The sequence below is a fragment of the Wolbachia endosymbiont (group A) of Colletes cunicularius genome, assembly GCF_964264715.1.
Classification (GTDB): domain Bacteria; phylum Pseudomonadota; class Alphaproteobacteria; order Rickettsiales; family Anaplasmataceae; genus Wolbachia.
The window spans coordinates 1,083,733-1,199,075 of the sequence record NZ_OZ183471.1; the positions used below are offsets into that span (position 1 = coordinate 1,083,733).

The following is a 115,343-nucleotide window of genomic DNA, read 5'->3' on the forward strand; positions in this document are numbered from 1 at the left end:
ATTACCTCAAGCAACCCGGATTTTTCACAACGAGTACTGAGACACTGTAAGCGATTTACCCATTCTTTATAATATTCTTCTACGTATTTGTTATAATTGCCATCAAAAATTTTTCGTGTACCTTCTATTTCAGCGCTTAATAGCTTAATATCGCTATACTCTGCGCCTTTTATACTTAATAATTTCTTGCGAAGCGATGCTACAGATGCTTTTGCGTCATTTAAGTATCTATTTCTTGCCACCATCAAAAATCCTTCTTCCTGGTAAGCTAAGAGACTTAACTCAAACAAAGCAGACATTCCATCTATGGACGATACTTTTACTACTCCAGATACATTCTTTTCATCATTACTTAATGTACTTAACGGTATGCGATTATACATCCTATACAATAAATAACACTCCTTATTAAGAATAAACGTCTCATCCTGCATGATGTATGAATGTATATTCTTCAGAGCTTTTTTAGTCTGGTTAATTATTTTTTGCATTTCTTCATCTTTAACTTTTCCCTTGTCTGAATGGTACGTTAATGATAACTTCGTCAATTGTTTAATAAGACTTTCAAAATATTTGTTATGTTCCTCTTCACTCTTTGTTTTATTTCTCACTCCACCCAAGCTTTTATCAAGATACAATAGCATCCACTTTGTTTGCAATAAATCAAGTGCCTGACCTAAACTCATTTCTTTATTATCAACTCTGTATATTGTCTTGACTAATTTATCAATTCTACTTGTCTCTTCCAATCTATTTTCTTCCCTATATGTTTCTTGTACAGTTTCAGGTACTTCTGTTAGTGCTAATTTTTTCTTAGATAGCAAAATTTTTTGTTTTTTCCACTCATTCCATATACCAGACCCTAATACCATTTTCCCTCCAAGTTTATAATAATTATAAAGGTAACTTAGCCTTGCAACATAAAATTGATGCAACACAACATTAGTGAACAAAGAATAGATTAAACGTGAAGCAATCGAGTAATCATTGTAGTTCACTGCTCTATTTATTTGTTCTTCAGTGATCGTAATATCCTTTATCTGTTTACCCCACGGCCACCACCAATACTGCGGTATTCTCTCTAGTGCTTTCAGCAATTCAACGCAATCCCCTTGGCTCACCACCCCGGCCTTTCTCCTTGTCATTTGATAATCAACAGCAAGTGTTGTTATAATCCCTAGCACTATTATGCTAGAAGTTATTGCCACAGCAAGGTTTACCCTGCGTGTTGATATAAATGAAACAAGCCCAGCCGAAAAAGCAACTATAGGAGTGAAAAAAACTCCAACTTTTATATAGTCATAGCCTGTATGATAATAGCTTATCCCATATAACTCATCAAGTAAGGTTGGACCAAACTCCCACCCAAATAATCGATACTTTCTACGACTAGATAAGAACTCAACAACATTTTTTTGCCACTCAGGTAAATTAGATGCATACTTCATCAATTTCTCCCCATTCCTGCATTTACACCTTGACTTATATTGACATCACTTAGTGAAGTACCCTGATTTGAGAAACTTCTTACACTTGCTTCGATTATCTCATCACTTACTCTTCCCTCTTTTATTATTTTCTCCCTATTAACTTTTATCTCTTCTATTATTGCATCAATTACCTCTTCTGGAGACCTTATCCTACAACCTATAGCTGCTTTTACAATTTTGTCCTCACTTTCTTCATCTATTGCACTTTGTAGTTCTTCATCAAATCTTGCTAACTTTTTCACACAACTCTTCATTACTTTGTTCTCTAAATCTTTTTGCTCCAATGCTTGCTTGAGCTGTTCTGCCCTTTGAGCTTCCTGTTTTACCATTTGCTCCGCCTGTTTTTTCCCCTCTTCTGCTGCACGTGCTTTACTCCTTTCTTCCAGATTTTTAAAAGCTCTTATCCTTTGATCAGTGATTTTTATAAAATTGTCTAACTTTTGCTCATTAGGTGTATCTTTCCAGATATATTTCTCTTTTTCGCTTTTTGTACGACTCAAGACACGGAATATATCTCTCCATCTCTTATCAGTAACAATTTTATATAGCTCATAAACATCACTATTTTTCTCATGTTTCATTCTTTCTCTAGCATCTTCAATATACTCTTTCATCATTCCTTCATTTCCAACTGCAATAGAGTGTGTAGCCTTACATAAAAACTCTCTAATCTTTTCATCTATAATCTTACCCTCCTCAGTTGAACTTGGAGTATGTCCTACAAAAAGACCCTTAGTAAAATCGTAGAAAGTATACCACAAAGATGGAATGCCCAAGAACCCTCTTACTCGGTTCAATCCTCCTACTTCCACCAATTTTTCCACCTCATCCATAAACTTGCTTACTTTACCTATCATTTCCTTATATCTTTCATTACCTTCTAAAATAATGTTATTCTTACAACTTTGAGTGTAACTACCATCCTTGTTGGGGAGAAATGATACCAAACTTACATCTACATCTATATCTGGAAAGTGCCTTTCGAAGTTGAATAGTAAATTATGTACATCAATCATTATTGTATGAAAAGACCTCTTCATTAATCTCTCCACGTTTCTGTTCACATTTGGATCTGTACATTTGTATGAAAATAGAGGAGCAGAATTAACGATTAGCACACTAATTACATCAAAATTAGGATTAGACTTTTTAAGTGCTCTATTTAAGAAATTTTCAAACTTTTCATAGTCTACCGCATTAACTTTCCCTAGAATTTTATCAGCTACTATTTTGATATTACCATTCTCCATTTCTATATCGTGATACAGTAAATTAGATCTCTTTCCACTCGCACCATCGAGATAGTTATATAGAAATGCTCCATACATATCCCTTACAAACTTCTTGTCGATAAATTTACCATCATTCATTCTTTCTACTACTTGACTCTCTATCTTATTTCGTGTTGCAACCAGCCTGTCGCTTAAGTCTTGTTTTTCTTTTGCTATACTTTCAATCTTATGAATAAATCTTTCTATTTCTTCCAGATTATTTTTTACACAAGCTGAGGAATTAACGTTATCATACACACTTTCTTGTAACTTCAGCAATGGAGCAGGAATATACCTAAGTACAGTTACAATACCACTTGCAATAGCTCCCAAGGGTAAAAGCGTACCTCTAACTCTTACATTATTTGGAACAGTACCTAAAGCTTGATCAAGCAACTGACCATTTTCACCACTAACAGCATTTTCCACTCCATGCACTACCTTACCTAAGTAATATGAAACCCTAGTACTAATATCACTTTCCCCCCAAATTTCACTTTCAATTTGATTACTAACCTCACTAATGACACCATCAATTTCCTTGGTTAAACTTAATCTTTCTGCTGACGATATTGTACTTATTTGTTGAATTGCACAATTCAGGTCATCTAATTGATCAATAGTATCTCCTTGTGTGTTACTATTCTTTAATAGATTATCAGGTACATAAAATGAACGATAGTCGACCTCTTTGTTCGATTCCTCTACTATACTATTCCTGCACTCTATTGCTGCATCTCGTATAGCAACCAGCAAATCTCTTACAAAATGTCTACTCTTTTTTATCTGTTGATTACCTCCTTGGTTTAAACCTTGCGTGTTTTGTTCATCTTTACTCTCTAGTAGTTTCTGCTGCTTCTCTAGTAAATCTTTCTGCCCCTCAAGAACCTTCACTTGCTTGCCAATAATACTCAAGAACAGCTTAGAATTGACAATTCTTTCCATGTTTAATACTTTAGATGTAACAATGCCATGTACTAACCAATACTGCCAAAGTTGACAATACTTTGGTCCCAAAAGAACCTGCACTAGTTCGGCATCATCAGCATCTATTGCTGCATTAACCTGTTCCTCAAACGATTTATACTTCTCAAAGAAACCTGGCATATCATCCCCTTAACTATCAATTAGGCATACCTTAGTTATCATTAAGTCACAAGTCAATATCTTTTTTTACATAAAATTCTAACACTTTGAGTAAAATTTGATACTCACTAAAAACTTCTAAACCACACCTGCATAACTTAAACTTCTCTATTGTTGCCTATCTTGAAATATTAAGGCGAAGGTTACTTTGGCAGAAATTCAATTCCACTAACGAAACTTATTCATTAGTAGTATAACGAGGCTTATTATAAAGCTTATCAAAATTGAAGTAGTGATCGGAAAATAAAACACCTTTTTCAATATAGATATCGCCTGCTATGCCAAGTTTTTGTATTAGAGGATAAACAAGACCTATCCCTGTAATCAGAAAACCAAGTATTACTAAAAAGCGTGACATCAATTTAGTTTTAGAAAATATTGTCCACGTTTATTTTAACTACATCACACAGTATTGAAACTAGTGAATAGAATGATTACATAATGCATGAGTAATGATAAGGAGGTATAACATGAGTAATCTAGTTCATTCAAATAAAAACAATAATCGCGATAATTTTAGCTTAAGAGGTCTGCAAAAAGCTGTTGACGACATGTTCAATAGCTTCTTTATGGGAACTAACCCTGGACTTCTCAGAAGAGATGGCAGTGTATTGCCAGCTTGTGACTTGTATGAAACAGAGCAAAACTATCGCCTATCTTTAGAATTGCCAGGTATCCCTAAAGAAAATGTAGATATTAGTACATCTGGCGATAATCTCATAGTGAAAGGTGAAAAGAAATGCGAAAAAGAGTCAGAAGATAAGCAATATTACCATCGTGAGAGGTATCATGGTTCTTTCTATAGGTCTTTTCAACTTCCAGCTAATGTAGACCAAGATAAAATATCTGCTAATTTCTCAGACGGAGTATTACATATAAGTGTACCTAAGTCGGAAAAACATGTTAAGAAAATTGATGTAAAGTAACCAATAGCAGGCTTCCAGCTTGGAGGCTTGCTGTTTTAATCACTATATACAGACATTGATGACATCATTATGTAATACTGAAATTCATTATTGGGAAGACAAGTAGAACGTTCGATAAATTAGCTTAAACCTTCGTTTATAGATAGAAAGCGCTCTTTTTTATTTGTCTCATTATCATTGAAAATTGGTATAACATTGTAAGTTTAGAAGTATCTGTATAAATTCAAATCAAGGTGTATATCGAGACACCTATAGTTATGTTTTACATTCTTGAGAAAAATTAAATAATTTACTTGATTAAATTACTATTTAGTGCTAAACTGGACTAAGCTTATCTATATTAAGGATAAACATGACAAGAGGTAAAATTATTGGTGTTGCAAATCAGCAAGTAGATATTCACTCTTTTCCTGAGAAAGATCAGAATGAAGTTCACTACAGTCCTAACACAATAACCAAATTAGAGTTTAAACTTACGCAACGTCTACTCAGTAAGGTAAAAGCAAACGAAAGTAATAAAGATGCAAATTCTGGTAAACAAGCTTATAAAGACCTACCTAGAATGAGTTTTATGATTAACGATAAACCTATAGATAGTCGTTTTGTTACACAATTATACGATGAACTCAATCAAAATGATAAACGTCAGGTTGCAAAACATGTTTTTATAAAAATGTTTGAACATGCCGGAGCAGAAGTGCCAAACGGTCATATACTGGAAGAATTAATTACTCATTGTAATCAAGCAGGATATGAGTTTGCAATGTATGAACAGATGCATTCGATATTTGCCAATTATAATTTGATACCAATAGTTTCTGAAAAAACAATACATATTTGTGATAGTAATGCAGATTCTGTAAACATTGAGTACCGTAAGATTACATGTGTAGCAGAGTTGAATAATCCAGAGAAAGAAATATGTAGGTCAAATAGCTCACTGAAATTCACACTTAAATTTCAAAGTGATCGAGTAGACTATGAAAATGGCAAAGTAATACTTACTATTCCTGAACAATTAAGCAACTACAAAGCAAACGACAACAGCCTACTTGACGATATTAATAAACATTTCAAAGATGCTGATAATGCAGTTGTTGAGTCCCTCATTGCAAATATTGGTGAAGGTCCTCAGTCGTTCATTGCAGATCAAGAAGATTTAAATAATGATGAAGAATCATCACTTGTTATTATTCCTGAAAATCCAACTCTCGACCTAAAGAGTGTAGTAGAATCGGTAAAAGGAGCAATAAATGCTAAAAATGTTGATGCTTTGAGTAATTGTGTAGATGTTATTCAGGATAATGTTATTTCTGTATCGCCTCAAAAAGGTTTGAAAGTAGTAGAAAAAATATTAGAAATGGTAGGTAACTTCACTAAGGAACAAGGTAGGGCATGGAACGCTTATCCTGGTATGCCTGTTATCAAAACTATGTATTCTGCTAGTCAGTGCTATTATAACGGTTATATTTCTCAAGAAGATTATAAAAAAGTTAAAAGCCTTGAGGACATTTTGTGTAAGATTCAGTCCGACCTAATAAAAGGAATGAACAATAACTCCAATAAAGGATCACCTATCATAAATGTTGAAGATGTTTCATTGACTATAACAAATCAATCAGTTTCAGATGAAAAAAGTGTGTTTACAGAAAAAGCAGAAAGTGACACTATAGTAGGAACAGGGCGTTCTCAACAGGAACCAATAAGCGATAGTTACAAGGAGGTAAAAATGCCTAATTCTGGTCAGTTTATTAAAGTCTTATGCAAAAATAATGAAAACGAGAGCCCAAATATAATTAAGCCAGTAGCTAAACAGCCCACTCAAGTAACTAGTAGAGCGGTGATCCCTAGGTTATATAAAGAAAATTCCAATCCTTCCTCACGGTCAGAAAAACCAAACAAAGTTTCAAGTTTGAGAAACCCAAATATAAATCACTCTCTTATAAAGAGAAGATTTTCTGTAAGTACTTATACAACCTCAAATGTAGAAAAAAATAGTCATAGGTTAAAGCCGAAGTCGAATAATCTCCAGCAAAGCTTGAATAAAAAAACTAATGAACCTATGAGCATAAAGGCTCAGCTTACGGAGAAGGAGCTGAATAATGTAAACCAAAGAGTTTCACAACTAGAACACGGGCATAATGTCACAAAACACAAGCTAGAAGAACTTCAAAATATTAAGACCAAACAATTAGTAGTAGTTGAAAGTAAAAATAATGATCTGAAAACACAAGTACAGAAGTCTGAGAGCACAAATGAACAGTTAGAGAATCAAATCAAGAATCTAGAAAAACAACTAAAAAGTAAAAATAAAGATATCGAAGGCAAAAAAGAAAAAGACCTAACCGTGAGTGCTAGAAAAATAAAAGATAAGATAAGTTACGTATCTGCGTTTTTTATACTTTCTGGGGTATGTGCTGTTGGTGCAAGTTTAACAATGCCTTACTTAGCAATATGTATTACGCTTGCTATAGTTGCATTTATTTTTCTTGCAACAGGATGTTACTGTTCATGTAAAGCAAATACAGCACTTAGTAATATTGAAGTTGATCAAGTCTTAAAAGATCCTGAATGTGTAGTTTCTCAAAATAGTGTTTAGAGTCTTAAATTTGTACCCGTTCAGCTTTTAGCAAGTTCAAAGGTGTGACCCATAAGCTTAAGTTAAGAGGAGGGGGTGTAGAAGAAAAGAAAATGTACATTCTCCATGTAATATGTAGAGTATCTTAGAGCCTGTCTTCAAACTAAGTAGAAAGGAGTTAAGAAGTGTGTTATAAGATATATTTTAAATGTACCCAAGCGATATAAGTGACAAAGAATGGAAGATAATAGAGCTATATTTTGAACCTAAAAAGACCGGTAGACCAAGAAAACATAGTATTAGAACAATTATTAACGCAATCCGCTATATGATGAGAACAGGATGTCAATGGAGACAACTGCCTAAAGATTTTCCACCATGGAAAACAGTGTATAGTTGTAATTAGCGATTGAAAAAAAGTGGAATATGGCAAGAGATTCATGATTTTCTAGTTAAAAAAGTAAGAGAGATAATTGGTAAGAATGAAACTCCATCAGTGGGAATAATAGATAGCCAATCAGTAAAAACTACTCAAAAAGGGGATCCAGAGGATATGATGCTGGCAAGAAAGTAAAGGGTAGAAAGCGCCACATCGTTGTAGATACTGTAGGTCTTGTAATTGCTGCTGAAGTACAAAGTGCAAGCATTCAGGATCTTGATGGTGCACTAAATCTTTTTGTTCAAGCCAAATGCAAAGCTCCAACATTACATAAGTTTTTTGCTGATCAAGGATACACAGGTAAATTGCAAAACCTCTGCTTATTGGAAACTGGATGTTTATTGACGATTACCAAGAAAATAGTTGATACAGGATTTCAGGTTATTCCCAAACGTTGGATTGTTGAGAGAACCTTTGCTTGGCTCTCCAATTTTAGACGTATGAGTAAGGATTATGAGCATTCTCCTCTCACTTCAAAAAACAACATCTTCTTTAATATGATCACTATTATGCTTCACAAATTAGCTCATTCTTGAGTTTGAAGACAGGCTCTAAAGCCTGATTTAAAGCTTGATTATTATTTATATCAAATGATCCTGTATTCTTGAAAGACATAGTCTTTGAAAAGAATTTTCTAAAACTATTTAGTGCATCGTAGAGACTTAGAGTCAGTTTAACACCTTTTATGTCATTGTTTTTGACAGATTTAATTAAAAAATTATCTATTATACCCATGATTATATCCCCTATATAAAAGCTCACTATCATGGTACAACTTTAAACTATGATGATTTATTTTCTGCTAATAGCAGCTCTCTATAACCACTTAACAAGTGGTGGCATTGACATCATAATTGCATCTGGATTGCCGTCAGTCATTAAACCAAACCTTGTGCCACGATCGTATAACAGATTGAATTCTACATATCTGCCACGTTTTATTAATTGATTTTCTCGTTGTTCTTTTGTCCAAGATTTTTGTATATGTTTACGTATGATGTGCAAATAAATTTCCAAAAAGGCTTCACCTACTGCTTTTGTGAACTCAAAATCATTTCTCCAATTGCCAGAACTCAGATTATCATAGAAAATACCACCAATGCCACGCGGCTCTTTTCTATGTGGTAAGAAAAAATAGTTGTCACATTGCTCTTTAAATTTCGGATAATATCCGGTGTCAAATCTATCACATGTCATTTTGATTGATTCATGAATATACTTGCAATCTTCTTCATTTTTATATATTGGCGTAAAATCCATCCCTCCACCAAACCATTGTTTTGAAGTATATATCAGCCTTGTGTTCATATGTGCTGCAGGGATAAGGGGCGATTGCATATGAGACACTAAAGATATACCGCTTGCCCAAAACTCTCCGTTACTTTCACTTGCACCAGGAATTTCATTAATGGCTGAATCTGCAAATTTTCCGTGTACTTTTGAAACGTTTACTCCAACTTTTTCAAAAACATTGCCAAAAATAATTGTAGATTCACCACCTCCACCACCTGGTCGATCCCACTTTCTTTTTTCGATCTTTGGCTCTGCGGATGATTGTTTTTCAATTAATAAGAAAGATTCTATGATCTTATCCCTTAGTGCACAGAACCACTTAAATGCTTGTGTTCTTTGTTTTTCCATAATATCCTCTCGCTAGCTTATTAACATTGTTATATCTGATATTTAAGGAACTTAATTAGATTTGGATGATAATTATCTATCAAAGACGTTAATAAATCTATAATAATTAAATCAATATAATAAAACATTTTCGTATGTACAACGATGCCAAGTAACAATAATGAGTAAAAGATACATAGATAACAAAAAAGAGAACAGGGTTGACTTCATACTAAGAAATTATGGAATGTCAATTGTTGTGATGGCAGTTATTATGCTCTTACCTCCAGTAGCAATATCGATACTCTACTTTTTTGATATATATAGTCAGCATATTAATATAGAGATTAATTTATTAGTTAGCATTCTAACAACTCTCTTTATGATATATAATGTAAAACGCTACAGACACCTACTTAATACTATAGAATTTCAAAATGCAATATTTGCAAATGCACTAAATCATAATACAGAATTTTGCCTTATTTTACATAGAGATGAGGGTATTATTTATGCTGATGCAAGGTTCTACGAAAGGTTTAAAGATCATATAGATGATGACATTACGTTAGGCAAGATTTTTGAAATAGGAAATGTTTCAGAAGAAGACAAAAAAGTACTCTATCATGCACTAAAAAATAACTCTTCTGTACAAGTATGCATTTCCTTAAACAAGAAGAATAGAGTATCTAACTTTCTTTTGCTCTTTGAGCCGATACCAGATAATCCCCAAATTGCTATAAATAGTAATAAGATTTTAAATTTATCATTAGTGCCAATAGCAAGGCCAGATGGGTATTTTGTGTTAAAAGCAACACAGATAAACAAGGAGCAGATATATGAAGAGTTAATAGAAAAACACAGTATAGGAACTTACATTGCAAATGCCAAAGGGGTGATTTTATCTGTAAATAAAAGATTTTTAGATATATTTGAACTGAAAAAACTGGAAAAAGGTAGCTCAATCAGTGATTTTATATCTCAATCTAAATATAACAATACAACAACCGATAATGAAATTTTGTTTTTTACTATAAGTGGTATTCCATTCAAGGCTTATATGAGCACTGCTATATTTTGTGATAAATACAACCATAGCTATATATATGGCTTTATAACACCAACCGAATCAAATATTGTTAATTATCAATTACACCCTTGTTTTGCAAATTCATCAATTGCTATTGCACAATGTGACATAAACGGCAACTTTGTAAAGAAAAATACGGCACTAATAAAGCTTGCAGGGTCAGATAATAATTCAATCTTTACATTGATATTAGATAGTTATCATGTGAAAATACGTGAATATTTTTCGAGTAATAGAATAAATAATGCGTCCTTTGATGTACAGCTCAACGGCGATAATAACATAAAAATATATTTCAATAAGTTTCTTCATAATAAAATGATCTTCATACTTTGTTATTTTATTGACAATACTGAACACAAAAACCTAGAGATAAAGCTTGAGCATTATCAAAAGATGCAAGCTATAGGGCAGTTAGCAGGTGGTATTGCGCATGATTTCAACAATATATTGACTGGGATAATAGGATTTTGCGATTTGCTTTTACTCCAACATTCAGCTGGTGATCCATCTTTTGGAGATATAATACAGATACAGCAAAATGCAAAGCGTGGATCAAATTTAGTAAGACAATTGCTTGCTTTTTCAAGAAGACAGACCTTGCAGCCAAAAATTATTGATGTAAATAGTACTATAGCTAATCTTTATGAAATGATAAAAAGATTAATAGGTGAAAATATAAAGTTTAATATTTATTATGGTAGAGACTTGGGTGCTGTTAGGGCTGATCAAGGGCAATTAGAGCAAGTTATACTTAACTTAGCAGTCAATGCTAGTGCTGCTATGGAAAAGGGCGGGGAATTAACTATACGAACCTTTAATCAAAAGATTGACTCATTAAATTCTACATCTCAGGACATGTTTTCTCCAGACAAGGAAACGATCGAACATGGAAATTATGTTGTGATTGAAGTAATTGATACTGGATGTGGAATGACAAGTGATACAATTGAAAAGGCATTTGACCCATTTTTTTCTACCAAAGATATTACCTCTGGTACAGGTCTTGGCCTCTCTACTGTATATGGCATTATTAAACAAACTGAAGGATACATCTATGTTGCTAGCAAAGTAAATCATGGAACTAAATTTAGCATATTTTTGCCCATGGTTTACATATCAGATGAAAATCTGAGAGAGGAAGATAGTGAAGAAATAGAAAGACCGGTAGTAAGTGAAATTAAAGGTAATGGTGTAATTTTATTGATTGAAGATGAAAATTCAGTAAGGGAATTCATCTCTAAAGCACTCAAAAGAAAAGGATTTGATGTAATAGAAGCGAGCATAGGCAGCGAGGTGCTAGAAATAATCAGTAAAAAAAATCAACACATAGATCTAATAATCACTGATGTAATCATGCCAGAGGTGAGTGGTCCAGAAATAGTTAAAGAAGCATTGATCCATAGGCCAAATATCAACGTTATTTTTATTTCTGGGTATGCAGAAGATGCTTTTTTAAAGAGTGATGACATCAATATAGAAGATTTTCACTTTTTGCCAAAACCATTCACTCTGAATGAATTAGGAAACAAGGTTCAAAGTGTGTTACACAAAGCAAAAAAGACAGTCCAATTTTAGTGTGATTAGCAACAAAAAAATTTTCTAATGCAAAAGTTTCTTGCATATATACAATAGAGTTATTTTATACATAAGATAAAAGGCGTGAGCAAGATTATTGCAATAGTAAATCAAAAGGGTGGAGTTGGCAAAACCACAACTAGTATAAATTTATCGACAGCCTTTGCTGCTGTGGGAAAAAGCACTTTATTGGTAGATCTTGATCCTCAAGGAAATGCTAGCACCGGACTCGGGATTTCTTATCGTAGTAGGGAAGAAAAAAATATATACAAAATACTACTGAGCAGAGAAAATAAATTGATAGAATCGGCAATTTTCAATATAAAGGAAATTCCAAATTTATCACTAATTTCGTCAGTAGTTGATCTGTCAGCTGCAGAAATTGAATTATCGCAACTTGAGCGAGGAAAATTTGTGCTAAAAAGCGCATTAGAGAAGATACGCGATAATTATGAGTATATAATCATCGATTGCCCTCCATCACTTGGGCTTCTAACCATAAATGCTTTGACTGCTGCTAATTCTATTATTGTTCCTCTTCAGTGTGAGTTTTTTGCTCTGGAAGGATTAAGCCATTTAGTTAAAACTGTAGAACTGATAAAAAGGAATAACCTAAACCCTTTTTTGGCAATAGAAGGGATCGTGTTAACAATGTATGACAGGCGCAACAAACTCAGTGAACAGATTAAAAACGATATTTGCCAGTATTTAAATGATAAAGTATACAAAACTATCATCCCATTGTATGAGACTGTTATTCCACGTAACGTACGGTTATCAGAAGCGCCTTCTCATGGAAAACCCGCTATTGTGTATGATCTTAAGTGTCCTGGTGCACAAGCATATATAAGTTTGGCAAGGGAAATTTTAAAAAAGCACGCGAGCAGTTGTAAGGAGAAGAAGCTAGTGAGTGAGGGCGTGGTATGAAGGATGATAGACGCCTCGGCAGAGGTCTTGCCGGCCTCATAGGCGATAATTATGATAATAAAGAAGATCGACAAGAGTATTTGCCTATTCCATTACTGCACCCAAGCAAATTTCAACCGAGGAAACATTTTGACGAGGAGTCATTAAGAGAACTTGCAAATTCGATAAAGAAAAGTGGCATTATACAGCCTATCGTGGTACGCAAAGATTCAAATGATGATGGTTACGAAATAATAGCTGGGGAACGTCGTTGGCGAGCAAGCAAGATTGCAAATCTTGATAGTGCACCCGTTATCATAAAAGATCTGAGCGACAAGGAATGCTTGGAAGTATCCATTATTGAAAACATACAAAGGCAAGATATTAATCCAATAGAAGAAGGTGAAGCGTATAAGAAACTGATAGATGAGTTTTCCTATACACATGAAGAATTAGCTTCAACTATAGGCAAAAGCCGCAGTCACATAACCAATATGATTCGGATGTTGTCACTTCCTGATGGAGTAAAAACAATGATCAACGAAAAAAAGCTATCTATGGGCCATGCAAGAGCGTTGATTAATGTTGAAAATGCGGAAAGTATTGCAGAAAAAATAATTTCCCAAGGCTTAAGCGTTAGACAAACTGAAAAATTGATAAAAGACTTACATCAAAGTAACAACCAAAAAGAGCAGAGATACACCAAAAATCAAGATATGGCAGCACTAGAAGGTGCTATATCTTCTCAACTTGGTTTAAAGATCAAAATTAATGACAGTAATTCTAAGGGTAAAGTTATGATACGGTATAATAATCCAAATGAATTGAATTTAATATTAAAAATTTTAAATAGGAAACTTGAGTGCTAGTAGAGCAAAAAGATAATATAAAATACAACTGTTGGTGTCACCCAAGTAGCATGGAGAGACAAAAATCACTTGACAAACTCCGCCAGCCCCCTTATCATGGCAGTGAAGCTATTTATTTATCTTCTCTGTACAGATTAAATGACAAAAAAACTTACGTATCTGGCGTCTCATGTTTAATTTTTTGCACTATGTGCACCTTATGTCTTTATAAAATTTCTGGTTTTTTACCCACATAAGCTGAAACGCGCTTATAAAGCGTTTAAAACATAAAAAAACGCCAACTTAAAAAATGGATAGTGAATAACTAGCTACCCTAGGGTTTCTTTTGCCTTTTTTTTATTTGGTAAATTCCTTAATATTTATAGCAACATGAACTGGGCAGGAAGGTGTCATTCCAGTGCTCCTTTTTTTGTCATCCCAGTGCCCAGACACTGGGATCTATAGCTAACCGAAATAAGGTTTCCTCAAAGGAGTGTAAAAAGGTATAATACTGCTTTAATTAAGGTAGAATGATGGCAAAGCCATATAGTGAGGACCTGAGGGAACGAGTTTTAAAAGTGGTTGACGAGAAAAAAATGACTATGGAAGAAGTAAGCAAGATGTTCAAAATTGATAGAAAAACTATATACTGGTGGAGGAAAAGAAGAGAAGAAACAGGAAGTATAAAACCGTCTTCAGGCTACCAAAAGGGACATAGTCATAAAATTAAATACTTAGATGGCTTTGTCAAATTTCTGGATGAAAACCGAGATATTACGGTTGAAAAAATAATTGAAAAATTTGGCAACATGTGCAAAGACACAGTCTACAATTATCTTAAAAAAGTAAACTATACATATAAAAAAAACTTTTCTTTATCAGGAAAGGAATGAAGAGAAACGCAAGGAGTTCATAAAAAAAATAGAAGGAATAGAAAAAGAAAACTTGATATTCATAGATGACTCTGGAGTAGAAGACAACAGATTTTATGAATATGGGTGGTCTCAAAAAGGCAAGAGGTTATTTGCCGATAAACCAGGGTTTAAAAGAAAGAGGGTAAGCATAATAGGAGCACTAAATGAGGGAAAAGTTAAAGCTTCCTGGGTAATTGAGGGCTACTGCAACAGCGAGATTTTTGATGCTTATGTAGAAAATATACTTGTTCCTATATTAAAACCTGGACAGACTATTGTTCTCGATAATGCAAGCTTTCATAAATCTGCAAGAACGAAAAATTTGATAGAAAATGTTGGGTGTAAAATTTTGTTCTCGCCGCCATACTCACCGGATTTAAATCCGATTGAGAAGTTCTGGTTTGCCATTAAGCATGCCATAAGAAAAGTGCTGCCAAGCTTTTGGCCCAATATTAATTCGGCTATTGATTTTGTCTTTCAGCTCTCAGGGAAATCTTACTTCGGTTAGCTATAACCTACGCTGCAAATGTTTAAGAAATTTACCAAGCAGAAAAAAAGACAAAGAATCCCCGAGTTAGCTAGTCTTTTACTATCTTTGTCGAGTATTGGCATTTTTTGATGTCTTGTAACGCTTTGTAAGCGCGTTCAGCTTATTTAGATAAAAACCTAGATGTAGATGAAGTTTTGTAAAGACATACAGTATCTATATACTGCAAAAAATTGAACATAAGACGCCGATACGTTAAGTAATCCTTACCTTTTAATCTGCAGATTGGCGAAAGCAAATACAATAGCTTCACTGTCATGATAAGGGGGCTGGCGGAGTTTGTCAAGGAATTTTTGCATTTAATTCGTTTCTGCGAGCTACCTGGATAAGAAGTTTTCCTACTGAAATTTTGAAAAATGTAATCTACTTCTATATTCAAATATATCAAGCAGTAATTCAAAATCAGCCATTGCACCTTTTGCGTTATTGTACGCGAGGTTGAGCAGCTCTTTGTCCTGATATAAATCAGCAAATTTAAATTCCATACATCCTGATTGTTTTGTGCCTAAAATATCTCCACTGCCTCTTAGCATCATATCCCTTTCAGCAATGTAAAATCCGTCCTGTGACTCACACATGATCTTTAACTTTGAAGATGAGCTTTTACTTAAATTATCGTATAATAATACACAAAAAGATGGCTTGTTTCCTCGCCCTACTCTGCCTCTTAACTGATGTAATTGCGATAACCCAAATTGCTCTGCATTTTCTATAATCATAATGGTTGCATCTGGCACATCTATACCAACTTCTATCACAGTGGTTGCAACAAGCAAAGAAAATTCATTTCTTTTGAAGGAAAACATAACTTGATCTTTCTGCTCCTGAGTCAATTTTCCATGTATTATACCAACTTTATCAAGAAATGTTTTTTGTAATTCCTGAAAGCGCATCTCTGCTGCAGCAATATTGGTCTCTTCGTTTTCTTCTATATATGGACAAATCCAATATGCTTTTTCGCCCCTGTTTATAGCACCTTTTAGCTTTTCAATAACATCTGGCACCCTACTAATGTTCATAGTTACAGTTTTTATTGGCAATCTGGATTTTGGTTTTTCTCTCAAAATTGAACATTCAACGTCACCATACATAGCTTGCTGCAAGGTTCTTGGAATGGGAGTTGCAGTAACGAAAAGTATATCGGCATTTTCTCCTTTTCCTACCAAGCGATTTCTCTGCATCACTCCAAATCGCTGTTGCTCGTCTATGACTGCAAGCCCTAAATTTTTAAATGTAACGTTAGCTTGAAATAACGCGTGGGTGCCAATCACTATATTTAAAACACCACTTGCAAGTTCGTTCATGATAATCTTTCTTTCCTTGCGCGAAGTTTTACCAGTAAGCAGCGCAACTTTTATATCGGTACAGGATAAAACTTCCTCAATCCAATTATAATGTTGCTCCGCCAAGATAGTAGTCGGTGCCATTAGAGCTGCCTGCATGTTGTTTTCTACCACATTTAGCATCGCAAAAAGTGCAACTACGGTTTTGCCACTACCAACATCACCTTGCAGCAAGCTCATCATGCGATACTTGGATTTTTGCCTCTCTGAAATTTCATCTATTGCACGAATTTGATCGTTTGTTAATTGAAACGATAATTCATTTAAAACTTGCTCTTTATATTTATTCAATACTATAAATTCTCTTTCCCTTTCTTTTACATGATTTTCTCTTGCAAGTTTCAGTGCTAGCTGATACGCAAACAATTCATCATAAGCAAGCCTTTTTCTACAAACCTCGGCTTCCGCCAATGAGCTTGGTCTGTGCAACTTTATGATGCTTTCCCTCCAACTTAGCCATTTTTTTTGCTTGATTAATGTATCATCTATCCACTCTGGCAAATCAGGCAATTCTTTCAGGTTAGAGCTTATCATGTTTTTAATGTTCTTATTAGTAATACCACGACATAATTGGTAAACTGGCTCTATGCAAGCTATTTCTTTAAATTGGTTGATGTCAAGCGACACGTAATCTGGATGAGTAATCTGCCAATGCTCAGCAAATTTTTCGAGTTTGCCACTGATGATTACAGAAGCTCCAATTGGAAATAGTTTATATAAATACTTAACTGAGTAATTAAAAAAGACTATGAACATATACTGACTCTCACTTTCAACGACTATTTTATATGGTCTACCTCTAAAAGTGGGCGGCTGATGTTCATAAACTTTTGCAATAAAAGTTATAAATTCTCCAGCTTGAGCATCGGGCAGTGACTTACTTCTATCTACGTAACTAAGTGGCCTATAAAATAGCAGGTCCATCACTTTGTCCCCGCCACAAAGTTTAGGCAATATTGCGTTAGGCAGATTGCTATTTAGAAAAGTCAGCACATCTGATTGCTCATTGAGATTCATACATGTGTAAAACTGTTTATCAATAATAGAGTCTTCTTAAGATCCTGTCACCTTATAGTCAAACTATTTGCTGTCATAGAACTTGCGTTTATATAAAATATTTTTATTGACTTATTAATCATTTTTATGTACTATTATGCTATTAGTAATTCATATACAGGGTATTAACAATGAATAGCTTTATACCAGAAGAAAAGGAAAATCCAATAGTTACACTAAAAGCTCAAGCAGAAAAGTTTGGTTTTAGCAGGTTAAGGGCTGGCAAAGATAATGCTGAAGCGAATTCTGGTGCAACTATGTACGTAGATCTTCCAAGAATGAAACTTGTTATTCAGAACAAAGTTATAACAAAAGAGCTTGTTGATGAATTATATAATAAACATACCAACCTCATTTCAAATGACAAAAATAAGTACCGACAATTTGTAAAACAAGTTTTTACAGAGCTATTTGAATATGCTGAAGCAGAAGTTCCAAGTGATTCTATTCTAGAAGAACTAATCACTAATTGTAACCAGGCTGCTTATGTGGGTGCATTGTATGGTAAAGGAGCACCTATTCTTCATTTAGCTGAAACATATGGGTTATTGTTTCGGTCTAATCATGTAATACATATTAATTGTAGTGATCCAAGTCATGCGGCAATCAGAATTGAAGAAAAAATTGCAGTTCGCACTTTTGCAGAACTGGAAGAAGAATTATGTAAATTGGATAGCTCGCTAGAATTCACACTTAAGTCTCAAGGTGATAAAAGTGTAACATATGAAGATGGTAAATTATCCCTTACTATTCCTGAAGAACTAAAAAACTTTCCAGTTGTCAATGAAATGCAACAAAGTAAAAGTTTATCTGATGTCATTAAAGAGATTTTCCTTCAATTGATTGAGAAAGTTTTTGGCCATACTAATGACATAAAAGTAACAGAAGAAGACGGTACAATTACAATGATAAGCAGCTTTAGTAAACCATTGAAAGTAAATAGTACCTAAAAGAAATCAAGCCACCAATTAATAGCATTGAGACTATATTGGACAAATAGTAGTAAAAAAACTGCACCTATTCAAAAGAAAAGTGAAAATTCTTCCACAAAATCAATCACTTCAGAACTTGGGAACTGGTTTTTAAACCAAGTGTACTGGCGTTTTGCGTAGTGTCTTGTGTTTGTTTGAGCAATCTGTATCGCTTCGTCTAAAGTAATCTCACCTTTCAAATACTTTACAATTTCTGGCACTCCATGTGCTTTCATAGCTGGCAAATGTGGAGCTAAGTTCATACTAAGTAGCTTTTTTACTTCATCAATTGCTCCATTTTCGATCATTTTGATAAAACGAGAATTTATTTTTTGGTATACATCCTCACGTTTAGGCAAAATTGTATATATCTTAAAATTATCGAATAAAGGAGGCTGTCTATTTTCTTGCCATACAAAGATTGTCTTACCAGTTTCAGTGATAACTTCAAGTGCCCTTGAAAGGCGGTGCGAGTCATTCATGAATACTTTACCTTGAATCCTTGGATCTTTGCTTAGCACTAATTTGTAAAACTCCTCTTTACTTAAATTTTTCCTTAATTCGCTTACATTTTTCCTTACTTTCTGACTTATTTGTGGCATTGATGATAAGCCTTTGATTAAACTGCTGATGTAAAGCCCGCTTCCTCCAGTGATGATAGGTATTTGAGCATTTTCTAATGCGTGATTAACTTCTTTTTCTAAATCCTCTAACCATAGACCCACGGAATAATTTTCTTTTGCTGAAACATAACCATATAATTTATAAAACTCTTCTTGCTTTAGTGGTTGAGCAGTAATTATGGGAATTTCTTCATATACCTGCTTTGAATCACAATTTATTATGCTGATATTATTATATTTTTTTATCAGGTTATCACACAATTCTGATTTACCTGAAGCTGTAATTCCTGTAATAATTACTATATTATTTTTCATTTATATTAATTTAATTAACATATGATAGAGTGTAGTAAAAATTTGGGTACTACAATCTAAAGTTTGGAGATTTTTATGGCAGAAAACAACGACAATAATTCATTTATTAAGCGTTTCACAAACAGAACTCCTGGCGGTACAGGGGAAGGTTTTTCCAGTAAGTATTCGTCTCAAAACACCAAAGAACGGGCATTAGGGGAAAAAGGGGGAATTTCTGAATTAGCAAACAAAAAAACCGAATCCAAGGAAGCTTTTTCTGAAAGTGGCGGCATAAAAAGTAAAAGCAGAACTGTCAATGAAAGATCTTTTGCTGATGCAACAAAAAGAAGTAGGTCAGATCTTATATATTTAGTCCGTGGTAAAGATCGTGGAAGATCAGCGTGGCATTATGTATTAGTTGATAAAGAGAAAAGAGAAATGTTTCTAGCAAAAAGCAGAACTGGCTCTATAGATGTTGCAGACTATGGAGAGATTTTGTATTCAGGATGGGGAGAGGATCCACCACAGGCAATAGTTGATAAAGTCAATGAAGAGTTTGGGTTGTAGCAAGTCTGCATAACAAATGGTAAGCTGCGTTGCATTACGTTCACAAAAACTAGCAGTTACTATATAAGATACAATGCAACAAAACTGATCTAGTTGTTATGAATAAGTTTTTAGCTATATGGTATCTAAAATAATAAATGCAATACAGAACAACTTGTTAGTGTGTTTTCCAACAGAAACAGTGTATGCTCTTGCTTGTAATGCATTAAATAATGAATCTATAGGAAAAATATATCAGATAAAGAAACGCTCTCAAAATAAACCACTGTCTATATTTGTTAGTGATATTTGCAGCTTGATGAGAATAGCAAAGCTAGAGAAAAAGTATATTGGTTTAGTAAATCACTTTTCTCCTGGACCGATTACCTATATTTTACCACTTAAAAACAATAATATATTGCCAAACGAATTCTTTAAAGATAGTATAGGCATCAGAATCCCTGAGCATCCTATTGCAATTTCAATACTAAACAAACTGAAAGTTCCAATAGTTGCAACTAGTATAAATATTTCAGGAGAAAAAAGTGTATGTAAGGCAGACGATATACCACAATCCATTAAGCAACATTTATCTGCAGTGATTGAAGATGATGAATTAGTTTCTGGTATAGAATCTACTATTATTGACTTAACCGAAGATAAGATTAAGGTTTTAAGGGAAGGTGCAATTTTATTACAAACAGTAACCAATGCATTTTCAAACTAAGATCTATAGGAGAAAGAATGAAAAAAGTAATAGGTCACAACCAGGCCAAAAAAAAATTAATGAACAACTTATCTGTTCAGTCTTGGCTGATCTGTGGTAAAAAAGGTATAGGAAAAGCAACACTTGCAAAATCCTTCTCCAATTGGTTACTCATAAAAAGCTATAATGAAGTAGCATTGGACTTACACATTGTTGAAGGTGATACTATCGGAATAGAAAAAGTCAGAGAAATGAAAAACTTTCTACACTTAAGTCCCATTCAATCAGAACACAAAATAGCTATAATAGATAGCTTAGAGGCAATGACTAATAACGCTAAAAACGCAATATTGAAAATATTAGAAGAGCCGCCAAAAAATTCTAAGATATTTATAATTAGCCATAAGCCATATGATATACAAACTACTATCCAGTGTAGATGCTTTCAGCTAAATTTACTTCCATTAACTTATGACGAAACAAAGCAAGTTGCTTCATCTCAATGTAAATTTGATGATCAAACGTTTGACGAAATGATTACTTTATTTCCTGGAACGCCAGGAATGATAATAAATGCAATAAGTAGTGATGCTTATGAAGCATATAAATGCTTTTATAAATTTCTTCATGATTTAAAGAATCCAAATATGATTAATAAAGTAATTAATAGCGAAATCGAACTAGAACTAGCATCATATATAATTCAGGCCTTCATTTTAGAAAGCATAAAGAGAGAGGTAAATGATGTTGAAATTCTGCTAAGTCAGTGGGAAAAAATAGATGAACTTTTTGTTGTTGCTAAGCAACTCCACTTAGATAAAAAGCATGTTTTAGCTAATGTAGTTAATATCATGACATAAGTTTACGAAGTATAATACTTTTAACATAAATTCATGATAAAATTCTGTTAATTTAATACTCGAAGTATATAATTTGACTGATAACAAATTAACTGTATGGCAATCAATAGAAGTTTTGACGAAAGCTATACTGAACATGCAGAAAGAATTAAGTTCAATCAAGAATATAGCTTTAGACCAAGACGTCACCTTAGAAAAAGGAAAGGAGTTATTAAGTGGCATTTATGAAGCAAATTTTAAGCTAAACAAGGCAATCAATATAGCTACTTTGCCAAAAATTGGCTATCATATGCTAAATGGTGGGCTTGTTGTACGCAATCATATCACGGAAGAGGAAGTAAAGATTCCTAGAGATTTCCATTACCTTAAAGTCGTAAAATCCGATCATGATGATTATAAATTAACGTTTTGTAATTTTTTAGGTAATGAGTTTTTTGAATATAAAAAGTATGATCCACAATATTCTGGCGTTTCAGATGAATATAAGTTTGTGGATTTTGGTAGTGTAAAAAAGACTCATAATCTCAAATTTAAGGAATACGTTGGTCATGCACCTAAGTTTTTGCTGCAGAAGGGCCTATTGAGCCTGGATCTCAAAACCATGCAATTGATCTATTTGAGCTAGTCAAAAGTGGTAAAGGTGGCAAAGTGGGAACCCTCGCTGATGAATTTGGTTATTTTGATGATCAAAATAACCTACATTATTATAATTATCACAAAAGTGCTGAAAGTAATATTTACAATCCTGAAAATTTCAGTGTAAAAATGATAAATGTAGATGTTAGCAAAGTCGATAAATTCTACCTTATTGCGGAACAAGGTGATATAATCATTCATCCTATTTTGGAAAATTTAGACATATTTTAAAGTTTTTTTCAGAGTATCTAATCTTATTGTTATTATAATTGGGTTATTGTGTTATGGAAGATAAATTGCTTGAATCAGTAAAAAACAAAAGTTATTTCAGTAAAGCAGTCGAATGGTACTGCCATAGATATCTGTTTTGTGTAGCAGAAAGATCTTGGATGGCATTAATATTATCACTTCTCCTAGTATGCTTATGTTTATTATTACTGAATATATACCTGTTATTTCCTGTTAAAAAAGATTTAAATTTTGTGAAGTATATGAACCACGCAGAAGATGAGTTCTCTGCAATGCATAAGCTTAGTTTCAGTAAAAAGGAAGATGAATACACTTCCACAGCGAGGTACTTAATAAGTAAATATATTGAAATATATGAGTCCATTAATATCGTTGAACCGAAGTACCAAGAAAATTTTATAAGAAACAATTCTATACATAAGATCTATCAAGGCTTCCAGGAAAAAACGAATAATGAAGCTGGTAATTTATCTTTATCTAAAAGAAAAATTGCCAACATAAATGTAATAAAATTATCTATTGATCGATCGACCAAGGATTTAGTTACATTTGCTGGAAATGCTACTGTAGTTTTTACAACCAAGCAAAATAAGGAGGATACTGTGGAGATTAGCTTCACTTTGTCGAATATAAAAGCAACTCTGGCTGGTATAATACCATTTAAATTTATTGTTAATGGTTATAAATATAGATGATCACATTCAAAATATTACTTGGTAGCTAAAAAAAATAACCAAAGTGCATGTAGCAGTAATAACTGGAGGTAAAACTAGAAGAATTGGCGTTTTTTTAATAAAGTAATTCTGAGAAGGTTTTAAGAAAAAGGCATTGTAAATTATCGGTAAAAAGTACAGAGCGTTAAGTATAGTACTAACAATTAACACTAGAGTTACAAACACAGAAAGTATTACATTGCCAGAGTTGAAAACAGCTTGAAAAATGAGAAATTTACCCCAAAAAGTCGGAGCAGGCGGCACCCCTATCATAGACAATGCACCTATAGCAAATGCTGTCATGCTAATTGGCATACTGCGTCCTATACCGTGAATCTTATCTATATATTTCTCACCTGTTTTCGTTATTATTGCTCCGGCAATGAAAAACAAAGTGATTTTTGCAAATGCGTGGCAAACTAATTGAAAAATTGCAACCCTCATGCTGAGCTCACTAAAAATTGAAGCAAATAATATAATATACGACAATTGAGAGATGGTAGAGTAAGCAAGCAATTTCTTTAATTCTTTTTGCTTTAATGCAATCAATGATGCAGTAACAATAGTAAATCCAGCAGCGTACGGAAGCCACCCTCCAGCGAACCAATTTTGCTGCACAAAACGTTGCATGTTATCGACGCCGAAAGTGTATAATATAACTTTTATGATGATGAAGACTCCGGATTTCACAACAGCAACAGCATGCAGTAGTGCACTCACAGGAGTTGGTGCAACCATTGCTTTTGGTAACCAAAAATGCATTGGCATTAATGCAGCTTTTCCTATTCCGTAAATCAGCATAGCAAAACACACTGCAATGAAAGTGATGAGTGAAGTATCAAATTTGAATATTCCACCACTTATAAAGTCTAAAGTATGAAATTCATTATATAAAAGGCCTATTGCAGGAAAAAATAATACCAAAGAAGAGAAAAATAGCACACCAAAGTAATAGCGTCCTGCAATCATTGATTCATTTGTTGAGTTGTAAGTAACCAGAGGATATGTACTAATAGTTAGAAGCTCATAAAAGACAAATGTAGTGAGCAAATCTCCAGAAAAAGCAATAAACATTGCACAGCTAATCGATATTGAAAAAAAGCATAGAAAACTTGAGCGATTACTATCAGCATAGTTATTCTGCATATAACATATTGCATATATACTGGTTAGTATCCATAAAAACGATATTAATAAACTGAATATTACTCCGGTAGACTCTAGCTTTAAACTAATGTGCAAATTATTACCAAAATCCATGAGAATAAATTGAGAATGATCACCATATACCCAATATAAAGTGCATAGAGATGTATACACAAACAGAAGCATAGAAGAAGCAACAGTAACGCTACTGCTTACTTTTGGCCATTTACTAGTAAAAAAAATAGCTAACGCACTTAAAAGTGGGATCAATGCAGTAATTAATAAATAATTCTCAGTAATAAAAAATGGTAAGGAAAGATACGTTAAGATATAGTCCATTAAATTTTCTGCTTAGGTAAAGCTAGAATTATACTCAAATCATAGAAAAACTGCTATGTTTTTTTGGCAAACTAGTTGTTTGTGTATGCTATAGCTAACACGTCATACCGCCGCGGTATCTCGGCATAGATTCCGCTAACTAGTAGCGGAATGACGAATTTGTTGTTTTTCAAATTGTCGGTAAACCTAAGTCAGTTTAGCTATATAGATAGCATAAAGTCAACTGCATAAATTGAAACAATATCTGCTAGACGCAAATTATAACAAATGCAGTAGCGTAATCTCCATCGTCACTCAGAGAAAGATGAATCTTGTAGTCCTTTGAGATGAAATCCTTTCTGACAGCAATATATGGTTTTCCTCTTACATCGCTGTATATTTCTATATCTTTCATTATAATGCCCTGGCTAAATCCAGTACCTCGTGCTTTAACAAAAGCTTCTTTTGCTGCAAAGCGTTTGGCAAAATACCTTGCTCGCATTTCTTGACTATTATACTTTCTACTTAGCTCTATTTCTTTTTCAGTGTAGATTCTATTGAGAAATTTTTCCCCGTATTTTTGTAATATTCTCAATACTCTTGGTATATATACTATGTCAGTGCCGATACCGCGTATCATTTTGTGCTAAAGCGATTTATTGCTTCCTCAATCTTTATTTCCTCTATTTTCCCAGTTGCTCTATTTTTTATTTCAACTATATTTTCGCTTACCGCTTTCTTTCCGACAATTATTTGCCACGGCAAGCCTATCAGATCCATTCTAGAAAATTTTACTCCTACACTTCCTTCCGTATCATCGTAAAGCACTTCATCGCTTTTCAAAGCTTTGTATATTTTATCTGCAGCCTCCGTTACTTTCGTTTGTAAATTGATTAAACCAATTCTGAAAGGAGCTACCGCTTCTGGCCAGATAATTCCTTTATCATCATGAAAAGCTTCTATTATCGCACCAACAAGTCTTGAAACCCCAATGCCATACGAACCCATATGTATATTGACATTTTTTCCATCTTGAGAAGTAACACTTGCCTTCATAGGCTTTGAATATTTGTCGCCAAAATAAAAAATATGCCCTATTTCAATACCCTTGCTAACATTTAACTGTTCTTGCAATATAGAGCAAGTTTTAGGGTCGTGCATATCATCTGCAACTGCATATATACTTTTTAAACTTTCAATATCTTCACTCTCTAGTAGTTCAAAAAATTTATTGTCATAATATAAAGTGCTTTCACTAGTGTTTGCCAATATATGAAACTCGTGGCTCAAATTTCCTCCAATTGGCCCCGTATCAGCTCGAACTCCAATTGGAGTAAGTCCCATGCGTTTGAAGATTTTTACGTAAGTTTTGTACATCAAATTATATGAATTCAGTGCACCTTCGTAATCTACATCAAAACTATACGCATCCTTCATCAAAAATTCCCTACCTCTCATAACGCCATAACGTGGTCTTACCTCATCACGGAATTTCCACTGGATATGATACAAACAAAGTGGCAAATCTTTGTAACTTTTTACCACATCTCTAATTAGATCAGTTGCTACCTCCTCATGCGTTGGACCGAAAAGCATATCTTCCTCATGCCTATCCCTTATACGTAGCATTTCCTTACCGTAATCATCGTAACGTCCCGATTCTCGCCAAAGATTTGCTGGTTGCACACAAGGCATTAATGCTTCAATTGCACCAGATTTATCCATTTCATCTCTGATAATATCTTCAATATTCTTAAGCACGCGCAGACCAAGCGGCAACCACGTATAGATGCCAGATGCTACCTGTTTTATTAAACCTGCACGTAAAGAATATTGATGGGAGATAATTTTAGCATGGGTAGGCTTTTCCTTTAGAGTTGGCAAATAATATTTGGATAAACGCATATAATAGATCTGATTGCATTAAACAATCTTAATACAATCAGACCTGTAGGTAAACTTATTTTAAGAAGAGAAGACCGGGCTACCCCCCAAATTGTTAAACATCTCCGTGAGACCCTTAACAGAACGAGTAGATGAGTTTTTCACTTCAGTCACTGTTGTTGCAGGAGGAGCTTCAGATTTCGTTTTTAAATTAACAGGCTTAGGCGATATCAGTGGCTTATCTGCCTTTGGCGCAGAATGCGGCTGAGGTGTGGATTTAGGTTTTACATTATCATCAGATCCATGACCACTGTCAAGACTCCCGCTTCTTTCTCTATCTTACTATTACCCACAAGTATAGAATGCATGAGCAAGTCTCCATCCTTCTGCTAAATCAAAGAGACGTTTCCATCCCTTCCACAAAGCTATAGGGCCTGTTCTAAGTCATTTTTGCGAGCTAAAAACCCTCGTAACGCGAATTCTGGATTAAGGAAGGAAGAAAGTATAGGAAATAGAAGGCTTTGTGGATTTGATGGAATAGGAAATGAGAGTAGAAAAGATATGAACCAAAAAATTAACAGGGGATCTATGGCGAGTGTGTTCAATTTCTAGTCTATTTTTTAGGTAACCAAAAACAGTCTCCTTTTTTCACGTTGGTAACAAGTTTCAAACCTCGGTCAAACAGCTTCTGAAAAAGCTCTTTTGCAATATAACCTTTGTCACCAAACAAAAGACCGATTAATTTTTCCGTCAGATTTGGCACAGGTATCCTATCATCAACATTGCCTTTTGTTAGCGTAAGTGCATGAATTTCAACATTTTCATTGATTACCATATGTAATTTGAAACCAAAAAACCAGCCGTAAGTGCTCTTGCTTAATTTTGCAATTCCAGCAAAAACTTTGTTTTTGGATATTCTTTTTGCATGACAAACTGCAATGGGAGTTGTGTCTATATATGAAATTCCAGTGTTTTCTGACTGTCCACAAAGCCAATGCAACAACATTGCTAAATGCCACAAAACCCTAGGCTTTAGAGCAACAAACCTGGTATATGAAGGTAACTTTGGAAACTCTGATTTGTAGAGCAACGTTAGGTAATGTAGATAGAAAGTTTTACACGGAGATTGTTGATATAGCAGGATTATTGTCATGATTTCGGAGTGCTCAATTTCCGTTGTTCTTGTGGGGTTTTTACCATTTGGCAGTAGTTTATCTGCAAAATTTTTCTCTATATCTCTGCAAAAATCATCGACCAAACAAAACAGTTTTGTTATATCTTCCATGGGTAACCTCATCTATTTTTTTATCACTGCTGAGTTTACCCTGTTTTCTTGCCTTTTCTATTCTCCTTTAATCCAGAATTCACGTTATTAACTATTTTTAGAAGCCTTTTACTTAATCTTATATCACCAAAATTAACAATTCCAAATTCACTTTCTGCCCATTCGCCAGTTGAGGTATTTATAGTTCTTTTCATCATATATTCCATTTTTAGACCATAGATCTATTTATAATAGAAAGTTGAATTAGTAAGATAGCAGCTTTTTCTCCTTTTAGATTTATGGGTAATAGTAAGGCTTTTAAGCCCCCTTACGGATGATGATCCCTCGTGCATCAAGTTGCTTTATTGCTGCAGCTTTTTGCTCTTCTGTTATATTTGCTGGCCACACCACTGCATGATCCGCTACATTGCTATACGTGTAATGATTACTGCTTTGGTGGTTTCCGTTGCATTTACATCACTTGTTATCACTCCTATAGCTATCTGCGTACCATCCGTGGCTGCTAAGTTTATAATTTTAATTAGATCATCTTTATCACGACCAACAACCATGCCAAGCTTTAGGTTTTGCCCCTTTGCTACTGTTATTTGGTCTCTTGAATATAGACTTGATGCCTCATATTTTAATAAGTCACCTAGATTATTTTGTTCGATTATACAACTCATAAAATTTCCTCCTTTATTTTCTCCTATGATAGTTGTGCAGTAAAAAACTTAAATCTTGTAAAATCTGTGAATATTTTGAAGAATATAAAAATTCTTCCAATTTGATTGGATTGAGGAGCTCGCGATACAACTCTGAAATAAGCGGTGAGTTTTTGGGTTTACGAAAATATCTACAATTGTTGCAATAAAAATAGCTGAGAAATTGGGCCGACTCCTTTTTATGTATAAGATCCGAAAATAAGTTTTTGAGGCTTTTCGTATAGCTTCTAGGTTCAATCTTTCAATTTGTCTTTGAGCGCAGAACCCCCCCCTAGAAATCACGCTTTTGAACTCTATATTATTTTTTGTAACATTGTCGTAGGCGTTAGATCCTGCAACAAATTTAGCCTTTCTAACGCCCTTGCAAACTCTTCTTCTGATAACTCACCACTGTCTAATTTCTCCTTCAATTCTTTTATCTCTTTGTCCAACCTCTTGTCCCAACTCAAATCTAAATTATTTGTGAAGATCTTCTTGATTAACTCCTTAAGCTTGTCACGCAAAAACTTAATTATCGCAGCAAGCCAGTTTTTCTCTTTCTTCTCCTTGAGCATTTGGTAGTCTTGCGGACTTACATTTACTTCAAAAAGGTTGAAGAGAGGTTCAAAGAAACTCCAGAAATCTCCGAGTACTCTTTCTCTTTCACCATTGAAGTAATCCTCATCATCTCCTCCTCCGATATGTAGCTCTGCTTGAGATGACATTTCATTGACACAACTAGAGGCCTGACGCTCACACTCGGTTCTTCTGAGCAAATCTTGTCTGTCAAGCTCCTCTATGGCTGCTTTTAGCTCGTTTAGCTTTTGCTCTGCAGAGAAATCTTGCTCCCTGATTTTTCCTTGGAAGATTGAGCTACCGTTTTTGTTATTATCTGAAAAATTTTCCATTATTTTTGTCACCTCAATAAAATTAGTGTCTTTATTACTATCTGAAAAGCTTTCCACTATTTTTACTCCCTTTATAAAACTTAATAATTTAATTCTACAGTACTAAACATTTAAGAACTATTAATGTAAAGATGTCAATAAAATTATTTATATCTTTACACTATACATACTATATCATACGCCATTTAACCTTTCAATAATATTTTTTATTCTTGCTGCTTTTTCAAGCTCTAGCATGCGCTTTCCTTCTTATTAATGTTCACTTTTGCCTCTACCACCACTTTTTCTTGTAAAGTATTTGATATAGGTTTTATTATACTCTCTGGCATAATATTTGCAACATATTGTATTCAGAGTGTATTGAACGAGCCTGAAAGGCTGATAAACGAGTATCAACAAAGACTGTCAGAGAGCAAAGATAAAGCTACGTTAGATATATCTTAGCCACTTAAGTAGGGTTGGGCCTGACCCTGAAAGCACACCCATTGTAAATACTGTACTATCCACTGTGGCGAGCTTCCGGAAAGATTAAAATCTCATACTCAAAGCCATACCGCTTGGTGCGGCAAAACAACCCTGCCTAAATCGGAACAATTTTGAGTGAGCTTATTATTGTGTGGCACAACTTCAATAATCACTATCTGCCTTTAACACTTGTGTTAATTTGCTGCGAACAAGCTTGCGTAAAATCAGTAAATGGAACATCCTTAATAGTCTCGATTGACTCTGTAGGTACATTGCCATTTTTCTTAAAACCTTTATCTTCTATAGCTTCCAGAACACTTTTTCCTCCCAAAAGACAGTTTTCTCCTAAACTTTTCTTCTCAGCTTTTATAGCTAACCGAAATAAGGTTTCCTCAAAGGAGTGTAAAAAGGTATAATACTGCTTTAATTAAGGTAGAATGATGGCAAAGCCATATAGTGAGGACCTGAGGGAACGAGTTTTAAAAGTGGTTGACGAGAAAAAAATGACTATGGAAGAAGTAAGCAAGATGTTCAAAATTGATAGAAAAACTATATACTGGTGGAGGAAAAGAAGAGAAGAAACAGGAAGTATAAAACCGTCTTCAGGCTACCAAAAGGGACATAGTCATAAAATTAAATACTTAGATGGCTTTGTCAAATTTCTGGATGAAAACCGAGATATTACGGTTGAAAAAATAATTGAAAAATTTGGCAACATGTGCAAAGACACAGTCTACAATTATCTTAAAAAAGTAAACTATACATATAAAAAAAACTTTTCTTTATCAGGAAAGGAATGAAGAGAAACGCAAGGAGTTCATAAAAAAAATAGAAGGAATAGAAAAAGAAAACTTGATATTCATAGATGACTCTGGAGTAGAAGACAACAGATTTTATGAATATGGGTGGTCTCAAAAAGGCAAGAGGTTATTTGCCGATAAACCAGGGTTTAAAAGAAAGAGGGTAAGCATAATAGGAACGTGAATTCTGGATAAAGGAGAATAGAAAAGGCAAGAAAACAGGGTAAACTCAGCAGTGATAAAAAAATAGATGAGGTTACCCATGGAAGATATAACAAAACTGTTTTGTTTGGTCGATGATTTTTGCAGAGATATAGAGAAAAATTTTGCAGATAAACTACTGCCAAATGGTAAAAACCCCACAAGAACAACGGAAATTGAGCACTCCGAAATCATGACAATAATCCTGCTATATCAACAATCTCCGTGTAAAACTTTCTATCTACATTACCTAACGTTGCTCTACAAATCAGAGTTTCCAAAGTTACCTTCATATACCAGGTTTGTTGCTCTAAAGCCTAGGGTTTTGTGGCATTTAGCAATGTTGTTGCATTGGCTTTGTGGACAGTCAGAAAACACTGGAATTTCATATATAGACACAACTCCCATTGCAGTTTGTCATGCAAAAAGAATATCCAAAAACAAAGTTTTTGCTGGAATTGCAAAATTAAGCAAGAGCACTTACGGCTGGTTTTTTGGTTTCAAATTACATATGGTAATCAATGAAAATGTTGAAATTCATGCACTTACGCTAACAAAAGGCAATGTTGATGATAGGATACCTGTGCCAAATCTGACGGAAAAATTAATCGGCCTTTTGTTTGGTGACAAAGGTTATATTGCAAAAGAGCTTTTTCAGAAGCTGTTTGACCGAGGTTTGAAACTTGTTACCAAGGTGAAAAAAGGTATGAAAAATACATTGATTTCGCTAAATGAGAAGATTTTACTGAGAAAAAGGTCTATCATTGAGACTGTTTTTGGTTACCTAAAAAATAGACTGGGAATGTTCAAAAAAGTGTGTCAAACCGCATTTTTAGTTCAACTCAATTTTCAATCTATCTGGAAAGAAAATATCAAGTTGAGACATAGTTAAAGCCCAATTAGGCAGAGCCATAGTCCATTTTTGCTCTACCTTCTTTATAGCACAATATACCTGTTTATACAAGGCATTTGTGCTGGTAAATGAGCCCTTGGTTTTAGTGAATTTTCTGATCTGTCTGTGCAGCCCCTCAATTGGATTTGTGGTGTAAATTAGCCTTCTAACTGGGCTAGAATACTTGAAATAACCAGATAAATTTTCCCAATTGTTCTGCCACGATTTTATAACTAAAGGATACTTTTCTCCCCATTTTTCTTCCAGCTCAAGTAAGTAATTTTCAGCAATTTCTTTACTTGTAGCACGATATATTTTTTTCAAATCATTCATGAAAACTTTCACATCTTTGCTGGATACATATTTTAGTGAATTTCTTATCTGATGCACTATACATAGCTGTACTTCTGCTTTAGGAAACGCACTATTTATAGCTGCAGGAAAGCTTTTTAGCCCATCTACACATGCAATCAGAATATCTTCTACTCCTCTTTCTTTGAGGTCATTTAGCACTCCCAACCAAAAGTTAGCTCCTTCACTTTCAGCCAAATAAAAGCCCAGGACTTCTTTTCTGCCATTTTGGTCTATGCCCAATATATTGTACATACATTTACTTACGCAATGTCCATTCTCTTTGACCTTAAAGAACATCCCATCCATAAATACTATCGGGTATACTGATTGCAGTGGACGACTACGCCATTCATTGATTATAGGCAGTAATTTGTCGGTAATACTTTATATCTCTGCCGCCGATATTTTGTGATCATAAATTTCCTCAACGTGTGACGCTATATCTCTATAGCTCATACCACTGGCAAATGTGCTCAAAATCTTCGTTTCAAGCTCTGGATGTAAGCTTGTTTGCCTTTTTTTGACTATTTGCGGCTCAAAACTTCCTTCTCTATCCCTTGGCGTCAAAAGTTCAAATGAACCGGCACTTGTCCGTAAAGTCTTTCCATTTCTCCCATTTCTTCGATTATTCTCTTCACTTTCAGCTAATAAGTGGTTTTCTATTTCACCTTCCAAACTTGCCTCCAGCAGCTTTTTTATAAATGGTGTTAATGCTCCCTCCCTTCCTGTCAACGGTCTTCCTTCTCGTATAGACGACAGGATATTTGTTTCCAACTCTTTATAATCTACCAATCCGTTAGTTCTGTTTACTACTTTCTGACTCATTGTCAAACCTCCATTTTTTTATATCAATTTATTACTTTTTTTTCGGTTTGACACACTTTTTTGAACATTCCCTCTCAGGTGTAACATTTAGTATAGGTGCTATTCTATTTATAATGTTCTTTACTATAGGCGCAGCAATTATTCCCCCGGTGTGGTGCATTCCTTGAGGTTCATCAATAGCAATTAGCACTATATACCTTGGGTCAAGCATAGTTAGCACTCCTATAAATGACGCTATGTTTGCATCTTTGCTATATTTACCATCTACAACTTTTTCCGCCGATCCAGTTTTTCCTCCTATTGAATATGCCTTCATTTTTGCTTTTCTGCCAGTGCCATCTGTTACTGCTGCGCGTAATAATTTTCTCATTTCCCTGGAGGTTCTTCTTGAGATAATTTGCTCTCCTATACTTCTTTTATTCAACATCAAGGTTGCGTTATGAAATATCCCATTGTTGATTAATGCTGCTGCAGTTTGTGCAAGATGTATAGGAGTTACAGCTATACCATAACCATAAGATGCTGTTATTAAAGTGTTTTCACTCCATTTATCCGGGATTATCGGTGTAGATTTTTCTGGTATTTCTATTTTTAAAGGAGAAAATAGCTTCATAGCTTTAAAGTATTCTACCTGTTTTTCAATACCTAATTTGACTGCAATTTTTGCTGCACCAATGTTGGATGATTTTACAAATATATCTTGCACAGTAATTTTTGGAATTTTAGATTTGTGAAAATCCTGAATTTTATACTTTCCAATGGTGATTGGTGTTGATACGTCATATAAATCGCTAGTTTTTGTAACGTTTGCATCAAGCGCTGCGGCTATTGTAAAGAATTTTAATACCGACCCCATCTCATACACCCCAAGACTGGCGCGATTAAACTTTTGTACGTCTTCCGCCTTATTCTGTAGGTTAGGATTAAAATCAGGTAGACTGACCATCGAGATGACTTCACTATTTCTCACATTTAAAACAATTCCTACTCCGCCAAGTGCCTGATATCTGCTTACAGCTTTAGTTAGCTCTTCATGCACTATGCTTTGCACTCGTGTATCTAAGGATAGTTGAATACCCTGGTAAGGTGTTATTCCAGCGCGTAATGCTGGAATCCACGTATTTTTTTTCTGGACCCCAGTGTCAGCTACTTGGATAACAGAATATTGTTTGTTTTTACTTATATATGCCTCAACTCCTGCAATACCGTTGCCATCTATGTCAGTGTAACCAAGCACGTGTGAAAATAAATTACTGTGAGGATATATACGTTTTACATCGTTATAGAAGTTTATTCCTGGCACGCCGGCATTTTTTATTGCTAACAGTTCTTTTGGAGTCAAGTGCCGCTTTACCCAAGCAAATTTCTTTTTTGAAGTAAGTACTCTATATGAATTCTCGTATTCAAGATCATTCAAAATAGAACACAGTTGTGCTGCTATACTTTCCGGATTCTTTACTTTGGTTGCATCTGTATATAGTGATGTTGTGGGCACATTTGTTGCTATTACCACTCCATTTCTATCTAAAATATCAGGTTGTTTATATACTGTATTATCTTTTCTAAAATTTTCTGAAGTAGTAGGTTGATCAAATGTTAAAGAGAATATGCGAAAAATAATTATTATATAAAACGTAAATAATGGTACTATAAAACACAGTGAGCGGAGCTTATTTTTAAGTAATGCTTGCATATTTACTTGATTTGACAAAAATGGAAATTATCTTAGCTGAGCCGCGAGGTTTTTGTGCCGGGGTAAAAAGAGCTGTGGACATATTAGCTATTACTTTAGAAAAATACAAAAACAAGTGCCAAGTTTATGTGCTACACGAAATTGTTCACAATAAATATATAGTAGAGGACTTTAAGAAACAAGGAGTGGTTTTTGTGAACAGTATCGAGGAAATTGAAGATAATGGAGGAATACTGATCTTCAGCGCGCACGGAGTATCAAAAAATATAGAAGATAAGGCAAAAAGAAAGGGTATTCAAGTGATTGATGCAACATGTCCTTTAGTCAGCAAAGTGCATAAAGAGGCAAAAAGGTATGAAAACAGTGGTAAAGAATTAATTCTCATTGGGCATGAAAACCATCCAGAAGTTAAGGGAATTAGAGGAAGAGTAAATAATCCTATCATTTTAGTGCAAACTGTGCAGGATGTACGCAATTTAAAAGTTAAAGATCCAGATAATTTATCTTATGTTACACAAACCACGTTAAGCATCGACGATACCCGTGAAATTATTGTTGCCCTGAAGCTCAGGTTTACAAGCATAACAGGTCCAGATTTAAAGGACATATGCTATGCAACGCAAAACAGACAAAATGCTGTTAAAAAGCTAGCTGAAATTGTAGACATGGTGTTAGTTGTAGGAAGTAAAAATAGCTCAAATTCAAACCGCTTATTAGATCTGTGCACTGCCAGAGGAAAAAGAGCCTACTTAATTGATAATTACAGCTGTGTGAATAAAAGCTGGTTTCAGGGCGTAGAAAAGATAGGAATCACTGCAGGTGCTTCTGCTCCTGACATGTTGGTTGATGAATTAATGGACTACCTAAAAGTAAACCTGAGTGTAAAAATTTCAGTTATGCCAGGTGGTATTATTGAAAATGTTCAGTTTAAAATACCGAATCTGGTTTAAAACACAACTTATCTACTAAGCTTCTCTTGAAATTACTTGGAGCACACAAACCAGCATCTATAGCTAAGACGTCATACCGCCGCGGCGCTAACAAGTAGCGGGATGACGGTTGTTGGTAAGCCTAAGTCAGTTTAGCTATATGCTTTTAATTCCCCCAAAAACGCGAATTCTGGATTAAGGAAGGAAGAAAGTATAGGAAATAGAAGGCTTTGTGGATTTGATGGAATAGGAAATGAGAGTAGAAAAGATATGAACCAAAAAATTAACAGGGGATCTATGGCGAGTGTGTTCAATTTCTAGTCTATTTTTTAGGTAACCAAAAACAGTCTCAATGATAGACCTTTTTCTCAGTAAAATCTTCTCATTTAGCGAAATCAATGTATTTTTCATACCTTTTTTCACCTTGGTAACAAGTTTCAAACCTCGGTCAAACAGCTTCTGAAAAAGCTCTTTTGCAATATAACCTTTGTCACCAAACAAAAGACCGATTAATTTTTCCGTCAGATTTGGCACAGGTATCCTATCATCAACATTGCCTTTTGTTAGCGTAAGTGCATGAATTTCAACATTTTCATTGATTACCATATGTAATTTGAAACCAAAAAACCAGCCGTAAGTGCTCTTGCTTAATTTTGCAATTCCAGCAAAAACTTTGTTTTTGGATATTCTTTTTGCATGACAAACTGCAATGGGAGTTGTGTCTATATATGAAATTCCAGTGTTTTCTGACTGTCCACAAAGCCAATGCAACAACATTGCTAAATGCCACAAAACCCTAGGCTTTAGAGCAACAAACCTGGTATATGAAGGTAACTTTGGAAACTCTGATTTGTAGAGCAACGTTAGGTAATGTAGATAGAAAGTTTTACACGGAGATTGTTGATATAGCAGGATTATTGTCATGATTTCGGAGTGCTCAATTTCCGTTGTTCTTGTGGGGTTTTTACCATTTGGCAGTAGTTTATCTGCAAAATTTTTCTCTATATCTCTGCAAAAATCATCGACCAAACAAAACAGTTTTGTTATATCTTCCATGGGTAACCTCATCTATTTTTTTATCACTGCTGAGTTTACCCTGTTTTCTTGCCTCTTCTATTCTCCTTTAATCCAGAATTCACGTTATTAGCAAACAGAGTTTCGGAAGATATAGAAAGAGCAATAATTGGCATAGCTACAGAATTTCCTGCATATGGACAAGAAAGAGCTGCAAATGAGCTGAGAAAAAGAGGTATAATAATTTCCCAAGGAGGAGTAAGATCTGTATGGCTAAGAAATGACCTTGAAACTTTGAAAAAGAGACTTAAAGCACTGGAGGCAAAAGTAGCTCAAGACGGAATCATTTTAACTGAAGAACAACTTGCAGCTTTAGAAAAAGTGAAAGAACAAAGGGAAGCTCATGGTGAAATTGAGACGCAACATCCAGGTTATTTGGGTTCTCAAGATACCTATTATGTGGGCAATATCAAAGGCATAGGGCACATTTATCAGCAAACTTTTGTTGATACTTATTCCAGAGTTGCAATGGTTAAACTTTACACGGACAGAACAGCTATTACAGCTGCAGATCTTCTTAACGATAGAGTTATCCCATTTTTTGATGAGCAGAGAATTCCATTATTACGCATTCTAACTGATAGGGGTACGGAGTATTGTGGCAAGCCCGAAAATCACGCTTATCAGCTATATTTAGGAATCGAAAATATCGATCATTCTAGAACCAAAGCCAACTCTCCACAAACTGATGGCATATGTGAAAGATTCCATAGAACTATGCAAGATGAGTGTTACAATATTATCTTTAGAAAGAAAATCTACTATTCTTTGGAGGATCTACAGATCGATGTTGATCATTGGTTGCGTTCTTACAATGAGACAAGGCCTCACTCAGGCAAATACTGCTATGGCAAAACACCTATGCAAACGTTTTTTGACAGTAAACATATTGCTTTTCAGAAAAATATTAGTAGCATTAAACAACAGCCTGATATTAGTTTTGACTACGTCAATTCTTCTGTCAGTTAATTCTTGTCTGTCAGATTAAATCTTGTCTTTTACAAATCTATACTCACTGTACATTTTCCGTTTTCAGTTTCAAGTACTGCTGGCTAAAGAGATAATTTTACTATCTTTTTTAGCTTGCAGAAGGTACCAGTTAATCGTTATACATGACCTAAACGTGTTATCGAAGCTCAGTTATTTTTAATTGATTCAATAATTAGGTCAAGTTAAAATTCATAGTAGTCGATAAAAATTTGTATTGGAGTAGGCGTTATGGGTAGAAAAAATAAGCAAAGGAAAAATCTCACACCATTACCTTTGGCAAACAAGGTACAACCTGGTCCTCGAAGATCAGGTGGTGTTTGTGAACCTGATCAGATGAAAGGGAAAGATAAGAGTAAGAACAGGAGTTTGGAACAGGAATTTGGTATACCTAACACGGGTAGTCTTCATGAATTAGTTGGTACACCTGGTAGTACTCGTAGTTTTTGTATTTCAATTGGCACACCTGATGAAGTAAGGATGGATGAGCTTCAGTGGGATAATTACTCCCTAGGCTCTACTAATGTAAATCAAGATCTAAAGTTGGGTCAGAAAAATCAAAAAGAGATCTCAACAACTTTCTCCCAGATTAATGAGAGTACTGGCTTGAACATAGTGCAAGAGACATCGGCACCATTAGAGAGTAAAAAAGGTGCTACAATAAATGTACAGTTAGATGGACAAAACAACAATAAAATTTTAGTAGTATCAGATGAGTGGGTAAAAGATTACAAAGAGAACAGTAACAGTCCATTAGGTAGTAATAAAACACCATTATCAGAAGATAAAAGTGATACTTCTAGTAGTATTCAAGAAACCACGTTTGCTAGAGAAAATCATAATGCTACAATAACGCTAAGTAAAGAAGATCTAAACCTGAGTATCAGTAACAATTTTGATATTAATAACTTTAATTCCCTCCACCAGAACAAGAAAAGTGGTAATAATTCAGATACCGAATTTATTGATAGTGATGGTTCAGGTCAGAAAAAAGTTAATAATGGAGCTGAAATATTTTTAGTATCAAAAGAAAATGCATCAAGTCCTATTTTAAGCAAAGAAAGTTTTGTTACTGCTGAAGATGAAAGCGAAACATATAAAAGTTCTGATAATAGTATCTTAACAGATTCAGATGGTATTCGGTTTAATGCAAGTAAAGGTAGTATTTATACGCACGATGATCAGCAAGATGTTTCATTACAAAATGGACAGAGTAGTAGCAAAGAAGTTTCAACAGGAACTTTAGTAAAATTGGATGAAGAAAATAAAAGTATTGAAATAACTAACACAAATACCCCAGGAGCATCGCAGCACAATGAAGATGATAGTAATCAATTATTAAATAGCAGTGAACTACTGATTTCAGCGAGTAGCGTTCCAGGCAATTCACCAAAAGAGGTAAGTAGGGAGAGTATAGATAGTAAATCATCAAGAATTCTTCAAAAAATCTGTTTTAGTGCTATAGATACAAGTGAAGGTGAAGAATTAGTCTACAAAACTTCAAGCTATAATCAATCGCAGAAAAATTCTAAAGGAAAGAAGGTCTCTTTATGTCTTACAGCATTGTCATGTGCTGTTTTTTTTGGATCACTGACTTCTTCATTTTTAGGAAAGCCTCTTATCTCTGATCAGAAAGGTAATCTCATATTATTGGCAGTTTTGGGTGCCGCTTTTGTCATTTTAGGTTCTATTACCCTAGTTCTATATTGTTGTCCTCAAGCTAAAGAAAACAAGCCACTTGATACATTAGATCAAGTTAGCATAGATGATGCTAAAATCAAGATATTGTCATCATAAATTTGTGTAACCATTCACCGAAATACAAGGGATTTATAAAGTTAGGATAAGAGTACAGTTTGTAAAAGGATAACAGGATATGAAGGTATAATTTAGCAAAAATTAGAGACATTATATAGAATTTAAAATGCGAACTTGGAGCTTGTTAATCTTATCGTTTCTAATATTAAGTAATAGTTTTGTATATGCCAATAGAACAGTAATATCTTCGTGTGATGAAATACCTTCAGGTTATAGGGGCAAAATTTTTAAAATTAAGACTGATTATCCTGCTGAACCAAGTAATAAAGAAAGGCAGTGGGAATACATATCATTTAAAGATAAACCACAGGAATACGCCTATACAATTTTAAAGTATATATATGATGGGAATATCGATTGTGATTTTGATTTACATTGTAATAAGATTGCTGATTGGTATCATGCACCATGGATGCATTATGGAGTAAATGGTAGAGAATTTGTTAATGGTTTAACGAGAGAAAGATCCTTTAAGCCAGGTGAATTACATAATGATCAAAAATCCATGATACAAAATTGGGCAATTTCTATTATTAATGAGCAAGGAGCATATACATATGGACAGGTATGGAAAGATATAAACAATCCTGATATTACTAAAGGGAAATTCTTAGATGGTACAGTAAGCACAAAATTAGTATTTACAGAAGCAACGGAGGAGAATATTCCAACTCTTAAAAATAGCATCACTTGGGCTGGGTATATTAATCAATCTGAAAAAGGAACTCCAAAAGTATTTAAGGAACTGAGGTTATTTCAAATTGATTTTTTAGTTAAAGATAAGAGGTCAGAAGAAACAGGATGGGTTGCAGGTACGTTTATTTATGATTATAAGATGAACAATAAGAATCCATGGTTTAATATGAAATTATTAGGAGTTGCATGGGGTAATGATTCTAATTATTTTACATCAGATTACATAATTGGGAAAAGGTTATTGGAGTGTTGGATAAATCCTGATGTAATAAAAGGTTCTTTAGGATATTTAGGTAGGCTTAATGGTCCAATAGATAATAAAAAATCTTCGTGTTTGTCATGTCATAGTACAGCACAGTATCCCGAAAAATCTACATCAGTACCACCCAAACAAGCAACAGAAGCAGAAATAAAGCACTGGTTTAGAAATTTAAAGGAAGAATCATTTGATGAAGGAGCATTTAATTTTGATTATTCCAAGCAGTTAAGCCATGGGATTAGAAACTACTATAGTGCTAAAGAAGAGAATGATTCAATTGGATGTAATAATTTTAATTATAAAGATATCGCTAAAATTCGAATCAACCAATAAGGTATGAGTCTTATGCTTATTTGTATAGTCTTTTAAAGATATGAGGTAGATGGAAAACACAAGAATAGAATATCTTCTGTGAATAAAATAAGTTGAGAAGAAATACCTGATTTTAGAGTCACAAAAGATTTGTTTATTTACTCTTTCCAAAATCGTAAAAAGTACATATATTCGTGAGAACAAGCCGCGTAAAAATACGGTTGTGAAAATAGAAGCTTGAAATTTTTGCAACAAAGTTAGGCAAATTGGTTCGTATATAAATTTGGTAAAAACAGGCTAGTATAGCTAATTTCAAGGTATAGTGGAATTATTATAAATAAAAGTTCGCACGAATCCAGCGGTAGACCACGCGATTCCAAGAAAACTTCTTCTCACGCTAGCTGATTTTTGTTGCTGGAAATGGTTGCATCGTTTAAATTTATTAATGTTATACACTACCAAATTAATAGTTGCTCATTTAAGAACCTCCTTCAACTTTACCCAACTCGACACATATACTTTTTGAAACATTGCTGCAAGTAGAAAAAAACAGGTTACCCACCTTAACTTCTTTAAATTTGCTCACAATCTTTACTTGATGCATAAGGTTTTTGTTACACTCCTTTCATCTACCGATTACCTCTACCTACCGCCTTTACCTTTGCTAAGGTCAGAAACACGACTAGCTTCAGGACCTTCTAAACTCGACTGTGGCAGGTCACCAAAATTACTGGAATCACTAACACCAAGCGATATAGGTGCTTCTACTAATCCATACCCTCCTCCTACTCTGTGATATCCTAATTCTAGATAAGTACGTAGTAATGGATCAATTTGTTCTCTATTTTGAATGTATGCTTGCAATTGCACATCTTGAAATCCCGGATCATTCCTGAATAATTGCGAAATGCCCACTCTTATGTTCTGAAAGTAATTTCTATCTCTGTTTGGGTGGCCTCTTCCAAGAAAATCGCGTATTATATTTATGATATTCTGCACTTGCCCAACAGGATTTTCGTTTAGAACTTGATTAATATCACTAGCATTTTCTAATGCCCATAAACCACAATTCCAACCATCTGTTTGCTGACTAACAGAAACATTATTAATCCTGATATTATTTCCTAAGTTATTTTGAATGATATCGGTAATACCATCTGGAACAGCAGTAGCAGTTGAATCAGCATAGTATCCAACATAGTTCCTATTTTGACGTTCAATCACTAGTGTAACCCAATGAGTATTATTTAAAGTAATGATTAAAGTTAAACGCTGTTGTTCTTCATTTTCCCTAAATTGATTTAATACTCTAACAATGTGCTCGTTACCGTCATTCCTTGCCAAATTAGCTACTTCAAAAGTGTGATTACCTTCAGTACGAAGCTGATATCGCAATCTTCCAGCGTGAGCTATATCAATTTGTTGAAGCCAGTAATCATAATGTCCATTTCTCGTCGCAAATTCTAGTGTAAGTAGATCATTTACTTCTATCCCTTGATTTCTAAGAATATCTCTTATTTGTCTTCTTATCTCTTGTGCTGTAGGAATGGAATTATCACCTCCCCTTATTCTTGACCTTAGTATTTCTAGGAGTTGTTGTATACTACCTTCGAAGGTAATAATACTAACACATCGATTATCACCTAGATCAAACGGTAAAATCCGGTTCCGTCGGGGATTTTCTCGAATATAATTTATTAAATTTTCACGAGTCTGATCTGATAATAGACCCTCTGGTGGATTTTCATCAATAACACTTTCAGGTCCCACTAATACTCCTGGTCTTGAGTCACGACCACCACGATCAAGTCTATGTACATACTCTTCTCTTCCTATTCCTTCTGGAATAGATATAAGACCTTCTACTCTCCCTGCACCTGCATTAAATATAAGAGGAAATAAAACCACCTCATTTCCAGAAGTAATAAGCAAATATCCTCTTTGCTTGTTCATAAGTTCTTTTATTCGATCTTTTGCGTTATTCTCCTTTTGTGCTACTTCTTCTGCATTATTAGCAAATCCTAATACATATACAATCGGATGAGTATCTGGAGCATTCTCCGTAGATTGTCTTAATAATAAAAGGTCTAATCTCTGTTCTGTAATTCTTGTGAGTATTGCCCTTTCTCCTTCTTCTTCCTGACCCCTTTTCAAACTATATGTTTGACCAACTTTATACATAGCAAGCACTTTATAAGGATTATCACTAGCATAAAATGTACCATGTAGTATAGAACGAAACTTATCCTCACTATTAACATTTATTGCGTCCCTAAGTGGCATCAATATTCCAGAGATCTCTTGAAACAGCTCTCCATGCTGACCTACATCTTGCCAGCCATCATCCATAACTCTTTCTGAAATACCATGTACATTTTCAACATTAGGCACTTGTATAAGATCACCATCAAGAAAATTATTTGCATTATTATTTTGGTAATCGTGATATAAACCAAGGTCATTTGGTTGATCAATATCTAGCTCAAATTGGTCATTAAGTGTGCATGAAACTTCCCATACATGAACATTATTTCTATTAACATTAAGAGCTTGTAAATCGATAGCTTCTTGCTGTTGCGCATCGTAAGCTCTAATATGAAGTGTAACTATATTATAACCCTGAGCATAAAAGACCATAGTTAAAGTATGTCTTCTTAAATCTCCATCACCGTATCTAAATATATACTTTCTTACACGTACTCGATCTTCTCCTTCTTCCAGCTCTAAATACTCTCTAGCAAAAGCACTACTCCCAAAAGCAAAACCAGTTATACAATCAAATATTCTGTTATAATTCTCTGCATTTCTTGGTATTTCACCAGGAAGATGTTGAAGCAAGAAATCTCTAATATTCTCTCCAACCTCTTCATCTTCTATATACTCAAACAATCTTTGTACTAAAGGAAACCTACCCTGTTGAAGCCCTACTGTATCAACCCTAAAAGGAATTCGATTTAAATTAAAATTTAATCCAACACAGACAGTATTTCTTGATTCAGTATGGATAGGTATAAATGAAAAAACATGCAATCTTTCAGCGTGACTTCTGGCGCGGTTTAATGCGATATTGGACGGTGCCCTTGTAGCAAGATTGACAACAATAGGAACATTTTCTCTTTCTGCTTGATGACGTACAAGAAATGCAACATGTAAGTTTCTAGGAGATAAGTCAAGATCGATGCCTATTGTGTAGCGATGACTAAAATTTGCTAAGAAACCTAATAAAAACCCGTGACTCTCAAACTTTTGACTGCGATTTTCAATATTATTTTCTAGCGCTTGTCTGCAATTATCATAGATGTCAGTGATGTATGGCAAAACTTCCCTGTGCATTCTACGTTCTACATTTTGTCTTTGGTTATTTGCTAGTATTCCCATAAAGTTGTCAATCCTTTGTTGACCTTGTGCTACCTGTGCAAAATTGACTGATCTATCAAGTTGTCTGAGCTGATTTTGATTGAGTTGTCTTCCTTTTATTTCCTGAATTGTCAATCCGTGATCTCCTAAGAATTGTCTAAGAAGACTAATCTCAGATGCTGAATACTTGACAAATTTATCTCTACCTCTAAAATCCTTTTCACGAATCACCTCGAATACTGTTGCAATTGCCTCTCCCTGACTCTTGCCCTTTCCATGCATGCATACTTTGTATTGCTCAAAATTTAAGTCTTCTTCCCTTAAATTTGGATTTTGCCGTTTAATCTCTCGCACTAGAGCATTTCTCTCCCTTGTACTAAACCTTAACCCGTCACTGTTAGGGCGATCAGAAATGCTGTAACACTTGACAACTCCCTGTCCGTTACGACTACGAGTTAAAACAGCAACCTTTAAGTTTCCTGTATTTCTATTCCTAACATCTGTATCAATACCATGATTATCAAAACGAAAATAGACTCTCTCATTTGCATCCAAGATATCAGCATCATGTGCAGTAGCAAACATGCTAAAAAAGAATACAGGAAGGAAACGACCTGCACTCACATGATACAAGAAAGATGGACATTGATCTAAAAAAGATTCAAACCTTTGTCTGAAACCTTCAAGATCTCCATCCACTAAACTCCTAATAAGTCCATCACCATTATTCATATAAGATACCCCTCTATTTTCTACGGCTAGAAACACCACTCACACTAGGAGCTTCAAACTTGGACTGTGGACCATCACCAGAACCATCAAGTGGCAAAGATGTTTTCTTACTATCATGAGCTTGAGATCGTGTCCGTAAATTATACCTAGGACCATCACCTCCAGGAGGTAAAGTTGTTTTCTCTAACTCAGAAAACAATTCTTTCGCCAAATCATCGTAGTTTATACTTTCTTCCATTCCTTCCCTACCACATAATCTAAGATTTCTTGTTATTAATTTTTTAAAGAACTCAAACTTTTCAGGAAAGCAATCTTTAGCAAATAATATTACATCTAATATTTCTCTTTTCTCTACTTCTTTTTCCTCATCAGACTTATAAATGTCTTCTCGTTTCCAGTTAATTATTAACCCTGCAAGCATGTCCTGTATAGGAACTATATAATTAGAAATATTAACAGAAGCCTTTCTGTATTCAACAAAGCGGCCACACTTCCAAATTTCCATAATAATAGACCTAGCTTGAACGCTTGACTCAGGATTTTTCAACATCATATTTGAAAGTGAGTAAAGAAGGAGGTCATACTCATCCTGTGAGAATATTTTGTCCGAACAGTCTCCTCCTGCTGAAACGCCTTTATAACACCAGCACTGTACCAAATCATGAACCGTATCAAAAAAACATGACTCTATTAATTCAGCAAGAAGGGAATATACTCCCTTATCTTTCTGCAGCAATTTCTGTAAAAGAGTATCTTTATCACCTATATTCCTTACACAAAAATCTAAAATAGGAGCATCTTTCTCAACAGATTGAACGCGAGACAGAGCAATAATAGCTTCTGTAAGTTTCTTTTCCTTATCTTCTTCTTTTAAATGATTATAAAAATACTCTACTCCTTCACTCCACTTAAGTTTTACAGCACTGTCAAAACCTTCTACTGCATTATACTTCTTTAATTCCCCAGATTCTCTATCGATCCAGAAATCAAATACAGGACCTTTCCTTCCAATGCCACCCAAAAGCGAGTTTCGTATGTACTCATCAGTTATAGGATTACCTCTACTATCAAGTTCATCAGAAGAAAATCCATTTTTGTAGGATTCAAATGCTTTTTGAAAGAGTGGATGAATTTTATCTACCACACAGTAACTACAAGCCATCTCATATTTGCGAAGTGGATTATCTATTCCACCTATTTTTTCTTCAGTAAACCTTTGACCTAAAGCAGCATTATCTAACCTTACACCTGACCAGCAACCTTCATCTTGGAATACATTGTGCAAAAACTTCAACTTATCACCCTTAAAGTATTTTATGTGCTCCATAAAGTTATCTTGAAGGACTCCCACCCATCTCTTGATAGCTGACTTCCTCCCGGCAGCAACTGCTGGATCTGGATGTTTAATAGCTTCCTGTAATTTTTTGGACATCGTAGCCCGAAGCTCTTTCTGTGTTGGCATTAACCCCTCCTATTAAGTATTTATATAAAAAGGGCATTGTACAGACATTAGAATGGATTGCAATATTAAAATTACTATAGCTAACCCAAGAAAGGTTTACCTGCATTGCGAAATGGGTTAGAATGGCATAATAAGTAATTAGAAGGAAAATGATGCCAAGCCCATATAGTGAGGATCTGAGAGACCGTGTTCTCAAAGCAGTCAGTGAAAAAACAATGACAATAAAAAAAATTAGTCAAGTATTTAAAGTAAGCATAAAAACGATATATTTGTGGAGGAAAAGGAAAGAAGAAACAGGAAGCAAAAAACCATATTCAGGTTATCAAAAAGGATATGGTCATAAGATTAAAGACATAGATAGATTTACCAAATTTCTAAATGAGAATCTGGATATTACAATTGAAAAGATAATAGAAGCATTTGGTAATATGTGCAAAAACACAGTATACAATTACCTTAACAAAGTAAACTATACATATAAAAAAAACTTTTCTCTATCAGGAAAGGGATGAAGAAAAAAGAGGAGAATTCATAAAAAAAGTAGCAGAAATAAATGAGGAAAGTTTGGTATTTATAGATGAGTCAGGCATAGAAGATAACGAATTTTATGCATATGGATGGTCTCTAAAAGGCAAAAGGTTATTTGCTGATAAACCAGGATTTAAAAGAAAAAGAGTAAGCATAATTGGAGCGCTAAATGAAGGAAAAGTTAAAGCACCGTGGGTAACTGATGGGTATTGCAATAGCGAAATATTTGAAGCGTACATTGAAAATAGGATTGTTCCAATATTAAAACCTGGACAAACTGTCATTCTCGACAATGCGAGCTTTCATAAATCTGAAAGAACAAGAAAATTAATAGAAAGTGTTGGATGTAAAGTTTTATTTTTGCCCCCATACTCGCCGGATTTAAATCCAATTGAGAAATTCTGGTTTGCCATCAAACATTCGATAAGGAAAGCTCTACAAACCTTTTGGCCAGATATTAGTTCTGCCATTGATTCCGTTTTTCAGTATTCAGGTAAACCTTTCTTGGGTTAGCTATAGAATAGAGGGTTTAATAAAAAAAACGTTATGGCTAAAACTTCTTTTCTTGAATTTTCTCAATATAATCAACAGAAAACCCTGTTATTTCAGCAATAACATCTATAGAGACACCGGCCTTGAGTGAATTTTTAGCTGCTGCTATTTTAGCCTATTTTTCGCCTTCTTTTTCCCCTTTTTCCTGACCGATTTGGATGGCTTTTTTACCCATGAGCTGTATTGTTGTAACATTGTATAGTGAAATTTTCTGTTATCCAATCTGGTGCTTCTCTACCCTTTTCCCACTTAGCAAATCTCATCTTTTCCTTCAGGTAATATTCTCTGTAGGCTTTTATAGCGCTACTACATTTATATCGATCAGGGAGTGCTTGCACGAAAGCTTGTATATCGGTTGACTGAAAAATGAGGAAATTCTTGTTACTATCACACCAATCTATTACTTCCTCTGACTTATGCTTTCTTTTGTATCGCCAGGTGTACTCTTTACATAATTCTCTTCCGTACTCTATCAACCAACAAAAACTCCCTTTCGACTGTCTAGCCCATAAAGAGCAAGGATGGTTTTTGTGAGTAAGTTTATATGGAACTTCTATATTTTGGTTTGTGATACTGACAAAAGGATTTGGCGCTTTTAATGCGATTGAAAAAACACTACTAAGTAATTGAGCAGTTTCTAATGGCATTTTCACTATGTGCTTATCGCATAACATTCGTGCTGCAATTACTGGGTTTTCATGTAATATAAAGATATTCATCTTTTGAAAGACAAAATCAACTTAAGTTTTTGATCTCATCAACTGTAAGACCAGTAGTTTGAGCTATAATATCAATAGAAACACCTGCTTTTAGTAGATTCTTTGCGACCTCAATTTTCTCTGCTTTTCTGCCTTTTTCCTGGCCGATTTGGATGCCTTCTTGTCTACCTTCTAGTCTACCTTTTTGAGTAGCATCATCAAGTTTTTGAGCGAGGACAGCCTGTTCATCAAGAATACGTTTTATTTCCTGTTCATAGGCAATAAATTCTTTTTCTGACCAGTTGAATCTATTTAGCTCTTCATAGGCCTTTTTAATTATTAGATCACTACCTATTATTTTTTCCAGCTCTTCTTCACTAGTCTCATCTGCATATTTAAAGAAGTAGATCCATTTCTCGACTATACTTGAAAGCTGATCCTCTTTGGTTTTTGGAAATTTTGGCAACTCAATAAATATGAAGTAAAAATCTTTTAGATCGTGTTCATTAGTACCTTCATCGCGAATAGTATGCTTTGATTTATACTCAGATTTATTAGGAAACAGTACACAATCTGCTATAGCAATGAAGATAATTTCCTTAAGGTTATGGTATTGATCGCCTTTATCAGCTTGTCTTGAGTAGGCTTTAGCAGCATAGTATTGGGCACGTTTTTCAAAGCCTTTAGTTTTAGCGACCTGCATTTCGACGATCACTTGCACCCCATTTTCATCTCTGCAGAGAACATCAACAATACTTTGCTTTTTAGCGGCGATATCAGGGTCTTGAATAGTACTTAAAAACTCTATATCCTTTATTTCATTTTTACCAGTGAGGCCAAGAATATCATTGAGGAAGTGAATAAGGATACCTTTATTTTTTTCAGTACCAAAGATACGCCGAAATGCGACATCATTCTTCGGATCGAGAAACTTCGAAAGAGCCATAAGAAATAAAGTGAAAAAACATTAATAATTATACACAATTCTGAAGAAATATTCAACTTTTTTATATTGAAATCTTGTTTTTTTAAGCTTCGAGAAAAAATGACCTTCAGAGGTGGGCTTAGAATCGCATTCTCTGCTTTAGACGTCCTTTTGTATATCTTTTATCAACCCTTCTGTAAAGTACCTAAAAACCCCAGCTCATGAGTTTAGTGGTCATACCTATTTTAAGTGTGAAGTTCTCATTTTAGCTTGTCACGGCATAGGCATTTAATATACTAGTTTTTAACAGGCATCTGAGAGTATGTGAAAAAGAGTAACCCTGCAAGATACAAAATAGCACAAAAGGTAAGAAGCTGGAGGTTAAGAAGAAAATGTACCGTAAGAGATCTAGCAGACAAAACAGGTATAAAATATTATACGCTGCTAAAATATGAACAAGGGGTACAAGGTATTCCAACTGAAGACTTAAAAAGACTAGCGGATGCATTATCAATTAAGGCTGGAGGTCTATTTTCTAGACAAAAAGTACTAAGAGAAAACTGTTGTTTTGATAAAGCCAAGGAACAAGCAATATACAATCTCATGGCACAAACAAGAGAACGCAAGGCAATTTATGCATTGACCCAATCTATTTGAGCTGAAGAGGAAAGTGATGTCAAAGCAGGATTTGCTAATGATATAATCTACCGAGCAACAGGCTTATCAGCTGATGAATATGAAAATAAAGAAGAAAAAAGTTCTAAGCATCGAAGCAAAAGACAAGAGATGAAAAAGTGGAGAATAATACAAGGGTATACGCAAGAGGAATTAGCGAAGGAGCTTGGTATAGGAGGTCCACAGATACATTACTATGAACAAGGAAGCACCATGTTCGGTGAGAGGTTATGGGAAATAGCAAGAAAATTATCAGTGAATGTTGAAGATCTGGTAACGGAAGAAGAATGCTATGAAGATAAGGATGGTGAAGGAGAAAAAGAGCTATTAAGTTGGGCGAGAGAGTCTAAAAAAATCAGCAATCAAAAATCACGAGATGAACTAGGCATATGGATAGAGTTTTTATTCCAAAGGAGACAAATTTATGAGGAAAAAATTAATAAAATTGAGGGAATTAAAGTCGCAAATAATTTAATTAGAATGGGTGTTTCTATTGATGTCATTTCCCAAATAACAGGCCTGACTGCTAAGGAATTTGCGTAATTTGATAGCAAAAATTTCATAACCTGCATATTTTTTTGCAAAATATTCGTGTTGCTAGTGCATTTTATTGAAAGGATAATATTTAAATAGAAATAGAAAGTTATTTAATAAATATATTAGTGGAGATCTTTGGAAACTCGTTTAGATTCTTCTTTTGCTGGCTCAACTGAAACATTTTCCAACTTTTCTGGCTCAGCTACCGTTTTGGATTTTGCTTTGCGTTGTGTGATAGCTTTCTTTAGTGTCTTGACTGCGATAAAATTGATACTGAAAACACATGCAGAAGTTATTGCAAGTGCTGGAAAAGGGGTCAAATTGAACATTGGTAAAATTGCTACAATCGTTCCAGCTGTGAGTAAAAATGCTAACTTCTTGCTCCCGATTATCTTATTTTTCTTAACCTTTATGGGGTTTAATTTTTTTACTTTCCCTTTCAGCTTTTTGAAGCCTTTTTTGAATATGTTACCCTTTTTTAGCTCTTTTTCTACGGGTTTTGTTTTTAAGCTTTTTATTTTTTCTTTTATTCCTTTTTTATCTTTTTTGATATTTTCTGCTTTAGAGGTTACTTTCGAGCATAGGTGAGGTTTCACCACAATTTCGGAGAGCGGTTTTGGCTTATCGTTTGAAATTTTAGCTTCTTGACCCTTAGTATGTTTTTTGGGCGAAACTATGTTTTTTAAACCTTTCTTTGCTTTGTGGTATAATTTCTTTAGTTTGCTTGGCATTTCAAAAATTTATCTATTACTTCCTGGTTATCCTCTATCATTGCATTTGCCTCTTGCTGTAAGCACTTGATGTTTTTCAGGGTTACATTATCCATCTCAGCCGACGCTATTGTAAGTTGTGATTGTATCCTGATGTATCTGTCGTCCATTACATTACCTAGTTGATAATTCACCACATCAAGGCTCGAAGCAAACATCACATTTAACAAAGGCTTTATCCATGCTATCTTTCCTAATTTCCTGTACTTGATTCGATTATAGCTAACCGAAATAAGGTTTCCTCAAAGGAGTGTAAAAAGGTATAATACTGCTTTAATTAAGGTAGAATGATGGCAAAGCCATATAGTGAGGACCTGAGGGAACGAGTTTTAAAAGTGGTTGACGAGAAAAAAATGACTATGGAAGAAGTAAGCAAGATGTTCAAAATTGATAGAAAAACTATATACTGGTGGAGGAAAAGAAGAGAAGAAACAGGAAGTATAAAACCGTCTTCAGGCTACCAAAAGGGACATAGTCATAAAATTAAATACTTAGATGGCTTTGTCAAATTTCTGGATGAAAACCGAGATATTACGGTTGAAAAAATAATTGAAAAATTTGGCAACATGTGCAAAGACACAGTCTACAATTATCTTAAAAAAGTAAACTATACATATAAAAAAAACTTTTCTTTATCAGGAAAGGAATGAAGAGAAACGCAAGGAGTTCATAAAAAAAATAGAAGGAATAGAAAAAGAAAACTTGATATTCATAGATGACTCTGGAGTAGAAGACAACAGATTTTATGAATATGGGTGGTCTCAAAAAGGCAAGAGGTTATTTGCCGATAAACCAGGGTTTAAAAGAAAGAAGGTAAGCATAATAGGAGCACTAAATGAGGGAAAAGTTAAAGCTTCCTGGGTAATTGAGGGCTACTGCAACAGCGAGATTTTTGATGCTTATGTAGAAAATATACTTGTTCCTATATTAAAACCTGGACAGACTATTGTTCTCGATAATGCAAGCTTTCATAAATCTGCAAGAACGAAAAATTTGATAGAAAATGTTGGGTGTAAAATTTTGTTCTTGCCGCCATACTCACCGGATTTAAATCCGATTGAGAAGTTCTGGTTTGCCATTAAGCATGCCATAAGAAAAGTGCTGCCAAGCTTTTGGCCCAATATTAATTCGGCTATTGATTTTGTCTTTCAGCTCTCGGGGAAATCTTACTTCGGTTGGCTATAGCTAAGTTAGTGAGTGTAAAAGTAGCCAACCTTACGTTAAAACACAACGTTCTTGATGAGATTGCATAAAAACTGGATTCCTTACATCATAGAGGCACTGCCATTATAGAGTGAACCAGTGTCTGGGCACTGGGATGACAAAAAAGGGGCTACTCGGATGACAAAAAAAGGAGCACTGGGATGACATTATAGGAGCACTGGAATGATACTATTATAGAGTGAAATGAGATCCCAGTGTCAGCTACTCGGATGACATTATAGGAGCACTGGGATGACATTATAGGAGTACTGGGATGACACCATCATGGTGAGAATTGCTCTCAAATCATAAGTTCGTATAATTGTGAAATAATGGTGCTCCTTTAAGAAGCACCATTTAGCTATGTTTTTGAAACTTTAGCTTCTATTATTTACACGTTCCTGTTGCCGCATCCCACGTTCCACCGTTAGCAGCACACCCTGCTGCGGTGCAAGTTGTCTCTTTTCCTGTTATTGCTTTCACAACTGCAGGGGCACCAAAAAACACAGCAGTAAATGCACCGAGTGCAAAAAGTGCTGGCCATGGCATTCTGCCAAATATTGCAAGCAATGCTGCACCTATTATCACTATTGTGATCATCGGCCCACCTAAGCTGTGAGTATAGTTTATTATTTTGCATATCACTCCTGATGTTTCATCAGCATTTGCATCAAACGCAAAGGAGAGAATTAACGCCACAAGTAGAAGAAAATTTTTCATTATGCCTCCTATAGTTTCTATTTCACTAGATTATCCTTCACTTTGATTAAGTTTAAGTAAATGATACAAGAAGTATAACTTACCCAATACTTTTTAAGCACACTTATAATTTCCTTTTCCATCATCTTTCAATGTTTGCCCAAGAGGACACGTCTCGCACTTACTTGCTGTACCTGGTGCTATTTTTGAAACGACGGCAGGCGCACCGAAGAACACAGCAGTAAATGCACCGAGTGCAAAAAGTGCTGGCCACGGCATTCTGCCAAATATTGCAAGTAAAGCTGCACCTATTATCACTATTGTGATCATCGGCCCACCTATGCCGTGAGTATAACCAATTATTTTGCATATTACTGCTGATGTTGCATCTAGATCAGCACGTGCATCAAATGCAAAGGAGAGAATTAAAGCCACAAGTAGAAGAAAATTTTTCATTATGCCTCCGATAATTTCTATTTAATGCTGGATTATCCTTCACTTTGATTAAGTTTAAGTAAATGGTGAGGATTTTTTGCTTAAAAGTATCCTTTATTTCATTTAGAATACTTTTCTTGGTTTGTTTATATTACAGTGCTACAGAAATTTTACAGCATCGTTTATTGCCTTTATCGTGCTTTGATTGACACAATTCATAATGATGGAGTGGAGCATGCAGGGTATCTATCATTTTTAATCCTGTTATCGATATTCCCTTTTCTTATTGTTTTAATGGCTGTGGCGTCAACATTCGCAAATTTCTTAGAGCCTGTCTTCAAACTCAAGAATGAGCTAATTTGTGAAGCATAATAGTGATCATATTAAAGAAGATGTTGTTTTTTGAAGTGAGAGGAGAATGCTCATAATCCTTACTCATACGTCTAAAATTGGAGAGCCAAGCAAAGGTTCTCTCAACAATCCAACGTTTGGGAATAACCTGAAATCCTGTATCAACTATTTTCTTGGTAATCGTCAATAAACATCCAGTTTCCAATAAGCAGAGGTTTTGCAATTTACCTGTGTATCCTTGATCAGCAAAAAACTTATGTAATGTTGGAGCTTTGCATTTGGCTTGAACAAAAAGATTTAGTGCACCATCAAGATCCTGAATGCTTGCACTTTGTACTTCAGCAGCAATTACAAGACCTACAGTATCTACAACGATGTGGCGCTTTCTACCCTTTACTTTCTTGCCAGCATCATATCCTCTGGATCCCCTTTTTGAGTAGTTTTTACTGATTGGCTATCTATTATTCCCACTGATGGAGTTTCATTCTTACCAATTATCTCTCTTACTTTTTTAACTAGAAAATCATGAATCTCTTGCCATATTCCACTTTTTTTCAATCGCTAATTACAACTATACACTGTTTTCCATGGTGGAAAATCTTTAGGCAGTTGTCTCCATTGACATCCTGTTCTCATCATATAGCGGATTGCGTTAATAATTGTTCTAATACTATGTTTTCTTGGTCTGCCGGTCTTTTTAGGTTCAAAATATAGCTCTATTATCTTCCATTCTTTGTCACTTATATCGCTTGGGTACATTTAAAATATATCTTATAACACACTTCTTAACTCCTTTCTACTTAGTTTGAAGACAGGCTCTTAGAAAATATTGTCCACGTTTATTTTAACTACATCACACAGTATTGAAACTAGTGAATAGAATGATTACATAATGCATGAGTAATGATAAGGAGGTATAACATGAGTAATCTAGTTCATTCAAATAAAAACAATAATCGCGATAATTTTAGCTTAAGAGGTCTGCAAAAAGCTGTTGACGACATGTTCAATAGCTTCTTTATGGGAACTAACCCTGGACTTCTCAGAAGAGATGGCAGTGTATTGCCAGCTTGTGACTTGTATGAAACAGAGCAAAACTATCGCCTATCTTTAGAATTGCCAGGTATCCCTAAAGAAAATGTAGATATTAGTACATCTGGCGATAATCTCATAGTGAAAGGTGAAAAGAAATGCGAAAAAGAGTCAGAAGATAAGCAATATTACCATCGTGAGAGGTATCATGGTTCTTTCTATAGGTCTTTTCAACTTCCAGCTAATGTAGACCAAGATAAAATATCTGCTAATTTCTCAGACGGAGTATTACATATAAGTGTACCTAAGTCGGAAAAACATGTTAAGAAAATTGATGTAAAGTAACCAATAGCAGGCTTCCAGCTTGGAGGCTTGCTGTTTTAATCACTATATACAGACATTGATGACATCATTATGTAATACTGAAATTCATTATTGGGAAGACAAGTAGAACGTTCGATAAATTAGCTTAAACCTTCGTTTATAGATAGAAAGCGCTCTTTTTTATTTGTCTCATTATCATTGAAAATTGGTATAACATTGTAAGTTTAGAAGTATCTGTATAAATTCAAATCAAGGTGTATATCGAGACACCTATAGTTATGTTTTACATTCTTGAGAAAAATTAAATAATTTACTTGATTAAATTACTATTTAGTGCTAAACTGGACTAAGCTTATCTATATTAAGGATAAACATGACAAGAGGTAAAATTATTGGTGTTGCAAATCAGCAAGTAGATATTCACTCTTTTCCTGAGAAAGATCAGAATGAAGTTCACTACAGTCCTAACACAATAACCAAATTAGAGTTTAAACTTACGCAACGTCTACTCAGTAAGGTAAAAGCAAACGAAAGTAATAAAGATGCAAATTCTGGTAAACAAGCTTATAAAGACCTACCTAGAATGAGTTTTATGATTAACGATAAACCTATAGATAGTCGTTTTGTTACACAATTATACGATGAACTCAATCAAAATGATAAACGTCAGGTTGCAAAACATGTTTTTATAAAAATGTTTGAACATGCCGGAGCAGAAGTGCCAAACGGTCATATACTGGAAGAATTAATTACTCATTGTAATCAAGCAGGATATGAGTTTGCAATGTATGAACAGATGCATTCGATATTTGCCAATTATAATTTGATACCAATAGTTTCTGAAAAAACAATACATATTTGTGATAGTAATGCAGATTCTGTAAACATTGAGTACCGTAAGATTACATGTGTAGCAGAGTTGAATAATCCAGAGAAAGAAATATGTAGGTCAAATAGCTCACTGAAATTCACACTTAAATTTCAAAGTGATCGAGTAGACTATGAAAATGGCAAAGTAATACTTACTATTCCTGAACAATTAAGCAACTACAAAGCAAACGACAACAGCCTACTTGACGATATTAATAAACATTTCAAAGATGCTGATAATGCAGTTGTTGAGTCCCTCATTGCAAATATTGGTGAAGGTCCTCAGTCGTTCATTGCAGATCAAGAAGATTTAAATAATGATGAAGAATCATCACTTGTTATTATTCCTGAAAATCCAACTCTCGACCTAAAGAGTGTAGTAGAATCGGTAAAAGGAGCAATAAATGCTAAAAATGTTGATGCTTTGAGTAATTGTGTAGATGTTATTCAGGATAATGTTATTTCTGTATCGCCTCAAAAAGGTTTGAAAGTAGTAGAAAAAATATTAGAAATGGTAGGTAACTTTACTAAAGAACAAGATAAGGCGTGGGGTACTTATCCTGCTACTCCTATTATAGGGTTTATATATTCTACCAGTCAGTACTGTTATGGTTATATCTCTCAAGAAGATTATAAAAAAGCTAAAAGCCTTGAGGACATTTTGTGTAAGATTCGGTCTGACCTAATAGAAAGAATGAACAATAACTACAATAAAGGATCACCTATCATAAATGTTGAAGGTGCTTCGTTGGCTGTAACAAATGACGCTGCATCTCCAGGCCAAACAATCAATGAAGCAAGTGATGTACGATTACAAAGCCCAGAATTTAAGAGTCAACAGATAAAAGAAGATGTCTTTACAGGAAAGGAAGGGAATGATATACTAAACGGTATGGGCTTTCTAGCAGAGCAGTCTATTAGTAATAGTTATGAGGAGGGTAAAGCGCTTAGCGGAAGGCAAAACACTGAGGTAGAGAACACTAGCGACACACGAGATAAAGCTTCTGGTCAAAAGAAAAATAAAGAGCAAAATCAAACTTTTAATACTGAAGCAAGACCGGTAACTAGCAGTATTTTCGTACACAAAAGTAATAACAACGAAAAAGAGCTTGATTTAACAAGTGTTACAGCATTAAACACTAGCATGGAACCAGAGGATTTGTTACTATCATCTACCTATTACCTTAGCTTCAGCAATGAGCTTACAAATAAAAATGTTACTAATAATGAACATTCTATGGTAAGTACAACAAATAGTGAGGAAGATTCTATATTCAAAAATAATAGCAGTCTGCAAAATGGGCAACCTAAAACTTCAGGACAAGAGAACGTGACTCAGAGCAATCAGCACATACAAGCTTCTACTGGTCAAGAAGACTCTAAACAGGTGAATAATGTTCAGGATAACAGCAAAAAGCCTAGTGAAATAGACAAAAGTAATCCGGTTCTACAAAATGCGCAAAGCAGTAAGTTGCCTATTATAGTTTCTTCTGCATTCGCAATAGCTGGAGTCATTTCTGGGTTAGCTATTGCATTCTACTTGGAAAAGTTAACATTAGGAATAACAGTTGGACTGGTTTGTTGTCTCGTTGCTTTCGCAATTATATACTGCTGCAATAGGCCTACAAATTCACTTGAGACAAGCAATGTTCAACAATGCCATGGAAATACTCAAAATACTATATCATGTTATATTTGATCCAAAGAAAACTGAGGCCTGTTCCACACCTTTCACTTTCTCAAATTTGGTATTTGGCTTATACAGTGCAAAACCTATACACGCTAATCCAACAATCCCGCCAATTACGGCTATTACATGCATTTTCATAATATAGGATGCAACACTACCCACCAATAATACTACTCCAGCACTGCCAGCCAGGATTGCTCGTTTTTGCTGTATTGCTTTTGTTGATGGATTTTCTTCTTTGCCTCCAGCATCACTATTAAAACATTTTCTAAAAGGAAAGCTACCAGAAATATTGCGTCCTTGCACAGCATTTTCTATTGAGGAGTTTTGGGCTTTTTTGGTGTTTTCAAATGTCAGTTGAAAGTCTTTGTTATCTTCATTGTCTAATAATGACCTATCTACTTTTATCAGTCTTCTTGTTGACATCGCTTTTTCTTCAGCATGTTCTATCATTGTTAGATTAACATTACCTATATATTCGTCGTCTAATAATACTGGATCTAATGGTATTAGTCTTTGTGTTGACACCATTTTTTCTTTACGAAGAGGAACCTCGGTTTCAGCTCTCTCCTTGTTTTCAAATGTTAGGTGAAAATCTTTGTTATTTTTATTAATATCCTCATATGATTGAGTGCCAGTTTCTGTAACTTTTTGCTCTTTGAAATCAAAATTATTTCTATAATCATCAACAACTTCCCCAATATCTTCTTGCATATCACAAGCCCTTGATTCTTCTATAGCAGTTTCTTTTGAGAAATTTTTACTTCCTTCGCTACTTTCACATGGTTCAGTTTCAGTTAATATACCTACAGCAGCAGTACCTTGGTTTATTGTAATTAGATCCGGTACTTTTTCATTATTCTTATCTTCAGCTATAATAGTTCCATTGTTAGGAGTTTTTCCTCTTGGTGTTAAAGTTTTTCTGTGTACTGCACCATTTTCACATACAACAGTACTGTAAGTTCTGTTTATTGGCTCTCCATGATCACCTAAATGCTCTGAAACAATTCTCTTACCAGAAATCTTTTCAAAAAGTTTGTATTCCTCAGCTCTTTTAATAACATATTCCAAAGTTGCATTGTGACTATAAAGTAAAGCTTGCTGTAATAGCGTAAGTCTTTCTTTTCTACCTTTACATTTGCGAACTATTTCTACCATTAAAATCTCCTCTATTTTATCAAGTTTTTTGAGTTCTTTGACAACACTTGCATCTTTCTCTATTTTCTTTGCCAAATTAAGAATTTTTTTGTCTTTACTTGTTAATTTACCCTCATTACATGCTAACTCATAGGTTATATTTTTCCTGTTTTCGGTATTTTTGAACTGTAGCATTATATTTCTTCCTCTATAATATTTACTTCTATATACTTTTTTCATTAATAACTTATTAATTTCTCAATCAAGCACTACCCATAAAATTTCTCCAATTGCTCACTCCATAACATTGGTATTTCCCTTAAATCAGCTAATCTTAAACCTCTCGGTTGTCTCCCATTTACTATGTCTTCTTTTATCTTTGGAGCTAAATAATTTAACCTTAAAATTTGTTGTATACGTCTTGTACCTATATTAATTTTAACGCTCAGCTCTTTCACACTTCCATATTTCCCTTCCTCTAGTTGACGTTTCCACAGATGGGCTCTTACCACTGCTTTCAGTAGTGCATTGTTTGTTTTACCTTCTGGTTCTACTACCGTGCATTTATTTCCTTTCTTTTTTAAACTCATTGGTATCAATTTTTCCTCTGACTCAGAACAGACATCTATTCCATCCTCTCTCATCCATACTGTCTTTATTAATTTCTTCACCACTTCTTTCTGTTTTCCAAAACTTAAATTTTTCCACTCTTCCGCTTTTTCTTCCAAATTTTCATATAGGCGTTCTGCTCTCTTCATCACTTCTTTTTCTACTTCTCCCGCTACTACTGTTCGGTTCACTGATCCACAATCTTTTCCTCTTAAATGGTTATTGCATATATAATATCGATACCTCTTATTCTCCTTTTTCGCATACGTCAGTGTCATATTCACATCACAGCTCTTGCACTTGATTATTCCCTTTAGTAGTGCCTCTTCATATTTTTTCCCTTGATACGGTTGATTCTTTATTAATTCTTGCGCTTTTTGCCATTTTTTTTCTTCTATTATTGCTTCATGTTTTCCCTCATATTGCTTCTCATAATGCCGTATTTTTCCCATATATATTGGATTTGTTATTATTCTCCTTACCGTTGCTTTTTTAAAGATTTCTCCTCCGTATACTTTTCCCGATTTTGCTTCAAACCTCTTCTTTCGTTACCCCTCGCTATTTAACTCTCTTGCCAATTCTGCCATTGATTTTATCTCCATATACCTTGCAAATATATGTTTCACCGTCTTTGCCTCTTTTTCATTTATTATTAATTCCTTTTCTTTTACATCATACCCTAGCGGTAAAGTTCCTCCCATCCATAATCCTTGCTCTTTTGATGTTGCTATCTTGTTTTTTACTCTCTCTACTATCATTTCTCTTTCTAGTTGTGCCGCCCCTGATAACACTGTTTGCACAAACTTTCCCATTGGCGTATTATTGTCAAATATCTGCGTTACTGCTACAAAATTTACTCTGTGCCTTCTAAAAAATGATGTCACTTCTATACTATCTTTTGTTTCCCTTGATAGTCTGTCTAATGTATATACTACCACACAATCTACTTCTCCTGCCTTTACGTCTTCAAACAACTCCTTTATCGCTGGTCTATTTAAATTACTCCCTGAAAAGCCTCCATCATCGTACCTTTTGGCCAATACTACCCAGCCTTCTCGGCTTTTTATATACTTCTCACATGCTACTCGCTGCGCATCAAGACTATTAAACTTTTGTTCTAGCCCATCCTCATTTGATTTTCTCGTATATATCGCGCACCTTACCTCTTTTAACATTCTCAACTTCCACTTTTATCACGCATTCCAAACAATAAAGGTCCGTTGTAACTCATTCCCATTATTTTCCCTGCTACTGCTGACAATGACGTATAAAACTCTTCTCTGTAGATTAAACCCCTATCTGTTACCATTACCGCATGCATCTCTTCTCCTCTTTCTAATATTAGCTCTGTTCCTGCTACCGGAAGTTTGTCACTACTTATTCTTTTTCCCTTCTCTAGCCGATCTGCCAGATACTCTAGTCTTTTTGCTCCTTTTCTTGATATTTCTCCATACTCCTCCTCTTGCAACCTATATGCTAATCTTGGTACCAGATATTTCTTTGAGTATCTAGGCGCTTCTTTCTCATATACCTTTTTCCATATTTTCCTCAGCTCTTCTAATGATTCTTTCTCTAAATCCTTTACCTTTTTTTCTATTTCTTCCTCCATATTTTTAGCCTCTCGTAGATGGTTTTCCCCTTCGCTTTTCAAATAACTTTTCAATTCTGTCTGTTTCTTTCTTTAATACCTCAGTTACTTCTTTACTGTTTTTTGCATAATCCATCGCTTTCAGCCCAAACTTATCCTCTTTCTCTATTTCTCCTCCTGCTTCCACTAGCTCTTCCACTATCTCTTTTTCACCAATCATACATCCTAGGTGTAATGGCGTATTCTTACTCCCATATTCCTCAGCATTAACATTTGCTCCTGATCTTATTAGCTCTTTTACATTTTCTAGATTCTGGGCTGTTACTGCCAAGTGCAATGGTGTATACCCTCCTACATCTACTGCATTCACATTCGCTCCTTTTTCAGCTAATAACCTCACTGTTTTTGCATCTACTGCATAATGTAGAACTGTTCTTCCATTTTCGTCTCTTTCATAAACACTTTTAAATGAGTTCTCTAATAGAGATTTATTAAATGCCTCTTTCTTACCAAGCTTTATCATAATCTACCCCACCTTTCTTTAAAATTAAGTCCCTTTTTTAAGCTTTCCTTCTCACCACCTCATCAATCATTTCGTTCACTTTGCACATTATCTTGCTTGCTAAATTTTTACACTCTTCCCTTATTAGCGCCTTATCTCTCTTTCTTATTTCTTTTATCTCTATTATTTTTAACTCTGGTAAATAGCTTCTATCTAACATATATGCTATTTCTTCCACTAAATTCTCTATTTCATAGCATGTCACTTTTCTACTTTTTGTTATTCCACCTTGTTCTCTCAAAAATTTACTTGCCTTTTCATTCTCCCCATTATCCCATAGGCAATACCTTTCACTCTCCCATATATAATACATTGGTGTTGCACCATATTTATCCAGTTGATTAATGGCAGCTCCTGCTTTTACTAGCTCTTTTATTATTGCAACTCCTGCTCCTATTTTGCATGCAGAGTGCAGTGGCGTACATCCACTGACATATTGAGTGGCATTTACTTCTGCTCCTCCCCTTATCAGCAATTTTACATTTTCTAAGCTTTTCGCAAATACTGCACAGTGTAGTGGCGTATAACCCTTTTTATCTCTTGCATTGATCTCCCCTCCTTTTTTTATTAATAACTTCACTGTTTTGTGATCGGAGATTTCTACTGCTTGATGCAATATCGTCTCTCCTTCTTCATTTTTTTTATTAATGTTTTTAAACCCGTTACTTGATACTTCTTTAAAAAACTTACTAAAAGCTTCTCTCTTTTCCTTGCTAAACTTCATTGTGTACCTCACTATAAAAACATACATAAAATGGCCAATTTGGCTCATTCTAGCGTAAAGTAAACTTCTTATGTTTACCCACTACTATTCTAGTTATGCCTGTTTTGATATCAAAAAGCAACTTCTTTTTTTTCAAAAAACACACATTTTTACCGAATGTTAATGTAATATATGAAGATATAAATATAAGTACTTAGCGTATTAAACATATGACCTGTTTTTCTTCCCAACTTCTATTCAAATGTCGATGTTCGTGCCAAGTTAAGACACCTCCGTACAATACTAAAATGTAACTTTCTAATTTATGTATTGAATCCTTTTGCTCTGAATTTAAATCGCTTTCAAAATGAACATTGTGTTCTGCTAAACCAAATCTTATAACTTTCTGGTTGGTAAAATCTTCTACCTTGTAGTGGTGAGTAACGCTAAACCTTTCTAAAATTGGCTTGTATTTTAAATTCCACAGTTGTTCGGATAGTTTATCACTTCCTAGTAAAAATTTACTTCCTTTCTCTTCTGCACTCGTAACCGGAAAACATGCGTTTATTTCTCCTAAACTCCAACTGTCCGATAATACTATCTGCGCCTTTGCAAACTTAATTGCTGGTAATAAGCTCTGTGGTAGCGGATATAACGTTTTTAAATTATTCCACTGATGACTTCTTTCATAAATACCGTTACAATTCTTTGTGTTAGGCTCGGTTTCTCCAAGTACTGCTACATCTAATCGATATATGTCATTACTAAATGTTTGTTCATAATGCTCTCTTAAATAGTTGTCTACAATCTCTACTAACGGACCTCTAGAACTGAAAAAATTTACTCTTCCAAACGATAACACTGGCCCATTTTTTTCAACTTTTATACCAGAGTAGTCTGATAACAAACTTCCAAATAAACTTTCATCTAAAATAAACCTATCAACGTTGTAGTGGTCATTAAAAATCCTCATTAGCCGCGATCTTGCTGGTAGTGATAGTTTTGCAAGTTCTACTACTGCATCTACAAAAAAGTCATTTGGAACATCTTTTATTCCTATTTGCAGTTCAAAAAAATGTTTACCAGGTGGTTCTTCGATAATTGTAATATCTTCTATATTTGCCCATTTTAGTGCTATCTTAAGTGATGCAGGCGTTCCACGTAGCCTTTGAAATTTTACTCCTTCTATTACAGCTTTTCTTTTATCCCTTACCCAACGTAGAATTTCCCCCAATTCATATTCCTCAATCAACCACGGCAATTTTTCTTCTTCTAATCTAAATTTAAACCCTCTAATACAGCTTGGATCAACCTTATAATCTGTTGCATCTGCCAATGCTTGTTCTTGCTTTGTTGCATTTGGTGGCAATAACATTAATTCAACTCAATCTTTAAATTTCTCAAATTTGCACATTCATTTCCCAGAACCACAACATCCTCTTTTGGTTCTATTAATTCTACGTTTTCTACACCATCTACAAATAGATTCGCTATTATCCATGATCTTGTAATGTTCCATCCCAACCTTTTGTTTGCTTCAAACTTCTTGATGAACTGTTCCTTAATTTCCTCCTTTGATATTACAGAACTTATGCTCATTCTGCTGTGGATATCTATTTCCGTAATATTGCAACTAATTACTGTTATCGTATCTGTTAAAACCCTTATATCATCTCTCGTAACCTGCTTTTTTACAATTTCAAGTAGTTCTTCTGATGCTGTTGATAACTCCGTGGATAAAATTGAGATCTCTACACTTCCTGGCACTTTTGACTCAACCAGCGCATCCTTTACTCTTCTATCTGCTGACAGTGCATGATACCTATAATACTCCTTGCTCCCACATGTGCTCCAACCCATTATCTTTGCTTTAATTCTTTTTCTAAATCGTTCATCCTCTTCTTCTTTCTGCCTCTCCACTCCATAAAACTCAGCTAAATTATCAAGATCTTCTCCCGTTGCAAATTTTAGTAAATTACTCTTTACTGATTCATTTATTCTTTGTCTTAGTAACAATTCCCTCCATGCTGCTACTTCTAATACCTTCATCGCTGGGTCACTTTCTACTAATGCTGTAAAACTTGCATCACACTTCACTAACTCTTCCTTCATCCGAGAAAAAATCTCTTCAAAGTTCAGTGGTTCGATAATATTTGGCTGCTGCATTTTTAAACAACTACTCCATTAATATTTATGAACTTACCTTCTGAAAGATAGACACCTTCTAAATTCAATGTTACTCTCCCTTCTTTTACTCCTTCAACTTTTACTTTTTCTAACTTAAATCTCTTTTCCCATTTTTCCAAAGCTTCTGCAGTTGCTGCATAGATTTCCAAAGTTAAATCTCTATTTATTGGCTTATCCACTAACTCAAATAATCTCGACCCATAATCCCTTCTCATGATCCTACTGTTAATAGGGGTGGTTAATATATCAATTATTGATTGTTTTAAGTGTTCCAAACCTTCTAATGCCTTACCTGTTTTAGCATCCATTCCCTTCATTTCTATTTTGCAAAGACGCTTTCACTGCCTTTTATTACTTTAAACCCACATGAAACTATATCTCCTACTCTTCCTACACTAAGACCATTTGCAAATACTGTTTTTGATCCTTCAGTTAATGCTCTTCCTTCACTAAAACTGTCTCCTTGTCTACATATTGACTTACCGTTTACAAAAACATTATTACTGCCGCTAATGCAGAAATGTGGTATAGCTTCTCCACAGTAGTCTCCTAACCTTACTATTCCTTTGTTCAATTTAAGTCAATCCTTTCTGCTTTCAGTTTTATTCCACTTTTTGTCATTTCTATACTTGATTTCCCAGCCTTCAGTGTTATTTTGTCCACTACTTCAATCTCTAAATGATGCTTCCCTTTATCATATAACAATCTTGTTCCATCTTGAAATTTTATACTATTTATTTCTTTTTTATTCTCTGGTGCAGGGTATTTTTCCTGATATATTCCTCCTAATACCACTCCTAATGATAGTTCACCAAAAGGAGAAAATATCATAACCTGTTCACCGATATCTGGTGGAGACCAATCTCTGTCTTTTCCTGCTTTGCTCGTTACCCATGGCAGATAATCTGTTAAAAATTCTCCTATTTTCACTCTTACTTTTGCTTTTTCATAATCTATTTCTTTAATAATTCCGATACGAATAATATTCGCTACTTTTCTCTGTAACTCTGCAATGGCAAAATTATTTTCCAACATGCATTTCTCCCACTGCTATTTTATGTGGCTTAATTTTCCCCTCTAACCAGACTGATTCTCCAAAATGCAGATAGTGAACCCATTCAACCAACCACACTAAATATGCATCGAGCTCTGGCCTAAAATCATCTCCTCCTCCTGATATAAATTCTCCTGGTGAAACATTTTTCACGTTCCAAGTATTTTTATTTACTACTCTTGCTACTTCTGCTGCTAATGACCTTACAACTAACGAGGAATACTCGACTGTTCCATCAACTACAATTCTCGCTTCAAATCTTGCTTTCAGCGCTAATTCCTCTGTTCCAGGATCTTTTCCCGATTCTAAACTCACAAGCTCTACAAATAACGCTGGCGCTAATAATTCTTTCCTTATTGCTGGATAAATTTCACATGTCTGTATAGACGGTATTTCTTCCTTCAGTGTGCTGCAAATTGCTTGATGTAAATCTTTCCAGAACTTTGTCATGCATATAATTTAACTCATGTAATGTATAAAATATTTTTCAAATACCTTTTCAACTTCATAATTAACAAGATTCCCTATTATCCTTGAAGCCTCAGGTTTCAGTGGCAACTTAACTTCCTTTATTGGCAATGCTGCCCTTCCTTCACGTTTAAACATACCGCTATTTCCTTTTGGCATAACTGCTGCAAATCCTCCTATAAACTCATGCTTTCCTACTTTCGATCCTCTTCTTGTTTTTTGTATCTTGCCAATTGTCGATGCTCTAATGTCATAGAGATTTGCTCTAATTAACACTTCTAATCTGCTAGTTTTCGCCTTAAAAATTCTTAATCTCTTTCTTATCAAACTTAATTTTATCTTCTTTTCCTCACTAATTTCTTTTGCTGTCTTCAATTTTAGCCATAGTGCTGTTCTGTTTAACGCTCTCACTATTGCTAATTCTATTTTTTTTCTTTTAGCATTTACACTTTCTATTACCTCAACTTCTATATGAACAGACATTTTACACCCCATACGCTTCGATTCGCCAGACCATTCCAGATTTATCTCTAAGTGGTGGTGTGTGTATTTTGTATTTGCAATCACCTATAACAAAAATATCTCCTACAATTGGCCTCAGTATATCAAAAATGCTTACCTCAAGAAAAAGCATCTCTCCCACAAATTGTCCTTCACCAATCTCGTATAATTTATCTGGCTGTTGCTTTAATACCTGTACCATATATGACTTATCCTTTGATTTATATAAAGCCACTTCTCCTAAATGGGCAAAACAATCTTTAAATAATCTCTTAATATTCTCTTGCACGTTTCTCCGCTATATACTAACATTTATATGCTAAGAAGAGGTAAAGCATTCTTCTGCCTCACACCGCTTTATATTTGCTCTACCTATGTTGCAACGATCTTGACTAGTATCGCTGGACGGTGGCACATTGGCAGAGGGTTTGACTGCGTATGCAAATCAGTCCCTCTATCAAATCTTCTTGGCTCTTGTTTTGCATAGAGTGGCTGTCCTAGTGTATTTACTGTTTCATTAAAATCTGCTGGTGCAAAATATGTTGTAAATGTGCTCGCTGTTCCTACTGGAAAACAGTGTCCTGTATCTCTTTCTATAAACCTTCTTACGGTTCCTTCAGGATCAGTTGCTTGCCCTCTATATTCCTCAAATGTGATTCCGCAGAATGTAAATCCTGACCTCATATCATTCCTTAGCGCTGCTCCTTCTTGCCATCTCTCATATGCCTCTTTCACCTTACTATGGGAAGTTAATGCATCAAAAAACTCAGGGCTTACCAGTGCATGAATTCCCGTCATATATTCACCACTTAAGTTATCCTCAATATGTCGCAATACCTCCAAGCACTTACGCTTTACATCAGTTGTTGCTGTTCCAAGGGCAAAATTTACTACTTTTGGTGTTATTTCAAATTCGTTGTACAGATTTAATAATTCCGACCCATCAGCATCTAAAATTATTCCCTTCAGCGCTCCCATACGCAAATGCTCTAATGTTATTGCGTGCTTGTTTCTCATTAGCTGTAAATGGTCAGTTATTACGTCTGCCAGCGCTTTCAGTTCACTTTCTGATCCAAATGCTCTTATTCCCTGCACTTCTTCTGGCAGTACTACATCATCATGCGGAATATGCGGAATCGTAAATGTTCTTATTTTCCGTTTTCCTCGTTTTCCCACTGTTGCTGGTGCTCCGGGTACTTGCGTTGGTAGTAAACTTAACACTCCGTTGTGTTCTTCTATCGTAATATGTCTAAATCTTACTGACCTACTTGGAAATAAATTTAAATTTTCAACACGTCCATAATTTATCGGCAATATATTCATCGCATTTGTTAGTGCCGTCATGCTAAATGCTGTATTCGTAAATGGATTTTGCATTCTTTTTCCCCCTTATTAATTTAAGTTACACTCCCTTGCGGATAATGATCCCTCGTCCTTCAAGTTGCTTTATTGCTTCAGCTTTCTGTTCTTCAGTGATATTTGCTGGCCACACCACTGCATGATCTGCTAGTATTGCACTGCGAGTAATAATTACTCCTTTCATATCAGAATCTTTGCTATGTATATCGGTTGTAATTACTCCTACTGCTGTTTGTGTGCCGTCTGTTCCAGTGGGGTTCAGCACTCTAATAAAACCATCATCTGTCTTCTTGGCAACTACTGTACCAAGTTTAATATTTTGACCTTTCGCTACATTTATCTGGTCTCTTGAATATAGACTTGATGCCTCATACTTTAATAAGTCACCTAGATTATTTTGTTCGGTTATACATGTCATATTTTCTTTTCTCCTTTTTTTCCTTTAGTTTTACCGCCATGTTTGTAGTTATTGTACGCGGCGGTTATAAAAAAACTTAAATACTTGATTGTGCTCTAGCTTTAGCTACCTGCATCATCAATTCTTCTCCTGAATTCTGTGGTATTGCACTCAGTATCTCTGTCTTTTTCGTTCGCTCTGCAAGTAACTCCATTAAAACTTCCCGTGCTTGCTCAACACTTACGCTTTGCTCAATAAATTCTCCTATCTTTTCTGGCATCTTTGATACATTACATAATCTTATTATCTCTAAAATTTCTCTACGACAGTTCTCGTAGCTTTCCTCAATAGTTGTCATACTAACACTCCTACTTTTATGATTGTTGATAAATTCAAAAAATGTTGTAACTCCATCTGCAAGACCTATTTCTATTGCTTTCTCCCCAAAATATAGCCCTGCCTCTGTTGATCGAATCTTTTCAATTGAAAGACCTCTGTTCCTTGCTATCAGCTGCACAAACATTTCATATAGTCGGTCTACTTCTTTTTGTAAGCTTCCCAGACTTTCAGACGTCATTGGCTCATGCGGATTTAAATCGTTTTTTCTCTTTCCTGCAAATACTGTGGTATATTTTACCCCCTGTTTTTCATCAAATCCACTTTGATCAACGTGACTTGCTATTACTCCTATACTTCCTACCCCTGATGTTCTGCTTACAAATACTTTTTCAGCACTTGACGCTATTGCATACGCTGCAGAATACGCATCATCATTTGCTATTGCTACGATCTTTTTCTTTTCCGACTTTCTTGCCTCATAAATAAAATCAGCAAGGTCAAATAAACCGTTTACTTCCCCTCCAGGGCTGTCTATGTCCAAAATTATTGTTTCTACTTCTTCATCTATCAAAGCTTCTTCTATCTCTTCACGTATCTTCTCATACGATGTCATCCCCAACACATTATCAAAAGCTTCTGACTTTTTCGTCAAGATTCCATGTATCGGTATAACTTTTATTCCTTTTTCACTATTTTTTACTGCATGTTTTATGTTTTTAAAAATTGGCTGCTTTCCTGCTTGTAATGACAGTAACTCAAACTTCTTGGCTCTACCATCATTGGTTTGTTTATTTGTTGTTTCATATCATTTCCACATTAGAATCAACACTACTGACATCGCTGTCGAAGCTTAAGTTGAGTGAACTAGCACGTCTTTGATCCTCAGCAATTTCCTGATCGATTTCTTCTATATCGTAACCTAGCTCTGATACTACTTCTGACCTGCTCTTAAATCCATTTCTTACCGCCATTTGCTGTGCTTGCTGATCTTTCAGCGGGTCCACCCAATCAAACCCTTGCGCTATCCATTTTACTTCTTTTGCCCCTTTTTTTGTCCATTCTTCTCCTATATCGAGTTCTCCTGAGAGTAGGGCTAATTCTAACCACCTATCCCATACTGGACGGCAAAATTGAAATACTACCACGTTATGCTGTAACATCGCGCACCTCCTACGAAACTCTATTAACCCAGCTCGGATTGATGAATAATTGACACCCGTTAAATCCCCTGTTAGCTGCTCATACGTTATCCCTGTGCCTACTGCTATCGCCCTGAGCTGCTGTTTCATGAATGCTTCATAACTTCCTCCAACATCTGATGGTTCTGAAAATTTTATATCCTCTCCCGGGTCTAAAAGTTGCATAGTTCCTGGTTCTAGTCCTGAAAGTGCTACCCCTTGTTCATTGCTTTCACCTTCTCCTAAAATATTTGCTTCTGGATCAAGTCTGGTAATAAATCCCGCAAACATCGCTGCTGTCTTTTTTCTCACTAATTCCGCATCGTCATATTGATCAAGTTCATAGAGCTTTAACAGTACACTGGACAACCACGGTACTCCTCGAATCTGCCCAGGTCTTAGCGGTCTATAAATATGTAAAACATCATTTGCTGGTACTCTAACTGACTCTCCAAATGATCCTTCACCCGGATGTTCTCGAAAAAGGTAATACGCTTCTCTTTGCCCAAGCCTATTAAACTCAATCCCGTTTCTAATTACATTACCGTTGGCAAGGGTTTGATTACTCTTATTGTCTAAATGTTCAGATTCAAGTACTTGTAATTGCAAAGGTACACATAAACCATCTCCAGATTTTCTCGTCCTCAGTCGTACAAAACATTCACCCCCTTCAACCATGCTCCTACAAACCAATGCCTGCAGCCCGTAAAAATCACTCACTCCGCTACTGTCTGCTTCATCTGTCCATCTCAGCCATAATTCTTGTACTTTCTTTCGAAATTCTCCATCTCTTGCTTTTGATTGTGGTTTTATTCCTGTTCCAATAGAGTTACTTACTATGGTATCAATGATATTTGCTGCATATGGATTTTTTCTTACCATATCACGAGAGCGGCTACGTAAGTGCTCAAGGCTTTGAGAAAGCAAATTATTTATGCTTCCTGCCTCCGGTTGCCAATACATTACCCTTCTTCCTGAGCCTGATGCATCCCAGGCTGAGCTTTTTATCTTTAGTTTGTTGAATAATTGTTTGAACGATTTTAATAGCATTTTGCCTCTTTGATTATGCAGCAGTTTGTTGCGCAATTTGACATTAAAAAATTACAGCAAGCTGCTGGAGAGTCTGGCTGTTAACACTTTATAAATTATGCATGAGGCTCTTGCACAAATACCAACGCTTATTCTGGGCTGCGTTCATAAATGTCCTTCCGATGTCCCATTGCAGTAATAGTTACTGTGTGTTTTGAGTAATTTATCCTATAAATTACACGATAATCACTTACTCGTATCCTAAAATACCCTTTGAATTCATGCGATAATGCTTTACCTATTGCTTTAGGGTTGGTTGCAAGACGACTATCTACAGCTCTTCTCACTCTAGATCTTATCGTTGGTGGTAATGCAAGAAAGTCTTCCTCAAGAACTCTTTTTGAATAGATAATATCGTATCCCAGCTTGTATCTCCACTTTTAGACTGTTTTTGCAGATAATATTCTATTCCAGTCTACATCCTCACTTCTAATTTCTTCATCACCTCTAGCATCACGCTCAAGAGAAAGCTTAGCTAACTCTATATCTACTTCATCTATTTCATCATCTTCTTCAGATAATTTACTTGCTTCAATTTCTTCTTCTACTAGGTCCTTTACAACTTCTTCTATAGTTCTATTTTGAACTTTCGCCATTTCTGTAAGGTACTGAGCAAATTCCCCCTCAAAATTTACATTAACATTAAGCCTTCCTTGACTTTGAGCCATATTATTCACTGTAAGATATCAACTGTAAACTATAACATTTTTACATAATTTTGTCAATCCCCTTGCTCGTTGAAAAAACAATTTTCCTCTTTGGCTTCACACCTGCAACTTTTAGCTCAGCCTTAATACGTTGCCGTAGATTCAGCAGGTCATTTATCTGAACTTCAGCATATCTCACAACATGATCACCATATGCAATTGATACTACTCTTTCGCCACTCTGAAGCTTCTTTATTGCTTGTTCAACTTGAATTAAATATTCTTGATTGTACATTTCACTTCTCATTCAACCATCTGCTTTGTCTCACTTTTTTAGGCTTTTTGCTTTCCATTTTTCCACTCAAACTATTCCATTTACTCTCTGGCCAACGATCGATTCCAAGTGCAATAGATGCTGCTCTTGCGTAAATTCGGCAATCTAGCACTTCATTTCTTTCTCTTACCTTTTGCCATTCTTGTTTGGTGTATCCTTTTACCACTTTGCTGACTAATTGCTCTGCCGTTAGCTGCTTAAAATATTCAGGTGGATACTCTGGAAAATGACAGTATCCAGGTAGAGCTTTTCCCTCTTCTTCTTTTAAAATATTAAGTAATTGAAAAAGCTCTGACTTTAATATCGATACTCCTACTGGCCAGAGCTTTATTCCTCTTTTCAGCTTTTGCCCTCCAACTGTTACATCTACTCTACTTGGGCTGCTCAGTGGCACTAGCGCTTTGTTTGCCCCTTTTACTGCCATTACTCTCCCAGAGCCTTGGTGACCTCTTACCCAGTTGTATACTTCCTGTGTTGCATATCCTACATCAACTGCCATCATACTTATCATATATTCAAGCCCATTTTTACCGATAAAATGATGACTCAGAAGCTCCGAAAGCTTTTTCCATACTTCTCCACCTCCTGTATCTCCTTCAAATACTCGGTAGTCTATTGACCAATTTTCACGGCTTTTTCCCCAGGCTACAACTTCCACCTCTAGACGATCTTTTTGGACATCTACTCCTGCAGTAAGTACTACTTCTCTCCTAGGTACTGTGCCTACAGGAAAGAATTCTCTCCTGTTAAATAATTGCTTCCAGTCTGGTACTTCTCCCTTATCTACCCAGGTTTCTCCAAGCGTTGTGTTGATCCAAACTTTTAGTAATTGTTCACTTTCTTTTGCATGAAGAAAATCTTCTACTGCTTGAGTCCAGCTATACCAGCCTACTGGGCTATACAAGCTTGAAAGGTGGAATCCTATTTTTCCCCCTTCTTTTGCCCCTTCACCTGTAGCTCTCCATTCACCTCTAGCTAGCATCTCTGTTTTCTGATGATTTTTTATTTCTCCCCTACACTCTATGCAAACGTAGTGGGCTGTTGCTGGGTTCTTCTCTTTCCACTTTATCTGTGGCCATTTCAGTACCTGATAGTGATCACAATGTGGACAAGGGACAAAAAAGTAACGTTTGTCTGAACTCTCAAATTCCCTCTCTATTCTACTTATTCCATGTACCGTTGGCGTTGAAACCAAGAATATTTTTCTCCGTGTAAAAGTATTAGTTCGGGCTATACTGAGTAAAACTGGATCTCCTTCTCCTCCTGAATCCCCTGGATACGCATCTACTTCATCAAGAAAAAGATATTTTACCGGCATTGAACGCAGACCCACTGGACTGTTTGCACCTGTTACTACTACCGTTCCTCCAGGAAATTCCTTACTTTGTACAGTGTTCCCTGAATCTCTCGACCTTGGATCTTTTATTTTACTCCTTAAACATGGCGTATCTTCAATCAGTGGCGCAAATCTTCCCTTGGACCAACGTTTTCCCATTTCAACTGTTGGCTGTACTACCAGCATTGGACCAGGAGTCTGATCTATGATGTAGCCAATCCAATTGTTACCAGCTTCTGTTCCACCAATCTGCGCTCCTTTCATGAATACTACTTTTTCTGCTGGTGAGGACGGAGAAAGTGAATCCATTATCTCCTTAAGGTACGGCGTCCTCTTTGTTCTCCATTTCCCTGGCTCTGATGCTGCTATCGTTGAAAGTTGACGATTCTTATCTGCCCACTCCGATACTTTTAGCGGTGGATCTGGCTTTAATCCTGCATAGAAACTACTACTATATATCATCTGCTGTCATTTTCTATTTTTTACGGCTAATACTAAATCTCATCGGTAATAGCACTTTTTGCCCATGTATCGAAGTTTCCCAATAACAAGTATAAAAGTGAACTTTGATTAAAAGATGTTACAGTAGACTTCTTTTATAGCTGTTACAGTACAGAAACCTCTTTGTTGGCTCTGTTAACCAATACTATACACAGCATCCTTACAATTGTGAGATTCAACCACTACTTGCTTTAGCGTTAAACTGCTACACTTAGCTTCCTTGCCGTGATTTTCTTCAAGCACTTTTGTCCTTTCTTCTTTGATTTCTTTAATGAATTTCTCATTAACCTTTTCAGGCTCAATCCTTTCTTCAGAATATACAAGGTTAGTACAATTTGTTTTTCTGTAGTAATGTACTCCAAGGCATACAATTAGTAATGCAGCCATACTCGAGCCTATTAGTAATGATAATCCTATATTATTACTTAAAGGATTTTGATAAAATATTTTTACGTTATTAACTCCACCTATTGCAAGTAGTCCTAATGGAAGTGCTATATTTGTAGCTACTGCTGCTGTCAATAACACTGTAAATATTGGCCTATCTTTAATTACTGCTTCTACTTTATTCCTTCTACTAATTACTTTTTCATCAATGTTAATGAAGTTTTTTTCACTTTTCCAAGCGTTAAGTGTAAAATTTGAATGAGTACCGTTGCTGTATTCCAGTCTTACTGATTTTATCACTTTATCCTTTCGCTGGTACTCCAACACTTTATTCAAAGCTTCATTCGCATCTTTTCCCTGTATTTGACATTCTTCAGTACTTTTAAATTGCTTTACTGCACAAAGTATCGGACTAATTGTAAGTGATGAAGCAATTGCAATAATTGGTATAGTTATATAGAAAGGGTTGTTTGCAAAAAACGCAATAAATTGCGCTTTATCCTGTAAATATACTAAAGCTGCAGATGTGCTAAGTGCAAGAGCAGTGACACTGAAAATTATAAATCCTTTCTGCTGCACTGCATACTTTACTCTCGGCAAAATTCTATTTGTTTTCTTTTCTGTTTTAATTAATGGAGTTTCTGAATTTACTTCTCCATCACTTTTTTCTGTTGAGCTAGTTGAAAGTATAACTGGACTATCATGATTTAATGGTATATCCTCCCATTCTTGACTACCGTAAAACTCACTCGTTTCTGTTACTTGAGAATTTGACCTTGTCACCTCTGCACTTCTATTATCTATTCCACTATCACCTTCTAAACTCCTTTTTGAAGATTTTTTACTTTGATCTTCTGTACTCGGACAAATGGTTTGTATTGACTCATCGCTACTTAATTCCGTTTCATCATCTAATGCCTCTTCAAATGTGTCTTCATATGAGGTACCATTGATACGTGGTGGCTTTGGTGGTTCAATAGACCGTAAAATATTTACCCTATCCTTTTCTGCTGTTCTAGGCGGAGGTGGATTGCCACTATTTGCTCTCAATGGTATTCTTCCAGTGAACTGCATGAGCCCGAATTCTCGACTGTCCATTATATTTGATCCAAAATTGATTATTATGCTGCGTTTATTACGTTACATTTATTAAAATATAGTAAATATCAGTAATTTTATTTTACCATTAACATCTATAGTTCTTTTGCACATTATAACGCTATCTGCCTCAACTTTTGCACTTTTATGTCTTTCAGCGTAAAAGGTATTCTCTATCTACATCTGCTGATGCCTTACTTAAAATTATTATTACAATCAATATAAGAATTAAGCTCGCTAAACTAATACGGCAAAAAAAACTTTTTCAGTAATTTAAAGTTGTATGTTATCCCCACTTTCCACCAATCCTTCCAATGTTGTTCTGATTTCCTCAGTCAGTGTCTCATGGATCTTCTCTGTGTCGTTCATCGATGCCAGTAATGCTGATACTCTGTCTGGTATATTGAGGAGATTATTTCTTACTACTCTTGCCACATTAAATGCTTCTGTCTTTACTTCTTCTACTGAGATAAGTTCACCAATTTCAGCTTTTGCTTTTGCCTCAAGCAGTCTTCCCCGCTCCATCTCATTTTTTATCCGCGTTTTAAGCAACATCGTGGAAAGATCACTTGTGCTTCTTTCTTCCCCTCCTTTTCTCCTCAGTGGCTGACTTGGATCTCTTATTGCTGCTATAGCTAACCGAAATAAGGTTTCCTCAAAGGAGTGTAAAAAGGTATAATACTGCTTTAATTAAGGTAGAATGATGGCAAAGCCATATAGTGAGGACCTGAGGGAACGAGTTTTAAAAGTGGTTGACGAGAAAAAAATGACTATGGAAGAAGTAAGCAAGATGTTCAAAATTGATAGAAAAACTATATACTGGTGGAGGAAAAGAAGAGAAGAAACAGGAAGTATAAAACCGTCTTCAGGCTACCAAAAGGGACATAGTCATAAAATTAAGTACTTAGATGGCTTTGTCAAATTTCTGGATGAAAACCGAGATATTACGGTTGAAAAAATAATTGAAAAATTTGGCAACATGTGCAAAGGCACAGTCTACAATTATCTTAAAAAAGTAAACTATACATATAAAAAAAACTTTTCTTTATCAGGAAAGGAATGAAGAGAAACGCAAGGAGTTCATAAAAAAAATAGAAGGAATAGAAAAAGAAAACTTGATATTCATAGATGACTCTGGAGTAGAAGACAACAGATTTTATGAATATGGGTGGTCTCAAAAAGGCAAGAGGTTATTTGCCGATAAACCAGGGTTTAAAAGAAAGAGGGTAAGCATAATAGGAGCACTAAATGAGGGAAAAGTTAAAGCTTCCTGGGTAATTGAGGGCTACTGCAACAGCGAGATTTTTGATGCTTATGTAGAAAATATACTTGTTCCTATATTAAAACCTGGACAGACTATTGTTCTCGATAATGCAAGCTTTCATAAATCTGCAAACGTGAATTCTGGATTAAAGGAGAATAGAAAAGGCAAGAAAACAGGGTAAACTCAGCAGTGATAAAAAAATAGATGAGGTTACCCATGGAAGATATAACAAAACTGTTTTGTTTGGTCGATGATTTTTGCAGAGATATAGAGAAAAATTTTGCAGATAAACTACTGCCAAATGGTAAAAACCCCACAAGAACAACGGAAATTGAGCACTCCGAAATCATGACAATAATCCTGCTATATCAACAATCTCCGTGTAAAACTTTCTATCTACATTACCTAACGTTGCTCTACAAATCAGAGTTTCCAAAGTTACCTTCATATACCAGGTTTGTTGCTCTAAAGCCTAGGGTTTTGTGGCATTTAGCAATGTTGTTGCATTGGCTTTGTGGACAGTCAGAAAACACTGGAATTTCATATATAGACACAACTCCCATTGCAGTTTGTCATGCAAAAAGAATATCCAAAAACAAAGTTTTTGCTGGAATTGCAAAATTAAGCAAGAGCACTTACGGCTGGTTTTTTGGTTTCAAATTACATATGGTAATCAATGAAAATGTTGAAATTCATGCACTTACGCTAACAAAAGGCAATGTTGATGATAGGATACCTGTGCCAAATCTGACGGAAAAATTAATCGGTCTTTTGTTTGGTGACAAAGGTTATATTGCAAAAGAGCTTTTTCAGAAGCTGTTTGACCGAGGTTTGAAACTTGTTACCAACGTGAAAAAAGGAGACTGTTTTTGGTTACCTAAAAAATAGACTAGAAATTGAACACACTCGCCATAGATCCCCTGTTAATTTTTTGGTTCATATCTTTTCTACTCTCATTTCCTATTCCATCAAATCCACAAAGCCTTCTATTTCCTATACTTTCTTCCTTCCTTAATCCAGAATTCGCGTTTTTCGTAATTTTTCATCATTAGAGCCTGTCTTCAAACTCAAGAATGAGCTAATTTGTGAAGCATAATAGTGATCATATTAAAGAAGATGTTGTTTTTTGAAGTGAGAGGAGAATGCTCATAATCCTTACTCATACGTCTAAAATTGGAGAGCCAAGCAAAGGTTCTCTCAACAATCCAACGTTTGGGAATAACCTGAAATCCTGTATCAACTATTTTCTTGGTAATCGTCAATAAACATCCAGTTTCCAATAAGCAGAGGTTTTGCAATTTACCTGTGTATCCTTGATCAGCAAAAAACTTATGTAATGTTGGAGCTTTGCATTTGGCTTGAACAAAAAGATTTAGTGCACCATCACGATCCTGAATGCTTGCACTTTGTACTTCAGCAGCAATTACAAGACCTACAGTATCTACAACGATGTGGCGCTTTCTACCCTTTACTTTCTTGCCAGCATCATATCCTCTGGATCCCCTTTTTGAGTAGTTTTTACTGATTGGCTATCTATTATTCCCACTGATGGAGTTTCATTCTTACCAATTATCTCTCTTACTTTTTTAACTAGAAAATCATGAATCTCTTGCCATATTCCACTTTTTTTCAATCGCTAATTACAACTATACACTGTTTTCCATGGTGGAAAATCTTTAGGCAGTTGTCTCCATTGACATCCTGTTCTCATCATATAGCGGATTGCGTTAATAATTGTTCTAATACTATGTTTTCTTGGTCTACCGGTCTTTTTAGGTTCAAAATATAGCTCTATTATCTTCCATTCTTTGTCACTTATATCGCTTGGGTACATTTAAAATATATCTTATAACACACTTCTTAACTCCTTTCTACTTAGTTTGAAGACAGGCTCTCAGATTTCAAAATGTTTTTCGCAACTCGGGAAGCTCCAATTGCTTCAGGTAAGTGGCTTCAAGTAATACCGTGTACGTTTTCGCAATTTTCTGGCACGTCTGGCAAATCTAAAAACATCTATCTCATTTTTTAGTAAAGCTTTTTTTAGTGCAAACAACTCAACAGCAACATCTCTCAAATAACAGCCGAGAATTTTGACCTCAATGTTCCAACTATGGGCTAATCTTTCAAAATCTCTTGATAAATGTGCCCAGCAGATTTGCCTGTTTTTATCAGAAAAATAATTGTATAAGGTCAAGTATCCCGCTACGTGTTAGCGGATGAGATACCGCGAATGAATCGCGGTATGACGTAGAGTCAGCGTTAGCTATACTTTTATACTCACCAAATCAGTTTGCTTGCTTACAAGCAAACTTTCCTGGATCCAAGTAGTCAAGCTACTCGGATGACACCATTATAGAGTGAACCAGTGTCAGCTACTTGAGTGACACCCTTTCTAGCAGAAACTGCTCCTCAAATCACAACGTTCGTACAGCTGCGTTTTAGATTAGGCACTAATGCATTACTTCCAATACCTTCTTACCAATCACTGCAGGGGTTTCAGCAATTGCAATCCCGGCGCTCCGCATAACTTCTAGTTTTGCACCAGCACTTCCACCACTGGAAGAGATGATTGCTCCAGCGTGTCCCATACGTCTTCCTGGAGGTGCTGTTTGACCTGCTACAAAACCAACGATTGGCTTTTTAGTTTTTTCTGTTTTCACAAAATGTGATACATCTTCTTCTTCGTTTCCACCTATTTCACCAATAACTACAATACCATGAGTATCGTCATCTTTTAAAAAGAGCTCCATACAGTCGACAAATGTCATACCATGAACTGGATCCCCCCCAATTCCGATACACGTGGATTGACCAAGACCAACAGCGGTTGTTTGTGCTACTGCCTCGTAAGTTAAAGTTCCGGAGCGAGACATAATTCCTATGTGTCCACGCTTATGGATATGGCCAGGCATAATTCCTATTTTGCACTCTTCAGGCGTAATAATTCCCGGGCAGTTGGGACCAACCAATCGACTTTTTGAATCAACAAGCGCGCGCTTAACTTTCACCATATCAAGTATAGGAATGCCCTCTGTAATACAAACTATCAATTCTATTTTTGCATCTATTGCTTCAAGTATTGCAGCAGCAGCAAATTTAGCAGGTACATATATTACCGTAGCATTCGCATCAGTTTTTTCTCTAGCTTCTGCTACAGTATTAAAAACCGGTAAATTAAGGTGAGTGCTACCACCCTTTCCAGGAGTTACACCGCCAACCATTTTCGTCCCGTAGTCAATAGCTTGCTCTGAATGAAACGTACCTTGTGCACCAGTAAAACCCTGGCATATTAATCTTGTATCTTTATTTACTAAAATGGACATGCTTTATTTTACCTCTTTTACTATCTTTTGCGCAGCTTCATCTAGCTCATCTGCAGCAATAATATTTAATCCCGACTCTTCTAAAATTTTTTTTCCTTCTTCAAAATTAGTACCTGATAATCTAACCACTAGAGGAACTTTAATGCTCATTTCTTTTACAGCCGCAACAATTCCACTTGCGATAATATCGCAACGCATTATACCACCAAATATGTTAACCAAAATTCCTCTTACGTTGCTATCAGACAATATGATTTTAAATGCTTCAGTTACAGTTTCTTTACTCGCTCCACCACCAACATCCAAAAAGTTAGCAGGCTCTGCTCCGTAGTATTTTATTATATCCATTGTTGCCATAGCAAGGCCTGCACCATTTACCATGCAACCAATACTGCCATCCATTTTGATGTAACTGAGCCCATACTTTGAAGCCTCTATCTCTTCTTTCACTTCTTCATCATAATCACGAAGTTCCATAATTTCTGGGTGACGATATAAAGCATTGTCATCGAAATTAATTTTCGCATCGAGCGCAATAAAATCTCCAGAACTTGTTTCAACCAGTGGATTAATTTCAATTTGGCTCGCATCAGTTGCAATAAACGCATCATATATATTTTTTGCAACATTTGTTATTTTTTCTATTTGTTCTGAACTCAAATTAAAACTGCTGCTTAACTTGCTGCTATCAAAACTTGTAGCAAGATCAATATCAAATTTCACAATTTTTGCGGGAGAATTTTTCGCCACTTCTTCGATGTCCATTCCACCTTCTGAGGAAAATATGAATATTGGCCTACTGAGCTTCGGGTCAATTACCAGGCTTAAGTAATACTCTTTCTTAATGCTTGAGCCTTCTTCAATATATACTCTTCTTACTTGCTGCCCGCTTGGCCCTGTTTGATGAGTAACTAAAGTCATACCAATCATGTCTTTTACAAACTGTTGAGCTTCTTCAGCTGACTTTGCTAGCTTTACGCCACCGGCTTTACCCCTACCACCTGCATGAATTTGAGCTTTAACCACAAACACGTCAGATTTTAATTGACTTACTTGAGTCTTTACTCCTTCTGCAGATATAGTGACAAAACCTTTTGGCACCGGGACATTAAATTTATGCAAAATCTCTTTTGCTTGATATTCGTGAATATTCATAAAACAACCAATGATAAACTATTAAAAAATTACCAACCGTAACGCTGCCTTCTGCATTCTTGCTGGTGCCTCTTTTTTCTCGCTTCAGCTTTCTTTTTAGCTCTTTTTTCTGATTTTTTTTCATGATATTGTTTTTTCATTTTCAACCCTCTTCCTTCCTTTTGAATTGTTTTTTTCAATACTGGAAAAGCTCTGTCTACATCACCATAATGGACTGATACTTCAATCAAACTCTATACCTCCTTCGGTAATCATTTCAAAATTTATTTATAAATTAAAAAATTGACATTGTCAATTATTTTATAAACTTGAGCGTTAAACTGCAATATGAACGAAATGCCTTTAAAAGCTCTAACTATTAAAAGCGTTAAAACTTCTGCTAGCATCGGGGCGGAGAGATTTGAACTCCCGGCCCTTTGGTCCCAAACCAAATGCGCTACCAGGCTGCGCTACGCCCCGACTTCTTTACTCAGAGTATCAATAACTCAGGCAAAATGCAAGATTCATTTGTTTATTTTAGAAAAAATATAATATAAGATTTAATATTATTTTAGAATATGTTTTTTATTAGCTCCTCTTTAGTAGCAAACTGCTTCGCAGGCGGCCTATAGAGTTTGTACAGTTAGCGCGTGCAACACTGAATCAGATTTCTCTATGGCCCAAACCTTAGCCATATTTAAAAATCTAGCTACACCAATTGGTGAAAGTTAGTGCAGCAACCACAGCAGTATCGACCCTTAAAATTCTTTTTCCTAGACTCAATTTTTGACAAAACTTATCGGCAAGATCAAGTTCATAAGATGAAAAACCACCTTCAGGGCCAACAATAATAGCAACATTTTTCTTACCTTTCAGCACTTCATCAGCTTTACCTGTTTCATCACATAAAACAAAATTTTTACTCTGGGAATCAGGTAACTCACAAAAGTTAATAGGAGGCAAAATCTCTGGTATACTCATCCTACCGGATTGTTCCGCAGCTTCGATTGCCTGTAATTTTGCTCTACTTAGGTTAATGTTTTTTACTACTGTACGTTCCGTTGAAATAAATTGAATGCAGGTTACTCCCATTTCAGTTGCCTGTCTTACTATGTTGCCTAAAGCACCACTTTTTACCATGGCACAATATAAGTATAAATTTTCCTCATATTGCTGTTGTTTAGTGCATTCTTTGAGTGTAACTTTTGTTAATTTACGCGATATATTAACTACTTCTCCTAACCATTCTCCATCCTTTCCATTAAAAAGAGAGAGATTATCATACTTCTTAAGCCGCATTACATTGCAAATATAGTGACTTTGTTGTGGATTAAGTGCTAAACTCACGCCTTGTGATAAAGCTTCTTCAAAATAAAGCCTAATTTTTCCCATTCAAAACTTTAATTATATTCTACTTGAGTGACTCTTACGGGATTTGAACCCGTGTTACCACCGTGAAAGGGTGGTGTCCTAACCACTAGACGAAAGAGTCAATGCGAATTAACTCAAGTTATATTGATTATGCACATAAAGTCAATTATTTTATGGCGTAAACGTCTTTCTCTATTCCATATTTAATATTCACTGAATTTATTTCAGATTTAGGAGTTTTAGATCCTAATTCTAATTGTTGTTCAACTTTTGTATCGTAATCATAGCCAGAATCGTAGCCAGAATCTCTACGCTCATATTTCTGCTTTATTTCTTCTACACTAAAGCCAGCCTTGGTCTTAATTTTTTGATCATTAGTCTGTTGCTGACTTATCAGCTTATTAGCACTTAGCTTCACTTGCTCTTGCCAATCATTCACTTTATCCTGCACTAACCCATGGTAAGTTCCAGAATTGGCTTTTATATCTTTTGCTTTTTTTTCTGCTCTTTTCTTGGACAAATCTACCCTAGCATAAATAGGTTCTGACGATTGTTCTGGCTCTTTCTGTTTTAGGCTAGCAGGCTTTTTTGTTCTGAAAGATCATCTATAGTGCAATAAATAGGTTCTTCTGATATACTCAAATAACCACTATCGTCCAATGATGAATTTTCAGTAGATTTTTTATGTGAATCATATATTTCAGCATAAATAGATTTTTCTGATACGTTCAACTCCCCTAATGAGTTACTAACCTTAGTGTCATACACCTCAGCGTAAATAGACTCTTTTAAAAGAAAATTACCATGGCCAGTACTCTTTAACTCATACTCAAAAGTTCTAGGAGGTTTTTGAGGTGGTATTACATTGTTGCTCACCTCAGCGTACATAGTTATTGGCTCATATTCAAAGGTTCTAGAAGGTTTTTGAGGTGGTATCATGTTATAGCTAACCGAAATAAGGTTTCCTCAAAGGAGTGTAAAAAGGTATAATACTGCTTTAATTAAGGTAGAATGATGGCAAAGCCATATAGTGAGGACCTGAGGGAACGAGTTTTAAAAGTGGTTGACGAGAAAAAAATGACTATGGAAGAAGTAAGCAAGATGTTCAAAATTGATAGAAAAACTATATACTGGTGGAGGAAAAGAAGAGAAGAAACAGGAAGTATAAAACCGTCTTCAGGCTACCAAAAGGGACATAGTCATAAAATTAAATACTTAGATGGCTTTGTCAAATTTCTGGATGAAAACCGAGATATTACGGTTGAAAAAATAATTGAAAAATTTGGCAACATGTGCAAAGGCACAGTCTACAATTATCTTAAAAAAGTAAACTATACATATAAAAAAAACTTTTCTTTATCAGGAAAGGAATGAAGAGAAACGCAAGGAGTTCATAAAAAAAATAGAAGGAATAGAAAAAGAAAACTTGATATTCATAGATGACTCTGGAGTAGAAGACAACAGATTTTATGAATATGGGTGGTCTCAAAAAGGCAAGAGGTTATTTGCCGATAAACCAGGGTTTAAAAGAAAGAGGGTAAGCATAATAGGAGCACTAAATGAGGGAAAAGTTAAAGCTTCCTGGGTAATTGAGGGCTACTGCAACAGCGAGATTTTTGATGCTTATGTAGAAAATATACTTGTTCCTATATTAAAACCTGGACAGACTATTGTTCTCGATAATGCAAGCTTTCATAAATCTGCAAGAACGAAAAATTTGATAGAAAATGTTGGGTGTAAAATTTTGTTCTTGCCGCCATACTCACCGGATTTAAATCCGATTGAGAAGTTCTGGTTTGCCATTAAGCATGCCATAAGAAAAGTGCTGCCAAGCTTTTGGCCCAATATTAATTCGGCTATTGATTTTGTCTTTCAGCTCTCGGGGAAATCTTACTTCGGTTGGCTATAAAATCTAAAAGTGCTTTTAATCCTAACCATATCAAAAACTACAGAGCAAAGATGTTGGAGGACGGTTTAGTACTTTAGAATCAAAAATGCTTCCTTTCTATCTTATGTAAAATGGTATCTTATAGAAATTTATTTAATGTAGTTGGTTAGTGTATATGTTGATAAGTAAATTAATTTCATATATACAAAACAACAGAAATTTACTCATCAACATATACATTAACTATAATCTGTATACCACTACACAGAATATGAATAGGAAGTGTTTTTTGACTTTACAATACAGCTTAAGATTCAATTTTTATAATTTTCTTGTTGACTTACAAGACGGCATCTTTCTATTAGTGAGATTGAAGAATTAAGTGGAAATCTGTGAACGGTTACGTTTATTTTTTATCCTTATCATCAAGTGTAAATAAGGTTATTGTAGAGATTAAGCCTATTATAACTATTATCAACGAAAATGGGGCAGCTTCTCTATAGCGCTCATCGCTTACAAGTTCATATATTCTAGTTGATATAGTTTCAAAATTAAATGGTCTTATAATGAGTGTTGCTGTGAGCTCCTTGATAATATCCATAAATACGAGCAAAAATCCCGATAATATACTCTTCTTGATGAGAGGGATATGAACATTCAAACATGTGGAAATAGTCCCATGACCCATGGTATATGCAGTCCACTCAATTTCATTTGGTGTTTTTTTGAGCCCTGATTCTACCGCCTTGAAAGATATAGCAAAAAAACGAAATAAATATGAGTAAACTAATGCGCCAATAGTTCCTACCAAGCTAATTTCCACAATATATTGAGTAATGAAAGAAGATATTCTGCTTAAAAATATTATTATGCTAATTGCGATAATTGCATTTGGAATTGCGTAGCCTAAAGAAATGAGACGTGCTACATTATTGATTACCTTACTTTTACGCGCCGTATACCCAATCATTATTGCAATGCTAATTGAGATTAATGCGGTGATAAATGATAAACTAACGCTATTTGCTATTATATTATAGAACCTTGCTTCGTATATGAAAAACCCCTTCTCTATGCTCCAATATATGAGCGGAATCATTGGCAAAATAAAACCTATTAATATCGGCAATACACACATAAGATAAGCAAAGATCAATGGTATAGTGCCACTTACACTCCGTTTGTTGTAATAATCTGCATTAGTGTTGATTGAAGAGTAAGATATTCCTTTTTTTTGTAGTTTCTTTTCGATAGCTATTAGTGTTGCAACGAAAATCAATTCTGCAACTGCTAAAACAGTAGTTGAATATTTATCATGCAGTAAAAACCAGGTGCGATATATTCCTGTCGTAAAAGTATCGATAGCAAGAAACTGTGGTGTGCCGAAATCCGTAATTACCTCCATTAGTACCAAGGACAACCCAGCTATAATTGATGGACGTATGGAAGGTATGATGACAGAAAACAGGCTCTGTAATGAGGAGAACCCAAGTGTTGACGCAATAGTGACTGAGTTACTAACATTCTTTAGACTTGAGCGGACTAGCATATAAACGTATGGATATAAACTAAATCCCATTACTAATATTCCACCACCTAGGGATTTTATTTCAGGAAACCAATAGTCACCTTTGCTCCACTCTAAAATGTCTCTTAATGAGCTCTGCACCGGACCTGAAAATTCTAGTGTATTTACATAGACGAACGCTACTATATATCCAGGAATCGATATCGGAAAGAACAAAGCAATCTCAAAAATTTTACTTCCAGGAAATGAAAAAAATGTGGTGAGCCATGCTGGAATCACTCCAAATATGAAGGATATCCCCCCCACTCCTATCATCAAAATTAGCGTACTCAGTATATATTCAGGGAAAAGTGTGCTGATTACCCATCCAGAATTTGCTGATTCTGTAAATAGAATCGATATTAACGATAGTATAGGACAGACGAATAATATACTTACTAAAAATAAGAATATATTTTTAAATACTCTCAAAAACATTAATTTGGATCTATATTTGATATTAAAATGTTATATGTAAAAACTGAAGATATCCAGTAATTAACAGCCGTACTATTGAATATCTTTATAATTTTGTATATCATGTTTTTAGTTGATAAGTGAATAATCATGAGCTTCGTCATTGCAACTTTCTATCACTTTGTAGAACTCTCTAATTATTATGACATGAAAGACGAAATAAAAACCGCATGCGATAACATTGAATTAAAGGGTACTATACTCCTTGCAGAAGAGGGTATTAATGCAACCGTATCTGGTGAAAGAAACGCGATTGATAAAATATTCGATTTTCTACGTTCTGATTATAGGCTAAGAGACCTTACATGGAAAGAGAGTGCAGCAGAATATCAACCATTTAGCAAGATGAAGGTAAAATTAAAAAGAGAGATTGTGAATCTTGGTGTAGACAATCTTGATATTTCCCTTAAGGGTAAATATGTTGATCCAGAGCATTGGGATGATTTTACTTCTCAACCTGACGTTTTAGTAATAGATACACGAAATGAGTATGAAGTGAAATTAGGCAAGTTTAAAAATGCAATCAATCCACATACTCAGCGTTTTCGCGATTTTCCTGAGTGGGCAAAGTCTTTCTCTGAGAGTAAAGACCTGAAAGTAGCTATGTACTGCACTGGTGGGATTAGATGCGAAAAATCAACAGCGTACATGAAAAATCTTGGATTTAACGATGTGTACCACCTGAAAGGCGGCATTCTTTCTTACCTTGAAAAAACTTATAATAAAAATGGTAATTGGGAAGGTGAGTGTTTTGTTTTTGATGATAGAATTACTGTTGATAACTCACTTACTCCAAGCAACACAATAAAATGTATATTCTGCTCAAATCAAGTTTCAACGGACAAGCTGAAGTCAGTTCCACGTGGCCAAGTGGTTTGTTCTGATTGTAAACTTCAGTGTTATAGCTATAATAAGTAAGATCTCTCTACGTCATACCGCCGCAGTATCTCAGCCGCTAACAAGCAGCGGGATGACGAGGTCTTGAAATAGTCTTGTGTTAGCTATAGAAGAAAGCCCCTGTGCTAGTATTTAATACAGATCTTCAATAACTCTTGTGAGGTTGCATATTTTTAACTTCAGTGTTTTCAAGATATGTACTCACAGCATAACCCACCCCAGCTCCGAGTAACGCGCCAACCACAGCAGATGCAATAAACACTGCAACAGAGACGCCAACAGGAGTTAAAGCAGCAGCTCCTAAACAATATGCTGCAACTAAACCAACTGCTTTGCCATAATACTTATAGTGTTTGCCACTACTTTTAAGTTTTTCTTGCGAGTTTGATACCTGATTTACATTTCCACTTTTATTGCTAGTATTGCATCTTTCTAAATCATTCTCTAAATCATCTTTTAAACCACTTTCTAAATAACTTCCCAAACTATTTTTTAAATCATCTTTTAAATCATTGGCTAACTCTTCTTCATTGCAATCTTCTATTATTACAATACCTCGTTCTAGTAATTCTTCTTCATATTCATCGTTAATACTGTTCCTACCAAGATTAAGCACTTTGATTTCCATTTTTTGTTTAATAAAGTCTAATAACTCGGTTGTATCTACGTTATCCAACTCATGTAAATCTAAAGTTTTACCTCGGATATATCTATTAAATTCTATTGCCATTCTTCCTAAGCATTGTCAAATATATTTCAATTTTACCTAATATTTCAACAAAAGTCTACTTTTTATTCTTAATCAACTCTAAAGCCTTCTTCAAATCTATGCTTTCAATATCTGCATTCTTACCCAAAGCAACGTTTGTTCTATCGCATTTTATATAGAACCCGTACCTTCCTTTGCAGATAAAGACTTCTTTTCCTTTTTCATTAACCCCGAGAGACTTTAACTCTTTGCGTGGACTGTTTGCAATAATTTGTACAACTTCGCTCAATTCTGTATTCAGCACCTCTTTAGAGCTTTTTTTAAGAGAAAAATATCTACCATCATAAAAAATATAGTACCCAAATCGTCCAAGGCCTATTTTTACTTCCTTTCCAGTTTCTGGGTGTTCTCCAATTATTTTTGGCAAGGAGAGCAACTGAGTAGCGGTATTTAGATCAATGTCATTAACATTTATATCTTTTGGTATGGAAATCGTTTTTTTCTTTTTCGATTCGTTATTGAACTCCAGGTAAAGCCCAAAAGGGCCTTTTTTGATCATCACCTCTTGCCCTGTCACATCGTCTATACCCAAACTTTTTGGATATTCTGAGTTGTCATTACTACCTGTAATTTCTTTTGTATGGCTGCATGCAGGGTAGTTAGAACATCCAAGAAATACTCCCGCTTTTCCAAAATTCAATTTCAATATGCCATCAGAGCAAATAGGACATTTCGTATTCACCTCTTTTTTTCCTTCTTCTGAACAAAACCAATCGATTACCAAATCGTGAATGCCGCTGAAAACTTCATCATGCGTCATTTGCTTGACAGAATTTACATGACCAAAAAATGGCACCCAAAAGTGGCTCAATTCTTTTTTCCAATCTGCATGTCCATTTGAGATTAAATCAAGCTTTTCTTCCATTTGTGCTGTGAAATCATACTCTACACAACGCTGAAAAAAAGTTTCTAAAAATATAGTAACGATCTTACCACGACTGCTTGGAATAAATCTTTTATTATCCAGTGTAACATACTCACGATCCTGCAATACCGAAATAATTGTCGCATAAGTTGATGGACGGCCTATACCGATTTCTTCCATTTTTTTAACGATACTTGCTTCACTATAACGAGGTGGCGGTTGAGTGAAATGCTGTTTTGGCTCAACTGAAATCAGCTTACACGCTTCCCCTTCCTTCATGGCAGGTAGCAGGCCTTCATTTTCGGCTTCCATGTTATCTTGATAGACTTTATAAAAACCATCAAAGAATATACTTGATCCACTTGCTCGCAGAATCACTTTCTGATCAGTAGAACTAATTTCAACTACCACTTGATCAAGAATCGCCGATTCCATTTGACTTGCAATGGTTCTTTTCCAGATTAAATCGTACAATTTAAATTGCTCTGGCGTTAAGTAATCCTTAACACTACCCGGCGTTCTATTGATATCAGTTGGACGAATTGCTTCATGTGCTTCTTGAGCATTTTTGACCTTTTTTACATATTTACGAGGAGACTGTGGTAAATATTTATCACCATATAACGACTTAATTGACCCTCTAATTGAGTTTATAGCCTCATCTGCAATATGAAACCCATCTGTACGCATGTAAGTTATCAACCCTACAGTTTCACCACCAATATCGATACCTTCATATAAATTTTGCGCTATGCGCATAACATTTTTCACGTTAAAATACAGCTTATTCACTGCATCTTGCTGAAGACTTGAAGTAATAAATGGAGGAAGTGGGTTTCTCTTAACTTGCTTGCGTTCTACTGTGCTTACAGCATATTGCCTTAATTCAATCTCCCTGACTAAGTTCTTTGCCTCTTCTTCATTCTTAATATCAAATTTTTCCAGCTTTTTATTGTCATAGTGGCTTAGCATAGCAAAAAAAGCCTCATCTTTGCTATTTTGCATTTCTGCCTTTATGCTCCAATACTCCTGTGTTATAAACTTACTGATTTCATCTTCTCGTTCGCATATAAGCTTTAATGCAACAGACTGCACTCGCCCTGCAGACTTGCTCCCCGACAATTTCTTCCATAACAGTGGTGACAAACTAAATCCAACTAGATAATCCAAAGCTCTGCGTGTTTGCTGTGCGCGCACTAAGTCCATATTAATTTCACGTGGATTCTTTATTGCTTCTTGAACTGCTCTCTTTGTTATCTCATTAAAGACTACTCTATAAATGTTGTTTTCATTACTGATTGCTTTCTTTTCTTTTAATGTCTCTATCACATGCCAAGCCATTGCTTCCCCTTCTCTGTCTGGGTCTGTTGCAAGATATATATCTGATGCTTTACTCGCTGCTTTTACTAACTCTTTTATATACTTTTCTGCTTTTTCAATGGTTTCATACTTTATAGCAAAATCATTATCCGGATCGACAGAACCGTTTTTTGCTGGAAGATCCCTCACATGTCCAAAGGATGCAGCTACTTTGAACTCTTTACTTAAATATTTGCCTATTGTCTTTGCTTTCGCAGGTGATTCAACTATTAATAATGCCATATTGTTAATTATTTTAGTATTTAAAGATAATATGTTGAGAAATATACGATGAAAAGTAAAAAAATATTTTAATAGGTCTTGTGAATTTTACAGAGTAGGTTGTTCATGGTTTCCAGAAAACCCTTGGACCTTGCTATTTTCAAGTGAATTTGAAGGTCTATTACAATAGTATATGATTGCAGCAGCAACCAGACAACAAGCTCCAACTACTATTCCCACTGCTATAGCTAACCCAAGAAAGGTTTACCTGAAGGATAGAATAGGTTATAATGGCATATTAAAGAGATGAAAAATGCCAAGCCCATATAGTGAAGACCTCAGAGAACGAGTTCTCAAAGCAATTGATGAAAAAACAATGACGATAAAAAGAATTAGTGAAATATTTAAACTGAATATAAAAACAATATATTTATAGAGGAAAAGGAAAAGGAAAAGAGAAACAGGAAACATAAAGCCATCTTCAGGCTATCAAAAAGGTGACTGAGCCTCACCGGTGGCAGAATCTGGGTCACGAGGTCTTCTTCCTACACTCCATGTAAGAGCAGAAAGTGCCTCAAAGAAGTACCAACCTGCCACCTATCCACTCTAAGAGCCTGTCTTCAAACTAAGTAGAAAGGAGTTAAGAAGTGTGTTATAAGATATATTTTAAATGTACCCAAGCGATATAAGTGACAAAGAATGGAAGATAATAGAGCTATATTTTGAACCTAAAAAGACCGGTAGACCAAGAAAACATAGTATTAGAACAATTATTAACGCAATCCGCTATATGATGAGAACAGGATGTCAATGGAGACAACTGCCTAAAGATTTTCCACCATGGAAAACAGTGTATAGTTGTAATTAGCGATTGAAAAAAAGTGGAATATGGCAAGAGATTCATGATTTTCTAGTTAAAAAAGTAAGAGAGATAATTGGTAAGAATGAAACTCCATCAGTGGGAATAATAGATAGCCAATCAGTAAAAACTACTCAAAAAGGGGATCCAGAGGATATGATGCTGGCAAGAAAGTAAAGGGTAGAAAGCGCCACATCGTTGTAGATACTGTAGGTCTTGTAATTGCTGCTGAAGTACAAAGTGCAAGCATTCAGGATCTTGATGGTGCACTAAATCTTTTTGTTCAAGCCAAATGCAAAGCTCCAACATTACATAAGTTTTTTGCTGATCAAGGATACACAGGTAAATTGCAAAACCGCTGCTTATTGGAAACTGGATGTTTATTGACGATTACCAAGAAAATAGTTGATACAGGATTTCAGGTTATTCCCAAACGTTGGATTGTTGAGAGAACCTTTGCTTGGCTCTCCAATTTTAGACGTATGAGTAAGGATTATGAGCATTCTCCTCTCACTTCAAAAAACAACATCTTCTTTAATATGATCACTATTATGCTTCACAAATTAGCTCATTCTTGAGTTTGAAGACAGGCTCTAAGATTCTATTAACTCTCCTACCTTACACTAGAAATAGGAGAAAAGAGGTTTCTTCTTTCTCTAAATATGTGCACCACGACTGATAAGGTACTCCTTCACGTCCTCTTTAATATCTTTATCTTGATATTCACTATCTTGAGTAGCCAAATATAGCGGTGTATTATCACTCTTGTCTCTGGCATTTATATTTGCCCCATTTATTACAAGACATTTGACCATGTCAAAGTTACAATGTTCAGCAGCTATATGTAATCCAGTGGTGCCATCTTCTGTTGTAGCATTGACATAAGCTCCTTTCTCTATTAGGTATTCTACTACTTCAACATTATCTCGCTCAACAGCATTAAGTAAAGGTGTCCAGCCGTTTTCTCCCACAAAATTTACATCAACTCCTTTCTCCCCTACCAAATATTCAACAACGTCCAAGTGGCCATTTAATATCGCTATTTCCAATAGATCATTGCAGTCATAAGTGACATCTTTTCGGCTCATCAGATATTCTATAGTATCCAAATCACCACCTACAATAGCTTCACCAAATAAAGTACTGCCATATTCATTAATTGGTGCCATAGGATCAATACCCTTTTCTTCTACAAAATATTTGACTATTCTAACATGGCCATATTGAAATGCATAATATACGGGAGTACCTTCATTGTCAGTAATATTATAATCAGCACCCTGATCTATTAAAAATCTTACCACATCAATGTTTCCTGAAAAGGCAGCATAATGCAAAGGAGTCCAACCACCTTCATCTTGAGCATTTAAGTCAGCTCCTTCACTTAGAAGAAGATGTGCGGTTAGATACAAATTACCTTTTTCAGCAGCTGAATGTAAAGGTGTTTTGCCTGCAATACTAGTATCTATGGGTTTGCCATTTAGATATTTTGTACTTTGATCAGACGTTTCTTTAACATTATCCCTTTTTTCAACATATTTTTTTGTCATAATGACCTCACTAAATTAATAAAACTATTCCATTCTACAGACACAAACATTATTTTTTTTATTAACTGCAAAACCTGTATAAATTCCTATATGCACTGCTCATTCTCTCTCATGAGGGCATTCATAATTATGCTAATATCTTATATATATTAATTAATAACCTCACTTTCTTCCCTCTTCAATGGCCTCTTCTATAACAGCAGCTATTTCGTTCAGCTTCTTCAACTGACTCACTTCTGGGTTTTTACGCATTTCCTTCAGCACCTTTTGATAAAGATTTTGTCTTTTCTCATTATCGAGCAGTTTGCAGTATAGTTTTAGCTGCTCAGGGGTCTTTGATAGTAGTCGTGCTAACACTGATTCTCGGTTATTGTCTCATGTAAAAATCCTCTATGTCACATACTAATGTCAGTTTTGACGTTTTCATAATGTTTTTCCCCTATTAAGATTTATTGATTAGTGGTAGTAGTTGAAATAGCGCAGTTGCTCGCTCCATAGCTTCGGTATCTTCAATAAGCTATGTTTTATTGTTTAAAGTATCTTCGGCTTTGTTGCATATGAAGAAGCGTAGATGGCAAATTTGAAGATAGGCAGAATTTTAAGTTAAGCAAAGTAAGATTGAAGGAAGCTATAAAAATTAGAAAACTTGGTTGAAATTAGTAACAACAAAAAATCTTTTATTGACTCAATTCTATTTTATTCTACAAATTTGCTTTAATTTTTCTTGCAAGTTCTCAACTGGGTGTGTATCCTTACGTGAGTGAAGATTAATAAAACGCATTCTATATCGTTAATTTTGTCAAATTGACAAGCAAGCGTGAGAGGAGTTCTTTTTTAGTGTTACTCCTTCACTCACAAATTTTGAAAAACATGCTAAAAGAACAAGACAAAATATTCACCAACCTAAATGGTAAAGAAACTCCACTACTTAAGGGTGCAAAAAAACGTGGTAGCTGGCAAAAAACAAAGGAGTTACTAGATTTAGGATCAGAAAAGATCATTGATGAAGTAAAGAAATCTGGTTTGAGAGGTCGAGGGGGTGCAGGATTTTCCACCGGCCTTAAGTGGAGCTTTATGCCCAAAAATCTCCCAAAAGCATATTTAGTAGTCAATGCAGATGAGTCAGAACCTGGTACATGTAAAGATAGAGATATATTGCGATATGAGCCACATAAGTTACTTGAGGGAATTCTCCTAGCCGGCAAAGCGATCAGCGCATCAGTTGCGTATATTTATATCAGGGGTGAATTTTATAATGAATATTTAGTTCTAAAAAAAGCACTTGAGGAAGCCTATAAAGAAAACTTAATTGGAAAAAATGCCTGCAAATCAGGTTATGATCTTGATGTGTTTATCCATAGGGGTGCAGGAGCTTACATATGTGGGGAAGAAACAGCTCAACTCGAATCAATTGAAGGAAAAAAGGGCTTTCCTCGCATGAAACCTCCATTTCCCGCAGGTGTTGGACTTTTTGGCTGTCCAACCACAATAAACAACGTTGAAACTATAGCCATGGTTCCAGATATTCTAAATCGCGGAGGAGAATGGTTTGCATCTCTTGGTAAACCAAATAATACTGGTACTAAGATTTTTTGTATTTCAGGACATGTAAACAACCCGTGTAATGTTGAAGAAGAGCTCGGAATTCCACTACGTGAATTGATTGAAAAATACGCAGGTGGAGTGCGAGGGGGTTGGAATAATTTACTTGCTGTAATACCTGGTGGGTCTTCAGTGCCATTAATTCCAAAATCTATATGTGATACTATTGAAATGGATTTTGATTCATTAAGAACCGCACAATCAGGGCTTGGTACTGCTGCTGTAATAGTGATGGATAAATCAACTGATATAATAGCTGCAATAGAGAGATTATCACACTTTTACATGCATGAGTCCTGTGGACAATGCACACCATGCCGTGAAGGTACTGGGTGGATGTGGAGGATTATGAAGAGGATGGTGGCAGGAGATATTAAGCCTGATGAAATAGATAAGCTGCTTGACCTTACAACTCAAATAGAAGGACATACAATTTGCGCGCTTGGTGGTGCTGCAGCTTGGCCGATTCAAGGATTAATAAGACATTTTCGCCATGTTATCAAAGAGAGAGCGATAGTTTAACTCTACTTATACTTCTTAAGCCGTTTTGCTACTTAGCAACCAGAGCTAAAAAATATTGATTCCCTTCCCTTTTAGGTGCCAATTCTACCTTTGCAATATCTTCAGTGTCTCTAATTAGCCGTTCTAATTTTTCCAGTCCGACTTCAGTGTTTATAAGCTCTCTGCCCTTAAATCTCATTGTAACTTTGATTTTATGTCCGTGGGCAAGTAAGTCTCTTGCTTGACGCAATTTTGTTTCGTAGTCGTGATCACCAATATTAGGACCCAGTTTAATTTCTTTTATAGTTAATGTTTTTTGTTTCTTTTTTGCTTCACTTGCTTTCTTTTTTATATCATACTTTTGTTTGCTATAATCCAGAATTTTACATACTGGAGGGGTTGAATCAGGTGCAATTTCCACCAAGTCTAAACCAACACCCTGTGCAAATTCCAAAGCTCGTTCTATTGGCACGATTCCGACCATTTCACCACTATGATCAACTAAGCGTACCTCCTTAGCTGTGATGAATCCATTAATTCTGTTTTTATTGTTCTTTTTAACTTGCAAACTTTAACTCCCTTAATTTAAATTAATACTTTTTAACAGCGATTCAGTAGCCTTTTCCAAAGAAAAAGACTCCTGTCTTTCCGATCCTAAATTTCTCACTGACACAGTTTTACTTGTAACTTCATTTTTGCCTACAATCCACAATATAGGAACCTTGTTTGAACTATGCAAGCGTATCTTATAACTAATTTTTTCATTGGTCAAATCAGTCTTGACTCTCACACCTTGTTCTTTTAAAATATTGCTAATTTCTGTGGCGTAACCGTCAGCTTCATTTGTAATGGTCAGAATAGCAAGTTGCGTTGGAGCAAGCCAAACTGGAAATTTTCCTGCATAATTTTCTATCAAAATTCCGATAAAACGCTCAAAAGTCCCAAGAATTGCCCTATGTAACATGACAGGGTGATGCTTGTACCCATCTGCCCCTATATAAAAAGCTCCCAGACGTTCTGGTAAAATGAAATCAACTTGTAATGTTCCACATTGCCAATTTCTGCCTATTGCGTCTTTCAAAACGAACTCTAACTTTGGACCATAAAATGCACCTTCACCAGGGTTAAGTTTATAACTCAAGCCCGCTTCTTTAACGGCTTCAAGCAGCGCTTTTTCAGCTCTATCCCACACTTCATCATTACCTACTCTAATATCTGGACGGTCTGAAAATTTCACAGAAATTTCATTGAATCCAAGCTCTGAATATACTTCTTTTAAAAGGTCACAAAACTTTACAGTTTCAGAATTTACTTGTTCTTCCATACAAAAAATGTGTGCATCGTCTTGCGTAAAACCACGCACTCGCATCAGTCCGTGCAATGAGCCTGAGCTTTCATTTCTATGGCATGTGCCAAACTCTGCCATACGTATTGGTAGATCGCGATAGCTTCTGGTGTGAGAATTAAAAATCTGCACATGACAAGGGCAATTCATAGGTTTTATTGCTAGCTTTTTGCTTTCAGATTCATCAACAATAAACATATTTTCACGAAATTTATCCCAATGTCCCGACTTTTCCCACAGTTCCTTGCTTACTAAAATAGGGGTTTTTACCTCAAAATAGCCATTATTTATTAGCTTCTTTCTGATGTAAGACTCAAGAACATTATATAAAATATATCCTTGTTCATGCCAAAAAACCTGCCCGACAGCTTCCTCTTGGATGTGAAATAAATCCATATCCTTGGCAATTTTGCGGTGATCACGTTTCTCTGCTTCTTTGAGACACTCAAGATAAGCGTTTAATTCATCCTTATTTCTCCATGCTGTGCCATATATTCGCTGCAACATTGGGCCCTTTGCATCACCTCGCCAGTATGCACCCGCTACTTTCATAAGTTTAAACGCTTTAACTCTGCCGGTTGATGGTGAGTGCGGACCACGGCATAGGTCTACAAAATCGCCTTGTCTATAAACAGTTAGGTTTTCACTCTCTGATATAGAGGATATAATTTCAACCTTATATTTTTCGCCTATACCACTAAAGAAATCAACTGCCTGCTTGCGAGTCCAAACCTCTCGAACAAATCTGTGATTACTTTTTACAATCTCTTTCATTTTCTTTTCTATTGCAGCAAGATCATCCGTAGTGAAGGTACGATCTGTAGCAAAATCATAGTAAAAACCGTCCTGAATTGTTGGGCCAATAGTAATCTGAGTATTAGGAAATAGCTCTTTCACTGCCTGCGCCATTATATGAGCAGCATCATGCCTTATTATATCTAAACCCGCTTCTTCACTCAGTTGTATCACCTCTATCTCTGCATCAGATTCAATTTCACGTGAGAGATCATACAACTCACCGTTTACTTTCAATGCAACTGCTTCTTTCAAAACATCCGGTTGTAATATATCAAAGCTAGTGACTCTACCACTGTATTCTTTTACTTTTTGTTCGGTTGAAAAGGTAACTTTTATCATTCATCAGACCTTTTGTCATCCCAGTGCGTGACACTGGGATCCATGTTTCTTTTTTTTTCTAGATTCCAGCGTCACGCGCTGGAATGACACCAAAAGGTGAGCTACTGATCTTTCACTTAAATAACAGTTGTACAAGAGATCTATTACATACTTGCTGTAAGAAATTTTAATTGTTGACATACCTAGTTAATAATACGGTCTATTCTTTTTTAACCTGAGTGCAATTGCGTCTTCCCAAACTTCACCATTACGCAATAACTTTTCTTTATTGTACATTAGCTCCTCTCTTGTTTCAGTAGCAAATTCAAAGTTAGGACCCTCCACAATTGCATCAACTGGACATGCCTCTTGGCAAAGTCCGCAGTATATGCATTTTGTCATATCAATATCATAGCGCGTGGTGCGACGACTACCGTCTTCTCTTTCCTCTGCTTCAATAACTATTGCTTGAGCAGGGCAGATAACTTCGCATAATTTACAAGCTATGCATCGTTCTTCACCGTTTGGATACCTACGCAACGCATGCTCACCACGAAACCTTGGACTTAAAGGGCCCTTCTCCATAGGATACCTCAAAGTAACCTTTGGCTTAAACATATATTTTAATGTAATAACAAACCCTTTAATTAACTCTACAAAAGACCAATACCAAGCTAATTTCTTGAGCATAAAATATTCAAAACCTATGTTGATAATTATAAATCATATTATCAGTTTTCAAAATAAATATTTTCACCTGAGTGACCTTTGCAGTTTTTTATATAGTGTATTTATTAATATGATATTACTATAAACTAGCAAGATAGATAAAAACTTTGAATATTTTCAAATTAGGTATTTTGGTTTCTTAAGTGTAATATTGCTAAGTAGTTTATATAAATAATGACAAACACAAATGAAACTATTTTCGCTTTATCGACCGTATTGGGTAAGTCAGGAGTTGCAGTAATCAGAATTTCAGGCAACTACGCGCTTAAAGCTTTAAATCATTTTCATATTAAGAAAGAAATTAAACCAAGATTTGCTACTTTAGTTGATCTATATGATGATTCCAATCAATTGATAGATAATGGAATAATCATCTATTTCCCTGCTCCAAACAGTTTCACTGGCGAGAACGTTATAGAGTTACAAGTGCATGGAAGCAAGGCAGTCATAAAAATCATCTTGGAGGAATTATCAAAAATTTTTGTTATGGCCAGGCCTGGAGAATTCTCACTTAGGGCTTTTCTAAATGGTAAATTTGACTTAACGCAAATAGAAGGGATTGCAGACTTAATTGATGCTGAGACGAAAATGCAAGCTAAACAAGCGATTAAGCAGATATCGGGAGAATTGGAGAGACTATACAGCAATTGGAGGCAAAGATTAATAACGATACAATCCAAAATCGAAGCATATATAGACTTTCCAGAGGACATTTGGGCAGAAAAAAGTGAATTGAAAAAAATTAATAATGAAGTGCAATCTCTCGTGCAGTTGATACAAGAGCATTTAAATGATAATAGACGGGGCGAAAGGTTGCGTGAGGGTTTACATATTGTAATAACTGGTGAACCAAATGTCGGTAAATCAACTCTGTTTAATTTCTTAGCCAAGCGTGATATTGCTATTGTTTCTGAATATGCAGGCACAACAAGAGACGTGCTTGAAGCTCATATTGACATTGGCGGATACCCAATCATTCTCTCTGATACTGCTGGAATTCGTGAGAGTTCAGACCCGATAGAATCAGAAGGCATAAGTCGAGCAAAAAAGAGGTCTTTTGAAGCTGATCTAAGAATAGAACTATTTCCTTTTGAACAACGTTATAATATCAATTGCAACGTTGTAAATAGCGATACTATTTATGTATTGAGCAAAGCTGACGATGCAATTAATGACAGAAATATACTGATTGGCAGTGTAGATTTTCTACCTATTTCTATTTTAAAGGGAATAGGTACAAACAAGTTGATCTCTCTCATAAAAAAGAAGGCAGAGGAAAAATTTGGGCATGATAGAGACACTCCTGTGATTACTCGGCAAAGACATAGGAGTCACATGCAGAAAGCACTGGAACATTTACAACGTTTTAATATCGATAATCCAATTGAGTTGATATCTGAAGATTTGAGGCTTGCTGCATTTGAACTTGGTGCGGTGATTGGAATTATTAATGTTGAGGAAATATTGAGTAGTGTGTTTAGCAACTTTTGCGTGGGCAAGTAAAGCTTTTATAGATTGCTTAAAATCAAATGTTGTGATAGAAAAGAAATGGACGGATGGCCGAGCGGTTTAAGGCACCAGTCTTGAAAACTGACGTACGTGATGAGCGTACCATGGGTTCGAATCCCATTCCGTCCGCACGCTACTTTTAGCATCCCGCTATGTTAGCTGATTTTTAGAGCTTATTTGGACTATGTGGTTCATAACGCTGGAAATCCTATCTAATCTAGCCACATCTTTTAAAAATACATCCCTTTGTAAATTGACCTTATTAGCGAAGAAAGCTAATATCTATAAATAGATTACCATCTGAATATGAAAACCGATATAGTAATAATAGGTGCAGGGCCTATTGGAATATTCACTGCTTTTCAAGCGGGAATGCTTGATATGAGATGTCATATAATAGATGTTTTGGATCAAGCAGGAGGACAATGCACAGCTCTTTACCCAGAAAAGCCAATATATGATATACCTGGTTATCCTGTAATTACTGCCCAAAAATTGATTGAGCAATTAATGGAGCAAGCTTCACCATTTGAGCCTGTTTACCATTTAAGTCAAAAAGTGGAAAAGATTTCGAATAACTGTGATCAAAGCTTTACTATCATAACTAACACAGGTACAGAGGTAAAATGTAAGGCTGTTATTGTTGCTGCAGGTAGCGGAATGTTTGAACCTAACCGTCCACCCTTAAGTGGTATATTAGAATATGAAAATCAATCTGTATTTTACAGTGTAAATAAAATTTCTGATTTTCAGGACAAAACTATAGTCATTGCAGGGGGGGGTGATTCTGCAGCTGATTGGACTGTAGAACTTTCTAAAGTTGCAAAGAAAATTTATGTGATACATAGAAGAAAGGAATTTCGCTGCACTCCTGAAACTAGAAATAAATTAGAATCACTTGAAAATGATGGAAAGATAGAACTGGTAGTGCCATATCAATTACACGAACTAGCAGGAGGTAATGGGCAGTTGAGCGCAGTGATAGTAAAAAACATTGCCTCTAAGGAAGAAAAAGAAATATCCGCTGATTTTTTGCTGCCATTCTTTGGATTGTCAATGAATCTTGGTCCAATAAACAGTTGGGGTATAGAGTTAGAACATGGCCGCATAATTGTCGACCCAGCTACACTTAGAACCAGTAGAGATAGAATATATGCAATCGGAGATATAGCTACTTATTCAGGCAAACTCAAGTTGATACTAAGTGGTTTTGCCGAGAGTGCCATGGCTTGTTATGACATATACAAAGTAATCCACAACTCTCCAGTCAATTTTCAATATTCAACTTCAAAGGGAATTCACGGGAAAGAAAAACTTACTTGACACCCTTCGCCAGCCCCCTTATTATGACAGTGAAGCTATTGTATTTGCTTTCGCCAATCTGCAGATTAAAAGGTAAGGATTACTTAATGTATCGGCGTCTTATGTTCAATTTTTTGCAGTATATAGATACTGTATGTCTTTACAAAACTTCATCTACATCTAGATTTTTATCTAAATAAGCTGAACGCGCTTACAAAGCGTTACAAGACATCAAAAAATGCCAATACTCGACAAAGATAGTAAAGGACTAGCTAACTCGGAGATTCTTTGTCTTTTTTTCTGCTTGGTAAACTTCTTAAACATTTGCAGCGTAGGTTAGTTGCAATTAAAAGCAGCTTAATCTCGCTTGTCAAGCGTTTAAAACATAAAAAACGCCAATATTTTAAAGCGAATAATAACCACGGGGCTTCTTTTGCCTTTTTTTTTCATTTGGTAAATTTCTTAATGTTTATAGCTAAAAACGCGAATTCTGGATTAAGGAAGGAAGAAAGTATAGGAAATAGAAGGCTTTGTGGATTTGATGGAATAGGAAATGAGAGTAGAAAAGATATGAACCAAAAAATTAACAGGGGATCTATGGCGAGTGTGTTCAATTTCTAGTCTATTTTTTAGGTAACCAAAAACAGTCTCCTTTTTTCACGTTGGTAACAAGTTTCAAACCTCGGTCAAACAGCTTCTGAAAAAGCTCTTTTGCAATATAACCTTTGTCACCAAACAAAAGACCGATTAATTTTTCCGTCAGATTTGGCACAGGTATCCTATCATCAACATTGCCTTTTGTTAGCGTAAGTGCATGAATTTCAACATTTTCATTGATTACCATATGTAATTTGAAACCAAAAAACCAGCCGTAAGTGCTCTTGCTTAATTTTGCAATTCCAGCAAAAACTTTGTTTTTGGATATTCTTTTTGCATGACAAACTGCAATGGGAGTTGTGTCTATATATGAAATTCCAGTGTTTTCTGACTGTCCACAAAGCCAATGCAACAACATTGCTAAATGCCACAAAACCCTAGGCTTTAGAGCAACAAACCTGGTATATGAAGGTAACTTTGGAAACTCTGATTTGTAGAGCAACGTTAGGTAATGTAGATAGAAAGTTTTACACGGAGATTGTTGATATAGCAGGATTATTGTCATGATTTCGGAGTGCTCAATTTCCGTTGTTCTTGTGGGGTTTTTACCATTTGGCAGTAGTTTATCTGCAAAATTTTTCTCTATATCTCTGCAAAAATCATCGACCAAACAAAACAGTTTTGTTATATCTTCCATGGGTAACCTCATCTATTTTTTTATCACTGCTGAGTTTACCCTGTTTTCTTGCCTTTTCTATTCTCCTTTAATCCAGAATTCACGTTAAGAAAAGTGCTGCCAAGCTTTTGGCCCAATATTAATTCGGCTATTGATTTTGTCTTTCAGCTCTCGGGGAAATCTTACTTCGGTTAGCTATAGCGGATTGCGTTAATAATTGTTCTAATACTATGTTTTCTTGGTCTGCCGGTCTTTTTAGGTTCAAAATATAGCTCTATTATCTTCCATTCTTTGTCACTTATATCGCTTGGGTACATTTAAAATATATCTTATAACACACTTCTTAACTCCTTTCTACTTAGTTTGAAGACAGGCTCTAAGTTGGCGTTTTTTAATGTTTTAAATGCTTTATAAGCGTATTTCAGCTTGTATAGGTAAAAACCTAGAAATTTGATAAAGACATAGAGTGCACATAGTGCAAAAAATTAAACATAAGACGCCAAATACGTTGAGTTTTTTTGTCATTTAATCTGTACAGAGAAGATAAATAAATAGCTTCAGTTTCATGACAAGGGGGCTGGCGGAGTTTGTCAAGCAAGTTTTGGTTTGTATGAGCTGCCTGAAATCACAATATTCGCACAGTTGGAAAATGGTTGCGGGAGTAGGATTTGAACCTACGACCTTCAGGTTATGAGCCTGACGAGCTACCGAGCTGCTCCATCCCGCGTCGTTGTTTATTTAGCTATTATACTTGCAATTATAGGATATACAAGGATAAAATCCGCTATGGGTCGTATGTTAGTATATTTATTAACTTTTTTTGACATAATAGTTAGCTATATACGTCATAACCTACGTAATGAAAAATATAACTTGATACTGTGGTTTCCTGTGTGTCAGTGTGTAGGGATTTTAACCTATTTTTCCCTAAGTTTTGAACCAAGCTGCATTTTCACTATATCTATTTTTCTTTTGCTTTCACCTACACTAACTCTGATTGCGATACTGCACAAAAGGTACATAATACTATGCATTGCTTTAATTGCAGTGCTCATAGGATTTACAGCTAGTAAATTAAGAACAGCTTTAGTTGATACTCAAATTCTTAATAAAGAGAGATACGTAAAAGATATAATTGCCACAGTGAAGGACATTAATGACAGGGGCTCATACAAACAATTTCTGCTTTCTGTCTCTACTATCTCAAAATCCTCTCCTGTCATCCCAGCACCCCCTTTTGTCATCCCAGTACTTGATACTGGGATCCAGAAAAAAAGGATATGGATTCCAGCGTTACGCGCTGGAATGACACCGTATAGAGCTCTAGATAACATCAGAATATCAGTTAGAACCAAAGTGGAAAAAGGCATTAAAATAGGCGATCAAGTAAAATTATCAGCAAAACTCTTCCCTCTAAAGATTGCGCCCTCGGAGCATGCATATGATTTTGCAAGAATAGCATATTATCAGAAAATAAGTGCAACAGGTTTTGCAACAAGCAAAATAGCTTTGCACAAAAAGGCTGAAGCAAGGAAATTTCAAGAATATATAGAATCTTTCCGTCAATACATTTATGAAAACCTGCAGCAAAATATTAAAAAACCACATGCAGACATAATTTCTGCATTACTAATCGGCAAAAAGGACGGAATAGACCAAAAAACTATGGATGCGATAAGAGATTCAGGTATAGCACATTTGTTTGCCATATCTGGTTTGCATTTATCATTCGTTGCTGGTCTGTTTTTTATAGTGTTTCGTAATTTATTCGCAATATCTGAAACTTTGACTCTTAAGAGCATGTCTTGAAAAGATTTAAACGGGTAATTTAGCAAGCATAATAGTAATCATATCAAAGAAGATATTAGTTTTTGAAGTAAGTGGCGAGTGTTCATAGTCCTTACTCATGCGCCTAAAATTCGAAAGCCAAGCGTTCAACAATCCATCGTTTAGGAATGACCTGAAACCCTACAGAATCACTAGCTTTTTTGGCAATTGTGAGTAGACATCCTGTCTTCAGAAAACAGCGATTTTGAAGCTCACCTGTATATCCTTGATCAGCAAAAAACTTCTGTAATGTTGGAGTTTTCTGTTTAGCTTGAGAAAAAAGATTCAGAGCGCCGTCACGATCTTGAATGCTTGCACTATGAACGTCAGCTACATTGATTAGGCCTAATGTATCTACAATAATATGGCGTTTACGGCCTTTTATTTTCTTGCCAGCATCGTAACCTCTGGATCCCCTTTTTGAGTCGTTTTTACTGACTGGCTGTCTATTATCCCAACCGATGGTGTATCATTTTTACCAACCATTTCTCTTCCCTTTTTCACCAAAGTGTCATGTATTTCCTGCAATTTTCCGTTATTACGCCATCTAAAATAATGATCATACACAGTCTTCCACGGCGGAAAGTCTTTTGGCAGCATTCGCCATTGGCAGCCACCTCTCATTATATACCTTATTGCATTAATAATTGCTCTGATGTTGTGCTTCCTTGGCCTCCCTATTGCTCCTTGTGCAACATTTGGCTCCAAAATTTCCCATTCCTTATCACTTATATCGCTTGGATACAATTCTTACCTCCTATTTTTAACTTACCTCATCATACCCTTTTTTTCTTTTCAAGACAGGTTCTATAGCTAACCGAAGTAAGATTTCCCCGAGAGCTGAAAGACAAAATCAATAGCCGAATTAATATTGGGCCAAAAGCTTGGCAGCACTTTTCTTATGGCATGCTTAATGGCAAACCAGAACTTCTCAATCGGATTTAAATCCGGTGAGTATGGCGGCGAGAACAAAATTTTACACCCAACATTTTCTATCAAATTTTTCGTTCTTGCAGATTTATGAAAGCTTGCATTATCGAGAACAATAGTCTGTCCAGGTTTTAATATAGGAACAAGTATATTTTCTACATAAGCATCAAAAATCTCGCTGTTGCAGTAGCCCTCAATTACCCAGGAAGCTTTAACTTTTCCCTCATTTAGTGCTCCTATTATGCTTACCCTCTTTCTTTTAAACCCTGGTTTATCGGCAAATAACCTCTTGCCTTTTTGAGACCACCCATATTCATAAAATCTGTTGTCTTCTACTCCAGAGTCATCTATGAATATCAAGTTTTCTTTTTCTATTCCTTCTATTTTTTTTATGAACTCCTTGCGTTTCTCTTCATTCCTTTCCTGATAAAGAAAAGTTTTTTTTATATGTATAGTTTACTTTTTTAAGATAATTGTAGACTGTGCCTTTGCACATGTTGCCAAATTTTTCAATTATTTTTTCAACCGTAATATCTCGGTTTTCATCCAGAAATTTGACAAAGCCATCTAAGTATTTAATTTTATGACTATGTCCCTTTTGGTAGCCTGAAGACGGTTTTATACTTCCTGTTTCTTCTCTTCTTTTCCTCCACCAGTATATAGTTTTTCTATCAATTTTGAACATCTTGCTTACTTCTTCCATAGTCATTTTTTTCTCGTCAACCACTTTTAAAACTCGTTCCCTCAGAGCCTGTCTTCAAACTCAAGAATGAGCTAATTTGTGAAGCATAATAGTGATCATATTAAAGAAGATGTTGTTTTTTGAAGTGAGAAGAGAATGCTCATAATCCTTACTCATACGTCTAAAATTGGAGAGCCAAGCAAAGGTTCTCTCAACAATCCAACGTTTGGGAATAACCTGAAATCCTGTATCAACTATTTTCTTGGTAATCGTCAATAAACATCCAGTTTCCAATAAGCAGAGGTTTTGCAATTTACCTGTGTATCCTTGATCAGCAAAAAACTTATGTAATGTTGGAGCTTTGCATTTGGCTTGAACAAAAAGATTTAGTGCACCATCACGATCCTGAATGCTTGCACTTTGTACTTCAGCAGCAATTACAAGACCTACAGTATCTACAACGATGTGGCGCTTTCTACCCTTTACTTTCTTGCCAGCATCATATCCTCTGGATCCCCTTTTTGAGTAGTTTTTACTGATTGGCTATCTATTATTCCCACTGATGGAGTTTCATTCTTACCAATTATCTCTCTTACTTTTTTAACTAGAAAATCATGAATCTCTTGCCATATTCCACTTTTTTTCAATCGCTAATTACAACTATACACTGTTTTCCATGGTGGAAAATCTTTAGGCAGTTGTCTCCATTGACATCCTGTTCTCATCATATAGCGGATTGCGTTAATAATTGTTCTAATACTATGTTTTCTTGGTCTACCGGTCTTTTTAGGTTCAAAATATAGCTCTATTATCTTCCATTCTTTGTCACTTATATCGCTTGGGTACATTTAAAATATATCTTATAACACACTTCTTAACTCCTTTCTACTTAGTTTGAAGACAGGCTCTTAGGAATTCGATTCCAGATATTGGAGAAGCTCCTCCATTATTCCATATTACTGGTGAAGAGAACGGATTGCTTTAATAAAAAAGGTAACAGCTTGCTAGCAGGCTGTTACTCTCTCTACATATCGTTTCAATACAGCTGAATTAGGGAATCTATTTTAAAACTTTCGGCATATAGTTCTCATCATGTTTTGCAAACACTGTATCTGCAAGAAAAGTACTATTATCAAACATTTTACCTTGCACAACAACACCACTTTTTTCTGAAAACATTGGTGGAAGTATTCCCTGATATTTCACCATAACGCTCTTATTAAAATCTGTCATTTGAAAAATCACTTCACTTTCGTTGCGTATCACGCTATTTTCAACGACCATTCCACCAACACGGATTGGCTTTTGATTATTTGGTAAAACTATTGCCTCACTTACTGTATAGAAAAATGAGATATTTTCTTTGAGCGTCGTTAAAATAAAAAAGACTATGCAGCTTAAAAAGCAGAAAATTCCTGAAGTTATAAGTAATCGCTTATGTTTCTTCTTCATTATTATCTTTCAGGCTTTCTAGAATTTTTTTACTTTTAGTATAGCAAGAAATGGTAAAAATCAGTTCTCCGGTAATCAACGTAAAACTAATAAGGTAAGCAAAAATTACATATGTATTCATAATGCATTATCAATAAATAACTCACCTGCATCAAAATAAATTAAGCTTCCATCCTTTTGCTGCAACACCAATTTACCACTTTTATCTATATCAGCAAAAATTCCTTCATACAATTTGTCAGCTAACTTTACACTGATTTGCTCATTCATTTTGAATGCTTTTTTTAACCACATTTCTCTTATAGCATAAAACCCATCAAATAGCCATTGTTTTCTTAGCTTATTAAAATTTATTATTAATTCCTTTAACAGATCCATGTTAGACACAGATTCACCGTAATTGCTAATGCACGTTGTTCCTGGAAGTGGTGCATGATTGAAATTAATTCCAATTCCTATAATGAGCCAATTCGAATTGGACTTTCTTTCAAGCAATATTCCACTGATTTTTTTACTATCAACTAGGACATCATTTGGCCATTTATATTGAATGTTACTATCATTCATAAATGACAGTAAAGTATTCCCTACAGCAAGAGCAGTCACAAAAGTCAATTCTGTTAATTTGCTGATGTCTTTAACTTGACTCGTTAAGCCTACTGTTATCCCAGTACCATCCGATGTCATCCCAGTGCTTGACACTGGGATCCATGCTTCTTGATTCCTAGATTCCAGCGTCACGCGCTGGAATGACACCGAAAGCGGGCTTTTATCGAGATAATTGTTAAAGAGGTTTACTACCAAACTTGCATAAAAATTATCCTCGGGAGAAATCCAGCTTTTTCCAGTGCGTCCCCTACCTTCTGTTTGTTTATCGGCAATAATAATAGTTTCATTAGATATCCCTCTCTCAATTAAACCCAACGCTTCTTCGTTAGTGCTTGAAACTTCTTTGTAATGATGAATATGAAAGCCCTCAGGGATCACCTTGTCAGCCCTTTAGTTCAATGAGTGAGTAAAGATCTTCTACATACAAGAAAAGAACGAGGTTGATCAGTGAAGCCACTGAAGTAATAATGAATAGACCCTTAGAATAAGCAACCTTATTACCACTAGCTTTATCAAAATACATAACTTTCATGATATTTAAATAATAGTAGCATGATATCACACTCGCTATTACAAGGATCAAAGACAGGCTGATAAAGCCAGAATTTATTAAACTTTTGAATATAAAAAATTTAGCGATAAAACCTGCAAGTGGAGGTATTCCCGACATCGAGAGTAATAGTATAGAAAGATGGAATGCTAAAATTGGTTGCTTTTTTCCTATACCAGATAAATTTGCAATATCACAATCGTCATCGTCAATTTGTACGAGATATGAGAATAGCCCTATGCTTGTGATGATATATATCACCAGATACATTAAGGCACTATCTGTTCCTGCTTGTGTAAAAATAGAAAGTGAAGCAAATATAAAACCAATGTGACCAATTGAACTGTAAGCAAGCAGCCTTTTTAAGTTTTGCTGACGCAAGGCCCCAAAAGCTGAGATAAGCACAGACAATGCTGAAACGTATAAGAAAATAGGCTGAACATAACTTTTTACATTTACTAACTCTTCATTCATCAATCGAATTAAAAATGTTACAAGTGCAGCTTTTGGGGCCGTAGAAAAAAACGCAGTTACTATGGTAGGTGCACCTTGATAGACATCTGGAGCCCACATATGAAAAGGAGCAATAGCAAGCTTGAAACACAAACCAATAAGGATAAAAACTAACCCAAAAACTATTCCATAAGTTATCTGATGGTTTTGTAAGAATGAACCGAGCTCAGAGAAATTGACTTGTCCTGTATATCCATAAAGCAGCGACATTCCATATAGCATAATGCAGGAAGATAGTGCACTAAGTGTAAAATATTTCACTCCTGCTTCACATGAATAAGCTGAATCTTTATTAAAGCTCGCAAGAACATACAAAGATATACTCATCAACTCAAAAGCTAAATAAAAAGAAATCAGACTATTTGCTGAAACCAAAGTTATCATGCCAAATAGCGCAAAAAGAATCAGTATTGAAAATTCATATTTATAGTCATATTTTGATAAATTCAGCATCAAAAGTATTAAAATTCCTGTGCTGAGAATTAAACCTTGGGCTGACCTGATGTATAAATTGAGTTTTAACAACGAATTAAAGAGAAAAATTTCATTGTTTTCTGCCGAAATAATTAAAATAATCAAAGTTACCACTGTGCAGCCAAGTGCTAATAAGTTGATAGTTCGGCGGTTAAATATAATTCCAAGCAGTAGCAACACTAACGAGGAGATAATAGAGAACGTTTCCGGCAATATCTGTATATAATTCATAGCGCATTATATTTGACTAACAAATTTGCCATATATGGCTTCAAATAATTCAGTGCAAGGGTTGGGTAGAATCCGAGCAAAATAACAAACACTGCAAGCAGAATTAAGACAGAAAATTCTATGCTATCCAAGCGATTATTTAATAATTTAGAATAGCTAACCCCCCATATTATTTGCTTACATAAATTCAGCATATAAACTGCGCTTAAAATAGTGCCAAGTGTGATAAATCCTGTAAAAAACCCTATGCTCTTAAACATTCCAACCATAGCCAAAAACTCACCTATGAATCCAGATGTTCCAGGTAGCCCTATTGAAGCCATTGAAAATAAAATGAACATAAAACCAAATTTTGGCATTGTGTTTACTATGCCAAAGTACTTTGCAATCTCCAAAGTTCCAGTTCGAGTATATAGCATTCCAACACACAAAAATAAAGCAGCAGAAATAAGGCCATGACTAATCATTTGAAATATGCTACCCAGTACTCCTTCCTCACAAAATGAAAAGAGGCCAGCGGTAACGATCCCCATATGTGCTATTGAAGAATAAGCTATTAACTTCTTTATATCATCTTGAGCAAACGCAACTAGAGAAGCATATATCACCGCAATAATGCTCAGCACAACAACGAAATTTGAAAAATACAAACTTGCCTGAGGAAGCATTGGAATAGAAAACCTTAAAAATCCATATCCCCCCATTTTAATAAGCAAGCCAGCTAAAATCACAGATCCAGAAGTTGGTGATTGCACATGCGCATCAGGAAGCCAGGTGTGAAATGGAAACATAGGTACTTTTATTGCAAAAGAAATAAAAAATGCAATCCACAGCAATGACTGCACTTCAAGATCAAGGCTTGGCACTAATGTAGCTAATTTTTGTATACTAAACGTTCCAAAAACACTATAGATGTATACCAACCCAAGTAGAAATAATAATGAGCCAGTTAATGTATAAAGAAATAACTTAAACGTCGCATATATCCTTTGCTTCCCTCCCCAAATGCCAATAATAAAGAACATTGGTATTAAGACAGCTTCAAAAAACACATAAAAGCTTATAGCATTCAGTGAAACGAAAAAACCGACTACAAAACTCTCAAGCAGTAGAAATAATGCCATATATGGCTTGAGGGTCGTATAACTCATTTTGCAATTATAGAGCATACAAATAACAAACAAGAAGGTCGTAAGTAGAAGGAAAAGCAACGATATTCCATCCACCCCTATTCCAATATTTCTAATTGGGTAGCTGACAAACTGAAAGTCCGTATTGTTATAATCAAATTCTATACAAGCTACAATGCTAAGCAAAAATGGAAGTACAGCAAAAAATAGGGCAAGGAATCTTAGGTGTATAGATTGATGATTAATCCTGATCGAGGATAAAATCAACGCTCCTATCAGTGGAAGCAAGAATATACTAAGTAACAACACCTTCTATTTAATTCCAATAATATATAAAGCACCGATTATTAAAGTAACAAACATAATAAATGCATAATCAAATATATAACCAGTTTGTAACTTTATAGAACTTTTTGAACATTCATTAACCAACCTTACAACACCATTTGGCCCAAATGAATCAATAGCCTTAACATCAAACTTCCATAGAAGCCTAGACATAAATCTTATCGGTGCAATGATAACAAACTCATACACCTCATCAAAGTACCATTTATTCTGCAAAAACTTAAGTAAAAATTTACTCTTAATTTGCCTAATTACTTGATATTGGTAAATTAGGTACGCAAGTGCTATTCCACTTAGGCTTGCTAAGGTTGGCAGTAGTTTTATAAAGAAATTATGAACTCCATGCTCATCAATCATCACTAAACTTGATTTCCAAAACGCATTACTAGTTATGTTCAAAATATTTGCTCCCCATATTCCAGAAAATACTGATCCAAAAGCAAGTATCAGTAATGGTATAAGCATAATCTTCGGTGCTTCATGTATATTAATTTTACTTTGTTTTTGGCTATGGAACACAAGAAGCAATAACCTCCAAGAGTAAAACGCTGTGAAGAATGCAACAACTAAGCTTATTACAAAAGCAAAGCTATCCTTGCTATAAGCATGTTCAATTATCAAATCCTTTGAGTAAAAACCTGCAAATGGAAATATTCCAGAAAGCGCAAGAGACCCAATCCACATGAGAGTGTAAGTGCAAGGGATTTTCTTCCAGCAATTTCCCATTTTCTGAATGTTTTGCTCATGATACATTGCATGAATTACATTGCCAGCACCAAGAAATAGTAGAGCTTTAAAAAAAGCGTGTGTCATTAAATGAAAAATAGCAACATTGTAAGCAGAAAGCCCACATGCCATGAACATATAACCAAGTTGGCTGCAGGTTGAATAAGCAATTATTTTTTTTATATCGTTCTGAGCAATCGCAACCGTAGCTGCAAAAAAAGCAGTAAGTGCTCCAACAATAACTATTAATCCTCGTGCCACATTTGATAGCTCAAACAATGGAGAACATTTTGCTACTAAAAATATACCTGCTGTTACCATCGTTGCTGCGTGAATGAGTGCAGAAACAGGGGTTGGCCCTTCCATTGCATCTGGCAACCAAACATGTAAACCAAGCTGTGCAGATTTACCCATACAGCCAATAAAAAGTAATATGCATATTATATGAATTATTTTAAATTCACAGCAGAATGCCCTAATGTTCTGTGCGCCAAGAAGATCAGCTGTGTCAAAAACTTCAGTAAATTTCAAAGAGTGAAATGTATAATAAATGAGAAAGATCCCAATCAATAGTGCAAAGTCTCCTACCCTATTCACAACAAATGCTTTAATTGCTGCATTATTTGCAGAATATTTTTGGAACCAAAATCCTATGAGTAAATAAGAACATAGGCCAACCCCTTCCCAGCCAAAAAAAAGCTGCACGAAATTATCGCTTACAACCAGCACAATCATGCAAAACGTAAATAGCGATAGGTAAGAAAAAAACCTCGACTTCCCTTTGTCATGCTCCATATAACCGATAGAATAGAGGTGGACTACTAGTGAAACGGTGGTAATAACAATAAGCATTAAGGATGAGAGAGCATCCACACTAATTGCCCAATTTACTTTTAATACACTTAATGAAAATAGAGGAAATAAACTCAAGTGATAATTTTCAGAGAAGGTGAAAAAAACATACCAAGATAAAACTGCAGATATTCCAATCCCTGCCGTTGTAACTAACTGACTTTTTCTAAAAAGTGCTGCAAATAGCGAACCAAAGAGTGGCAAAAATACTATTAATTTCAGTATATCCATCATACTTTCATTCTTTCATTAAGTTCGCTTGTTCAACATCTATATTGCCACGACTTCTATAATATACAACCAATATTGCAAGCCCAACTCCTGACTCTGCTGCCGCAACAGTCAACACAAACATCACAAAAATTTGCCCAACTATATCATTCATAAAGGCAGAAAAAGCAACTAAATTGATGTTAATCGCCAGCAATAATATTTCTATTGATAACAGTATATTGATTATGCTCTTACGGTTAATGAAAATACCGCACACCCCAATAGTGAACAAAATAGCAGCAACTATCAAAAAATGATTTAATCCTATTTCCATTCTACTCCTTTTCCAAATTTAGCCTTAATCAATTTTACAGATGAAGATTGTGTCAATTGCTTTAATACATTTTGTTTTTTAACTCCTTTTTTCTTGTCCTGCAAAGTAAGAGCAATTGCACCGACAATTGCAACAAGCAGCAGAATACCAGAAAGATGAAAAGCGTACATGTAGTCAGTGTAGAGCAAATTACCGATAGCTTTCACGTTATTGGCATTATAGTTTATAACATTACTTATATTCAGCGTTGAGCTGCGGATTACAAAACTGATAATCAGAAAAAACACAACACATAATATAGCACCAGGAGTGAAATGCTTCGCAAAACCCTGGCGCAACCTTATGTAGTCAATATCGAGCATCATAACTACAAAAAGGAATAACACTGCAACCGCACCGATATATACTATCAGCACCATCATAGCGATGAATTCAGCTCCAAGGAGAATAAAAAGAACTGCAGAATTAACGAAGGTGAAAATTAAAAATAATACTGCATGCACAGGATTTCTTACACTAATCACACAAACAGCAGATAAAATGCTAAGAATTGCAAAAAAATAAAAGAAAAAAGGCATTGATACTTTAACTGCAACAACAATTACTAATTTAAAGTGACTATTGTTGTAAAGTCAATATTATATTAAACATTTAAAACACTGTACTACAAAGCCATTTTAAATTATTATAAAGCTGAAGAAATAGAAATGAAGGCGTACATATGCCATTCCAAACTCCACCTATTCACCCAACAAGCAGAAATTCTGGTGCCAATACCTCAAATCAAGTTGTTGCTATTCGACATACACCTGAAACTACTAAAACAAAATAGATGTAAAACCTTACATTTAAATATGTAGTACTTGAGTGAAGCATTCTTTAACTGTTCTATTCGATAAAACCTTTACAATATTTCGATCATAGGTTTAACTTTACGAAGTTATAATCTATAGAGCTGCAAATGAACAATTATCTCTCACTGCTAAATCCAGAACAACAATTAGCTGTAACTAACATAGACGGACCGGTTTTAATATTGGCAGGAGCCGGAACCGGAAAAACAAGAACGATCACTTCAAGAATAGCGCACATAATTAGGAACGGTCACGCTTATTCTGATGAAATATTAGCAGTGACATTCACAAACAAAGCAGCAAATGAGATGGTATCAAGGGTACTTGAGCTAACAGGCACAAACATACCATGGCTTGGCACTTTCCATGCAATTGCAGCAAAAATTCTACGTCATCGTGCTGAAGTCGTGGGGCTAAATTCCAATTTTACAATTATTGGTGTGGATGACCAATTACAGGTAATAAAAAACATCATGAATGAAATCAGCCCTGATTACCTATCAGAAAAATGTAAGACCATTATGAATATTATTCAGCAATGGAAAGAGAAGTGTTTGTTGCCATCTGAAGTGGAAGACGTTCAATCATTTAGGCCAGTGTACGTAACTGCACTCAAAGTCTATCACCAGTATCAGGAAAGGTTAAAGTTCCTTAACTCTGTCGATTTTGGTGACTTATTGCTATATAACATACAACTCTTTAATCAAAAGACCGAAGTTCTGTCCTACTACCAAAACAAGTTTAAGTATGTCATGGTAGATGAGTATCAAGATACAAATGCAATACAATATCTTTGGCTAAAATACCTTGCAAAAAAGCACTCAAATATTTGCTGTGTGGGAGATGACGATCAGTCGATATATAGTTGGCGTGGTGCAGAAGTTGAAAACATTTTAAAATTTTCTGATGATTTTAAAAATGCAAAAACTGTCAAACTAGAGTGTAACTATAGATCAACATCTCACATACTTGCAACTGCGTCATATGTTATCAATCACAATAAAACTCGGCTAGAAAAAAAATTGTGGACAACAAACATTGAAGGGGAAAAGGTAAATCTAATAAAATTATGGGACGGAAAAGCTGAAGCAAGGTTCATAAGTGAACAGATATTAAAGCTTAATAAATACAGATTTAGTGACATTGCAGTGCTGGTAAGGGCCACTTTTCAAACTAGAGTTCTCGAAGAGTATTTTATAAAATATTCAATTCCCTACAAGATTATAAGTGGCGTAAAATTCTACGAACGTCAGGAAGTCAGGGATATAATTGCATATTTAAGACTTGTTACAAACAATAACGATGACTTAGCTTTTGAAAGGATCGTAAACCGGCCAAAAAGAAACATAGGAGCTACAACTCTAAAGAAAATATACACGACTGCTCAGGATAATAAAATTTCTTTTTTTGAGGCAGCAAAAATATTAGTTAATAGTAATCAAGTAACCGAAAGAATTAAACTCTCACTAAATGATTTTTTAAATAAAATTAAAGCTTGGGAAG

116 protein-coding genes, 4 tRNA genes and 17 pseudogenes (2 of these 137 only partly in view) are annotated in these 115,343 nt (G+C 35.2%); 49 read left to right on the forward strand and 88 right to left on the reverse strand.

Annotated features, from left to right (window positions below):
* The 3 genes from ACFELZ_RS06425 to ACFELZ_RS06435 form a co-directional block, all read right to left on the reverse strand.
* Nucleotides 1-1,448 carry the 5' portion of a hypothetical protein gene (locus ACFELZ_RS06425; RefSeq protein WP_375315960.1) on the reverse strand. It extends 1,000 nt beyond the left edge of the window, so 1,448 of the gene's 2,448 nt are visible here — the first part of the coding sequence; its start codon is at nt 1,446-1,448; its stop codon lies beyond the left edge, outside the window.
* On the reverse strand, nt 1,448-3,868 hold the full coding sequence (locus tag ACFELZ_RS06430; RefSeq protein WP_375315961.1) for a hypothetical protein: 2,421 nt from the start codon (nt 3,866-3,868) through the stop codon (nt 1,448-1,450). Before ACFELZ_RS06430 ends, ACFELZ_RS06425 begins: the two co-directional genes overlap by 1 nt.
* Before the next feature lie 207 nt (nt 3,869-4,075).
* Entirely contained in the window at nt 4,076-4,159 is an 84-nt protein-coding gene (locus ACFELZ_RS06435) for a hypothetical protein (protein ID WP_353286141.1), read from the reverse strand.
* A 218-nt stretch (nt 4,160-4,377) separates the two neighbouring features.
* On the opposite strand from ACFELZ_RS06435, the gene ACFELZ_RS06440 reads away from it, so the two are divergent.
* From ACFELZ_RS06440 to ACFELZ_RS06460, 5 genes are all read left to right on the forward strand, one after another.
* On the forward strand, nt 4,378-4,833 hold the full coding sequence (locus ACFELZ_RS06440) for an Hsp20/alpha crystallin family protein (RefSeq protein WP_375315962.1): 456 nt from the start codon (nt 4,378-4,380) through the stop codon (nt 4,831-4,833).
* Between the two features lie 352 nt (nt 4,834-5,185).
* A complete protein-coding gene (locus ACFELZ_RS06445; protein WP_375315963.1) occupies nt 5,186-7,432 on the forward strand; it encodes a hypothetical protein in 2,247 nt (748 codons plus the stop codon).
* A gap of 187 nt (nt 7,433-7,619) precedes the next feature.
* Nucleotides 7,620-7,817 (forward strand): transposase, encoded by a 198-nt coding sequence (locus ACFELZ_RS06450; protein WP_375315805.1) that lies wholly within the window; start codon nt 7,620-7,622, stop codon nt 7,815-7,817.
* A gap of 3 nt (nt 7,818-7,820) precedes the next feature.
* A complete protein-coding gene (locus ACFELZ_RS06455; RefSeq protein WP_375315781.1) occupies nt 7,821-7,985 on the forward strand; it encodes a hypothetical protein in 165 nt (54 codons plus the stop codon).
* A 17-nt stretch (nt 7,986-8,002) separates the two neighbouring features.
* Entirely contained in the window at nt 8,003-8,386 is a 384-nt protein-coding gene (locus ACFELZ_RS06460) for a transposase (protein ID WP_375316621.1), read from the forward strand.
* Here ACFELZ_RS06460 and ACFELZ_RS06465 read toward each other — a convergent pair.
* On the reverse strand, nt 8,358-8,585 hold the full coding sequence (locus tag ACFELZ_RS06465; protein WP_375315964.1) for a hypothetical protein: 228 nt from the start codon (nt 8,583-8,585) through the stop codon (nt 8,358-8,360). The two genes, ACFELZ_RS06460 and ACFELZ_RS06465, sit on opposite strands and share 29 nt — an antisense overlap.
* Before the next feature lie 81 nt (nt 8,586-8,666).
* A complete protein-coding gene (gene hemF / locus ACFELZ_RS06470; RefSeq protein ID WP_264735810.1) occupies nt 8,667-9,491 on the reverse strand; it encodes an oxygen-dependent coproporphyrinogen oxidase in 825 nt (274 codons plus the stop codon).
* A gap of 160 nt (nt 9,492-9,651) precedes the next feature.
* Between hemF and ACFELZ_RS06475 the strand changes: the two genes are divergently transcribed.
* The 5 genes from ACFELZ_RS06475 to ACFELZ_RS06495 all read left to right on the forward strand — a co-directional run bounded on the left by ACFELZ_RS06475 (nt 9,652) and on the right by ACFELZ_RS06495 (nt 15,314).
* Entirely contained in the window at nt 9,652-12,138 is a 2,487-nt protein-coding gene (locus ACFELZ_RS06475; protein WP_375315965.1) for an ATP-binding protein, read from the forward strand.
* An 84-nt stretch (nt 12,139-12,222) separates the two neighbouring features.
* A complete protein-coding gene (locus tag ACFELZ_RS06480) occupies nt 12,223-13,065 on the forward strand; it encodes a ParA family protein (protein WP_264687980.1) in 843 nt (280 codons plus the stop codon).
* A complete protein-coding gene (locus tag ACFELZ_RS06485) occupies nt 13,062-13,913 on the forward strand; it encodes a ParB/RepB/Spo0J family partition protein (protein WP_375315966.1) in 852 nt (283 codons plus the stop codon). Before ACFELZ_RS06480 ends, ACFELZ_RS06485 begins: the two co-directional genes overlap by 4 nt.
* A gap of 509 nt (nt 13,914-14,422) precedes the next feature.
* On the forward strand, nt 14,423-14,785 hold the full coding sequence (locus ACFELZ_RS06490) for a helix-turn-helix domain-containing protein (protein WP_375315839.1): 363 nt from the start codon (nt 14,423-14,425) through the stop codon (nt 14,783-14,785).
* A 19-nt stretch (nt 14,786-14,804) separates the two neighbouring features.
* A complete protein-coding gene (locus ACFELZ_RS06495) occupies nt 14,805-15,314 on the forward strand; it encodes an IS630 family transposase (protein ID WP_375316670.1) in 510 nt (169 codons plus the stop codon).
* 377 nt (nt 15,315-15,691) lie between these two features.
* On the opposite strand, the gene recG is transcribed toward ACFELZ_RS06495, so the two are convergent.
* Complete coding sequence (gene recG / locus ACFELZ_RS06500) at nt 15,692-17,713, reverse strand: ATP-dependent DNA helicase RecG (protein ID WP_375315967.1); 2,022 nt, start codon at nt 17,711-17,713, stop codon at nt 15,692-15,694.
* A 170-nt stretch (nt 17,714-17,883) separates the two neighbouring features.
* On the opposite strand from recG, the gene ACFELZ_RS06505 reads away from it, so the two are divergent.
* Nucleotides 17,884-18,702, forward strand: coding sequence for a hypothetical protein (locus ACFELZ_RS06505; protein ID WP_375315968.1), 819 nt, complete (start codon nt 17,884-17,886; stop codon nt 18,700-18,702).
* A 71-nt stretch (nt 18,703-18,773) separates the two neighbouring features.
* Here ACFELZ_RS06505 and miaA read toward each other — a convergent pair whose 3' ends face one another.
* On the reverse strand, nt 18,774-19,661 hold the full coding sequence (gene miaA, locus ACFELZ_RS06510; protein ID WP_341821024.1) for a tRNA (adenosine(37)-N6)-dimethylallyltransferase MiaA: 888 nt from the start codon (nt 19,659-19,661) through the stop codon (nt 18,774-18,776).
* A 75-nt stretch (nt 19,662-19,736) separates the two neighbouring features.
* On the opposite strand from miaA, the gene ACFELZ_RS06515 reads away from it, so the two are divergent.
* The 5 genes and pseudogenes from ACFELZ_RS06515 (at nt 19,737) to ACFELZ_RS06535 (ending at nt 23,332) form a co-directional block, all read left to right on the forward strand.
* Nucleotides 19,737-20,207 carry a hypothetical protein gene (locus tag ACFELZ_RS06515; RefSeq protein ID WP_375315969.1) on the forward strand — a complete coding sequence of 157 codons (471 nt, stop codon included), beginning with the start codon at nt 19,737-19,739 and terminating at the stop codon, nt 20,205-20,207.
* Between the two features lie 118 nt (nt 20,208-20,325).
* Nucleotides 20,326-20,913, forward strand: a complete 588-nt coding sequence (locus tag ACFELZ_RS06520) for an L-threonylcarbamoyladenylate synthase (protein WP_253309491.1) — start codon at nt 20,326-20,328, stop codon at nt 20,911-20,913.
* A 17-nt stretch (nt 20,914-20,930) separates the two neighbouring features.
* Complete coding sequence (locus tag ACFELZ_RS06525) at nt 20,931-21,752, forward strand: DNA polymerase III subunit delta' (protein ID WP_375315970.1); 822 nt, start codon at nt 20,931-20,933, stop codon at nt 21,750-21,752.
* A 73-nt stretch (nt 21,753-21,825) separates the two neighbouring features.
* Nucleotides 21,826-22,619, forward strand: a pseudogene (locus ACFELZ_RS06530) (hypothetical protein).
* 53 nt (nt 22,620-22,672) lie between these two features.
* Nucleotides 22,673-23,332 carry a conjugal transfer protein TraJ gene (locus tag ACFELZ_RS06535; protein ID WP_375315971.1) on the forward strand — a complete coding sequence of 220 codons (660 nt, stop codon included), beginning with the start codon at nt 22,673-22,675 and terminating at the stop codon, nt 23,330-23,332.
* 6 nt (nt 23,333-23,338) lie between these two features.
* On the opposite strand, the gene ACFELZ_RS06540 is transcribed toward ACFELZ_RS06535, so the two are convergent.
* The 8 genes and pseudogenes from ACFELZ_RS06540 to ACFELZ_RS06575 form a co-directional block, all read right to left on the reverse strand.
* The gene (locus ACFELZ_RS06540; RefSeq protein WP_375315972.1) at nt 23,339-24,835 is read right to left on the reverse strand and encodes a proton-conducting transporter membrane subunit; all 1,497 of its coding nucleotides are present in this window, start codon (nt 24,833-24,835) and stop codon (nt 23,339-23,341) included.
* Nucleotides 24,836-25,082: 247 nt separating this feature from the next.
* Nucleotides 25,083-25,454: a holo-[acyl-carrier-protein] synthase gene (locus tag ACFELZ_RS06545; protein WP_253309486.1), complete on the reverse strand. Its 372-nt coding sequence runs from the start codon at nt 25,452-25,454 to the stop codon at nt 25,083-25,085.
* Entirely contained in the window at nt 25,451-26,719 is a 1,269-nt protein-coding gene (proS, locus tag ACFELZ_RS06550; protein WP_375315973.1) for a proline--tRNA ligase, read from the reverse strand. Before proS ends, ACFELZ_RS06545 begins: the two co-directional genes overlap by 4 nt.
* 465 nt (nt 26,720-27,184) lie before the next feature.
* Nucleotides 27,185-27,983 (reverse strand): annotated as a pseudogene (locus tag ACFELZ_RS06555) (IS982 family transposase).
* An 83-nt stretch (nt 27,984-28,066) separates the two neighbouring features.
* Nucleotides 28,067-28,180, reverse strand: a pseudogene (locus tag ACFELZ_RS06560) (transposase DNA-binding-containing protein); the annotation flags it as partial.
* 100 nt (nt 28,181-28,280) lie between these two features.
* A pseudogene (locus tag ACFELZ_RS06565) lies at nt 28,281-28,648 on the reverse strand (head decoration protein).
* 365 nt (nt 28,649-29,013) lie between these two features.
* Nucleotides 29,014-29,634 (reverse strand): annotated as a pseudogene (locus tag ACFELZ_RS06570) (SHOCT domain-containing protein); the annotation flags it as partial.
* Nucleotides 29,635-30,211: 577 nt separating this feature from the next.
* The gene (locus ACFELZ_RS06575) at nt 30,212-30,370 is read right to left on the reverse strand and encodes a hypothetical protein (protein WP_375315974.1); all 159 of its coding nucleotides are present in this window, start codon (nt 30,368-30,370) and stop codon (nt 30,212-30,214) included.
* A gap of 106 nt (nt 30,371-30,476) precedes the next feature.
* Between ACFELZ_RS06575 and ACFELZ_RS06580 the strand changes: the two genes are divergently transcribed.
* The 3 genes from ACFELZ_RS06580 to ACFELZ_RS06590 all read left to right on the forward strand — a co-directional run bounded on the left by ACFELZ_RS06580 (nt 30,477) and on the right by ACFELZ_RS06590 (nt 31,932).
* Nucleotides 30,477-30,839 (forward strand): helix-turn-helix domain-containing protein, encoded by a 363-nt coding sequence (locus tag ACFELZ_RS06580; protein WP_375315839.1) that lies wholly within the window; start codon nt 30,477-30,479, stop codon nt 30,837-30,839.
* 52 nt (nt 30,840-30,891) lie between these two features.
* Nucleotides 30,892-31,023, forward strand: coding sequence for a hypothetical protein (locus tag ACFELZ_RS06585; RefSeq protein WP_375315975.1), 132 nt, complete (start codon nt 30,892-30,894; stop codon nt 31,021-31,023).
* 78 nt (nt 31,024-31,101) lie between these two features.
* Nucleotides 31,102-31,932: an IS982 family transposase gene (locus ACFELZ_RS06590; protein ID WP_375315976.1), complete on the forward strand. Its 831-nt coding sequence runs from the start codon at nt 31,102-31,104 to the stop codon at nt 31,930-31,932.
* Here the strand turns inward: ACFELZ_RS06590 and ACFELZ_RS06595 are convergent.
* Together ACFELZ_RS06595 and ACFELZ_RS06600 are read right to left on the reverse strand one after the other, a co-directional pair.
* Nucleotides 31,873-33,111, reverse strand: a pseudogene (locus tag ACFELZ_RS06595) (IS256 family transposase). The gene ACFELZ_RS06590 and the pseudogene ACFELZ_RS06595 overlap by 60 nt on opposite strands.
* Nucleotides 33,112-33,142: 31 nt before the next feature.
* Complete coding sequence (locus ACFELZ_RS06600; RefSeq protein WP_375316689.1) at nt 33,143-34,804, reverse strand: peptidoglycan D,D-transpeptidase FtsI family protein; 1,662 nt, start codon at nt 34,802-34,804, stop codon at nt 33,143-33,145.
* A 20-nt stretch (nt 34,805-34,824) separates the two neighbouring features.
* Here ACFELZ_RS06600 and ispH point away from each other — a divergent pair, with 20 nt between their 5' ends.
* Entirely contained in the window at nt 34,825-35,754 is a 930-nt protein-coding gene (ispH, locus tag ACFELZ_RS06605) for a 4-hydroxy-3-methylbut-2-enyl diphosphate reductase (RefSeq protein ID WP_375316690.1), read from the forward strand.
* Between the two features lie 174 nt (nt 35,755-35,928).
* Here the strand turns inward: ispH and ACFELZ_RS06610 are convergent, their stop codons facing one another.
* Nucleotides 35,929-36,789, reverse strand: coding sequence for an IS982 family transposase (locus tag ACFELZ_RS06610; protein ID WP_375315786.1), 861 nt, complete (start codon nt 36,787-36,789; stop codon nt 35,929-35,931).
* Nucleotides 36,790-36,873: 84 nt separating this feature from the next.
* Here ACFELZ_RS06610 and ACFELZ_RS06615 point away from each other — a divergent pair.
* The 3 genes and pseudogenes from ACFELZ_RS06615 to ACFELZ_RS06625 all read left to right on the forward strand — a co-directional run.
* Nucleotides 36,874-37,776: pseudogene (locus ACFELZ_RS06615) on the forward strand (integrase core domain-containing protein); the annotation flags it as partial.
* Between the two features lie 249 nt (nt 37,777-38,025).
* Nucleotides 38,026-39,591: a hypothetical protein gene (locus ACFELZ_RS06620; RefSeq protein ID WP_375315804.1), complete on the forward strand. Its 1,566-nt coding sequence runs from the start codon at nt 38,026-38,028 to the stop codon at nt 39,589-39,591.
* Between the two features lie 142 nt (nt 39,592-39,733).
* Complete coding sequence (locus tag ACFELZ_RS06625) at nt 39,734-40,900, forward strand: hypothetical protein (protein WP_375315855.1); 1,167 nt, start codon at nt 39,734-39,736, stop codon at nt 40,898-40,900.
* A 621-nt stretch (nt 40,901-41,521) separates the two neighbouring features.
* Here ACFELZ_RS06625 and ACFELZ_RS06630 read toward each other — a convergent pair.
* Nucleotides 41,522-44,968, reverse strand: coding sequence for a cytoplasmic incompatibility factor CifB (locus ACFELZ_RS06630; protein ID WP_375315977.1), 3,447 nt, complete (start codon nt 44,966-44,968; stop codon nt 41,522-41,524).
* Between the two features lie 13 nt (nt 44,969-44,981).
* Nucleotides 44,982-46,295, reverse strand: coding sequence for a cytoplasmic incompatibility factor CifA (locus tag ACFELZ_RS06635; RefSeq protein ID WP_375315978.1), 1,314 nt, complete (start codon nt 46,293-46,295; stop codon nt 44,982-44,984).
* Nucleotides 46,296-46,582: 287 nt separating this feature from the next.
* Here ACFELZ_RS06635 and ACFELZ_RS06640 point away from each other — a divergent pair, with 287 nt between their 5' ends.
* Together ACFELZ_RS06640 and ACFELZ_RS06645 are read left to right on the forward strand one after the other, a co-directional pair.
* Nucleotides 46,583-46,942, forward strand: a complete 360-nt coding sequence (locus ACFELZ_RS06640; protein ID WP_375315979.1) for a helix-turn-helix domain-containing protein — start codon at nt 46,583-46,585, stop codon at nt 46,940-46,942.
* Nucleotides 46,943-46,961: 19 nt separating this feature from the next.
* Nucleotides 46,962-47,471, forward strand: a complete 510-nt coding sequence (locus tag ACFELZ_RS06645) for an IS630 family transposase (RefSeq protein WP_375316691.1) — start codon at nt 46,962-46,964, stop codon at nt 47,469-47,471.
* A gap of 206 nt (nt 47,472-47,677) precedes the next feature.
* Here the strand turns inward: ACFELZ_RS06645 and ACFELZ_RS06650 are convergent, their stop codons facing one another.
* The gene (locus ACFELZ_RS06650; RefSeq protein ID WP_375315980.1) at nt 47,678-48,229 is read right to left on the reverse strand and encodes a pyrimidine dimer DNA glycosylase/endonuclease V; all 552 of its coding nucleotides are present in this window, start codon (nt 48,227-48,229) and stop codon (nt 47,678-47,680) included.
* A 16-nt stretch (nt 48,230-48,245) separates the two neighbouring features.
* Nucleotides 48,246-49,154: an Rpn family recombination-promoting nuclease/putative transposase gene (locus ACFELZ_RS06655; protein ID WP_375315981.1), complete on the reverse strand. Its 909-nt coding sequence runs from the start codon at nt 49,152-49,154 to the stop codon at nt 48,246-48,248.
* Nucleotides 49,155-49,457: 303 nt separating this feature from the next.
* Between ACFELZ_RS06655 and ACFELZ_RS06660 the strand changes: the two genes are divergently transcribed.
* Nucleotides 49,458-49,790, forward strand: coding sequence for a helix-turn-helix domain-containing protein (locus tag ACFELZ_RS06660; RefSeq protein ID WP_375315982.1), 333 nt, complete (start codon nt 49,458-49,460; stop codon nt 49,788-49,790).
* Between the two features lie 129 nt (nt 49,791-49,919).
* Nucleotides 49,920-50,351 carry a helix-turn-helix domain-containing protein gene (locus tag ACFELZ_RS06665; protein ID WP_375315983.1) on the forward strand — a complete coding sequence of 144 codons (432 nt, stop codon included), beginning with the start codon at nt 49,920-49,922 and terminating at the stop codon, nt 50,349-50,351.
* Nucleotides 50,352-50,467: 116 nt separating this feature from the next.
* On the opposite strand, the gene ACFELZ_RS06670 is transcribed toward ACFELZ_RS06665, so the two are convergent.
* Complete coding sequence (locus tag ACFELZ_RS06670; protein ID WP_375315984.1) at nt 50,468-51,076, reverse strand: hypothetical protein; 609 nt, start codon at nt 51,074-51,076, stop codon at nt 50,468-50,470.
* Nucleotides 51,061-51,327: pseudogene (locus tag ACFELZ_RS06675) on the reverse strand (patatin); the annotation flags it as partial. The gene ACFELZ_RS06670 and the pseudogene ACFELZ_RS06675, both read right to left, overlap by 16 nt.
* A gap of 75 nt (nt 51,328-51,402) precedes the next feature.
* On the opposite strand from ACFELZ_RS06675, the gene ACFELZ_RS06680 reads away from it, so the two are divergent.
* Nucleotides 51,403-51,765, forward strand: a complete 363-nt coding sequence (locus ACFELZ_RS06680; RefSeq protein WP_375315839.1) for a helix-turn-helix domain-containing protein — start codon at nt 51,403-51,405, stop codon at nt 51,763-51,765.
* Nucleotides 51,766-51,784: 19 nt separating this feature from the next.
* Nucleotides 51,785-52,300 carry an IS630 family transposase gene (locus ACFELZ_RS06685; RefSeq protein ID WP_375316692.1) on the forward strand — a complete coding sequence of 172 codons (516 nt, stop codon included), beginning with the start codon at nt 51,785-51,787 and terminating at the stop codon, nt 52,298-52,300.
* Nucleotides 52,301-52,705: 405 nt separating this feature from the next.
* On the opposite strand, the gene ACFELZ_RS06690 is transcribed toward ACFELZ_RS06685, so the two are convergent.
* Together ACFELZ_RS06690 and ACFELZ_RS06695 are read right to left on the reverse strand one after the other, a co-directional pair.
* Nucleotides 52,706-53,038 (reverse strand): TrbC/VirB2 family protein, encoded by a 333-nt coding sequence (locus ACFELZ_RS06690; protein WP_375315985.1) that lies wholly within the window; start codon nt 53,036-53,038, stop codon nt 52,706-52,708.
* A gap of 93 nt (nt 53,039-53,131) precedes the next feature.
* Nucleotides 53,132-53,473, reverse strand: a complete 342-nt coding sequence (locus tag ACFELZ_RS06695; RefSeq protein ID WP_375315986.1) for a TrbC/VirB2 family protein — start codon at nt 53,471-53,473, stop codon at nt 53,132-53,134.
* A gap of 135 nt (nt 53,474-53,608) precedes the next feature.
* Here ACFELZ_RS06695 and ACFELZ_RS06700 point away from each other — a divergent pair.
* Nucleotides 53,609-53,782, forward strand: a pseudogene (locus ACFELZ_RS06700) (ribonuclease); the annotation flags it as partial.
* Nucleotides 53,783-53,795: 13 nt separating this feature from the next.
* On the opposite strand, the gene ACFELZ_RS06705 reads toward ACFELZ_RS06700, so the two are convergent.
* From ACFELZ_RS06705 to ACFELZ_RS06715, 3 genes are read right to left on the reverse strand one after another with little or no spacing between them, the layout of a single operon-like run.
* Nucleotides 53,796-54,254 (reverse strand): transposase, encoded by a 459-nt coding sequence (locus ACFELZ_RS06705; protein WP_375316627.1) that lies wholly within the window; start codon nt 54,252-54,254, stop codon nt 53,796-53,798.
* Nucleotides 54,197-54,361 carry a hypothetical protein gene (locus tag ACFELZ_RS06710; protein ID WP_375315781.1) on the reverse strand — a complete coding sequence of 55 codons (165 nt, stop codon included), beginning with the start codon at nt 54,359-54,361 and terminating at the stop codon, nt 54,197-54,199. Before ACFELZ_RS06710 ends, ACFELZ_RS06705 begins: the two co-directional genes overlap by 58 nt.
* A gap of 3 nt (nt 54,362-54,364) precedes the next feature.
* Nucleotides 54,365-54,562 carry a transposase gene (locus ACFELZ_RS06715; RefSeq protein WP_375315805.1) on the reverse strand — a complete coding sequence of 66 codons (198 nt, stop codon included), beginning with the start codon at nt 54,560-54,562 and terminating at the stop codon, nt 54,365-54,367.
* A 162-nt stretch (nt 54,563-54,724) separates the two neighbouring features.
* Between ACFELZ_RS06715 and ACFELZ_RS06720 the strand changes: the two genes are divergently transcribed.
* Together ACFELZ_RS06720 and ACFELZ_RS06725 are read left to right on the forward strand one after the other, a co-directional pair.
* Nucleotides 54,725-55,180, forward strand: coding sequence for an Hsp20/alpha crystallin family protein (locus ACFELZ_RS06720; protein WP_375315962.1), 456 nt, complete (start codon nt 54,725-54,727; stop codon nt 55,178-55,180).
* A gap of 352 nt (nt 55,181-55,532) precedes the next feature.
* Nucleotides 55,533-57,728 (forward strand): hypothetical protein, encoded by a 2,196-nt coding sequence (locus tag ACFELZ_RS06725; RefSeq protein ID WP_375315987.1) that lies wholly within the window; start codon nt 55,533-55,535, stop codon nt 57,726-57,728.
* On the opposite strand, the gene ACFELZ_RS06730 is transcribed toward ACFELZ_RS06725, so the two are convergent.
* The 23 genes and pseudogenes from ACFELZ_RS06730 to ACFELZ_RS06840 all read right to left on the reverse strand — a co-directional run.
* Nucleotides 57,714-59,096: a hypothetical protein gene (locus tag ACFELZ_RS06730; protein ID WP_375315988.1), complete on the reverse strand. Its 1,383-nt coding sequence runs from the start codon at nt 59,094-59,096 to the stop codon at nt 57,714-57,716. The genes ACFELZ_RS06725 and ACFELZ_RS06730 overlap by 15 nt on opposite strands.
* 29 nt (nt 59,097-59,125) lie before the next feature.
* Nucleotides 59,126-60,640: pseudogene (locus ACFELZ_RS06735) on the reverse strand (recombinase family protein).
* Between the two features lie 2 nt (nt 60,641-60,642).
* Nucleotides 60,643-61,074 (reverse strand): DUF2924 domain-containing protein, encoded by a 432-nt coding sequence (locus tag ACFELZ_RS06740; protein ID WP_265027449.1) that lies wholly within the window; start codon nt 61,072-61,074, stop codon nt 60,643-60,645.
* Nucleotides 61,075-61,078: 4 nt separating this feature from the next.
* Entirely contained in the window at nt 61,079-61,576 is a 498-nt protein-coding gene (locus ACFELZ_RS06745) for an ankyrin repeat domain-containing protein (protein WP_341814253.1), read from the reverse strand.
* A 37-nt stretch (nt 61,577-61,613) separates the two neighbouring features.
* Nucleotides 61,614-62,339: an ankyrin repeat domain-containing protein gene (locus ACFELZ_RS06750; RefSeq protein WP_375315989.1), complete on the reverse strand. Its 726-nt coding sequence runs from the start codon at nt 62,337-62,339 to the stop codon at nt 61,614-61,616.
* A 193-nt stretch (nt 62,340-62,532) separates the two neighbouring features.
* Entirely contained in the window at nt 62,533-63,693 is a 1,161-nt protein-coding gene (locus ACFELZ_RS06755) for a phage tail protein (protein WP_341814251.1), read from the reverse strand.
* On the reverse strand, nt 63,693-64,484 hold the full coding sequence (locus ACFELZ_RS06760) for a baseplate J/gp47 family protein (protein WP_375315990.1): 792 nt from the start codon (nt 64,482-64,484) through the stop codon (nt 63,693-63,695). Before ACFELZ_RS06760 ends, ACFELZ_RS06755 begins: the two co-directional genes overlap by 1 nt.
* A gap of 2 nt (nt 64,485-64,486) precedes the next feature.
* Complete coding sequence (locus ACFELZ_RS06765) at nt 64,487-64,822, reverse strand: GPW/gp25 family protein (RefSeq protein WP_375315991.1); 336 nt, start codon at nt 64,820-64,822, stop codon at nt 64,487-64,489.
* 2 nt (nt 64,823-64,824) lie between these two features.
* The gene (locus tag ACFELZ_RS06770) at nt 64,825-65,079 is read right to left on the reverse strand and encodes a PAAR domain-containing protein (protein ID WP_047759655.1); all 255 of its coding nucleotides are present in this window, start codon (nt 65,077-65,079) and stop codon (nt 64,825-64,827) included.
* Nucleotides 65,076-65,540, reverse strand: a complete 465-nt coding sequence (locus tag ACFELZ_RS06775; protein WP_264328558.1) for a phage baseplate assembly protein V — start codon at nt 65,538-65,540, stop codon at nt 65,076-65,078. Before ACFELZ_RS06775 ends, ACFELZ_RS06770 begins: the two co-directional genes overlap by 4 nt.
* The gene (locus ACFELZ_RS06780; RefSeq protein WP_065095515.1) at nt 65,527-66,009 is read right to left on the reverse strand and encodes a hypothetical protein; all 483 of its coding nucleotides are present in this window, start codon (nt 66,007-66,009) and stop codon (nt 65,527-65,529) included. The genes ACFELZ_RS06775 and ACFELZ_RS06780 overlap by 14 nt, the downstream gene beginning before the upstream one ends.
* Before the next feature lie 9 nt (nt 66,010-66,018).
* Nucleotides 66,019-66,510, reverse strand: a complete 492-nt coding sequence (locus ACFELZ_RS06785) for a phage tail protein (RefSeq protein WP_065095516.1) — start codon at nt 66,508-66,510, stop codon at nt 66,019-66,021.
* Between the two features lies 1 nt (nt 66,511).
* Entirely contained in the window at nt 66,512-66,817 is a 306-nt protein-coding gene (locus tag ACFELZ_RS06790) for a hypothetical protein (protein WP_052265018.1), read from the reverse strand.
* A gap of 83 nt (nt 66,818-66,900) precedes the next feature.
* A complete protein-coding gene (locus tag ACFELZ_RS06795; protein WP_341814247.1) occupies nt 66,901-67,905 on the reverse strand; it encodes a major capsid protein in 1,005 nt (334 codons plus the stop codon).
* A gap of 25 nt (nt 67,906-67,930) precedes the next feature.
* Nucleotides 67,931-68,305, reverse strand: coding sequence for a head decoration protein (locus tag ACFELZ_RS06800; protein ID WP_341814246.1), 375 nt, complete (start codon nt 68,303-68,305; stop codon nt 67,931-67,933).
* 76 nt (nt 68,306-68,381) lie between these two features.
* Nucleotides 68,382-69,427: pseudogene (locus tag ACFELZ_RS06805) on the reverse strand (S49 family peptidase).
* Complete coding sequence (locus ACFELZ_RS06810) at nt 69,424-70,851, reverse strand: phage portal protein (protein ID WP_375315992.1); 1,428 nt, start codon at nt 70,849-70,851, stop codon at nt 69,424-69,426. The pseudogene ACFELZ_RS06805 and the gene ACFELZ_RS06810 overlap by 4 nt, the downstream one beginning before the upstream one ends.
* A 128-nt stretch (nt 70,852-70,979) precedes the next feature.
* The gene (locus ACFELZ_RS06815; RefSeq protein ID WP_237350101.1) at nt 70,980-71,177 is read right to left on the reverse strand and encodes a type II toxin-antitoxin system RelE family toxin; all 198 of its coding nucleotides are present in this window, start codon (nt 71,175-71,177) and stop codon (nt 70,980-70,982) included.
* A gap of 93 nt (nt 71,178-71,270) precedes the next feature.
* A complete protein-coding gene (locus tag ACFELZ_RS06820; RefSeq protein ID WP_341814282.1) occupies nt 71,271-71,558 on the reverse strand; it encodes a hypothetical protein in 288 nt (95 codons plus the stop codon).
* Nucleotides 71,559-71,598: 40 nt separating this feature from the next.
* Entirely contained in the window at nt 71,599-71,832 is a 234-nt protein-coding gene (locus tag ACFELZ_RS06825) for a hypothetical protein (RefSeq protein WP_375315993.1), read from the reverse strand.
* A 1-nt stretch (nt 71,833) separates the two neighbouring features.
* Complete coding sequence (locus ACFELZ_RS06830) at nt 71,834-73,669, reverse strand: phage terminase large subunit family protein (protein WP_375315994.1); 1,836 nt, start codon at nt 73,667-73,669, stop codon at nt 71,834-71,836.
* Nucleotides 73,670-73,843: 174 nt separating this feature from the next.
* Nucleotides 73,844-75,169 (reverse strand): hypothetical protein, encoded by a 1,326-nt coding sequence (locus ACFELZ_RS06835; RefSeq protein WP_375315995.1) that lies wholly within the window; start codon nt 75,167-75,169, stop codon nt 73,844-73,846.
* A 297-nt stretch (nt 75,170-75,466) separates the two neighbouring features.
* Nucleotides 75,467-75,829, reverse strand: a pseudogene (locus ACFELZ_RS06840) (hypothetical protein); the annotation flags it as partial.
* A gap of 64 nt (nt 75,830-75,893) precedes the next feature.
* Between ACFELZ_RS06840 and ACFELZ_RS06845 the strand changes: the two are divergent.
* The 3 genes and pseudogenes from ACFELZ_RS06845 (at nt 75,894) to ACFELZ_RS06855 (ending at nt 77,472) form a co-directional block, all read left to right on the forward strand.
* Nucleotides 75,894-76,256: a helix-turn-helix domain-containing protein gene (locus ACFELZ_RS06845; protein ID WP_375315796.1), complete on the forward strand. Its 363-nt coding sequence runs from the start codon at nt 75,894-75,896 to the stop codon at nt 76,254-76,256.
* 52 nt (nt 76,257-76,308) lie between these two features.
* On the forward strand, nt 76,309-76,638 hold the full coding sequence (locus tag ACFELZ_RS06850) for a transposase (RefSeq protein WP_375315996.1): 330 nt from the start codon (nt 76,309-76,311) through the stop codon (nt 76,636-76,638).
* A 35-nt stretch (nt 76,639-76,673) separates the two neighbouring features.
* Nucleotides 76,674-77,472 (forward strand): annotated as a pseudogene (locus ACFELZ_RS06855) (IS982 family transposase).
* A 52-nt stretch (nt 77,473-77,524) separates the two neighbouring features.
* Here ACFELZ_RS06855 and ACFELZ_RS06860 read toward each other — a convergent pair.
* The 12 genes and pseudogenes from ACFELZ_RS06860 to ACFELZ_RS06915 all read right to left on the reverse strand — a co-directional run bounded on the left by ACFELZ_RS06860 (nt 77,525) and on the right by ACFELZ_RS06915 (nt 83,224).
* On the reverse strand, nt 77,525-77,983 hold the full coding sequence (locus ACFELZ_RS06860; RefSeq protein ID WP_375316623.1) for a transposase: 459 nt from the start codon (nt 77,981-77,983) through the stop codon (nt 77,525-77,527).
* Nucleotides 77,926-78,090 (reverse strand): hypothetical protein, encoded by a 165-nt coding sequence (locus ACFELZ_RS06865; RefSeq protein ID WP_375315781.1) that lies wholly within the window; start codon nt 78,088-78,090, stop codon nt 77,926-77,928. Before ACFELZ_RS06865 ends, ACFELZ_RS06860 begins: the two co-directional genes overlap by 58 nt.
* A gap of 3 nt (nt 78,091-78,093) precedes the next feature.
* Nucleotides 78,094-78,291, reverse strand: coding sequence for a transposase (locus ACFELZ_RS06870; RefSeq protein ID WP_375315805.1), 198 nt, complete (start codon nt 78,289-78,291; stop codon nt 78,094-78,096).
* A gap of 53 nt (nt 78,292-78,344) precedes the next feature.
* Nucleotides 78,345-78,642: pseudogene (locus ACFELZ_RS06875) on the reverse strand (IS66 family transposase); the annotation flags it as partial.
* A 265-nt stretch (nt 78,643-78,907) separates the two neighbouring features.
* On the reverse strand, nt 78,908-79,780 hold the full coding sequence (sucD, locus tag ACFELZ_RS06880; RefSeq protein WP_375315997.1) for a succinate--CoA ligase subunit alpha: 873 nt from the start codon (nt 79,778-79,780) through the stop codon (nt 78,908-78,910).
* 3 nt (nt 79,781-79,783) lie between these two features.
* A complete protein-coding gene (gene sucC / locus ACFELZ_RS06885) occupies nt 79,784-80,935 on the reverse strand; it encodes an ADP-forming succinate--CoA ligase subunit beta (RefSeq protein WP_374698239.1) in 1,152 nt (383 codons plus the stop codon).
* 29 nt (nt 80,936-80,964) lie between these two features.
* Complete coding sequence (rpsU, locus tag ACFELZ_RS06890) at nt 80,965-81,165, reverse strand: 30S ribosomal protein S21 (RefSeq protein ID WP_341812223.1); 201 nt, start codon at nt 81,163-81,165, stop codon at nt 80,965-80,967.
* Between the two features lie 155 nt (nt 81,166-81,320).
* Nucleotides 81,321-81,394: transfer RNA gene (locus ACFELZ_RS06895), tRNA-Pro, on the reverse strand.
* A gap of 225 nt (nt 81,395-81,619) precedes the next feature.
* Nucleotides 81,620-82,306, reverse strand: a complete 687-nt coding sequence (locus ACFELZ_RS06900) for a 16S rRNA (uracil(1498)-N(3))-methyltransferase (RefSeq protein ID WP_265033076.1) — start codon at nt 82,304-82,306, stop codon at nt 81,620-81,622.
* Between the two features lie 28 nt (nt 82,307-82,334).
* Nucleotides 82,335-82,406 (reverse strand) — tRNA-Glu (locus ACFELZ_RS06905).
* 45 nt (nt 82,407-82,451) lie between these two features.
* Nucleotides 82,452-82,805 (reverse strand): hypothetical protein, encoded by a 354-nt coding sequence (locus ACFELZ_RS06910; RefSeq protein WP_375315998.1) that lies wholly within the window; start codon nt 82,803-82,805, stop codon nt 82,452-82,454.
* A gap of 50 nt (nt 82,806-82,855) precedes the next feature.
* Complete coding sequence (locus ACFELZ_RS06915) at nt 82,856-83,224, reverse strand: hypothetical protein (protein WP_375315999.1); 369 nt, start codon at nt 83,222-83,224, stop codon at nt 82,856-82,858.
* A 72-nt stretch (nt 83,225-83,296) separates the two neighbouring features.
* Here ACFELZ_RS06915 and ACFELZ_RS06920 point away from each other — a divergent pair, with 72 nt between their 5' ends.
* Together ACFELZ_RS06920 and ACFELZ_RS06925 are read left to right on the forward strand one after the other, a co-directional pair.
* Nucleotides 83,297-83,659 carry a helix-turn-helix domain-containing protein gene (locus ACFELZ_RS06920; protein ID WP_375315796.1) on the forward strand — a complete coding sequence of 121 codons (363 nt, stop codon included), beginning with the start codon at nt 83,297-83,299 and terminating at the stop codon, nt 83,657-83,659.
* 19 nt (nt 83,660-83,678) lie between these two features.
* Nucleotides 83,679-84,194 (forward strand): IS630 family transposase, encoded by a 516-nt coding sequence (locus ACFELZ_RS06925; RefSeq protein ID WP_375316661.1) that lies wholly within the window; start codon nt 83,679-83,681, stop codon nt 84,192-84,194.
* Between the two features lie 385 nt (nt 84,195-84,579).
* Here the strand turns inward: ACFELZ_RS06925 and ACFELZ_RS06930 are convergent, their stop codons facing one another.
* Nucleotides 84,580-86,178: an ABC transporter permease gene (locus ACFELZ_RS06930; RefSeq protein WP_375316000.1), complete on the reverse strand. Its 1,599-nt coding sequence runs from the start codon at nt 86,176-86,178 to the stop codon at nt 84,580-84,582.
* A 129-nt stretch (nt 86,179-86,307) separates the two neighbouring features.
* Here ACFELZ_RS06930 and ACFELZ_RS06935 point away from each other — a divergent pair, with 129 nt between their 5' ends.
* Entirely contained in the window at nt 86,308-87,135 is an 828-nt protein-coding gene (locus ACFELZ_RS06935) for a rhodanese-related sulfurtransferase (protein WP_375316001.1), read from the forward strand.
* 124 nt (nt 87,136-87,259) lie between these two features.
* On the opposite strand, the gene ACFELZ_RS06940 is transcribed toward ACFELZ_RS06935, so the two are convergent.
* Nucleotides 87,260-87,844, reverse strand: a complete 585-nt coding sequence (locus ACFELZ_RS06940; protein ID WP_375316002.1) for a hypothetical protein — start codon at nt 87,842-87,844, stop codon at nt 87,260-87,262.
* Between the two features lie 55 nt (nt 87,845-87,899).
* Nucleotides 87,900-90,350: a type I DNA topoisomerase gene (topA, locus tag ACFELZ_RS06945; RefSeq protein ID WP_375316003.1), complete on the reverse strand. Its 2,451-nt coding sequence runs from the start codon at nt 90,348-90,350 to the stop codon at nt 87,900-87,902.
* 292 nt (nt 90,351-90,642) lie between these two features.
* Here topA and ACFELZ_RS06950 point away from each other — a divergent pair, with 292 nt between their 5' ends.
* From ACFELZ_RS06950 to ACFELZ_RS06965, 4 genes are all read left to right on the forward strand, one after another.
* Complete coding sequence (locus ACFELZ_RS06950) at nt 90,643-90,765, forward strand: hypothetical protein (protein WP_375316004.1); 123 nt, start codon at nt 90,643-90,645, stop codon at nt 90,763-90,765.
* Nucleotides 90,766-90,999: 234 nt separating this feature from the next.
* Complete coding sequence (locus ACFELZ_RS06955) at nt 91,000-91,197, forward strand: transposase (RefSeq protein WP_375315805.1); 198 nt, start codon at nt 91,000-91,002, stop codon at nt 91,195-91,197.
* A gap of 3 nt (nt 91,198-91,200) precedes the next feature.
* Nucleotides 91,201-91,365 carry a hypothetical protein gene (locus tag ACFELZ_RS06960; RefSeq protein ID WP_375315781.1) on the forward strand — a complete coding sequence of 55 codons (165 nt, stop codon included), beginning with the start codon at nt 91,201-91,203 and terminating at the stop codon, nt 91,363-91,365.
* Between the two features lie 17 nt (nt 91,366-91,382).
* Nucleotides 91,383-91,766, forward strand: coding sequence for a transposase (locus ACFELZ_RS06965; protein ID WP_375316657.1), 384 nt, complete (start codon nt 91,383-91,385; stop codon nt 91,764-91,766).
* Nucleotides 91,767-91,844: 78 nt separating this feature from the next.
* Here the strand turns inward: ACFELZ_RS06965 and ACFELZ_RS06970 are convergent, their stop codons facing one another.
* A complete protein-coding gene (locus ACFELZ_RS06970) occupies nt 91,845-92,738 on the reverse strand; it encodes an ankyrin repeat domain-containing protein (protein WP_375316005.1) in 894 nt (297 codons plus the stop codon).
* A gap of 162 nt (nt 92,739-92,900) precedes the next feature.
* Nucleotides 92,901-93,095 (reverse strand): hypothetical protein, encoded by a 195-nt coding sequence (locus tag ACFELZ_RS06975; RefSeq protein ID WP_375316006.1) that lies wholly within the window; start codon nt 93,093-93,095, stop codon nt 92,901-92,903.
* Between the two features lie 513 nt (nt 93,096-93,608).
* Between ACFELZ_RS06975 and nuoF the strand changes: the two genes are divergently transcribed.
* Nucleotides 93,609-94,862 carry an NADH-quinone oxidoreductase subunit NuoF gene (gene nuoF, locus ACFELZ_RS06980; RefSeq protein ID WP_375316693.1) on the forward strand — a complete coding sequence of 418 codons (1,254 nt, stop codon included), beginning with the start codon at nt 93,609-93,611 and terminating at the stop codon, nt 94,860-94,862.
* A 28-nt stretch (nt 94,863-94,890) separates the two neighbouring features.
* On the opposite strand, the gene infC is transcribed toward nuoF, so the two are convergent.
* From infC to nuoI, 3 genes are all read right to left on the reverse strand, one after another.
* Nucleotides 94,891-95,409 carry a translation initiation factor IF-3 gene (gene infC, locus ACFELZ_RS06985; RefSeq protein WP_265032780.1) on the reverse strand — a complete coding sequence of 173 codons (519 nt, stop codon included), beginning with the start codon at nt 95,407-95,409 and terminating at the stop codon, nt 94,891-94,893.
* A 12-nt stretch (nt 95,410-95,421) separates the two neighbouring features.
* The gene (gene thrS / locus ACFELZ_RS06990; RefSeq protein WP_375316007.1) at nt 95,422-97,323 is read right to left on the reverse strand and encodes a threonine--tRNA ligase; all 1,902 of its coding nucleotides are present in this window, start codon (nt 97,321-97,323) and stop codon (nt 95,422-95,424) included.
* Between the two features lie 186 nt (nt 97,324-97,509).
* Nucleotides 97,510-97,992 (reverse strand): NADH-quinone oxidoreductase subunit NuoI, encoded by a 483-nt coding sequence (gene nuoI, locus ACFELZ_RS06995; protein WP_038199316.1) that lies wholly within the window; start codon nt 97,990-97,992, stop codon nt 97,510-97,512.
* A gap of 213 nt (nt 97,993-98,205) precedes the next feature.
* Between nuoI and mnmE the strand changes: the two genes are divergently transcribed.
* The 3 genes from mnmE (at nt 98,206) to ACFELZ_RS07010 (ending at nt 100,863) form a co-directional block, all read left to right on the forward strand.
* Nucleotides 98,206-99,534: a tRNA uridine-5-carboxymethylaminomethyl(34) synthesis GTPase MnmE gene (gene mnmE / locus ACFELZ_RS07000; RefSeq protein ID WP_375316008.1), complete on the forward strand. Its 1,329-nt coding sequence runs from the start codon at nt 98,206-98,208 to the stop codon at nt 99,532-99,534.
* 47 nt (nt 99,535-99,581) lie between these two features.
* Nucleotides 99,582-99,669 (forward strand) — tRNA-Ser (locus ACFELZ_RS07005).
* Nucleotides 99,670-99,846: 177 nt separating this feature from the next.
* Entirely contained in the window at nt 99,847-100,863 is a 1,017-nt protein-coding gene (locus ACFELZ_RS07010) for an NAD(P)/FAD-dependent oxidoreductase (protein ID WP_375316009.1), read from the forward strand.
* A gap of 474 nt (nt 100,864-101,337) precedes the next feature.
* Here ACFELZ_RS07010 and ACFELZ_RS07015 read toward each other — a convergent pair.
* Nucleotides 101,338-102,136, reverse strand: a pseudogene (locus ACFELZ_RS07015) (IS982 family transposase).
* 48 nt (nt 102,137-102,184) lie between these two features.
* On the opposite strand from ACFELZ_RS07015, the gene ACFELZ_RS07020 reads away from it, so the two are divergent.
* Nucleotides 102,185-102,310, forward strand: a complete 126-nt coding sequence (locus ACFELZ_RS07020; RefSeq protein ID WP_375316010.1) for a hypothetical protein — start codon at nt 102,185-102,187, stop codon at nt 102,308-102,310.
* Here the strand turns inward: ACFELZ_RS07020 and ACFELZ_RS07025 are convergent.
* Together ACFELZ_RS07025 and ACFELZ_RS07030 are read right to left on the reverse strand one after the other, a co-directional pair.
* Nucleotides 102,307-102,432, reverse strand: a complete 126-nt coding sequence (locus ACFELZ_RS07025) for a transposase (RefSeq protein WP_375316011.1) — start codon at nt 102,430-102,432, stop codon at nt 102,307-102,309. The two genes, ACFELZ_RS07020 and ACFELZ_RS07025, sit on opposite strands and share 4 nt — an antisense overlap.
* Nucleotides 102,433-102,765: 333 nt before the next feature.
* Nucleotides 102,766-102,842 (reverse strand) — tRNA-Met (locus ACFELZ_RS07030).
* A 68-nt stretch (nt 102,843-102,910) separates the two neighbouring features.
* Here ACFELZ_RS07030 and ACFELZ_RS07035 point away from each other — a divergent pair.
* A pseudogene (locus ACFELZ_RS07035) lies at nt 102,911-103,912 on the forward strand (ComEC/Rec2 family competence protein); the annotation flags it as partial.
* Nucleotides 103,913-103,930: 18 nt separating this feature from the next.
* Here the strand turns inward: ACFELZ_RS07035 and ACFELZ_RS07040 are convergent.
* The 13 genes and pseudogenes from ACFELZ_RS07040 to ACFELZ_RS07100 all read right to left on the reverse strand — a co-directional run bounded on the left by ACFELZ_RS07040 (nt 103,931) and on the right by ACFELZ_RS07100 (nt 113,564).
* A pseudogene (locus tag ACFELZ_RS07040) lies at nt 103,931-104,689 on the reverse strand (IS5 family transposase).
* A 66-nt stretch (nt 104,690-104,755) separates the two neighbouring features.
* Complete coding sequence (locus ACFELZ_RS07045) at nt 104,756-105,325, reverse strand: IS630 family transposase (protein WP_375316694.1); 570 nt, start codon at nt 105,323-105,325, stop codon at nt 104,756-104,758.
* Entirely contained in the window at nt 105,285-105,599 is a 315-nt protein-coding gene (locus ACFELZ_RS07050; RefSeq protein ID WP_375316012.1) for an IS630 transposase-related protein, read from the reverse strand. The genes ACFELZ_RS07045 and ACFELZ_RS07050 overlap by 41 nt, the downstream gene beginning before the upstream one ends.
* A 36-nt stretch (nt 105,600-105,635) precedes the next feature.
* Entirely contained in the window at nt 105,636-106,094 is a 459-nt protein-coding gene (locus tag ACFELZ_RS07055) for a transposase (protein ID WP_375316651.1), read from the reverse strand.
* A complete protein-coding gene (locus ACFELZ_RS07060; protein ID WP_375315781.1) occupies nt 106,037-106,201 on the reverse strand; it encodes a hypothetical protein in 165 nt (54 codons plus the stop codon). The genes ACFELZ_RS07055 and ACFELZ_RS07060 overlap by 58 nt, the downstream gene beginning before the upstream one ends.
* 3 nt (nt 106,202-106,204) lie before the next feature.
* Nucleotides 106,205-106,402 carry a transposase gene (locus tag ACFELZ_RS07065; RefSeq protein ID WP_375315805.1) on the reverse strand — a complete coding sequence of 66 codons (198 nt, stop codon included), beginning with the start codon at nt 106,400-106,402 and terminating at the stop codon, nt 106,205-106,207.
* A gap of 211 nt (nt 106,403-106,613) precedes the next feature.
* Nucleotides 106,614-107,006, reverse strand: a complete 393-nt coding sequence (gene ccmE / locus ACFELZ_RS07070) for a cytochrome c maturation protein CcmE (RefSeq protein WP_265032713.1) — start codon at nt 107,004-107,006, stop codon at nt 106,614-106,616.
* A 117-nt stretch (nt 107,007-107,123) separates the two neighbouring features.
* Entirely contained in the window at nt 107,124-107,993 is an 870-nt protein-coding gene (locus tag ACFELZ_RS07075; protein ID WP_375316013.1) for a biotin--[acetyl-CoA-carboxylase] ligase, read from the reverse strand.
* Nucleotides 107,994-107,997: 4 nt separating this feature from the next.
* Nucleotides 107,998-109,383, reverse strand: coding sequence for an NADH-quinone oxidoreductase subunit N (locus ACFELZ_RS07080; protein WP_375316014.1), 1,386 nt, complete (start codon nt 109,381-109,383; stop codon nt 107,998-108,000).
* A complete protein-coding gene (locus ACFELZ_RS07085) occupies nt 109,380-110,822 on the reverse strand; it encodes a NuoM family protein (protein ID WP_375316015.1) in 1,443 nt (480 codons plus the stop codon). The genes ACFELZ_RS07080 and ACFELZ_RS07085 overlap by 4 nt, the downstream gene beginning before the upstream one ends.
* A 3-nt stretch (nt 110,823-110,825) precedes the next feature.
* A complete protein-coding gene (nuoL, locus tag ACFELZ_RS07090; protein ID WP_375316016.1) occupies nt 110,826-112,673 on the reverse strand; it encodes an NADH-quinone oxidoreductase subunit L in 1,848 nt (615 codons plus the stop codon).
* Between the two features lie 4 nt (nt 112,674-112,677).
* Nucleotides 112,678-112,986, reverse strand: a complete 309-nt coding sequence (nuoK, locus tag ACFELZ_RS07095; RefSeq protein WP_019236815.1) for an NADH-quinone oxidoreductase subunit NuoK — start codon at nt 112,984-112,986, stop codon at nt 112,678-112,680.
* On the reverse strand, nt 112,977-113,564 hold the full coding sequence (locus ACFELZ_RS07100; RefSeq protein WP_265032723.1) for an NADH-quinone oxidoreductase subunit J: 588 nt from the start codon (nt 113,562-113,564) through the stop codon (nt 112,977-112,979). Before ACFELZ_RS07100 ends, nuoK begins: the two co-directional genes overlap by 10 nt.
* A 383-nt stretch (nt 113,565-113,947) precedes the next feature.
* Here ACFELZ_RS07100 and ACFELZ_RS07105 point away from each other — a divergent pair, with 383 nt between their 5' ends.
* Nucleotides 113,948-115,343: the 5' portion of an ATP-dependent helicase gene (locus tag ACFELZ_RS07105; RefSeq protein WP_375316017.1), read on the forward strand. The gene runs 518 nt beyond the window's last position; 1,396 of the gene's 1,914 nt are visible here — the first part of the coding sequence; the start codon lies at nt 113,948-113,950; its stop codon lies off the right edge, out of view.

Coding starts and splice junctions, on each gene's coding strand:
- ACFELZ_RS06430 (WP_375315961.1), bottom strand. CDS start 3,868: ATGCCAGGTTTCTTTGAGAAGTATAAATCGTTTGAGGAACAGGTTAAT.
- ACFELZ_RS06440 (WP_375315962.1), top strand. CDS start 4,378: ATGAGTAATCTAGTTCATTCAAATAAAAACAATAATCGCGATAATTTT.
- ACFELZ_RS06445 (WP_375315963.1), top strand. CDS start 5,186: ATGACAAGAGGTAAAATTATTGGTGTTGCAAATCAGCAAGTAGATATT.
- ACFELZ_RS06450 (WP_375315805.1), top strand. CDS start 7,620: ATGTACCCAAGCGATATAAGTGACAAAGAATGGAAGATAATAGAGCTA.
- ACFELZ_RS06465 (WP_375315964.1), bottom strand. CDS start 8,585: ATGGGTATAATAGATAATTTTTTAATTAAATCTGTCAAAAACAATGAC.
- hemF (WP_264735810.1), bottom strand. CDS start 9,491: ATGGAAAAACAAAGAACACAAGCATTTAAGTGGTTCTGTGCACTAAGG.
- ACFELZ_RS06475 (WP_375315965.1), top strand. CDS start 9,652: ATGAGTAAAAGATACATAGATAACAAAAAAGAGAACAGGGTTGACTTC.
- ACFELZ_RS06485 (WP_375315966.1), top strand. CDS start 13,062: ATGAAGGATGATAGACGCCTCGGCAGAGGTCTTGCCGGCCTCATAGGC.
- ACFELZ_RS06490 (WP_375315839.1), top strand. CDS start 14,423: ATGATGGCAAAGCCATATAGTGAGGACCTGAGGGAACGAGTTTTAAAA.
- recG (WP_375315967.1), bottom strand. CDS start 17,713: ATGAATCTCAATGAGCAATCAGATGTGCTGACTTTTCTAAATAGCAAT.
- ACFELZ_RS06505 (WP_375315968.1), top strand. CDS start 17,884: ATGAATAGCTTTATACCAGAAGAAAAGGAAAATCCAATAGTTACACTA.
- miaA (WP_341821024.1), bottom strand. CDS start 19,661: ATGAAAAATAATATAGTAATTATTACAGGAATTACAGCTTCAGGTAAA.
- ACFELZ_RS06515 (WP_375315969.1), top strand. CDS start 19,737: ATGGCAGAAAACAACGACAATAATTCATTTATTAAGCGTTTCACAAAC.
- ACFELZ_RS06520 (WP_253309491.1), top strand. CDS start 20,326: ATGGTATCTAAAATAATAAATGCAATACAGAACAACTTGTTAGTGTGT.
- ACFELZ_RS06525 (WP_375315970.1), top strand. CDS start 20,931: ATGAAAAAAGTAATAGGTCACAACCAGGCCAAAAAAAAATTAATGAAC.
- ACFELZ_RS06535 (WP_375315971.1), top strand. CDS start 22,673: ATGGAAGATAAATTGCTTGAATCAGTAAAAAACAAAAGTTATTTCAGT.
- ACFELZ_RS06540 (WP_375315972.1), bottom strand. CDS start 24,835: ATGGACTATATCTTAACGTATCTTTCCTTACCATTTTTTATTACTGAG.
- ACFELZ_RS06545 (WP_253309486.1), bottom strand. CDS start 25,454: ATGATACGCGGTATCGGCACTGACATAGTATATATACCAAGAGTATTG.
- proS (WP_375315973.1), bottom strand. CDS start 26,719: ATGCGTTTATCCAAATATTATTTGCCAACTCTAAAGGAAAAGCCTACC.
- ACFELZ_RS06580 (WP_375315839.1), top strand. CDS start 30,477: ATGATGGCAAAGCCATATAGTGAGGACCTGAGGGAACGAGTTTTAAAA.
- ACFELZ_RS06590 (WP_375315976.1), top strand. CDS start 31,102: ATGGAAGATATAACAAAACTGTTTTGTTTGGTCGATGATTTTTGCAGA.
- ACFELZ_RS06600 (WP_375316689.1), bottom strand. CDS start 34,804: ATGCAAGCATTACTTAAAAATAAGCTCCGCTCACTGTGTTTTATAGTA.
- ispH (WP_375316690.1), top strand. CDS start 34,825: ATGGAAATTATCTTAGCTGAGCCGCGAGGTTTTTGTGCCGGGGTAAAA.
- ACFELZ_RS06610 (WP_375315786.1), bottom strand. CDS start 36,789: ATGGAAGATATAACAAAACTGTTTTGTTTGGTCGATGATTTTTGCAGA.
- ACFELZ_RS06620 (WP_375315804.1), top strand. CDS start 38,026: ATGGGTAGAAAAAATAAGCAAAGGAAAAATCTCACACCATTACCTTTG.
- ACFELZ_RS06630 (WP_375315977.1), bottom strand. CDS start 44,968: ATGAATAATGGTGATGGACTTATTAGGAGTTTAGTGGATGGAGATCTT.
- ACFELZ_RS06635 (WP_375315978.1), bottom strand. CDS start 46,295: ATGGAGCACATAAAATACTTTAAGGGTGATAAGTTGAAGTTTTTGCAC.
- ACFELZ_RS06640 (WP_375315979.1), top strand. CDS start 46,583: ATGCCAAGCCCATATAGTGAGGATCTGAGAGACCGTGTTCTCAAAGCA.
- ACFELZ_RS06650 (WP_375315980.1), bottom strand. CDS start 48,229: ATGAATATCTTTATATTACATGAAAACCCAGTAATTGCAGCACGAATG.
- ACFELZ_RS06655 (WP_375315981.1), bottom strand. CDS start 49,154: ATGGCTCTTTCGAAGTTTCTCGATCCGAAGAATGATGTCGCATTTCGG.
- ACFELZ_RS06665 (WP_375315983.1), top strand. CDS start 49,920: ATGAAAAAGTGGAGAATAATACAAGGGTATACGCAAGAGGAATTAGCG.
- ACFELZ_RS06670 (WP_375315984.1), bottom strand. CDS start 51,076: ATGCCAAGCAAACTAAAGAAATTATACCACAAAGCAAAGAAAGGTTTA.
- ACFELZ_RS06680 (WP_375315839.1), top strand. CDS start 51,403: ATGATGGCAAAGCCATATAGTGAGGACCTGAGGGAACGAGTTTTAAAA.
- ACFELZ_RS06690 (WP_375315985.1), bottom strand. CDS start 53,038: ATGAAAAATTTTCTTCTACTTGTGGCGTTAATTCTCTCCTTTGCGTTT.
- ACFELZ_RS06695 (WP_375315986.1), bottom strand. CDS start 53,473: ATGAAAAATTTTCTTCTACTTGTGGCTTTAATTCTCTCCTTTGCATTT.
- ACFELZ_RS06715 (WP_375315805.1), bottom strand. CDS start 54,562: ATGTACCCAAGCGATATAAGTGACAAAGAATGGAAGATAATAGAGCTA.
- ACFELZ_RS06720 (WP_375315962.1), top strand. CDS start 54,725: ATGAGTAATCTAGTTCATTCAAATAAAAACAATAATCGCGATAATTTT.
- ACFELZ_RS06725 (WP_375315987.1), top strand. CDS start 55,533: ATGACAAGAGGTAAAATTATTGGTGTTGCAAATCAGCAAGTAGATATT.
- ACFELZ_RS06730 (WP_375315988.1), bottom strand. CDS start 59,096: ATGAAAAAAGTATATAGAAGTAAATATTATAGAGGAAGAAATATAATG.
- ACFELZ_RS06740 (WP_265027449.1), bottom strand. CDS start 61,074: ATGGAGGAAGAAATAGAAAAAAAGGTAAAGGATTTAGAGAAAGAATCA.
- ACFELZ_RS06745 (WP_341814253.1), bottom strand. CDS start 61,576: ATGATAAAGCTTGGTAAGAAAGAGGCATTTAATAAATCTCTATTAGAG.
- ACFELZ_RS06750 (WP_375315989.1), bottom strand. CDS start 62,339: ATGAAGTTTAGCAAGGAAAAGAGAGAAGCTTTTAGTAAGTTTTTTAAA.
- ACFELZ_RS06755 (WP_341814251.1), bottom strand. CDS start 63,693: ATGTTATTGCCACCAAATGCAACAAAGCAAGAACAAGCATTGGCAGAT.
- ACFELZ_RS06760 (WP_375315990.1), bottom strand. CDS start 64,484: ATGCAGCAGCCAAATATTATCGAACCACTGAACTTTGAAGAGATTTTT.
- ACFELZ_RS06765 (WP_375315991.1), bottom strand. CDS start 64,822: ATGAAGGGAATGGATGCTAAAACAGGTAAGGCATTAGAAGGTTTGGAA.
- ACFELZ_RS06775 (WP_264328558.1), bottom strand. CDS start 65,540: ATGTTGGAAAATAATTTTGCCATTGCAGAGTTACAGAGAAAAGTAGCG.
- ACFELZ_RS06780 (WP_065095515.1), bottom strand. CDS start 66,009: ATGACAAAGTTCTGGAAAGATTTACATCAAGCAATTTGCAGCACACTG.
- ACFELZ_RS06785 (WP_065095516.1), bottom strand. CDS start 66,510: ATGTCTGTTCATATAGAAGTTGAGGTAATAGAAAGTGTAAATGCTAAA.
- ACFELZ_RS06795 (WP_341814247.1), bottom strand. CDS start 67,905: ATGCAAAATCCATTTACGAATACAGCATTTAGCATGACGGCACTAACA.
- ACFELZ_RS06800 (WP_341814246.1), bottom strand. CDS start 68,305: ATGACATGTATAACCGAACAAAATAATCTAGGTGACTTATTAAAGTAT.
- ACFELZ_RS06810 (WP_375315992.1), bottom strand. CDS start 70,851: ATGCTATTAAAATCGTTCAAACAATTATTCAACAAACTAAAGATAAAA.
- ACFELZ_RS06820 (WP_341814282.1), bottom strand. CDS start 71,558: ATGGCTCAAAGTCAAGGAAGGCTTAATGTTAATGTAAATTTTGAGGGG.
- ACFELZ_RS06825 (WP_375315993.1), bottom strand. CDS start 71,832: ATGTACAATCAAGAATATTTAATTCAAGTTGAACAAGCAATAAAGAAG.
- ACFELZ_RS06830 (WP_375315994.1), bottom strand. CDS start 73,669: ATGATATATAGTAGTAGTTTCTATGCAGGATTAAAGCCAGATCCACCG.
- ACFELZ_RS06835 (WP_375315995.1), bottom strand. CDS start 75,169: ATGCAGTTCACTGGAAGAATACCATTGAGAGCAAATAGTGGCAATCCA.
- ACFELZ_RS06845 (WP_375315796.1), top strand. CDS start 75,894: ATGATGGCAAAGCCATATAGTGAGGACCTGAGGGAACGAGTTTTAAAA.
- ACFELZ_RS06870 (WP_375315805.1), bottom strand. CDS start 78,291: ATGTACCCAAGCGATATAAGTGACAAAGAATGGAAGATAATAGAGCTA.
- sucD (WP_375315997.1), bottom strand. CDS start 79,780: ATGTCCATTTTAGTAAATAAAGATACAAGATTAATATGCCAGGGTTTT.
- sucC (WP_374698239.1), bottom strand. CDS start 80,935: ATGAATATTCACGAATATCAAGCAAAAGAGATTTTGCATAAATTTAAT.
- ACFELZ_RS06900 (WP_265033076.1), bottom strand. CDS start 82,306: ATGGGAAAAATTAGGCTTTATTTTGAAGAAGCTTTATCACAAGGCGTG.
- ACFELZ_RS06915 (WP_375315999.1), bottom strand. CDS start 83,224: ATGATACCACCTCAAAAACCTTCTAGAACCTTTGAATATGAGCCAATA.
- ACFELZ_RS06920 (WP_375315796.1), top strand. CDS start 83,297: ATGATGGCAAAGCCATATAGTGAGGACCTGAGGGAACGAGTTTTAAAA.
- ACFELZ_RS06930 (WP_375316000.1), bottom strand. CDS start 86,178: ATGTTTTTGAGAGTATTTAAAAATATATTCTTATTTTTAGTAAGTATA.
- ACFELZ_RS06935 (WP_375316001.1), top strand. CDS start 86,308: ATGAGCTTCGTCATTGCAACTTTCTATCACTTTGTAGAACTCTCTAAT.
- ACFELZ_RS06940 (WP_375316002.1), bottom strand. CDS start 87,844: ATGGCAATAGAATTTAATAGATATATCCGAGGTAAAACTTTAGATTTA.
- topA (WP_375316003.1), bottom strand. CDS start 90,350: ATGGCATTATTAATAGTTGAATCACCTGCGAAAGCAAAGACAATAGGC.
- ACFELZ_RS06950 (WP_375316004.1), top strand. CDS start 90,643: ATGCCAAGCCCATATAGTGAAGACCTCAGAGAACGAGTTCTCAAAGCA.
- ACFELZ_RS06955 (WP_375315805.1), top strand. CDS start 91,000: ATGTACCCAAGCGATATAAGTGACAAAGAATGGAAGATAATAGAGCTA.
- ACFELZ_RS06970 (WP_375316005.1), bottom strand. CDS start 92,738: ATGACAAAAAAATATGTTGAAAAAAGGGATAATGTTAAAGAAACGTCT.
- nuoF (WP_375316693.1), top strand. CDS start 93,609: ATGCTAAAAGAACAAGACAAAATATTCACCAACCTAAATGGTAAAGAA.
- thrS (WP_375316007.1), bottom strand. CDS start 97,323: ATGATAAAAGTTACCTTTTCAACCGAACAAAAAGTAAAAGAATACAGT.
- nuoI (WP_038199316.1), bottom strand. CDS start 97,992: ATGCTCAAGAAATTAGCTTGGTATTGGTCTTTTGTAGAGTTAATTAAA.
- mnmE (WP_375316008.1), top strand. CDS start 98,206: ATGACAAACACAAATGAAACTATTTTCGCTTTATCGACCGTATTGGGT.
- ACFELZ_RS07010 (WP_375316009.1), top strand. CDS start 99,847: ATGAAAACCGATATAGTAATAATAGGTGCAGGGCCTATTGGAATATTC.
- ACFELZ_RS07025 (WP_375316011.1), bottom strand. CDS start 102,432: ATGTACCCAAGCGATATAAGTGACAAAGAATGGAAGATAATAGAGCTA.
- ACFELZ_RS07065 (WP_375315805.1), bottom strand. CDS start 106,402: ATGTACCCAAGCGATATAAGTGACAAAGAATGGAAGATAATAGAGCTA.
- ccmE (WP_265032713.1), bottom strand. CDS start 107,006: ATGAAGAAGAAACATAAGCGATTACTTATAACTTCAGGAATTTTCTGC.
- ACFELZ_RS07080 (WP_375316014.1), bottom strand. CDS start 109,383: ATGAATTATATACAGATATTGCCGGAAACGTTCTCTATTATCTCCTCG.
- nuoL (WP_375316016.1), bottom strand. CDS start 112,673: ATGATGGATATACTGAAATTAATAGTATTTTTGCCACTCTTTGGTTCG.
- nuoK (WP_019236815.1), bottom strand. CDS start 112,986: ATGGAAATAGGATTAAATCATTTTTTGATAGTTGCTGCTATTTTGTTC.
- ACFELZ_RS07100 (WP_265032723.1), bottom strand. CDS start 113,564: ATGCCTTTTTTCTTTTATTTTTTTGCAATTCTTAGCATTTTATCTGCT.